General features: G+C 51.1%; 72 protein-coding genes, 1 tRNA gene, 2 rRNA genes and 3 pseudogenes (1 of these 78 only partly in view). 58 read left to right on the top strand and 20 right to left on the bottom strand.

Annotated elements, in window-relative coordinates; all coding sequences use genetic code 11:
* Window positions 1-92: ribosomal RNA gene (locus QMF38_RS13330) — 23S ribosomal RNA — on the top strand; the annotation flags it as partial.
* A gap of 168 nt (window positions 93-260) precedes the next feature.
* Window positions 261-377, top strand: a 5S ribosomal RNA gene (rrf, locus tag QMF38_RS13325).
* 167 nt (window positions 378-544) lie between these two features.
* Here rrf and QMF38_RS13320 read toward each other — a convergent pair.
* Window positions 545-823, bottom strand: a complete 279-nt coding sequence (locus QMF38_RS13320; RefSeq protein WP_281759721.1) for a hypothetical protein — start codon at window positions 821-823, stop codon at window positions 545-547.
* A 219-nt stretch (window positions 824-1,042) separates the two neighbouring features.
* Here QMF38_RS13320 and guaB point away from each other — a divergent pair, with 219 nt between their 5' ends.
* From guaB to QMF38_RS13290, 6 genes are all read left to right on the top strand, one after another.
* The gene (gene guaB / locus QMF38_RS13315) at window positions 1,043-2,527 is read left to right on the top strand and encodes an IMP dehydrogenase (protein ID WP_281759720.1); all 1,485 of its coding nucleotides are present in this window, start codon (window positions 1,043-1,045) and stop codon (window positions 2,525-2,527) included.
* Between the two features lie 121 nt (window positions 2,528-2,648).
* Window positions 2,649-3,533 (top strand): pyridoxal 5'-phosphate synthase lyase subunit PdxS, encoded by an 885-nt coding sequence (pdxS, locus tag QMF38_RS13310; RefSeq protein WP_281759719.1) that lies wholly within the window; start codon window positions 2,649-2,651, stop codon window positions 3,531-3,533.
* A gap of 106 nt (window positions 3,534-3,639) precedes the next feature.
* Complete coding sequence (gene pdxT / locus QMF38_RS13305; RefSeq protein ID WP_281759718.1) at window positions 3,640-4,221, top strand: pyridoxal 5'-phosphate synthase glutaminase subunit PdxT; 582 nt, start codon at window positions 3,640-3,642, stop codon at window positions 4,219-4,221.
* 24 nt (window positions 4,222-4,245) lie between these two features.
* Window positions 4,246-5,523 (top strand): serine--tRNA ligase, encoded by a 1,278-nt coding sequence (serS, locus tag QMF38_RS13300; protein WP_281759717.1) that lies wholly within the window; start codon window positions 4,246-4,248, stop codon window positions 5,521-5,523.
* Between the two features lie 28 nt (window positions 5,524-5,551).
* Window positions 5,552-6,028 carry a hypothetical protein gene (locus QMF38_RS13295; RefSeq protein ID WP_281759716.1) on the top strand — a complete coding sequence of 159 codons (477 nt, stop codon included), beginning with the start codon at window positions 5,552-5,554 and terminating at the stop codon, window positions 6,026-6,028.
* Window positions 6,029-6,112: 84 nt separating this feature from the next.
* Window positions 6,113-6,191, top strand: a tRNA-Arg gene (locus QMF38_RS13290).
* Between the two features lie 98 nt (window positions 6,192-6,289).
* On the opposite strand, the gene QMF38_RS13285 is transcribed toward QMF38_RS13290, so the two are convergent.
* Window positions 6,290-7,417: a tyrosine-type recombinase/integrase gene (locus QMF38_RS13285; RefSeq protein ID WP_146824544.1), complete on the bottom strand. Its 1,128-nt coding sequence runs from the start codon at window positions 7,415-7,417 to the stop codon at window positions 6,290-6,292.
* Window positions 7,418-7,653: 236 nt separating this feature from the next.
* Here QMF38_RS13285 and QMF38_RS13280 point away from each other — a divergent pair, with 236 nt between their 5' ends.
* From QMF38_RS13280 to QMF38_RS13215, 14 genes are all read left to right on the top strand, one after another.
* Entirely contained in the window at window positions 7,654-7,827 is a 174-nt protein-coding gene (locus QMF38_RS13280; RefSeq protein ID WP_146824543.1) for a helix-turn-helix domain-containing protein, read from the top strand.
* Between the two features lie 624 nt (window positions 7,828-8,451).
* Window positions 8,452-9,177, top strand: a complete 726-nt coding sequence (locus QMF38_RS13275; protein WP_146824542.1) for a hypothetical protein — start codon at window positions 8,452-8,454, stop codon at window positions 9,175-9,177.
* A 15-nt stretch (window positions 9,178-9,192) separates the two neighbouring features.
* Window positions 9,193-9,675, top strand: a complete 483-nt coding sequence (locus QMF38_RS13270; protein WP_146824541.1) for a hypothetical protein — start codon at window positions 9,193-9,195, stop codon at window positions 9,673-9,675.
* 19 nt (window positions 9,676-9,694) lie between these two features.
* Window positions 9,695-10,441, top strand: coding sequence for a replication-relaxation family protein (locus QMF38_RS13265; RefSeq protein ID WP_146824540.1), 747 nt, complete (start codon window positions 9,695-9,697; stop codon window positions 10,439-10,441).
* A 453-nt stretch (window positions 10,442-10,894) separates the two neighbouring features.
* A complete protein-coding gene (locus tag QMF38_RS13260) occupies window positions 10,895-12,340 on the top strand; it encodes a stalk domain-containing protein (RefSeq protein WP_146824539.1) in 1,446 nt (481 codons plus the stop codon).
* Between the two features lie 92 nt (window positions 12,341-12,432).
* Window positions 12,433-14,898 carry a hypothetical protein gene (locus QMF38_RS13255; protein ID WP_281759715.1) on the top strand — a complete coding sequence of 822 codons (2,466 nt, stop codon included), beginning with the start codon at window positions 12,433-12,435 and terminating at the stop codon, window positions 14,896-14,898.
* 121 nt (window positions 14,899-15,019) lie between these two features.
* On the top strand, window positions 15,020-15,754 hold the full coding sequence (locus QMF38_RS13250) for a transglutaminase-like domain-containing protein (protein ID WP_146824537.1): 735 nt from the start codon (window positions 15,020-15,022) through the stop codon (window positions 15,752-15,754).
* Window positions 15,755-15,898: 144 nt separating this feature from the next.
* Window positions 15,899-17,317 (top strand): prolipoprotein diacylglyceryl transferase, encoded by a 1,419-nt coding sequence (locus QMF38_RS13245; protein WP_146824536.1) that lies wholly within the window; start codon window positions 15,899-15,901, stop codon window positions 17,315-17,317.
* Window positions 17,318-17,380: 63 nt separating this feature from the next.
* The gene (locus QMF38_RS13240; protein WP_146824535.1) at window positions 17,381-17,779 is read left to right on the top strand and encodes a hypothetical protein; all 399 of its coding nucleotides are present in this window, start codon (window positions 17,381-17,383) and stop codon (window positions 17,777-17,779) included.
* A gap of 382 nt (window positions 17,780-18,161) precedes the next feature.
* Window positions 18,162-19,652 carry a hypothetical protein gene (locus QMF38_RS13235; protein ID WP_146824534.1) on the top strand — a complete coding sequence of 497 codons (1,491 nt, stop codon included), beginning with the start codon at window positions 18,162-18,164 and terminating at the stop codon, window positions 19,650-19,652.
* Window positions 19,653-19,759: 107 nt separating this feature from the next.
* Window positions 19,760-20,758: an HNH endonuclease gene (locus tag QMF38_RS13230; protein WP_146824533.1), complete on the top strand. Its 999-nt coding sequence runs from the start codon at window positions 19,760-19,762 to the stop codon at window positions 20,756-20,758.
* 333 nt (window positions 20,759-21,091) lie between these two features.
* Complete coding sequence (locus QMF38_RS13225) at window positions 21,092-22,465, top strand: hypothetical protein (RefSeq protein WP_146824532.1); 1,374 nt, start codon at window positions 21,092-21,094, stop codon at window positions 22,463-22,465.
* A 171-nt stretch (window positions 22,466-22,636) separates the two neighbouring features.
* The gene (locus QMF38_RS13220; protein ID WP_146824531.1) at window positions 22,637-22,909 is read left to right on the top strand and encodes a hypothetical protein; all 273 of its coding nucleotides are present in this window, start codon (window positions 22,637-22,639) and stop codon (window positions 22,907-22,909) included.
* Between the two features lie 1,126 nt (window positions 22,910-24,035).
* Window positions 24,036-24,290 (top strand): hypothetical protein, encoded by a 255-nt coding sequence (locus tag QMF38_RS13215; RefSeq protein ID WP_146824530.1) that lies wholly within the window; start codon window positions 24,036-24,038, stop codon window positions 24,288-24,290.
* 139 nt (window positions 24,291-24,429) lie between these two features.
* Here the strand turns inward: QMF38_RS13215 and QMF38_RS13210 are convergent, their stop codons facing one another.
* The gene (locus QMF38_RS13210; RefSeq protein ID WP_146824529.1) at window positions 24,430-24,702 is read right to left on the bottom strand and encodes an HU family DNA-binding protein; all 273 of its coding nucleotides are present in this window, start codon (window positions 24,700-24,702) and stop codon (window positions 24,430-24,432) included.
* 64 nt (window positions 24,703-24,766) lie between these two features.
* On the bottom strand, window positions 24,767-25,333 hold the full coding sequence (locus QMF38_RS13205; protein ID WP_146824528.1) for a site-specific integrase: 567 nt from the start codon (window positions 25,331-25,333) through the stop codon (window positions 24,767-24,769).
* Window positions 25,334-25,608: 275 nt separating this feature from the next.
* Between QMF38_RS13205 and QMF38_RS13200 the strand changes: the two genes are divergently transcribed.
* Genes QMF38_RS13200 through QMF38_RS13190 form a run of 3 tightly spaced genes read left to right on the top strand, consistent with a single transcriptional unit; the run spans window position 25,609 to window position 28,725 of the window.
* Entirely contained in the window at window positions 25,609-26,481 is an 873-nt protein-coding gene (locus tag QMF38_RS13200; RefSeq protein ID WP_146824527.1) for a DNA adenine methylase, read from the top strand.
* 16 nt (window positions 26,482-26,497) lie between these two features.
* Window positions 26,498-27,595: a restriction endonuclease, SacI family gene (locus QMF38_RS13195; RefSeq protein ID WP_188332372.1), complete on the top strand. Its 1,098-nt coding sequence runs from the start codon at window positions 26,498-26,500 to the stop codon at window positions 27,593-27,595.
* Window positions 27,596-27,636: 41 nt separating this feature from the next.
* Window positions 27,637-28,725, top strand: a complete 1,089-nt coding sequence (locus QMF38_RS13190) for a hypothetical protein (RefSeq protein WP_206918456.1) — start codon at window positions 27,637-27,639, stop codon at window positions 28,723-28,725.
* On the opposite strand, the gene QMF38_RS13185 is transcribed toward QMF38_RS13190, so the two are convergent.
* Window positions 28,712-29,050 (bottom strand): site-specific integrase, encoded by a 339-nt coding sequence (locus tag QMF38_RS13185; protein ID WP_146824455.1) that lies wholly within the window; start codon window positions 29,048-29,050, stop codon window positions 28,712-28,714. The two genes, QMF38_RS13190 and QMF38_RS13185, sit on opposite strands and share 14 nt — an antisense overlap.
* 290 nt (window positions 29,051-29,340) lie before the next feature.
* Here QMF38_RS13185 and QMF38_RS13180 point away from each other — a divergent pair, with 290 nt between their 5' ends.
* Window positions 29,341-30,492: a WD40/YVTN/BNR-like repeat-containing protein gene (locus QMF38_RS13180; protein ID WP_206918457.1), complete on the top strand. Its 1,152-nt coding sequence runs from the start codon at window positions 29,341-29,343 to the stop codon at window positions 30,490-30,492.
* Between the two features lie 394 nt (window positions 30,493-30,886).
* Window positions 30,887-31,111 (top strand): hypothetical protein, encoded by a 225-nt coding sequence (locus tag QMF38_RS13175; RefSeq protein ID WP_281759714.1) that lies wholly within the window; start codon window positions 30,887-30,889, stop codon window positions 31,109-31,111.
* A 358-nt stretch (window positions 31,112-31,469) separates the two neighbouring features.
* Here the strand turns inward: QMF38_RS13175 and QMF38_RS14900 are convergent.
* Together QMF38_RS14900 and QMF38_RS13170 are read right to left on the bottom strand one after the other, a co-directional pair.
* Window positions 31,470-32,156, bottom strand: a pseudogene (locus QMF38_RS14900) (site-specific integrase).
* On the bottom strand, window positions 32,147-32,611 hold the full coding sequence (locus tag QMF38_RS13170; protein ID WP_281759713.1) for a hypothetical protein: 465 nt from the start codon (window positions 32,609-32,611) through the stop codon (window positions 32,147-32,149). Before QMF38_RS13170 ends, QMF38_RS14900 begins: the two are co-directional and overlap by 10 nt.
* Before the next feature lie 153 nt (window positions 32,612-32,764).
* Here QMF38_RS13170 and QMF38_RS13165 point away from each other — a divergent pair, with 153 nt between their 5' ends.
* From QMF38_RS13165 to QMF38_RS13140, 6 genes and pseudogenes are all read left to right on the top strand, one after another.
* Complete coding sequence (locus QMF38_RS13165; protein ID WP_281759712.1) at window positions 32,765-32,965, top strand: MerR family transcriptional regulator; 201 nt, start codon at window positions 32,765-32,767, stop codon at window positions 32,963-32,965.
* A 148-nt stretch (window positions 32,966-33,113) separates the two neighbouring features.
* Window positions 33,114-33,923, top strand: a complete 810-nt coding sequence (locus QMF38_RS13160) for a DUF3800 domain-containing protein (RefSeq protein WP_281759711.1) — start codon at window positions 33,114-33,116, stop codon at window positions 33,921-33,923.
* A gap of 409 nt (window positions 33,924-34,332) precedes the next feature.
* Complete coding sequence (locus QMF38_RS13155; protein ID WP_281759710.1) at window positions 34,333-34,545, top strand: hypothetical protein; 213 nt, start codon at window positions 34,333-34,335, stop codon at window positions 34,543-34,545.
* 602 nt (window positions 34,546-35,147) lie between these two features.
* Entirely contained in the window at window positions 35,148-36,146 is a 999-nt protein-coding gene (istA, locus tag QMF38_RS13150) for an IS21 family transposase (protein WP_281759709.1), read from the top strand.
* A gap of 57 nt (window positions 36,147-36,203) precedes the next feature.
* A pseudogene (locus tag QMF38_RS13145) lies at window positions 36,204-36,827 on the top strand (IS21/IS408/IS1162 family transposase); the annotation flags it as partial.
* Entirely contained in the window at window positions 36,807-37,097 is a 291-nt protein-coding gene (locus QMF38_RS13140; RefSeq protein WP_281759728.1) for a type II toxin-antitoxin system death-on-curing family toxin, read from the top strand. The pseudogene QMF38_RS13145 and the gene QMF38_RS13140, both read left to right, overlap by 21 nt.
* 331 nt (window positions 37,098-37,428) lie before the next feature.
* On the opposite strand, the gene QMF38_RS13135 is transcribed toward QMF38_RS13140, so the two are convergent.
* Window positions 37,429-39,201 carry a peptide ABC transporter substrate-binding protein gene (locus tag QMF38_RS13135; protein WP_281759708.1) on the bottom strand — a complete coding sequence of 591 codons (1,773 nt, stop codon included), beginning with the start codon at window positions 39,199-39,201 and terminating at the stop codon, window positions 37,429-37,431.
* A 433-nt stretch (window positions 39,202-39,634) separates the two neighbouring features.
* Window positions 39,635-40,051: a methyl-accepting chemotaxis protein gene (locus QMF38_RS14895; RefSeq protein WP_390854676.1), complete on the bottom strand. Its 417-nt coding sequence runs from the start codon at window positions 40,049-40,051 to the stop codon at window positions 39,635-39,637.
* Window positions 40,052-40,730: 679 nt separating this feature from the next.
* On the opposite strand from QMF38_RS14895, the gene gndA reads away from it, so the two are divergent.
* Window positions 40,731-42,164, top strand: a complete 1,434-nt coding sequence (gndA, locus tag QMF38_RS13125) for an NADP-dependent phosphogluconate dehydrogenase (protein WP_281759706.1) — start codon at window positions 40,731-40,733, stop codon at window positions 42,162-42,164.
* A 96-nt stretch (window positions 42,165-42,260) separates the two neighbouring features.
* Here the strand turns inward: gndA and QMF38_RS13120 are convergent, their stop codons facing one another.
* The 4 genes from QMF38_RS13120 to QMF38_RS13105 all read right to left on the bottom strand — a co-directional run bounded on the left by QMF38_RS13120 (window position 42,261) and on the right by QMF38_RS13105 (window position 47,061).
* A complete protein-coding gene (locus tag QMF38_RS13120) occupies window positions 42,261-43,181 on the bottom strand; it encodes an ABC transporter permease (RefSeq protein WP_083496091.1) in 921 nt (306 codons plus the stop codon).
* A 69-nt stretch (window positions 43,182-43,250) separates the two neighbouring features.
* Window positions 43,251-44,321, bottom strand: a complete 1,071-nt coding sequence (locus QMF38_RS13115; protein WP_281759705.1) for an ABC transporter permease — start codon at window positions 44,319-44,321, stop codon at window positions 43,251-43,253.
* Window positions 44,318-45,844 carry an ABC transporter ATP-binding protein gene (locus QMF38_RS13110; RefSeq protein WP_281759704.1) on the bottom strand — a complete coding sequence of 509 codons (1,527 nt, stop codon included), beginning with the start codon at window positions 45,842-45,844 and terminating at the stop codon, window positions 44,318-44,320. The genes QMF38_RS13115 and QMF38_RS13110 overlap by 4 nt, the downstream gene beginning before the upstream one ends.
* A gap of 128 nt (window positions 45,845-45,972) precedes the next feature.
* Entirely contained in the window at window positions 45,973-47,061 is a 1,089-nt protein-coding gene (locus QMF38_RS13105; protein WP_281759703.1) for a BMP family lipoprotein, read from the bottom strand.
* Between the two features lie 223 nt (window positions 47,062-47,284).
* Here QMF38_RS13105 and QMF38_RS13100 point away from each other — a divergent pair, with 223 nt between their 5' ends.
* Together QMF38_RS13100 and QMF38_RS13095 are read left to right on the top strand one after the other, a co-directional pair.
* The gene (locus QMF38_RS13100) at window positions 47,285-47,851 is read left to right on the top strand and encodes a cysteine hydrolase family protein (RefSeq protein ID WP_281759702.1); all 567 of its coding nucleotides are present in this window, start codon (window positions 47,285-47,287) and stop codon (window positions 47,849-47,851) included.
* Window positions 47,852-47,881: 30 nt separating this feature from the next.
* Window positions 47,882-48,514, top strand: coding sequence for an MBL fold metallo-hydrolase (locus QMF38_RS13095; RefSeq protein WP_281759701.1), 633 nt, complete (start codon window positions 47,882-47,884; stop codon window positions 48,512-48,514).
* A 46-nt stretch (window positions 48,515-48,560) separates the two neighbouring features.
* Here the strand turns inward: QMF38_RS13095 and QMF38_RS13090 are convergent, their stop codons facing one another.
* Entirely contained in the window at window positions 48,561-48,983 is a 423-nt protein-coding gene (locus tag QMF38_RS13090) for an acyl-CoA thioesterase (protein ID WP_281759700.1), read from the bottom strand.
* A 186-nt stretch (window positions 48,984-49,169) separates the two neighbouring features.
* Here QMF38_RS13090 and QMF38_RS13085 point away from each other — a divergent pair, with 186 nt between their 5' ends.
* A complete protein-coding gene (locus QMF38_RS13085) occupies window positions 49,170-49,793 on the top strand; it encodes a LysE/ArgO family amino acid transporter (RefSeq protein WP_281759699.1) in 624 nt (207 codons plus the stop codon).
* Between the two features lie 56 nt (window positions 49,794-49,849).
* Here QMF38_RS13085 and QMF38_RS13080 read toward each other — a convergent pair whose 3' ends face one another.
* Window positions 49,850-53,227 (bottom strand): alpha-L-arabinofuranosidase, encoded by a 3,378-nt coding sequence (locus QMF38_RS13080; protein ID WP_281759698.1) that lies wholly within the window; start codon window positions 53,225-53,227, stop codon window positions 49,850-49,852.
* 302 nt (window positions 53,228-53,529) lie between these two features.
* Here QMF38_RS13080 and QMF38_RS13075 point away from each other — a divergent pair, with 302 nt between their 5' ends.
* From QMF38_RS13075 to tnpB (QMF38_RS13005), 15 genes are all read left to right on the top strand, one after another.
* Window positions 53,530-54,534 (top strand): LacI family DNA-binding transcriptional regulator, encoded by a 1,005-nt coding sequence (locus QMF38_RS13075; protein WP_281759727.1) that lies wholly within the window; start codon window positions 53,530-53,532, stop codon window positions 54,532-54,534.
* 3 nt (window positions 54,535-54,537) lie between these two features.
* Complete coding sequence (locus tag QMF38_RS13070; protein ID WP_281759697.1) at window positions 54,538-55,089, top strand: glycerol-3-phosphate responsive antiterminator; 552 nt, start codon at window positions 54,538-54,540, stop codon at window positions 55,087-55,089.
* Window positions 55,090-55,408: 319 nt separating this feature from the next.
* A complete protein-coding gene (locus QMF38_RS13065; RefSeq protein ID WP_006445472.1) occupies window positions 55,409-56,242 on the top strand; it encodes an MIP/aquaporin family protein in 834 nt (277 codons plus the stop codon).
* A 41-nt stretch (window positions 56,243-56,283) separates the two neighbouring features.
* The gene (glpK, locus tag QMF38_RS13060; RefSeq protein ID WP_281759696.1) at window positions 56,284-57,828 is read left to right on the top strand and encodes a glycerol kinase GlpK; all 1,545 of its coding nucleotides are present in this window, start codon (window positions 56,284-56,286) and stop codon (window positions 57,826-57,828) included.
* Window positions 57,829-57,991: 163 nt separating this feature from the next.
* Window positions 57,992-59,704: a glycerol-3-phosphate dehydrogenase/oxidase gene (locus tag QMF38_RS13055; RefSeq protein ID WP_390854654.1), complete on the top strand. Its 1,713-nt coding sequence runs from the start codon at window positions 57,992-57,994 to the stop codon at window positions 59,702-59,704.
* A 136-nt stretch (window positions 59,705-59,840) separates the two neighbouring features.
* Window positions 59,841-60,863 carry a DMT family transporter gene (locus QMF38_RS13050; protein ID WP_281759695.1) on the top strand — a complete coding sequence of 341 codons (1,023 nt, stop codon included), beginning with the start codon at window positions 59,841-59,843 and terminating at the stop codon, window positions 60,861-60,863.
* Window positions 60,864-61,002: 139 nt separating this feature from the next.
* Window positions 61,003-62,886, top strand: coding sequence for a S53 family peptidase (locus QMF38_RS13045; protein ID WP_281759694.1), 1,884 nt, complete (start codon window positions 61,003-61,005; stop codon window positions 62,884-62,886).
* 247 nt (window positions 62,887-63,133) lie between these two features.
* Window positions 63,134-63,853 (top strand): GntR family transcriptional regulator, encoded by a 720-nt coding sequence (locus QMF38_RS13040; RefSeq protein WP_281759693.1) that lies wholly within the window; start codon window positions 63,134-63,136, stop codon window positions 63,851-63,853.
* 32 nt (window positions 63,854-63,885) lie between these two features.
* Window positions 63,886-65,130 carry an enolase C-terminal domain-like protein gene (locus tag QMF38_RS13035; protein WP_281759692.1) on the top strand — a complete coding sequence of 415 codons (1,245 nt, stop codon included), beginning with the start codon at window positions 63,886-63,888 and terminating at the stop codon, window positions 65,128-65,130.
* A 24-nt stretch (window positions 65,131-65,154) separates the two neighbouring features.
* A complete protein-coding gene (locus QMF38_RS13030) occupies window positions 65,155-65,922 on the top strand; it encodes an SDR family NAD(P)-dependent oxidoreductase (protein ID WP_281759691.1) in 768 nt (255 codons plus the stop codon).
* A 40-nt stretch (window positions 65,923-65,962) separates the two neighbouring features.
* Entirely contained in the window at window positions 65,963-68,059 is a 2,097-nt protein-coding gene (locus QMF38_RS13025) for a glycoside hydrolase family 52 protein (protein ID WP_281759725.1), read from the top strand.
* A 47-nt stretch (window positions 68,060-68,106) separates the two neighbouring features.
* Window positions 68,107-70,188 (top strand): alpha-glucuronidase family glycosyl hydrolase, encoded by a 2,082-nt coding sequence (locus QMF38_RS13020; protein WP_281759690.1) that lies wholly within the window; start codon window positions 68,107-68,109, stop codon window positions 70,186-70,188.
* A gap of 104 nt (window positions 70,189-70,292) precedes the next feature.
* Window positions 70,293-71,513: a metallophosphoesterase family protein gene (locus QMF38_RS13015; RefSeq protein ID WP_390854650.1), complete on the top strand. Its 1,221-nt coding sequence runs from the start codon at window positions 70,293-70,295 to the stop codon at window positions 71,511-71,513.
* Window positions 71,510-75,031 (top strand): AAA family ATPase, encoded by a 3,522-nt coding sequence (locus QMF38_RS13010; RefSeq protein ID WP_281759688.1) that lies wholly within the window; start codon window positions 71,510-71,512, stop codon window positions 75,029-75,031. The genes QMF38_RS13015 and QMF38_RS13010 overlap by 4 nt, the downstream gene beginning before the upstream one ends.
* Window positions 75,032-75,152: 121 nt before the next feature.
* Window positions 75,153-75,428, top strand: coding sequence for an IS66 family insertion sequence element accessory protein TnpB (gene tnpB / locus QMF38_RS13005; RefSeq protein ID WP_281759687.1), 276 nt, complete (start codon window positions 75,153-75,155; stop codon window positions 75,426-75,428).
* A 71-nt stretch (window positions 75,429-75,499) separates the two neighbouring features.
* Here the strand turns inward: tnpB (QMF38_RS13005) and QMF38_RS13000 are convergent, their stop codons facing one another.
* Window positions 75,500-76,852, bottom strand: a complete 1,353-nt coding sequence (locus QMF38_RS13000; protein WP_281759686.1) for an MATE family efflux transporter — start codon at window positions 76,850-76,852, stop codon at window positions 75,500-75,502.
* A 124-nt stretch (window positions 76,853-76,976) separates the two neighbouring features.
* Between QMF38_RS13000 and QMF38_RS12995 the strand changes: the two genes are divergently transcribed.
* The 6 genes and pseudogenes from QMF38_RS12995 (at window position 76,977) to QMF38_RS12975 (ending at window position 82,147) form a co-directional block, all read left to right on the top strand.
* On the top strand, window positions 76,977-77,657 hold the full coding sequence (locus QMF38_RS12995) for a TetR/AcrR family transcriptional regulator (RefSeq protein WP_281759685.1): 681 nt from the start codon (window positions 76,977-76,979) through the stop codon (window positions 77,655-77,657).
* 592 nt (window positions 77,658-78,249) lie between these two features.
* Window positions 78,250-78,447, top strand: a pseudogene (tnpB, locus tag QMF38_RS14890) (IS66 family insertion sequence element accessory protein TnpB); the annotation flags it as partial.
* A 270-nt stretch (window positions 78,448-78,717) separates the two neighbouring features.
* Window positions 78,718-79,332 carry a helix-turn-helix domain-containing protein gene (locus QMF38_RS12990; RefSeq protein ID WP_281759684.1) on the top strand — a complete coding sequence of 205 codons (615 nt, stop codon included), beginning with the start codon at window positions 78,718-78,720 and terminating at the stop codon, window positions 79,330-79,332.
* Window positions 79,295-79,978: a winged helix-turn-helix domain-containing protein gene (locus tag QMF38_RS12985; RefSeq protein ID WP_281759683.1), complete on the top strand. Its 684-nt coding sequence runs from the start codon at window positions 79,295-79,297 to the stop codon at window positions 79,976-79,978. The genes QMF38_RS12990 and QMF38_RS12985 overlap by 38 nt, the downstream gene beginning before the upstream one ends.
* Window positions 79,968-81,188 (top strand): MFS transporter, encoded by a 1,221-nt coding sequence (locus QMF38_RS12980; protein ID WP_281759682.1) that lies wholly within the window; start codon window positions 79,968-79,970, stop codon window positions 81,186-81,188. The genes QMF38_RS12985 and QMF38_RS12980 overlap by 11 nt, the downstream gene beginning before the upstream one ends.
* 317 nt (window positions 81,189-81,505) lie before the next feature.
* On the top strand, window positions 81,506-82,147 hold the full coding sequence (locus QMF38_RS12975; RefSeq protein WP_281759681.1) for a DUF2306 domain-containing protein: 642 nt from the start codon (window positions 81,506-81,508) through the stop codon (window positions 82,145-82,147).
* Between the two features lie 142 nt (window positions 82,148-82,289).
* On the opposite strand, the gene mctP is transcribed toward QMF38_RS12975, so the two are convergent.
* The 4 genes from mctP to QMF38_RS14885 all read right to left on the bottom strand — a co-directional run.
* A complete protein-coding gene (gene mctP / locus QMF38_RS12970; protein WP_281759680.1) occupies window positions 82,290-83,801 on the bottom strand; it encodes a monocarboxylate uptake permease MctP in 1,512 nt (503 codons plus the stop codon).
* Between the two features lie 30 nt (window positions 83,802-83,831).
* Window positions 83,832-84,044 (bottom strand): DUF3311 domain-containing protein, encoded by a 213-nt coding sequence (locus QMF38_RS12965; RefSeq protein ID WP_058094741.1) that lies wholly within the window; start codon window positions 84,042-84,044, stop codon window positions 83,832-83,834.
* A gap of 224 nt (window positions 84,045-84,268) precedes the next feature.
* Window positions 84,269-85,561 carry an ATP-binding protein gene (locus tag QMF38_RS12960; RefSeq protein WP_281759679.1) on the bottom strand — a complete coding sequence of 431 codons (1,293 nt, stop codon included), beginning with the start codon at window positions 85,559-85,561 and terminating at the stop codon, window positions 84,269-84,271.
* A gap of 373 nt (window positions 85,562-85,934) precedes the next feature.
* On the bottom strand, window positions 85,935-86,368 hold the 3' portion of the coding sequence (locus QMF38_RS14885) for a DUF5317 family protein (protein WP_390854673.1). Its footprint extends 52 nt past the window's final position; the window shows 434 of its 486 coding nt (coding positions 53-486); its start codon lies off the right edge, out of view — the gene reads right to left on this strand; its stop codon occupies window positions 85,935-85,937.

Below are 86,368 nucleotides of genomic sequence, written 5' to 3'. Positions count from 1 at the left end.
ACCCCTTGAAGAAGACAAGGTAGATCGGTCTGGCGTGGAAGCGTAGTGATACGTGGAGCGGACAGATACGAATCGGTCGAGGGCTTCACCCGCAAGCAAGGTCATTTCATAGCAGAAGCAAAGGTACATAGCAGCACAGACAAACGAACTCAGCTCAAAGGTTTCACGAAACACAGCTGAAGCGAAGTTTGGTCCGAGCGAACACATCTGCAGGCCGAAGGCCGAAGCCGTGTGAGCGAGGAACAAACGAAGCATGAAAGTCTGGTGACCATAGCGGAGGGGAAACACCCGTACCCATCCCGAACACGGACGTGAAGACCTCCAGCGCCGAGAATACTTGTCTCGAGAGGGACTGGGAAGGTAGGTCGTTGCCAGGCAAGAGAGAACAGAGTCAGGCCAAGATGCCTGGCTCTGTTTTGCTATATGCACCATTCCTCGCCCACTTCCCCGAAAGCAGAAGCTCACCCCAGTCGAGTGCATCTAAAGGTCAGGCTGAGGCCTGACATGATTGGTATGAGAAATGGCTCGCGACGCGGGCAAAGACCTATAGCAAATTGATAATCGGGATCGCCTTAAGAATCATCGTCACGATACCCAATAAAATGGACACCATTGCTACCAAACGGGCAATGGGAGGTGTCGTTGCTCGGAGTAGCGCAATAATGCCACAAAGGATAGTGACAATGCCGAATACATGACCGATGAAGATACCAATTAGCGGTATCCAGCTCAGGATGAATCCAACGACTGCAAGGAGCAATGCAAACCACGCGAATCGCGCTGATGTCTCAACGGGTGTTTCTGGCCACCACGGATCTCTCATGGAGTTCCTCTCCTCATTTATACGTGTTTCGGTTCTACGCCCTATTGTCCGAAGAAGGATTTATACAATTCGGTATACATGACAAAAATGTGTCTGGCAAGGCAGTTTTGAAAGAGGGGCTTCCGCAGGTGCATTGACACCCCCATATGCGGTTGTTATACTGCTCACAATATTTTGGGGGCACGGGACAAACTGTGCAAGACTAGGGGAGGAACCATAGTGACAAATGCTTGGGAAAACAAGTTTGCGTATGAGGGATTGACGTTTGATGATGTACTCCTATTGCCAGCGCACTCCACAGTGTTGCCTCGTGACGTCGATGTATCCACGTATTTGACGACCGATATTCGTTTAAACATCCCGATTCTCAGTGCGGCTATGGATACCGTAACCACATCCACCATGGCCATTGCAATGGCGCGAGAGGGTGGGATCGGTATTATTCACAAAAACATGTCCATTGAGGCGCAGGCAGAAGAGGTCGATCGCGTCAAACGTTCGGAAAGCGGGGTTATCACGAATCCCATCTTTTTGACGCCGGATCGGCCTTTACGTGATGCGGAGGCTTTGATGTCCAAGTATCGCATTTCCGGTGTACCGATCGTGGAAGCTGGTTCCTTGAAATTGGTTGGCATTATCACGAACCGCGATCTCCGCTTTGAGCGAGACGATACAAGGCCAATTGGCGAAGTCATGACAAGTGGGAACTTGGTTACGGCCCCGGTCGGCACGACGCTTGAAGATGCGAAAGAACTGTTGCAGCGCCACAAGATTGAGAAACTCCCGTTGGTTGACGCAGAGGGCAACCTACGTGGTTTGATCACGATTAAAGACATCGAGAATGCCCGCCGTTTCCCGAATGCCGCGAAGGACGCCCAGGGACGTCTGCTCGTCGGAGCGGCAGTTACCGTTTCGCCGGATATGCTGGATCGGGTTGATGCATTGGTCAGTGCGCAGGCGGACGTCATCGTGATCGATACAGCACACGGGCATTCGGAGGGCGTGCTGGAGGCCATTCGCAACGTTCGTAAGCAGTATCCTGCCGTACAACTCATCGCTGGCAACGTCGCAACGGCGAGTGGTACAGCGGCGTTGATTGAGGCCGGTGTAAATGCGGTGAAGGTTGGTATTGGCCCTGGCTCGATTTGCACCACGCGGGTGGTTGCCGGCGTCGGCGTGCCACAGGTGACCGCTATTTACGAATGCGCGAAGGTTGCGCGCAAAGCCGGAATTCCTGTTATCGCAGATGGGGGCATCAAGTATTCCGGTGACATTGTGAAGGCCATTTCGGCCGGTGCAAGTTCCGTGATGATTGGCAGTTTGTTAGCGGGTACGACGGAGAGCCCGGGTGAAATCGAGATTTACCAAGGTCGTCAGTTTAAGGTATACCGCGGTATGGGATCGATTGGCGCGATGAAGGCGGGATCGGGCGATCGCTATTTCCAAGGGGACAAGCAGGCCGGTGACGCGAAGAAGCTCGTACCCGAAGGTATCGAAGGCCGTGTGGCATATCGCGGGCCTGTCAGTGAGATTCTCTATCAAATGGTCGGTGGTCTGCGCAGCGGCATGGGTTACACGGGATCGGCTACGATTCAAGCACTTCAGGATAACAGCCAGATGGTGCGGATCACATCTGCAGGCTTGCGTGAGAGTCATCCACACGATGTCCAAATCACCAAGGAAGCGCCAAACTATTCAATTTGATTGGGTTCGATCGCGCGCATTGTGGAAACATCGCATCCTCTGTAATACAATGAACGTTGGATTGATACATGAAATATCCGACATCTGTTCGGTTCTGCTTGTGTAGAAGGGGGAGATCGGCATGTCAAAAGTCGGTACAGATTTGGTCAAGCGTGGCATGGCGGAAATGCAAAAGGGCGGCGTCATCATGGACGTCGTCAATGCGGAACAAGCGAAGATTGCCGAAGCAGCCGGTGCTGTCGCGGTCATGGCACTGGAGCGGGTACCATCGGATATCCGCAAGGCCGGCGGGGTAGCACGCATGGCTGATCCAACCATCATTGAGGAAGTTATGAAAGCTGTATCCATTCCGGTGATGGCGAAGTGCCGTATTGGTCACATCGTAGAGGCGCGTATCCTCGAGGCTATGGGTGTCGATTACATCGATGAGAGTGAAGTGCTGACGCCGGCGGATGACAAGTTCCACGTCGACAAGACGAAGTTTACGGTGCCGTTTGTTTGCGGTGCAAAGGACTTGGGAGAGGCACTGCGGCGCATCGGTGAAGGCGCATCGATGATTCGTACAAAGGGTGAGCCGGGCACGGGGAACATCATTGAGGCTGTGACGCATCAGCGCATGATGCAGGCCCAAATCCGCCGCGTGCAGGGAATGTCAGAAGATGAGTTGTACGCTGAGGCGAAGAATATTGGTGCGCCATTGCACCTGTTGAAAGAGGTACATGATACGGGCCGTTTGCCAGTCGTGAACTTCGCAGCCGGTGGCGTTGCGACGCCAGCGGACGCTGCGCTGATGATGGAACTGGGATCAGACGGCGTGTTCGTCGGTTCGGGTATCTTCAAGTCGGAGAATCCAGAGAAGTTTGCTCGTGCGATTGTGCAGGCGACGACTCATTACCAAGATTATGAACTGCTTGCCGAGTTGTCGAAAAACCTGGGTAGCGCCATGGAAGGCATTGATATTGCGACGCTGCGTGCGGAAGAACGCATGGCGACGCGCGGTTGGTAAGGAACCAAATTCATCGAACCAAGGTGTCAGGGTAGGCCATGATATGGGAGCCGGAGGCGTAAAGCCGTCCGGCTTTCGTTCGAGAAGCGAGTATGGGGGGATGACGATGAAAATCGCTGTGATCGCAGTGCAGGGTGCGTTTCGCGAACATATTCAAGCCTTGCGGCAATTGGGTGTGGATGCTGTTGAGGCGCGCCGCGCTAGCGAGCTAGAAAATGCAGATGGCGTTGTCATTCCTGGTGGCGAAAGCACGGCTATCGGGAAGCTGATGCGGGAGTATGACATGGTGGAACCGATTCGCGAAATAGCAGAGGAAGGCAAACCTATTTTCGGGACCTGTGCGGGCATGATTGTGTTGGCCAAGCGGATTGAAAGCGAAGAGACGGTGCACCTAGGGCTCATGGATGTCATGGTCAACCGTAATTCGTTTGGTAGGCAGCGCGATTCGTTTGAGGCTGACTTGGATATTCCCGTGCTTGGTGAGACGGCATTTCCCGCGGTGTTCATCCGTGCGCCACATATTGCGGCAGTCGGTGACCAGGTTGAAGTGCTGGCAAGGTATCAGGATCGCATCGTGGCTGTTCGCCAGGGCAACCTTCTCGCCACGTCGTTTCACCCGGAATTAACAGGTGATTTGCGATTGCATCAGTATTTCTTAAACCTATCCAGGGAATCAGTCGCGAAGTGACCAAGTCCAGATGAGGGGTGCCTTATGTTAGATATCCGATCTATTCGTCAAGAACCGGATACATTTAAAGCGAAACTGGGACGCAAAGGTGTCGAATCTGCGGCGATTGACGATTTGCTGGCGGCCGATGAGGCTTGGCGTGCGGCACTGGCTGAAGTCGAGCGCCTGAAGGCTCTCCGCAATGCAACGTCCGAGGCGATCGCGCAAAAAAAGCGCAACAAAGAAGACGCTTCGGAAGATATTGCTCGCATGCGGGAAGTCGGGGATCAAATTCAGACGCTTGACGAAAAGGTGCGCCAGCATGAGGCGGTTGTACGGGACATGCTCCTCGCGTTGCCGAATGTGCCTCATGATTCCGTTCCGGATGGTGAATCGGAAGCGGACAATCCGGTGTTGAAGACGTGGGGTGAAATTCCGGAATTCGGATTTTCGCCGCGGCCACACTTCGAGATCGCAGAAGAATTGGGCATTGTCGACACGGAACGTGCCGTGAAGATTACCGGTAGTCGCTTTGTTCTCTACAAGGGCCTTGGTGCACGTCTCGAACGCGCTTTGGCAGCGTTTATGCTCGATCTCCATGTCGATAAGCATGGTTATACAGAGATGTTCCCGGCGTTTATTGCAAACGAGGAGAGTCTCATTGGCACTGGCAATTTACCCAAGTTTGGCGATGAGATGTTCAAACTCGAGGGTCTGCCATATTACCTTATTCCAACGGCAGAAGTGCCATTAACCAATTACTATCGCGATGAAATTTTGTCGCTCGATGAGTTACCTGTGAAGTTTGCTGGCTATTCCTCGTGTTTCCGATCTGAGGCAGGATCCGCTGGCAAGGATACTCGTGGGTTGATCCGCTTGCACCAGTTCCAGAAAGTCGAGTTGGTCAATCTTTGCCTTCCAGAGCGTTCTTACGATGTGTTGGAGACGCTGACGCGGGAGTGCGAAGAAGTGCTTGAGGCACTTGAATTGCCATATCGGCGGATTGAAATTTGTACTGGCGATCTCGGTGCGAAAGACGCCAAAAAGTATGACATTGAGGTTTGGCTGCCAGCTGCCAATACGTACCGTGAAATCTCTTCGTGCACGAATTTTGAGGACTTTCAGGCACGCAGGGCGAATCTTCGCTTCCGCCGTTCTGACACATCACGGCCGGAGTTTCTGCATACTTTGAATGGGTCGGGGTTAGCCGTTGGCCGCACAGTCGCAGCCATTCTTGAGAACAACCAAGAGGCGGACGGTTCTGTTCGAATTCCGAAGGCATTGGTACCTTATATGGGCGGGATCGAACGAATTACAAAGTAGTGCGCGATGGCGCAGCAGGGGGATGTTTATGCGCATTTCAAACATCAGCTTTCGACTGACGAAGGAAGATCTCAATGAGATGATTGCTGAACTCGCCCCCGATGTGCGCCTGCGTATTGTCGATATTAAGAGCGATGGCGTGCACGGACAGTTTCGATTTTTGATGTGGAACATCGACTTCTGTGCACGACCGTATTGCAATCGCGAGAAGGGCGAGATCGCCGTGGAGATCACCGCACGCAAGTTGGTCAACATCCCACCCGCCCTGGTCCAAATGAGTCTCCAAGAAGCGATAAAGGATGCGCCAAGTGGCATTGAGGTGCTGCGGCAAAGCCTCAAGCTCAATGTGCCCAGTATTCTGGAACCGTTGCAGATTTCATTGAATGTGGAGGACTTCTCTTGCGTGGACGGATCGCTTGTCATTCGAGTCTCGGATTGCGATCTCGCCTTGCTTAAGGGTAAACTTCCGAGTTTAGGTCGACATACACAACCGAGTGGACGTTGAATCAGGGTGTTGTGGAAAATTTAACCTTACCCTTGATTCAGTGTGCGTGGTGAATTAAAATTAAAAGTTGTATATCGTGTTTATGCACCCGTAGCTCAGTCGGATAGAGCGGTGGTTTCCTAAACCGCGTCTTGCGGGGGTTCGAATCCCTCCGGGTGCGCCAGAAAAGTGAAGAACGACGCGGCTTTCGGGGTTTTCCGAAGCCGCGTTTTTCGTAGAAAATTACTTTTGGTGAATATGTGGTTAATCTTTTTTGATTGGTTAATCTTTTGGGGTGTTTTTGGAGCCGCGTAGGATGGCGTCAATCTCGGTTGCTGCTTGTTCCTGAAGGCCGGGCACAACGTGCGAATACCGATCTAAGGTTACTTGGATACTGGAGTGTCCCAAGCGTTCCTGAACGATTTTGGCATGAACGCCCTTCAAAAGTAACAAAGTTGCATGTAGGTGGCGTAAATCATGGAAACGGCAACGGCTTACACCTGCTCGTTCTATTAATCTTTCCATCAATCTTCGAACATTCCCTTGCAAAACTTGAGTTCCAACGCTCGTCGGCACAACTAAGTTGTTTTTCTTCCAGCGCGTACCTTGTATCTCTATCTCTGTTTGCTGTTGTTGATAATGGTGCCGAAGTTCTTCGACGAGATAAGATGGCATTACAATAAGGCGGCGTGAAGATGCTGTTTTAGTGCTTGTTGATTTCTTTTTCGATCCTGATCTCCGTACCTGAATTACTCCTGTCTCCAAATCAACGTCAGACCATTTTAATCCTAAAATCTCGCCAAGCCGCATCCCAGTGGCCGCGCCAAGCAGGAACAGCATGTAGTATCGAGTGCGTTCCTTTGCAACTGCAAGAAATGCTTCCAACTCTGCTTCTGTCCAAACGTGAAATTCATGTCTACCAACTTTCGGTGGCTTTGCAAGTTCAGCCGGATTCTTGGCAATAAGTCCCCATTGGACAGCGTTTTTGAGAGTCTGGCTAAGTACACGATGCAAGTGGCCAATAGACTGCTGGGAAATTACATTTTCGTTCTCTAACTCGGCGTACATAGCTTGAATGTGGTCTGCGCGGAGCTTAGAGAGTTGAATGTGGCCAAGTCGAGGTATGATGTGGTTTTTGAGTAACCAAGAATACTGGCGGAACGTGCCTTCTTCAATCTGAGGCTCTTTCGTTTTTAGCCACCGTTCCTCGTATTCGGATACCGTCTCTTTTCCCGCCCGAACATAAGTTCCTTGATCCAATTGCACCTTTATTTTTGCCCATTCTGCGTCTGCTTCTCGGGCCGTTGGGTACGTTGGTGTGACTCGATATATCTTTTTGCCGTCTGGTTTGTACCCTGCGAAATAGCGGTAACGATAACCGTTTCCGTGCTTTTCCCTATGCCCCTTCATCTCCGAAACCTCCTACTAAAGCTAGATTAAGCATAGATAGGAGTCAAAAAATTCTCAAGCAATAGATGTCGAGGTTTCAGTCCTAGAGCCAATATCAATAGCACACTGGGTTTGTCTCGAAAAAGTTTTTTTCTAAAATTCCCCGAAAATGCCTTGATGACCTACACTCCCGTTTCTATAATGAGCAACAGTTTCGTTAAGTCGAGATTAGTTGAATATAGGGGAGAGATGAAAGAATGACTCAACTTTACACGCCTATGGAGGTCGCTGAACTCCTCAAGGTACATCGCATGACAGTGTACCAGATGGTGCGCGAACAGAAACTTGCTTGTGTGAGAATTGGCAGTGCAATCCGAATCCCGCAAAATGCAATCGACGAGTTCATTGAGGCAAACTTAGTAACAAGATGAGAAATTAACAACCCCACGAAAACGCACAACGTCTCCGGCAAGAGACAAGCGTATGAAACAAAGAACAGGCTAGCCCGGCAAGGCTAGCCTGTTTGTGAACAGCTCCACGAAAACGCGCAACACTCAACTTTACAGCACCCTCGGCAAAGGGAAAACCGCTGAAGACAGTATTGCGCTCTTATGTACAAATATTATATCCACGGCCTAACCGTGTCAATCTTATGCTCCATTCTCCATCAACCCACCGCCGCCGTCACCGCGCCCCCTGAACTATTGTTGCAGATGAAAATACCGTTTCAACCCGCATCGAACGGCAAAAACCGCCTCACGCCCTTAAACGCCACCACCCGCAAACCCGCGAATGCCAAGCACTTGTATCCCGCCCCTTGCAACCCCGTGACCCTTGCGACCTGCGAATCATCGTAGGGATGGGCGAAAACCGCTATGCGCGTTGTTTGGTAGCGACCGGGAAACCCGCACGCGGCAAGCGATTCCAAAATAGTAATCCTAAAAAAACAGAAAGAGGATTGTTTTTCCAGTGGAGAAGAGTTACGATATCTTCAATTAGTTTTATAGGGTATTTAACATCACTTTATAATTCCCAATCAGGAAGGGGATTTTAACATGTTAATCGACTTAGACAGAGCCATTGCACGGACAACAGATGGCAAATACGATGATTTACTTGAAAGATGCTACTGGCGGCGCATCGAACCCGGTTCAACGTTGGTATATCCAATTGCACTACATATTCCGGGAAGCGGAGAAACCGTCGAATGTCGATCGGTGTGTGGCGCATTGTGCTATCTCGCAGCTTGTAATTGGGCCACAGTTGATGAATTAACCCGCTTAGAGAAACGTACGGCCATTGCCTATCACGCGGCCCAAACCCACGTAGAACGAGGTGAAGCCGTCGCCATCGTCGTCGATGACAGCGTAATTCTATCGAACACTGATGGAGCAAAGTTCGATGCACGATATGACGCATCTACCGACCGAGAATTGCTTGCATCGTTGGTTGCAAATCGCGATCTAAAGCTGTGGGAGCGGGCTACAAGTTATGTAGTAAGAGGCCGTATGGCTGCGGCTAGTTCTAGATCAAAATGTACAGGCTGCGCCTTTCTGCGGCAGACCGGGAACCCCGGAAGTCCTTTCTGCGATCAATATTGTCACGCAGACTTGCAAACCATCTGCAAAGACAGAGGCATGGGATGTTCAGACTACTACCCACGTGCAGCCCTGAGTCGCCGCACCAGTGAGCGATTCGTCGTAGTCAAAGCGCAAGACATATGGCGCGTAACCCCGGACGATGCGGCAGAAACGGATTCTGTCGTACCAGAGGCTAAATAGTGAGGATGATACATCGTGGGAAGACCAAAGAAATTCCCTGCTGCACGGAGAGACGACCAGATCGTGGTCTATGTTCAGAAGATTGTTGGTGATGCGCTGCGGCGCGAAGCAGAAGTTAGAGGGGTTTCCGTAAGCACTTTGGCGGCAGACATACTGCAAGAGTGGATCGAGTCTGGCGGGGTGAGAATCAACATTTCCGAAGACACGCTATATGCGGTTATGCGAAAGTTGGCGGCGGAAGGATTGCTCAAGGATTCGATTCTTGACGCCAAATTCGCACCAAAATCAAAACGGCCACAGGACGAAGATTCGCCGAAGTACGCTTATCCACAACCATCTGTTGATAACCCTGTGGATAGCGATGTGGATAAAAGCAGTGCGAATTTGTCACCAAAAACCTCGCCCGTTACTTCCACGGGCGCAAAGGCCAAGGAACAGCAAAGCGATAAAGTCAGAACGAATGTAACACCAAAAGCGAAACGACAAATCGTTGACTGAAGTAAAGGAGGCGAAAGCGATGATACTTAATTGGGCGGACGGGCCGTACACAGATCAAGAAAAACTGATCGGGACGATATACGATGCAGGCGTGATTCGCCGCTCGGATTTGATGTATTTGCTCGACTGGAAGCGGAGCAAGACGGATAGCCACTTACTCAAGCTCAGACAACAGGAATTTCTCCAAACGAGCCGCGACCACCATAAGGAAACGGTGTACATGCTTGCCGAGAACGGCGTTCGTTTCGCGCACCAGTTATGCCAGATCGAGGCCAAAATCGTGACGATGCAGGCTCAGATTTCTCATCAACTCGGGGTAAACGACATCCTGATGCGATATATCAGAGTGCACGGGCGCGAAGGCGTGCGCTGGTTTTCGACCAGAGAGGCTAGTGACGAATTACATGCTTTGCGCTATCGGAAAACGAGAAACGACGCGGAGATTAGACGTACCTGCATACGACCAGATGCGGCGATTCACATTTCCGGCAAAGGACTCTTTTGGCTCGAATTCGACAACGCGACGGAGAACTCGAAACAACTAAGAAAAAAATTTGCGCTGCTTTGTAAGAACTTAGATGACATTGGTGACGAACGAGTTAACCGGGTCGTATGGGTGACTCCGACAGCAGAGCGTGCTCGGTGGCTAGAACAGCGGTGGAAGGACTTCGAGGATGACGTTGATCAGGGAGTACAGATGATGTTTTATACGGCGGGAGAAGAAACAGTCTTTCTAGCAGGGATCAAGGAGCAGCAAACAGTGTGACGACGATACACCGACAAGCAGAACCAAGTCGCATCTAAGAACCAAGCGAGACGGAGAGTAAATCGCCGGAGGCGGTAGATTGGACTCTCCCTGAGAGAACCAAGTTCCGAAGGAACGATAAGCGGCTCAACGGTTAGAAAGGAACCCATACTTTGGCTTTACCGCGAAGATGATGAATCTTGACTGTTAGTTTACCGGGATTTTACCGATTTTGTCATACCGATTCCGAAATAGTGAGGAGGTCGAAAAAATGCCCCGAAAATCCGCACTGACCGCAATTTCGAGCACTTTTGCGACACTCGCTGTACTCAGTAGCATTGCAATAGCCCAAGCGAACGCCGCTACCACAGTGTAGCCCGTGAAGTACGTGAAATCACGGATGGTACGGCGGTTTAGGGCGGAAAACCCACCATCAAATGCAGTTAAAAGATGTAAGCAAGGAGAGTGGATACTATGACTCGAAATCGCGTTCTCACGGCAGTTTCAGGGGTTTTAGCAGTTGCAGGCGTGTTGGCATCGTTGCCAGTCACCGCGAACGCCGCCGCGTACTACACGTATTACCCGACTGCTGTATCCATTAACGGTAGTGTGCTTTCAACTCCCGGACACATTGCGGAGAAAGACCCGTTCGGTGGTGCAAAAGCGGCTGTGACTTCGTTCCTGCCAATCTGGTATATCGACGAAGCCCTCGGTAAGTTGAATGTGAAGGTAAGTTGGGATGGCGTGAATGGCGTTCTCAACTTCACGACACCGAGTGGTATGACTGTGAACTATCCGTCTACTCCGAAGGCTGTTGCTATCAACAGTGGGACGATGGAGATTCAGATCAACGGAAAAGTAGTGACCTATGCGCCGCGCATCTCGTACTACGATTCTGGCACAGTGAACCTGACGACATTTATCCCTGTGTACTACCTTGAGAAGGCACTTGGCTACATGGGGGTTACGACTGGCTGGAACGGAACGGACTGGACGATGCAGTATGGCTCGACCACGGTGACACCGCCTACCAACACTGGCGAAACCGTGAAAGCTGCCGCTGCTGTCGCCTTTGCAAAAGCTATGGGGATTCAGCCAGATGCTAGTTCGCCCGATCCATACAGCGATGTGAGCCAGTCTGATTGGGAATGGATCGCACCGTTGGTAAATAGCAACTACGTTTACGTGGTGAAAGGTGTTAGTGTTCCGATGGGAACCTCTGTTTTCACACCGTCGAGTTCGACGACTTTTGGCTCCGATGTGACCGAGAGTGACATCGACCGCGCATTTCAGGTGGCAAGCGGCTGGAAGACGGGGCACGATTCATTCTTGCCGGGTGGCAGCGTCGAAAATTTTGCCGGAATTTGTGGTGTCAATAACGGGTTGCCGAGTAGCGGAAACCTGACCTTGAGCGATGTAAGCATAATGGCTGCAAATCTGACGCGGATCGAGAAGGGCTACATCGCACTCGGGAACAACCAGTACCAGTTGGTCTACCGTCCACAAGACCCCGGTAACTATTGGGAAACATCAATCCCCGCTGCGACCTATGCGGCGAACAAGGCAGAAGGAATCAAGCTGATCAACCAAGTAGTCGTGACTTACGAAGGTGGCAACAACTTTGAGACAAAGGCTCCAGACCTTTCGGATAGTAACCCAGTGTTTATCACGGGTGTGAATACACCAGAGCAATACAGCCTTGATAATGGGCAAACATGGCATACGGCTTCTGGTCGCAATGGTTTTGATTCATCAGACCCAAGCAACGGCGGAATGAGCAATCCAAGCACGGTGCTGATTAAGGACACCACGGGTGGCGGCGGCATCTGTGTGTATGCAAAGGTCAATGGTGCGTACCAGACCGCAGCAATTGGTGGCATTAACAACCAAAATGGATCATTGGTTCCGAACTACCAGTAAATCTCAATTCCACACAGAGTCGTTCTCCGAAATGGAGGATGGCTCTTTTTTGTCGTACAGAAGCGGTTTACGTGAAAGGATGTGAAAGAACGATGAATCGGGGACAACATCGCAAGTCAAGTGTGGTGATCGAGTTTCTAAAGAAAAAGCCTGTATATCTGTCTGCGGTTGGCCTTGCAGCGGTTGCAGGCGTAGCAATGATCATGCCAAACGGCACTTCTCACGCCGCGCCATCCCTTGCAAGTTATGGTACTGGTGCCCCTCCTACAAGTTGGGGTGGAACACCGCAATCTGATGGCAGCATTAGCGGCGGTCAAACCTTATACCCACAAAGTCCATCTCCAGAACTTCCGTCAGACTGGCAAGGCATTGGGCCTGATGGCCCTGCAGAAGGAAATATGTTCTTCGATCATTGGGGAGAGTTGCAAGGGCCGGGTGGTACTGGTGGGCCTGTTCCCGCGTGGCTCGAACACTACGATGTGACGTATGCAAACGACTCGACCAAGCCAATTGAATCAAACAACGGATACGAAACAATTCAAGCCTCCATGATCCAGCCCTACATTGACAATATTGATGGCTATCAGGGAAGCGGCGGGAGCCAAGAGTCTCAGTTCGACACGTTCCTTTACAACGAAGCAATACAAGACGCTTCCATTTGGTCTACGAACAAAAACGGCGGATCGTCAAACACCGTCTACGACCTGCCAAACCTTGTAACTGACGCAGGCGGCGCGTGGAGCGGGAAGTACGAAGGCGGGGACGGCGATCCATACGCTGGCCCGCTTTTCTACTGGACTTACGCGCCGCAGGCGAAAGTCAGCGTTCCAGCGGGGCAAATCCTCAAACCGGGTAGCACGTTTAACTTCGACGGCGAGGCCGCATTGCAAACGCGCCATGCGACCCATCATTGGGAGTGGGCACAGGTTGTTGATAGCAATGGGCAAATCGTTCCGGGCGTAACAATCAAGTTTGCCAACAACTTTGGCACTGGTACTGGTGTTGCCGGAACCCCGGTTTATCTAAATCCCAATCAACCGTCGCCTAGCACTGAAATGACGGAAGTAAACGGTGGGACAAACACTCCAACGACTTCCGCGCCAGTATGGGATTATTGGGTGGACGGAACCGGGGAAACAGGTTGGGGAACTGGCAACGTCCCGGCAAATGGTCACGACACAATTACGTTGCCAAGTAGTATTGCAGATGGGACGTACACGATTCAATTCTTTGTGGGAGATTATTACAACCGTGTGTCGCAGATGGCGACCGCTCAGTTCACAGTCGGCAACAGTTCAAACAGCGGCATTACTCTTACAGCCAGCAGCACAACTCCGACTACTGGCACACCAGTCACCCTTACTGCGACTGTTCAAACGCCGCCGCCAAGCGGGGACACGTACCAGATCGTCTTGGAGAACCTGAACGGTGGCACGCTGGGTGGTAGCAATCCGACGGAAGCGACATCTGCTAACAACGTCAACACGTATTCGGACACGGCGAACAGCCAAACGCCGATTAGCGAGAACTATGAGGCATACCTCGTTGACGAAACAACGGGAGTGAGTACGCCGAGTAATGAAGTCACTGTCACTTGGAGTAATTCAAGTAGCGGTGGTGGAGGTTTATGTCCGGCTCCCTACGACAATAATGAGACGTGGACATCCAACGGAAATGGCAATGAAACGTTTAGTTGGATTTACAACGTACCGTATGCAGAGTACGACAGTAAGGGTAATTTTATTGGGTGTGGAGATAACAGGACTCCGATGAGTCAGTATTACCCTGCGACTGAAACAAACGGTCAGATTTCTGGATTGAGTTGCGATCCGGGGACACCCGGAAACATGTGGCTACCGGAAAGCGCAAGCGCGTGGGGACAGCAAAATTCGTATGCCGCACAAAGCAACGGCACTCAATACAATTGGTATGCGATGGATCAGCAGCATGGATGGGATGGCTTTGAGAACGGCGGGCCTACGGCCTCACAGATCAGCGGGACGTACTACATCAATGGCACCAAGTATTACAGTTACGGCCCCGGACAAGGGAGCACGCCTTGGGCTTATGCGAGGCCGGATTCAGGCTTCGGGTTCCGCATCATGTGGACGGGTAGTCCTCACAGTTTGCCGACAAGCGGAACCGTCACGTACACGATGACGAATCCAGATGGGGCAAGTAAGTCGTGGAGTGAGCCATTGGTTATCAACAGTGACACGCTGAACACGCAAGGCACGTCGATGCCCGGACTCAACGAGCCACCGCCGTTTAGCAACGAGTTCGTGAGTGCATGGACTCAATTACCCAAGGTGTTGTCAAACAACGAATTGGCATCATGGTCGTTGTCAAGCAGTTCGAGTACCGCGCTTGCGAATGGAGCACACATCAGCGTAGCCATCTCGTTGAATACGCAAAATGCTGGAACAATCACGATGAATGTACCGACGATGGTATGTCTGTTCAACTATCCGGCGTGGTTTTTCAATCAAGTCCACAGCACTACCGTTGATGGACAAACCTACACTGGTACAGTGGCAGCCACAGATGGTCAACAATAACTCCAAACACCTCACACAGCGTTCAGCACTCGCCGGACGCTAATTTTTTTTTGCTCGAAAACCCCCGTGGGAGCCGTTTTTGTCATACAGCAGGGGTTCATGTAGAGGGAGGTTTCAGAAGATGAACAAACGACTAATCGCATCGAGCGTAATCACGCTCTGTACGTTTGCTTGCGCCACCCCACTTATCACACATGCAGCTACACCGCAAAAGAGTATCAAAGAAACGGGCCGCACTGTCACAATCAACGTGCAGATTGGAACAAAGGATAGCGGAATCGTAGAAGTGACACTGGTTGGCCCACCGACCAAGCAAGCAGCGATCAACGATTATAGCTATGCACTACCAATGCAAAACGGGCGTATCGCGGGAACGCTGATTAACCCGTGGAATGGGAAAACGGCTCTGGGCATCATGAGCGGCGATAAGACGGTCGCATCGGCCACTGTAACGGGGTTGGGTATGAGCCTGTCAGAACAACAGCTAGACCTACTGCCATCATATCTGATCGACTCAAACATCCCCACGGTAACGGAGAAAGCCAACGCAATAGCGTCCACCGTCAACGCCAGAGGATCGGCGCGGAATGAGGCGGTCACATCCACGACGATGCAGTGGGTCAGGACGCACATCCACACCGCCCACCAAGTCCAAACAGCACGGGCAGACCAGACGTTGGCAAGCGGTGACGGCAATCAAGCCTCTGCGACGGCCTTGGCAATCGCGCTTCTGAGGGCCAACAACATCCCGGCAAAAGCGGTAGAGAACCAAACAATGCGAGACGGCATGTATGACACCAGCTACTCAGTGGACGTATGGATCGGCGGCAAATGGCTCAATGTTGGAACTCCATAAAATCGCGTAAACCCCCGTCACCGGGGGTTTTTCAATCTGACAGGAGGTGCATGGTATGTCAACAACCGTCCCCGCCGATACAGTGTTCAAAGCCGCAACGACCACATTCCCCGGCTGAAACAACCCAGACCCATCGGCGTATGCGTGGACTTTGCCGAACACCACGCACTGGTACAACTTTGGACAGAACATATCGCCAAAAAAGTATTCAGCATCGCAGTCAATCCGTTGGCAGATTCAGTTCGTGGCGTTGATCAACATCAACGTATGACGATGGATGAATACATCCAACATCAAGCGGAAAGGGAACAGCGCGAAGGGCGGCATGGTTCGCATGGTGCGACTAACGGGCACAAGTTAGGTCACTTGGCGGAAAACTTCGTTGCCTCGGAACTTCACCACGAGGAACATCATGTCACGGCTGCATCGACACGCAGACTTGCTGACAGCCTACACGTGCGGGCAGAGGGCGAACAAAAGCCGGTAAGCGGCAACGGTACGCATCTCGCAAACGACTTCAAGGAGGGTGCAGATAAACGACCACATAAGTTTGCCCGACACGTTTCAAACATTGGACAAGTGGCCAAAACAGCAGCGCAACAGCATCTGGCTGATGCAATAAATCCCGGACGGCCCAAAACCCATGAAGAACGCATCCGGGAGCGGGAACAACACGCTAGGAACATCGAGGCGAAGCTGCACGGTGCGACTCTCAAAGTCACGGGGCGTACTGTTCGCGCACTAGCATCCGGGGCAAGGTTAAAGGATTTGATGGGCAACCCACCCGACAATCCGCCACCGTCAGCACCACCCGCCGCGCCACAAGCGGACGGGTCGGGGCCAGCAGATGCAGCCGACAGTGACAAGCAGCGCAAGATTATGACCACGCCAGACGGTCAGCAAACTCAGACTGTCGTGACAGACAAGCGCGGCAGGGAGATCGCCGTCGAATCGCCTTTGATTGCACGTCCGCGCCGAGACGAAGCGGAAATCAGTACACCGTGCCTGTCTGAAGGGTTCAACGTGCCAGCGCAAGATGTGCCCGCCAGTAGTGCAACGGAGCAGCCAAGCCAACCAATCAGTGTCGCACAGCCAGAACGAGTGTCCGAAGCCGAGCAGCCGGGACAATCTACTCTATCAACGTATTTCACGACTGATCCGCAAAACGCGGGCAGTCCAACTGAGCCAGGTCAAGGGTTGTCGCCTGAGAAACCCGCGTCAGACAAAGCCGAGAACGGCGCAAATTCTGAGGCTTTTACAAGGCCCGTAGAACCGTCGGAACCCCAAAATGGTACAGATGTCCAACGAGCACCACAAAACGCGCCAGAACCCAATTCTGAGGCCGTGGCACCCACTACGGAGCATTCATCGCGGCCCGCACAAACAAGTCCATTCCCACCTAATGTGACCCGATTGCGAGATGAGCGTGAGCATCGAGCAGAATTGGAGGGGCGGCAGCGAGAACAGCGGTCGCAGCGGGGCAGGACAACAGCAACAGGGGCGGCGAAGAGTTGCCAGAGTCAACGAACGGAGTCCACGCCCGCCGCGTTAACGTGGGCCTGAGCATCGTGGGCCGGAGTTGTAGTGTCGTGCGGAACAGGAATGGTGTAAGGGAGAGTGATGGCAGTGGCGAAACGACGGATGACGAAGGCTGATAAGTGGATTGTGGCTTTGGGCGACCTGTCGAAGAGATACGGGGTGGCGTTGATGGAAATTTACGATGGGGCGCGGCTATTGGACGGCAAAAGTGGCAAGGAACTTGGACATTCCCTCGCTTATATTTGTGGCTTGTACACATCGCATCGGGCAGCATCATATAAGCGCAAGCAGAAGGCCGTGTCACCTGTGCCAAAGGATTTGCAAGGGTTTGTGACGGAGTTTAACGCACTCTCGGAGGAGGTCGGAGTGCGCTTAGAACTGCGATCCGCACCCGTTTTGTTGGCGGACACAGAGACGATGGAGCCGCTAGGACGCTTGCAGGAGACAGCGGAAGGATATACCTTCACGGAACTGCAATTAGTTTAAAAATGGTTTGCGAAAACTATAAAAGCCGATCTCGCATTATGCGGGTCGGCTTTTATAGTTGAGCGTTTTGCAGAATTAACGTTCACAACGCATTTGACACTATATATAGTGTTCCATTGATAGTTCGTACACTATATATGTGCGAGAAACGGTGAAAAATCGAATTCTGCAAAACGCTCAGTTGATTCGAGAGATTCCCAAACTCGTCTGAATACCTTTGAACCCAGTATATCACTGGTGCAAATAGTCCAACTACTGGACAGATGGTCATTTCGAGGACTTATCGCGGCTTGACAATTGAGAAATTATGGAGTCATTTTGACTCAAAATGTGGTAATCTACTTTCAGTAGAATATAGAACATTCTGGGGGCTTAATACAATATGATGCAAAAACTCGCCAAAACACTCATGGCTATGTCTACTGTCGCGTCCTTCGGCGTAGCGGCTGTGTCTATTGCAACGGCGCACGCTGCAACAACGTCGTACACATATTACCCAACGGCGGTGCAGGTCAACGGTACAACGGTTTCGTCCCCGGCACACATCACGGCGAAAGACCCGTTCGGCGGGGCGGACGCGGCTACGACGAGTTTCCTGCCAATCTGGTATGTAGATCAGGCACTCGCTAAGTACGGCGTTACGGTGAACTGGGATGGTACGAGCGGTGTGCTTAACATGACCACGCCATCGAACATGACGGTTAATTACCCGACAGCACCAAGCCCGATGGCACGGAACAGCGGGGATATGATCATCGAAATCAACGGCACAGGAGTAACCTACGCGCCGCGCATCGCGTACTACGACAAGGGTAGTGACGGGATTGTGACGACATTCGTGCCAGTTTACTATCTCGAAAAAGCACTGGGCTACATGGGGATAACGACAGGGTGGGACGGTACGAATTGGACGATGCAGTATGGTTCGACTACCGTTACACCGCCGACGACACAGCCGACTGGTAGCACACCGAAACTCGACGCTGCGATTGCGTTTGCAAAGGCCGTCGGGCTACAGCCCGTCAATCCGGGAGTCGATAAGTATTCCGATGTCCCAAGCGAAGATGCCGGGTACATCAATGCCCTTACCCAAGATTACACATGGGTCAATCCGGCAGGAACAGGGCAAACCGTTGCGATGAATACTCCGCTAATCAGTGCCGACAGCAGTACATCTTTCGGTTCTTCCGATAACGTGACTGCTTCGACCATCGACCGCGCTTTCCAGATTTACTGTGGTCTTGCAACTGGTCATGACAGTTATCTCCCTTCGGGCAGCGTCGTCGGACTAGGCAACGCGACAGGATTGAATTTCGGCATAAGCACGACAAATGGCAATCTGACGGAGAGAGACATCACAACGATGATGGCTAACCTCGCAACTATCAATAATGGTTACAAGAGCCTCGGAAACGGTGAGTACCAGTTGGTATATCGTCCGAATCCGAAAACCTACTGGACGACATCCATGCCAGCCGCAACGTATGCGCAGGATTGGGCGGCAAGCATTTCTCAAATTGACGCCACGGTGGTCGTATCTGCGAAGGCAGGGGCTTATGAAACGAAGGCTCCGGGGCACTCCGATACTTACTCCAAAACGGGTAACTACATGGACGTTTCGGGTGTGTCGTCACCAGAACAAGTTTCAACTGATGGTGGTAAGACGTGGATCACGGCGAATGGTTCACTCGGTTATGACTCGTTGTTTAGTGCCGATGGTGGCCAGTCAACAACCCCGCAATATGTCCTGATTAAGGATAGTAATAGTTCTGGTATCACCGTTGGATATTATTACAACAACTCTTTTACGGAATTCGCTTCTGGTGGCATGTGGGTTGACAACAACGGTCAACTCGTTGCGACGTATCAGTAAATAAACCCACGCAAAAAGCCGTCCTCCATTTTCAGGAGAACGGCTTTTTGTCGTTTCTTCAAAGAAAACGTCTATACTCTGACATCAACTTGTCGGAGGGTATACGTTTGAAGAATGCTTATGAGATCAGAGGCGACGTTACGGCGATTTTTGTGAATCGCAAGAACAAGACATATGAAACTTTGATTGAAACCGCCGATTTACCGCTGGTTCAATTGTTTCCTAATACTTGGTGGATGAATTTTTATGGATACATTTGGGGTACTTATCTAGGAAAGAAATATGGACTTCATCGCCTGATTATGGATGCTCCTAAAGAGTTGCATGTCGATCACGCAGACGGCAATCCGAGAAATAATTGTCGGTGGAACTTGCGTCTCGCCACACCCGGAGAAAACATGCAAAATCGACACAAGGCCAGAAAGGATAGTTTGACAGGAAAACGTGGTGTTACTTGGGATGAAGGGCACAAGAAGTGGCGTGCGTATTATATGCTTAATCGAAAAAAGGTTTATTTGGGGTTGTATGATACTGCGGAGGAAGCTGAAATTATCGCAAAGGCGGCTAGAGCAGAAGCGATGCCGTATAGTCAAGAAGCATTCGGCGTAGGAATGGATGGCATCACAGATGAAATAGTAGAAGCGATAAAAGAACGAGCGGCCAACAGACCTCGACCAAGCAAAACCGGAGTAACAGGAATTGCATGGGTTGAAAGCAGGAAAAGATGGGTTGCCAATCTATATATCGCCGATACACACTTTTTCCTTGGATATTTTGAAAGCAAAGAAAGAGCAATTCAGTTTCAAAAAAGTGTTAGAGAAAAATTGCTGTGTACGCCACAAGAAGAGTGGGATGCTGTTGTAAAAAAGTTGAGAGGTGAAAATTTCAAAACCGGGAAAAGTGGCATACGCGGTGTGAAATGGGATAAGGCAAGCAACAAATGGGCCGTCGAAGCATATGTTGCTCCGTTAAAGAAAAAAGTGTTCCTTGGCCTTTTTACTGACATCAAGGAGGCAGAAAAAGTTTCGATGGATGCAAGAAAAAAAATTAAAAGAGCGTTCAGGGATACTCAATCTAGGAAAACGTGGAACGATCAATATTGCTGAGTTGTACGATTAAATCAGATACGTCATCTATAATTTATCATTCGTCAAGGTGTAAGGATATGTCAACGTAAAGTCATCTATCCTCCAAACCCTAAATGAACTCGGTATTACGGGCGACAAGGTAGCAATCATCGAAGATAGTCATGAGATAGTACCACAGCAACCCCTGAATCAGTGAAGCGAGGTACGAATCATCCACCTTGCTATGCAAGGTGGATTTTTTGCGTCGTCTTCGGAGAGAAAACGTCTATACTTCGCTGTCTACGTTTTTTTGTCATACAAAAACGGGACAAGTAGGTAAATCCCTCATTATGAAAGGATGTGAACAACACAATGCGTGGTCGATTCTACAGACCAACGAATCGTGGTCAGCACCGCAAGCCGAGTGCGATGATCGAGTTTCTGAAGAAGAAACCAGTGTATCTGTCTACTATTGGCCTTTTAGCGATTGCGGCAGTCGGCGGGGATATATCAAGGTCGTCTTATGCGGCATCGTCTTTGGCTTCGTTCGGCACGGGAACACCGACTCAATATGCTGGCACATACGATACCACGACTGAAGGTATCGACGGTGGAAAAGACTTGTATGTAATTTCTCCTTCTCCGGCATTGCCAGCAAAAGATCAAGGTTCTACGACCGACAATTCGACGACTCCACCTACGACGTATTATGCACGGGCTGATTTTTACGAGGACACCGATGGTGAGTTGATCGGGCCGGGTAGCGCAGGGAGTCAACCTGCCTACGCTTTTCACTTTGACATAACCCAAGACAATCAAGGGAACACCGTCCAATCTAACAACGGTTACGAAGACATCAACGCTTCGATGATCGATGACTGGGTTACACAATTAGACGGTTATCAAGGTGGATATTATACAAATCCACAAAACGGACAACCAAATCCAAATATCCAATTTGCTCAAGAATTCGACAATTACCTTGAGTCCGAAGAAAAGGCAAATAGTGCTGACTGGGCGACATCTGGAAATGGTTCCAACGAATTCACCACCTACGATCTCGACGACCTCGTAGCCGAAGCTGGTGGCGGTTCAGATGGTTTTGCGGTGTCGGGGACGACAGAAGGGCCGTTGTTCCACTGGACATATGCTCCCGAAATCAAATCCATTATCGCACCGCAAAAAATCAATCCCGGTGGCACGGTGGATTTTTACAATTCCGCCGCAATAGAATCGTATAATACTCGATTTCATTGGGAGTACAACGAGATTTTGAATTCAAACGGGCAACTCGTCAGCACGACTTTTAACTATCCGGGGCAAATAAGTTCTAACGCAATCCACTTGCAACCCGGAGATTCCAGCAGCCCTGCGATGGTCGAGATCAACGGGGGCAACGCAAGTCCGGGCAACGCTGCCGCAGTTTGGAACTACTGGACGGACGGAACTGGGGAAACAACTTGGGGAGCAACAGGTGGTGCGCAACAAGACTCATTCACTGCTCCATCAACCGATGGCACGTACTATCTGGTTCCGTTTGTCGCTGATTCATCAGGACGTGTTACAGAGGGCGCGGAAGTGCCGTTCACAGTTGGCGCATCCAGCACAACAGGAATCACCTTGTCTGCCAGCAACACATCACCGACTACTGGCACACCAGTCACTCTAACTGCAACCGTCCAATCACCGCCGCCAAGCGGGGGATCAGTGGCAGACATTTTTTGTTTAGGTATGAAGTCATTTTGACCCTTATATAGTGGATTGAAAAGATATTCACAGTAAGGAACCACGCGCAACATCACCGCATTTCCCTCTAATTTCCCCTATGAGCGATTTTCTTTGCAAAGTCGATATATTTCATCAGGAACAATTGTCATATGCGCTCTGAATGAGAGAAAAAAGGAGCGTGATGGCTGCATGGTTAAACAATTAAGCGAGACACTTTATTTTATCTACAAACCCAAGTCCTATAACGAAAAGCCCGTCATTTATGAAGTAACCACTGACGAAGGCTTGCAAGAAGTGGCTCGACTTGCACTGCGACAGATTGGCTACATCCACTTCGCATCGGCGGAGGAATTCAGAGCGGCAATAGAAATGGAACGCCTGACAGATGATTGCGTAAGTGGCAGTCCAATTGGGGCCGCTTGGGACACCGAGTCGGATTCGGTCTTCTACGTCGCATTGTGACAGTAATAACGCCGATCCCCATCATGGTAGGTCGGCATTCTCCTTTGTCAGTATAGAGTCATTTTGACACCACAAAACGGATGGGATGGAATATACATCTATCGCACCTCTTAACACCGCCGCATTCGACCTCAAAATGGCCTCAGAATCGTTTTGCAAACCGAATAGGATAAACAGGCCATAAAACATCTCTCAATGTAAATACAAGCGGTTACATACTGGAAGTCATTTTGACTTCTAAGGCAGAAGAGCATTATTGCATCGCGATAAAGGATCATGGTTGCACCTACGATGTGAGTTTCATCCTCATTGTGCGATTCGCGCCGCGAATTTCCAATTCGTGATTTTCCGCACCTTCGTAATACTTGTTTTGGTCACAAAAGGGGTGTTTTTGGGTGTGCTTCGGTCACAAAACGGGCGATCTTGGTCACGAACAACACAAATTCCGGTCACAAAACGAGCTGTTACGGTCACAGAAAAATGGAAATAGGAATTAAAAAAAACCTTATTGCACTGGGATATATATATTATATTTATGGTAATTAAATATAATATATATAGGGTTTGTGACACCTATATTGTGATAAACACTATGATCACGCGCGGACTTTTTGTTTTTTTGTTCTTTTATCCCCCCATATAAGCATCGATCTAGCCATGTATATGCACATATTTTTTTGAAGGTGTCACAGAGCGCGATTTTCTTCCATATTCAGGGATATTTTCCCTGTATCTCCCCTACTGCCACAAGGGTTTCCGCGTTCATCTTTTCCATTTTTCTGTGACCGATATGACCGTTTTTTTGACCGAGGATACCCTGTTGGTAACTAATACCAAAAACGCTCGACCTACAGAATCAAGGGTTAGCGTTTTTGGCGTGTGACCAAGATTGCGTCCACTCTGGTCACAAGGGTGTCACAAGACAGCTTTTGCGAGGTTGCATGTGGTGGGTGGTGGCTCACGGTTACACTGTAGGTAAGGCTTTGTATAAACCTATGTATAGGGTCAATTTGACTTCTATGGAAAAATATAGTTGATATGTTCGGGGCAAAAGGCTAGAATAGCCGTAACGCCGTACCAAGCGGCGATGCAAGACCAGACTGGGACGATTGGGGAGATGGGATGAATGGAACGAAACGAAGCGATTTTGACTGATGAAGCCTGCGAGGAAGTAATCAGTCAACTGGTTGAGGATGACGCTGAATACGTGCAGGCTAGCAATTTTCTGGTAAACGAAGTCTATGCGCTGATCGGAGAAGACGAGGAAAAGTTGTCGCGGATTAACGATGCTTTCGTGGCATATGAAAACGCGATAGTACGCCCGGTGTACAAAGTAGGTTACGCCGATGCGTTGGCCAATAATAAGCCTGTTGCACTGTAAGTTGGTTCGGAACATAAAAACCCCGCACGCGGTCTTCTGGGCCGTTTGCGGGGTTTTTAGTTACCTATGCAAGTGTGGAAACAGTTCTGGCACTGTGACGCGAAAGGCCGCCAGAACGAGTCTGGCGGCCTTCATGAGGTTAGTTCAGTTGCGATTTGATTTGGGCTGCCGGAACGAACCTTATAGTGCGATAAGCCTTTGCCTGCATCACTTCGCCGCTAACCGGATGGCGGCAGCGACGGGCGGCGTGGTCGCTGATGGCAAAACTGCCAAACCCCCTGATGGACACCTTGTCGCCATGTGTGATTGCATTGGTTACAGCGTCCTGTAAGGATTGCAGCATCTTTGCTGCCGTACCCTGTGGCACGTTCGCGCCGACTGCAATCGACTTGATCAGTTCTGTCTTGTTCATTGTTCATTCCTCCCCTTCTTCATCCATCCAGAGCATGTATGACAAAAGCGCGGTCAGCGGGACGTTACAGATTCAACGTCAAATACACTCTGTCCATTTCGTCCTGACTTGCCCCGATGTAACGTAGCGTGTGGCTTGGCGATGAGTGGTTCAACAACTGCATGATGAGTGCCAAGTCTTTCCCGTCACGGTACGCATGGTAACCAAACGTCTTACGCATTGTGTGCGTTCCGATTTTGTCCTTGATGCCAACCGCTCTGGCCGCACCGTTGATAATTTCCCATGCGCGGGCACGTTTTAACGAGCCACCCTTTCTACTCTCAAAAAGCGGGTCAGTGGCTTTTGTGTCGGGGCGGCTTGCAAGATACTCGCTTATCGCCTTTGCCGCACTGGCACCTACTGCGAAACTTTTACGCTTGCCCGTTTTCTGTTCTGTTACAACCATGCGTTCTCGAATGCGGCCCTTTGAGTCCGTTACATCCCCAACTCGCAGGTTCAGCAAGTCGGAAACACGTAAACCGCTGTTGATGCCGAGAACAAACAGCGCATGATCTCGCAAACTGGTTCCACGCAGATACTTTTTGATCGCTTCAAGTTGACGACGATCCCTAATCGGCTCGACAAATTCCATGACATCATCGCTCCTTTCATAAAGAGCCACAATGTATGACAGAAAGGCATTTAGTTTGGTTCGTCACTGACCAACTACGACTGATCCGCTTTCACATGCCGTGAATCGCCCTTCCAGTGCGACTTTCAGCCCGATTTGACCACCGAACACAAAATCCATTGTGTCTGGTGTACATGGAGGATTCGACAATTCGACATCGAATTTCCGATATGGCAAACAAATGAGGCATAATGACTCATAGAGTCATCAATGATGCTCCGAAAGGGGTTTGAATAATGGCAGAGACATCTTCAGCGTTCGTGAATGCTGTTCTCAATGAGGCAGGTATCACTCCTAAAAAGTCTGGGAAAAAGAAAATCGCATTTGGTTGGTATGGGGGCAAATACAGTCACTTGTCTTGGCTGCTCCCGCTGCTCCCAGCTACAAACCACTATTGCGAACCATTTGGAGGTTCGGCGGCTGTCCTAATAAACCGTGAACCATCACCTGTTGAAACGTACAACGACGTAGATGGAGAAGTGGTGAATTTCTTTCGCGTTCTCAGAGATCACCGTGACGAATTGATCGAAGTAATCGCGCTAACTCCATTTAGTCGTGAAGAGTTTGTTGAAGCGATCTGTGAACCCGTTGAAGGATTGTCTGACCTTGAGCGTGCTAGAAGGTTTTACATCCGTGCAAGACAAGCTCGCACGGGATTGGCTCAGACCGCTTCTCCCGGACGGTGGGCTACGTGTCGAAATACAAGTAGGCGTGGTATGGGTGGAGCAGTTTCACGTTGGTTGGGAAGCCCACAGGATTTGGTGGAAATTGCAGGTCGGTTGATTCGTGTTCAGATTGATCACCGTCCGGCCATTGATGTAATTCGGGCCTACGATAGCCCAGACACATTGTTTTATTGCGATCCACCTTACCCGCATGAATCGCGTGGTGACAGTAAGGCGTATAGCTTTGAAATGACTAATGAGGAGCATATCGCCCTCGCAAATGTTTTGCATGACGTACAAGGCAAAGTTGCTGTTTCGGGTTACCACTGCGACTTGATGGATCAGCTATATGGCGACTGGAACTGTATCGATGCAGACCCAAGACTGTGCCATTCTGTAAAGGAAATGCGACAAGAGGCCCTATGGGTCAATTACGAAATTTGATACAGGAGTCGAAGACGTGGCAGATAAAGCAGATGAGATTGTAATCGGTATAGATGTGGCGAGAGACATCCTGAAAGACCGTTGGGCGACTATTGAACAAGCAGATTTAGAAGTCGACTATGCTCCACAACTTAGAACGGTGATTTCTGAGTTGTTGCGAAGCGGGACAAGGAGCTATAGGTACGTTCTGCCTACACAACTTCTGGCAAAGGTTACAAATCCACAAGCGAATAGCCTTTGTCTGCAAAAGAAAAGCAAAATTGATGGACATTTCGATGCTCGTTCATTGTGTCACAAAGTGATAGTACCCTTTGAGAGGGAACAGGGGGAGCCACTGGGTGGTTCTCCTGAACCATATGTGAACAATCCTCTTCGAGTTCCCGAAGTGACTGCGGCTCACCGATCTGCTCAGAAGGACAAGGAAGGTTGGGACAAACTCTGTGCAGTTCTTTCCGAAGTTCAAAACACCAATGACCAGAGTTTTTCAGAAAAGGTTTTTCTGCAAATCCTATTGGAAATTCGTCGAATCCAACAAGAGCGAAATGTCTCGTACCCAGTTCCGCAGCGTATCAGCCTAGAACACACGCTGAGACTACTGCAAGAATTCCTCGCACCTAGAACGGGTGGAGGTCGATTGCAGGCTGTCTGTGTTGCGTTGTTTAGAACCCTTGGTGAATTGTGGGGTATCTATGACGAGGTTTTCAGTGCGGTTGTCAATGCTTCTGATGCTTCTGGTGGTCGTCCCGCAGACATCGACTGCATTAAGGATGGCCAAACAGTCTTGGCCGTTGAGGTGAAAGACAGGACTGTGACATTGCAGCTTTTGGAGGATAAGATAACCAGCACACGCATGGTGCGGGTCAAAGAACTATTGTTCCTCGTTCGATCTGAGCCTATCGTGGAGAGTGATGAGGTGATCCAACGGGCGCAAAGAGAATTTGTTAGTGGGCAGAACATATATCTCCTGCATGTTGACGAATTCATGGAGCAAATTCTGAGCGTCGTTGGTGAAGATGGACGTTTGTTGTTTATCGAACAAGTCGGCAAGGCACTAGAAGAATTCCGACTCGACTTCACGGATCGACAAGATTGGGCGCGAGTGCTTGTTTTATAACAAAGAGGCCACCATAAGACGCTTTTGGTGGCCTTTAACACGTGTTAAAAGTTCATGTATTGTCCTTGCACAATGAATTTGTTATGCAGTTCCATTTCTACAAAGAGGATGGATTTCGGTTGACACAATACATAACCTTGCCACAGGAACTTAAATTAGAGACAGTCAATTCACTCATCAACGGTTTGAACGATTTGCCGTGGGACGAGGAATACTTCTTTGATTATGGCCCGCTTGGTTCAGTAGAACCATTTGGTATGTTAGTCGCAGGTGCCGCGATTCGTCGGTTTCTCGACGAACATCCGACCTCGACTTTCCGTGCGATAAATTATCATTGGAAAGACTATGCAGCTCATATGGGATTTTTCAAATCCATCAGGATCGATTATGGTAAGGAACCGGGTGAAGCACACGGAAGTTCTACATATGTTCCGATAACAATGGTAAATGTGCAGGACTTACGAGATAGTGCCCGCGCAAAAGGGGAGCATGTAGGTAATACCATCGAGCGTAAGTCGAAAGAATTAGCCATGGTGTTATCTCAAGGAACACAACACTTGGCTGATTATTTAACATTTTCTATCCGAGAACTTATGCGAAACATTGCCGAACACAGTCAGTCTTCCGTGATTTGGTTTGCGGGACAGTATTGGTCCAGTAAAGACCGTGTTGAAATTGCATTGCTAGATGAAGGCATTGGAATCTCAAAACATTTGTCAAGAAATCCCTTTCTTGAAATCCGTAGCGATAGAGATGCGCTGCTTTTTTCAATTGAACCGGGCATATCGGGAAGTACGATTCCGGGAAGGAGAACTCACGACGACGATATGTGGACTAATTCGGGTTTTGGGTTATACATGACCAGTAGTCTGTGTCAAATCGGGGGAGAGTTTGCAATAGCTAGCGGGACAAGTACACTGCACTTAATCGGGCGGCGGCCAAATTTCATTGAGTCATACCATAAGGGAACCGCCGTGATGATGCGACTTAGAGTGTCCAATTTAAGAAGGTTGACAGATGTTACAGGAGAACTAGTTCGCAGGGGAGAAGCCCAAGCACGCAAGAACAGACGTATTCGAACTAACGTCACCGCCTCCAAGGTTTCACGAATATTGGTTAATGATCAATAATCTCAGTGGCTTTCAAACGCGCTTTACCGGGTTTAGGCTCGTTGAGTTTGAACGTCGGGTTCCGTGCCAGCAAATCTTCCTCAGTCAACCACTTGAACAGAGACTTAATGGAGTGGATTTTGTGCCCCATGCTGGATGGCTTCAAGTGGGTATGGTGGCTCAGATGTTCACGAAGAAGTGGTAGCGTGACATCTTGGATGTCGATGTCGCCCACGTCGCGAATGAGTAGCTGGTGTTGGAGCCGATACGCCATAATCGTGTACCGCGAGAAATCTTCCTGTTGGCGAACTGCGAGAAACTGTTGTGATGCCTCGGATAGTCGCACTGTAGTAAATACCTCCGCCTGATGTGTGAAGCCGTACACCAAAACGGCACAACACATCAGGCGGAGGTATGACAAGGCGAGAGGGTGAACACTCCTCCCACGCGAGGATTCACGCGGCCTCAATTCTGCGGCCCTCGACGGGCGTTCTCGGGCATTGCGGGTCGTTTTGGGATAGTTGATCGAAACTATCAAGATACAACGAAGTCGGGACAGTCCGAACGGCTGTTACGTAATCCCTTTCAGCATCGTCTATTGGTTTGTAAAGATCGTGCAGGAAAGGATTGGTCGTCTTGTCTTCGATAAAAACCATGATCGCTATAGTAACGACTACAATTTCCCTCTTGGCTGGTTGCGAGGCACAAGCACCTACCACAACAGCAAATGCAGTAGGGACGGCTTCACCGCCCAAAACAAAGTCCGTTCCGAACAAAACTGGGAACGTTACTACCTCAAAAATCTCCCATTTGCAAATCAATGCTAACTCACTATTCATGACCTCGAAATCGACAGGGTGGAACTTTCCCGCATCTCAAGGTGATCCAATCCTAAATGGCGCTGTTCTTCATACAAATGACAGCGGGAAAACGTGGCACAACAGTACGCCAGCAGGCGTGTCGTCTCAATACACATTCGCCGGAGGGCTGGCAGTCAGCGATTCAGAAGCATGGCTCGTTGCTTCGACAGGCCCAAAAACCATGTTGTACCATACGACAAACGGCGGTGCTTCGTGGACATCCATCTCTGTTCCGAAATCCTATATTATAGGGGATCTCAGTTTCACTGACAGTCAACACGGATGGTTGTTAGCATCGCAGGGGCCAGCAGCAGGGCAAGAGCCTATTGATCTTTACTCCACTTCGGATGGAGGGAAAACGTGGTCGCAAATATTGAGCAAAACTGAGTCGAATAAACTTCTTCTTGGAAACAAGACGGGTATTACCTTTGTGAATAGCACTACTGGCTGGATTACGGTTGACAGTGGACAACATCCCGGACAAGTGGGCTTGTATGTTACCAATGATGGTGGACGTACTTGGGAGCTTCAGAACGTGCCTGTTCCGACGAACTTACAAAAGAATTACGCGCATCCTTTAGCACCAACGTTTTCGTGGTCACAGATGGGCTTTATGCCAGTCATCTTTAATAACGGCAGCACGGTTATCTACACCACACAGAATGGCGGCGAAACGTGGAGTCCTACTACTCCGATTCCTATTTCCCAAGTTGTTAGTGTGTCGTTAATTGGTGGAACGATTTACGTCACGGATGGGCATACCATTTATTATTCGCATGACAACGGGCTGAATTGGGAGAAGTGGAAGGGGACGATCAAATCAGGTGAACAGATTGGCGATGTGACTGAGGACGGGGCATACGTAGTTGGAAACGGAGGTTCTAGGGTCGCTAACATTCCAGTAGGTACGTCAGATTTCGCAAAATAGGTGGACGCTGAGGGCAATGAAGGTGTCTATCTAAACCTCCATTATCGCTGTGACTTAGGTTTAAACAATACAAATGATGCAGCAAGCCAGCAGAGGAATCCCGCAAAAAATTCCATACCTGAAAAAGAGTAGCCGTGTATGTAGACACATTTGGTCAAGTTGCTTGTGACGGTACAGATGATGCCAAGACTTGCAAACGTAAAAAATGCACTATGCTCGGATATATTGGCTTTGACGCGATTCCATAGATGTATCACAGTTGCACCTCCCACCTAAAGGTATGTATTCGATACTGAGGGTATTATGATAGGGTGTTCTAAGGAGTTGTGGGTCATGTGATCGAAAGGGATTTGAAAGACGAAGACAGGCCCGTTCTTGGTAGCCTGTCTTCTTAATGCGATGGGATATTGCTCCTCTTCCGCAGAAGTTAGTCGCGGGGATCAAGTGGGTCGTCGTCACGATACCCAGTTGGCACGTTGAACTCGCGCAGAACATCATGGCCCGCGTCCTCGGCGACGCCGTGACCGCAGGCACAGATGACAACGCTTCCGCTCATTTCGATAGCCATGCAACCGACTTGGCTGCCTGTACGCCATTCAACACTTCGACCGCACTTTGAACACTGGATGATGAACATGGGGCACCTCGCTTACTCCGCGCAAAGGTCTGCCGTTTGGTTAATCCATGTCGCCGTGGTTAATCCATTGGTGAATCCAATCTGACTAAACACAACTTAAACGAGTTTGATAGAATTGACGAAAACATTGATGCAGCGCGGATTTGTATAAACGAAGCGTAAGGCAATTTTAGCAGACTTAATAGTGGCGGTGGTTTCCTAAACCGCGTCTTGCGGGGGTTCGAGTCCCTCCGGGTGCGCCAGAAAATCGGCATAAGATAAGGGATCTCGGGGTTTCCCAAAAATCCCTTATTTGCTTCTTCAATAGATTTTTCCCACCACTTTTACCACCATCCAGTGTTCATGGTGTTCTTGCTCTTAAGTGTTTGCCCATACTTTTCGCCAAAGCCTTTTCCGTACTTGCCAGTACATGTGCATACGTTCGTGCTGTTAGTGCGGGGTCTTTGTGGCCGAGACGTTGAGCCACAGCGTTTAAGGGTTCATGATCAGCCAGTAACAGTGTGGCATGTGTATGGCGCATCCCGTGTGGTGACATTTTAGGGAGCCCCAGTCGTACTCTCACTTTCTCCATATACATCCGCAAATTGTGTGCTGCAACATGTTTCCTGGTGGAAGTTGCAACCACAAGATCATTATCCTACCATTTGGCGCCGGCAATTTGACGTTCCTTGTCCTGACGTATCTTATGCGCCCGCAAATCTTCAAGAGTTGGTTCGGGCAACGTAATGGACCGGATACTGCCATCGGTCTTCGGATCTTTTTCTTCATACCCCTTTTCGGCGTGTGTGATTGACTTAACGATACTGATAACACCTGTATCGAGATTTACGTACCTCCATCGGAGGGCGAGAATCTCGCCAATTCGGCAACCCGTCCCAGCCATTAAGCTGTAGGCAATATAATGACGGGACTTAGAGACCTCATCTAGAAACGCATTGATTTCATGCTCCTCCCAGAAGCGTGGAGGGATTTTTTCCGGCTTCGGAGCCTTATACCTTTTAACAGGGTTCGTAGTCACTATATCCATATCGATTGCATATTCGTACATTCCGCTAAGGAAATTACGCATGTGTACCATTGAACGGGCAGAATTTTCAAATGTGGGCGACGTTTCTGGGGTGCATTCCGGAAAGCAATACAAAACTGTTCTACATCACGGGTTTTGAACTTGCAAAGTTTCTGTGCACTAAGCATCTCTTTGACACACCCGGCAAGCCACTTGTACTGTCGCATGGTGGACTTATCAATATGTTCCTTACAGTGCTCCATATATTGATCTACGAACTCGCCAATCGTAATTTCGCTCGGCTGAATCTTTGGTTTGTTTATTTGCCCCATATATTCTTTGCGAGCCTCGTATGCCGCAGCCGCTGTTTCGTATCCACCGTGCTCCTCTTGGTAGCGTTTACCGTCCTTCCGGCGATGATTGATACGGAAGTACCACTTGTCACCCTTTTTTCGAACACCGATATATTTTGCCATAGAGATCGAACCTCCCTATTGGAATTTGTTTCCGAGCTTGTGGTCAGAGTCATATCACCCTGAAACCAAATCTGTCTAATTTTTGATCTTCATTTGGAAAACGTGATATGGTTGGTAACAAGAAGAAAATTCACATGAGAGGGGAAATGCAGAATGGAAAAGGATTTGCCGTTGTCGCTCACTGTTCGTCAAGCCGCAGCTCTTGCAGGTATTGGAATTAACCGAATGTATGAGGTGGTCAATCTCCCAGGATTCCCTCGTTTGAAGCTTGGTGGAAAAATCATTATCATGCGGGATCCATTTATTGAATGGCTCAACCAACAAGCGCTGGCTCACAAAGACATTGCGATCTGAGTTTATTCGTGCCACCGTCGATGAAATGGCGGCGGCTACATATAGAGAGCGGAATCCTTACCGAGTAAGACGGCCCTCTATTTTCGTGGTTGCGTTTTTCTACCATTCGCTGCACAATTTTAAAAGAAGCAGCGAGAGGAGTCCTTTTGTGGAATATCTCATTTACTGCGATGAGTCGGAAAAGAGCGGAGAACTGTTCACGAATTTTTACGGAGGAGCACTGGTTCGCTCCACAGACTATCACGAGGTTGTAGGGGCGCTCGAGCAGTATAAAGCCGAGAACAACTTGATGGGTGAAATGAAGTGGACCAAGGTCACGGCTCCGTATGTTGATAAATACAAAGGTTTGATGGATGTATTTTTCGACTTTGTTCAGGCGAATAAAATCAAGATGCGAGTGATGTTTCAGCAGAAGGAGAAATCTGAGCCACGGCTGAGGAACTTAACCAAGGAACAGCGTGACGATTCTTTCTTCATTTTATACTATCAGTTTTTCAAGCATGCATTCGGTTTGGCGTATTCTAACCCATCACGGCAACCGATCAACTTAAGGATTTTCTTTGATCAAATTCCAGACACCCGTGAGAAAGCCGAACGATTTAAGGACTACATCCAACGATTGCAGTTCCAGCACCCTTTTCTGGATGCCAATTTGAAGATACGAAGAGAAAATATAGTCGAGGCAACTTCTCATGACCATGTAATTCTACAGTGCGTCGACATTGTGACGGGCGCAATGTGGTTCAGGTTAAACAAACTACATCTTGTTAAACCGGAAGGGTCACGGCACAGGGGAAAACGGACTAGGGCGAAAAGTGACTTGTATAACCACATCAATCGCAGGATTCGTCAAATACGCCCACACTTCAATATAGGGATAACAACTGGAACAAATAGTTATGAAGATCGTTGGGAGCATCCATATCGTCACTGGTTGTTCGTACCTAATGAAACTTAATTGGGCGTTTGATGTATTGCAAATTCGACAATACTCGTTTACGATGTACTCAAGAAGATATGGCTCTGTCGATCCGAAGGCTTGCGTTCCAACGTGGGCTCCTTAGTAGGTGAGATGGGGCCATTCGTCGTTTTCCAGAACTGAATGTGAAAGCACCTGGATGTGGTGGTACAGCCTTGTCAGGACTTGCAATTCCAATTTAACTCTTGGCACCATGACACCATCTTCATTTTGGAGGTGGTGTACTATGAATCCTGAGAACCAAGAACCACAAGAGGTAACTGGGGCTGGGGAGCTTATTCGTTGTCGGCGCTGTGGAATTGACAAACCACGGAGTGAGTATCGTCAGGTAGCGAACCCGTCAATTTGTCTCGAGTGCTATGCCGCTAAGCGAAGAGAGAACCGGAGTATGGTGGCAATCACGGAGTTGGAGCCCCAAGATTGCCAGCAGAAAGAACGTGCCAGTGTGTACTTGACCCCACAGGCACGTGCTGTGTTACGTGTGTTGGCGCTAAAGCATCAAAGTGACAGCGCTGCGGTGGAGTATCTGCTAATGCAGGTATTTGAGACTATGGCACCACAGGAGAGGGCCATTGTCTCTTATGTGCTGCAGCAGGTATAAACCATTTTAAGCCCCAAGAAGCTCCTGACGGGCCGATGGGGCATACATGGCAACGATTTATGATACTCTGGGAAGCTCTCTTGATGTACGAGGGAGCAAAGCCCCCATCATTAAGCCGCTATTCCCTTACGGGATGGGGCCAAATACAACCTGGTCACTTCGTCACGCTCATGTCCCAAAAGTTTGGAAACATATCGCCGAGCCTCCAGATCATTTTTCAGTCGATCCAGCGCTTTCTCATACTCTGTTCGTGCATAACGGTGACGCAGACCGTGGTAGCTGATTTTCCGTGTTGAAAACTTATCACGATGACGCCATATCCAATTCTGCACTTTGTCCATGAATTGGTGCGCCTTAGTGCCTGGTGGAACGAATATTTTTTGCCCCTTTTCGGCCTATTTTAGAATACGTTCCATGATTTCATAGGCTTGTTTGGTCAACGGGATATCTCTGATTTTTCCTCCCTTGCCCTTGATACGAAGGGATCCTACATTGATGTAGCGGCCGGGGTAAAATTGACCCAGTAGCGCCGGAATGAAACTGACCCACCCCTGTCGAATCCCTTCTCGAATAACGGCCAAGCTGTTCGAGGAGGAGAACGAATGTTAAAGGGTGGGTTTGTCTCGAATCTACTAGAATTACATGCCCAAGGGAAGTCCATTCGCGAGATTGTAAGAGAAACGGGTTTTTCCAGGAACACAGTACGTACTTATCTTCGCAGCGAGGGTACACCGGAACGCGCCAAGCGAGAAGGTCGTCCGTCGAAGCTAGATCCCTTTAAAACCTATCTTGATGAGATGCTTGCATTAGGGGTCTACAACTGTGAGGTGTTGCTGGAACGCTTGCGGGAACGCGGCTATACAGGCGGTAAGACGCTAGTGAAGGACTATGTTCAGCCGCACCGCCCGCCCCGGCGCAACCGAACAACACGCCGCTTTGAGACGCCGCCTGGTCAGCAGGCGCAAGTGGATTGGGGCATTTGCATCTACTACGACGTTCATGGTGTCAAACGTAAGGTTCCTGTCTTCGTCATGATTCTGGGTTATTCTCGTGCCAAGTATGTTGAGTTTGTTAGGCGCTGTGATATCTATTCTTTTTTGCGGTGCATGTACAATGCGTTTGTCTACTTTGGGGGTGTGCCCGAGGTCATCCTGACGGACCGAATGAAGACCGTGTTGATTGGTATGGGGGACGACCACAAACCGCAGTGGCATGCTTTGTTCGCCGACTTCGCCCTGGCCATGGGTTTCATCCCGAAGGTGTGTCGTGCGAGACGGCCTCAGACCAAGGGAAAGGTAGAAAGAGCAGTACGCTTCGTGAAAGAAAACTTCCTACCGAATCGCCGATTCACCACACTGGATGACTTGAATGCAAAAGCCAGAGCTTGGTGCGACAAAGTCAACCGACACATCCATGGCACAACTGGAGAGCGTCCAGTAGATCGACTCAAAGATGAACCGCTCCAGCAACTTGTGGGGCCAGAGAAACTCACGAGTTTCCTCAGTGAGGAGCGTATCAACATCGGTTGTAAAATCCCCAATAACAGCGGGTTGCAATTCCCCAAAAACAACGGATTCAATTCCCCAAAATCATCGGGATGAATTCCCCACCCTTTGTCGAATTTAGGGCACCATTCACACTTTGTGGGAGGTGCCAACATGACGGAGAGTGAGAAAATGGAAGTCAAGAGAATGTATCAGGAGGGCGTTAGCATCTCTGAGCTCTCTAGAAGAACTGGACATGATCGCAAGACAATTCGAAAGGTGGTTCAGGAGCGGGAGGATATTGAGAAGCCTCTGGCTGGAACCAAACGAAAAGGAAGTAAGCTGGAACCGTATAAGCCATATGTAGAACAGCGTATGCGTTTTGGGGTACTAAACGCTGAACGGATTTTGCGAGAGATTCGGGAGCAGGGATACACCGGCGGTATCACGGTTCTTCGTGAATTCATGCACCCACTTCGTCCCGTTGTCTCTGCCAAGGCAACAGTACGTTTCGAAACCGCTCCCGGTGAGCAGGCCCAGATTGATCTAGGTGCATTCCCGTATATCGACACCACCGAGAATCGCCGTACGTTATGGTGCTTTGCCATGGTTCTATCCTACTCCCGGATGCTCTACCTGGAGTTTATCAAAGCGTCCGACCAGTTGCACATCCTGCAAGCACTGCGTAACGCGGTTGAGTTCTTTGGCGGGGTTCCAAAGTGTGTTCTCAGTGACAACTGTGCGCCGCTCGTTTTGTCTAACGACGGGCGTGGGCACGTGGATTGGCAACCAGCTTACCTGGATTTCGCGTGTGCGCTATTTTACGCACACTATCCAACAGTTTTTGCGAAGGCAGCCGCGCTTTTTGAGTCACTGGAGCAAAATCATGCGTTTCACAACGCGAATGAGCGAACTGCATTTTTGGCCCTGCTGCAGTTCCTGAGTTATAACGGATACACTTTCGTGATGGACCAAAAGCAGGCTGAGGACTTCGTTGTCGATGTGGTGAACCACAAGTACACATTTGAGCAGATTGTTGAAATCATTGAATCGAATAGTCAGATGTAAAACCAGATGGCTTACTAGAAGCCTTGGCTTAGCCACAGGGCGGAAGTTGAGCCTTTCAGTGTGCACTCCCATCCGTCCCCCTTTGAGCAATAGGAAATACTTGGGGTTCGTGTCAAACTTATTGCCGCCGACCGACAACTATAGCCAGGCAATTACGTCAGCTTTTGGCCACCTCGCAGTGGCCAAAACACAAAAGCCTCTGTGGGAAGTTACTCAGTGCGTTGAAGACTTTTCAACAACACAAACGCCTACACAACAAAACTGCCCCCCAAGCGGGGAGCAGTCTTCTTGATATGCGATTCGACCTTACCGGCGAACCTTTGAACTTAACTTAATTCGTCGAAACCCATAAGTAGTTGAACATCGGGTACCCAGTTGTTGGGATAAGGTAATCTGGCGTTGCATTGTGAACCTTCGGCGATACCACTGTCAGCGTCGCAACTTCGTTTGTCCACAAAACCGGAACCATTTTTGCGGTGTATTCCTCATAGGCAAAGAAGTTCTTCTTTGTCTCGGCCTCTGAGGAAGAAGGCTCGATTGTCTTCGCAATCAGCTTATTTTCCGTTGGATCGTCATACCCGTAGTCATCCATGGCGCCTGGTTCAAATTGTGATTCGCCCGACGGGTATGTCCCACCATAGAAAATGCCAGTTTCGGCTGCGGCGACCCAACCGCCAGGATCGTTGGTGTTGGTCATGATGCTAATCTCTGTGGCGAACGGCTCAGGCTTTAGCGTTGCGATCACGCCCATCTTTGCCCAGTCCTGTGCCATGAGTTCGGCCGTTTGGGTATACGATTCACTTCCGGATGGATATAGCATATCAAACTTCAATTGCTGACCGTTTTTGGTCATCACCCCGTTCACCAATTTCCAGCCATCCGATTCGAGCAACTTAACAGCCTTGCTCGGGTTATACGGATAAATAGGCTTGGAGAGCTTCGGATCGTAAAACACCGTTTTGGGCACATTCGGAATCGGACCGTACTGCGGTGGTGCGTAACCGTGATAGATGTCATTGTCGATGGTGGTTTGATCAATCCCCATTTCGAGCGCTTGTCGGACCTTCAGATCCTTCATTGCCGAATATAGCGGGGATCCTTTCAGGAAATTTACATTCACAAAGTTATAGCCGAGCGAGTATCCAGGTTCAATGGTGTCGCCCATAGAAGTGAGTGCCCGTTCCGAGCCATATTGGGAAAGATCTAAGTATCCGAGATTGACGGAACCGGTCTTCAAGGCCGCAAATTCGGCATCGTTCGAGGCTTCGTACTCGAATACCAGCTTGCTCAGAAGACTTTTGTGGCCCGCGTACATGGGGTTTGGCACGAGTGTCCACGAGCGGTTAGAAACTGCACTTTGAAGCTTAAAAGGGCCGTCCACCACCTTGAAAAATGTCGGGTCTGTAGCAACCTTACCCAAGTAGGTGATTTCCTTGGTCATGTCGTTAGGGTATTTGTTCCACGCATGTTCAGGGAGTGGCTGCAGTTGACCGATGCCGTTGTAAATAAACCATTGCTGGTTGACGGGCTTGTTCAATGTTACCTTGACCATATATTTACCAACTGCTACGACGCTTTTCACATCTTTGGGCACGCCGCCGTTGCCGTTGTTGTAATTGGGCCAAGGCGCTGGGGCGTTCGATGCATCAGTCGCTTTGATCAGGCTGTAATCCCAGACGACGTCTTGCGCAGTAACCGGTGTACCGTCAGACCACTTCCAGTTCTTTTTTAAATAGATTGTATAAACTGTACCCGTTGGATTGTATGTGATTTTCGTTGCGAATCCGTTACGAAAATCGATGGCGTCCTGGTTATTAATTGTGAACAGTCCCGGGTATAATTGCTGTGATAACATAGCGTTCGCGACCGTATCATTCGATCCGTTTTCGATTGGGAAGTACCAGGTGATGTTGGTCGCTGGGGGAAGCGCATAGATCAATACACCACCTTTTTGAGGTGTTACCGTTGATGCCGATCCGGTTGGGTTTACCGTTGATTGGTTGGTTGTAGCAAGATGATTTGTATTTGTTCCGCAGCCGGCTAATCCAAGCATGAGAGCCGATGTCATAAGTCCGGCAAGGGTGACGCGAGTAGGCTTGTTCATGCATTTCTCCCCTTCGAACACGAAGTTCATTATATATAATCAACACATTGAATAAATATGCATAGATAACAGTACATCAAAAGGTGTGCTGTGACAAGGTCTGAATCATGGATAATTCTTGTGATTATGGTGAAAAGAGAAGCACATTGGGTACATACGAAGTTTTATTTATATGAATAATTATAAGAATAAAAATACAACTCCTCTCGGGCATTGAGAAGGAGTTGTGTGATTATGCACAAGGCCATTCGTTTGCTAGGTGAATCCGGTGCAGGTTCAAAGTCCAAACCATCAGGATGATGAACTCACCCGTCGAACCGCCGAACCGCCGATTTGTTATATCATATGTATTTTAGTTTCGTCCTTGCCTAACGCCACGCTACCCACTGCAACGTAGGCAAGTATGCAATGGCGTACACGAATGAGTTCAGCATCAATCGGTGCCAATGCTCGCAGCCTGAGTGAGTTCTTCTACGACGAGTAAAATCGATGCAAAAGCCTGTTTCAGCTCTTGTAGAGATGCAGAGTGCTCCTCTGTCGTTGCGGCAATTTCCTGGATGGAGTCCGAACTTTTGAGTGTGCTTTCATTGATTTCCGTGAGGAACGAAACGATTTCTTTTGATCCGGATTGACTGTCTGCCGCTAGTTTCCGAATTTCCTCGGCGACCACGCTAAACCCTCTACCGTATTCGCCGGCTCGCGCCGCTTCAATGGCAGCATTGAGTCCTAGTAAATGGGAGTCCCTCGATAGATTTTCAACCACTCGAATGACCTTAAATGCCCTGTCGGCAAGTTGGGTAACCCGCTGTGACTCGTCTGTGAGGAGTTGCAATCGCTCGGAGATGACCATGGCCATTTGCGCGACTTCATCTGTAGTCGCATTCATTTCTTGTACGGTGGCAGCCAGATTGTCCGACATGGCACGCAGTCTATCAATCTTTTCAAGGGAAGTCGTCGTGATGATCATTCCGACGGTTTGGTCTGCGTCCCGAACCGGATTGTAGGTCACGACGAACGGGAAGCCAAACTTTTCAGGGCCGACCTCAATCCTTTGTGGTTTTCCAGTTTGAAACGCAACCAGGAATCTATGATTCTCTTCTTCGCTGCTAGCCAAACTTTTCAAAGGTGCATTCGGAGCAATATGGGCGCGATCAAATTCAGCTGGAAGGTGGATCAAAACCCGTTCTCGATCAGTCACCAAAATAGACGTCGGCTCAGAAAAACTGTTTCTCCATATTTCAGCTACTTGCAGGACTTCTTGCAGTTTCTTGTGCATATATACCCTTCTCAAACCGTAATAAGTGTTCGCTTTATGGATGAGCGTGGCCCAGTCTGCGTTCCCTTTTCGATTCCGAATCCATGAACACCTGGGAATCTCGGTGTAAAGCGCAACTCGTCGACCGTATCGTAGCAAAAGCCGCAGACTGTGTCGACACGATAGAGTGCTTGGGCTTATTGTCGTCTATTTCAGAATATTATATCATATCATATACCAGTCTTTTATTTTTCCTAAAAGGGGTAACGAGTGGATGGAGAAGTCGGACATTGGCGTGATTGGGTTAGCTGTGATGGGTAAGAACCTGGCGCTCAACATTGAAAGCCGGGGATTTTCCGTTTCGGTCTACAATCGATCTCGCTCGCGGACGGACGAGTTGTCAAACGAGGCCGTTGGAAAACGAATTCGCCCTACGTACTCTATCGAAGAATTCCTGGATTCCTTGGCATCGCCGCGCAAGATTCTTCTGATGGTTCAGGCGGGGGCGCCGACGGATGAGGCGATTGCACAGTTGTTGCCGCATCTCGTGGAAGGTGACGTCGTGATCGACGGTGGCAACGCGTTTTTCGAGGACACGCGGAGACGCAATCAAGCATTGGAGGCCAGGGGTATCCGTTATATCGGTACAGGTGTCTCTGGCGGTGAGGAGGGCGCTCTTCGCGGCCCAGCCATTATGCCGGGCGGTCAGCGGGATGCGTATGCACTTGTCGAACCGATTTTGACCGCGATCGCAGCAAAGGTCGGCGATGATCCGTGTTGCACCTATATTGGACCTGACGGTGCCGGACACTACGTCAAAATGGTCCACAACGGAATTGAGTACGGCGACATGCAACTGATTTGTGAGGCGTATCATCTGTTGAAAGACGTCCTCGGTCTGTCGGCTCCGGAACTGCATGCCGTCTTTAGCACGTGGAATCAGGGCGAGCTCGATAGTTACCTGATTGAAATCACGGCCGATATTTTCAGCAAGTACGATCCCGACACGGGTAAGCCGATGGTCGATGTTATCCTCGATACGGCAGGGCAAAAGGGAACAGGCAAGTGGACGAGTCAAAGTGCACTCGATCTCGGTGTACCTCTCTCGATGATTACGGAGAGTGTCTTCGCTCGCTTCCTGTCCGCAATGAAGGACGAGCGTGTACAGGCAAGTGGCATACTGCGCGGTCCAGAGTCTCCAACCTCCGCTCTGGATAAGGAAGCGTTTATCGAAGACGTTCGTCAGGCTTTGTATGCAAGCAAGATTTGCTCGTATGCACAAGGTTTCGCCCAGATGCGGCAAGCTTCTGAGGAATATGGATGGAACTTGGAGCTTGGCAATATCGCAATGATTTTCCGCGGCGGATGCATCATCCGAGCGCAATTTCTACAGAACATCAAGGACGCCTACGATCGCGATGCAAATTTGCCCAATTTGCTACTCGATCCGTATTTTCGCGGCGTGATCGAAAAGTATCAGATGGCGTGGCGTCGAGTGGTTGCCACGGCTGTGACATACGGTGTGCCGGTGCCGGCGTTCGCGAGTGCCTTGGCCTATTATGACAGCTACCGTTCTGCCACACTGCCTGCAAATTTGCTACAAGCACAGCGCGATTATTTTGGCGCGCACACGTTTAAGCGGGTCGATCGCGATGGCGTATTCCACTTCCAGTGGATGCAGGCGGAGGCCGCGGTGGGGCGAGATTAACCGAGTTGTATGAAGAGGTCATGTTTGGCTTGCTGGCTCTGGACTCATATAAAGAAACACCCCGCTCAGGCATAGAACCTGGGCGGGGCGTGATTTTCATGACCGTCGAGGATCATATGGAATACCGTCTGCGGCTGGTGCGACGGCTCGGCCAACCAGACCTGCCAAGGCCAGAATGGTCAGTGCATAGGGTATCATTTGCAACAGGTTTGATGATATGCCTTGCCCTTGAAGGACAATGCCAAGTGCTGTCGAGAAGCCAAAGATGAGCGCTGCGCCGAATGAGCCGAGTGGAGTCCACTTGCCGAAGATCATGGCGGCAAGTGCAATATAACCGCGTCCGTTCGTCATGTTGGCGGTGAAGCCGTTGAGCACACCGATAGACAGATACGCGCCGCCAAGCGCTGAAAATAGGCCGCTTAGGATGACGCCGAAATAGCGAATGCGCCAAACGTTGATACCCAGTGTGTCGGCTGCCAATGGGTGTTCACCGACGGATCGCATGCGTAGTCCCAGACGCGTGTGAAACAGGAACCAGTGCGAGACAATCACGAGAACAATCATGATATAGACGAGAATGCTTTGGTTTTGAAAGATGACGCCGATATACGGGATTTTATCTAAGCCGGGTATGCTGACATTGGGCAACTTCGGCGTGTTTATAGGCGTGCCATTAAATCCGAACAGCGTGTTCAGCAAAAAGGTGGTTAGGCCCGCAGCAAAGATATTAATACCCATGCCCAGCACGGTCTGATCAGCGGATACACGTATCGCGCCCCAAGCCAGTGCGGATGCTGTGAGTCCACCGCAGATCAGGGCGGCAAGTAAACCTAACCATGCGCTCCCTGTCCAGTAGGAGAAGGTGACGGCGAAGAAGGCGCCAATCAGCATAATCCCTTCCATTGCAATATTGACCACACCTGTGCGCTCGGAGAAGGTGCCGCCGATGGCTGGCAAGGCAAGTGGCACCGCCATGGACAAAGTGGCTGCCCAAATTTCCGGATCGGAGAAGATCACAGGTCATTTCACTCCCTTTTCAATGATTTCTGCGTACCTTGTCGCCTGCGTTTCGATATGTCACTTTCATTAAGCGGCGGATGTGGATTTCAGCGTACGCCGACGACGATACCATCCAATCACCTGTGGGATAATACGTTCACAGGCGACAAAGAAGATGATCAGGCCTGTTAGGACGTCGGTCAGGGCGGCTGGAACGTTGGAAACCATCTGCATGTTTTGACCACCGGTGGTTAAAGCACCGAAAAATAGCCCAGCAATGATGACGCCAATCGGGTTGTTGCGTGCGAGCAGGGACACGACGATGGCGGTGTAGCCGTAATTTGATGAAAATCCGTCGAGTAGCCGATGATCGACCCCCAGCATTTGCACGGCACCCGCCAGGCCTGCAAACATGCCTGACAGACAGAGTGCCAACACGGTGAACAACTTCACATTGATCCCCGCGTAGCGAGCGGCCCGTTGGTTGAGTCCTACCGTACGCAGTTGAAAACCGAGCGTGGTCTTGTAAAGCAAAAACCAAACCACGATGACAGCGACCAGGGCGATGGCTACGGCAATCAGTGACAGCTGTGATTGCATCAAACCTTGCGTAAAGTACGGGAACTGTGTATTCTGTGCGATTTCGGGGGACTGTGGGTTAAATCCCTTTTGTTGCATGGGTCCCCCTTCAATGAGATAGCGTGCCAACAGAATACCAATGTAACTCATCATCATTGTCGTAATGACTTCATGCGATCCGACGAATGCCTTGGCGAATCCGGGAATAACGCCTGCCCAGAGTGCTCCTGCAATCATCCCGACGACAATGCACAGGATCATGTGAAACCAGCCGGGAAGGTGGTTGAAGTGATAGCCGAACCAGACGGCAGCTGTGGCACCAATCCAATATTGTCCATCCGCACCGATGTTAAATAAGCCGGATTGAAACGAAATTGCGATGCCAAGGCCAACGATGATCAGGGGAAGGCTTGCCGTGATGGTGTTGCCAATGTTGATACCAGTGCCAAAGGCGCCCGATATCAGGGAGCCATAGACGGTCACCGGATTATAGCCAAGGGCAGCGACCAGAATACCCCCAATGAGGATGGCCAAAATGGAAGCCCCCATTGGCAAGATAATGGAACGTAATGACCTCAAGGCAATGACACCTCCGAATGTCCACGCGATCCCGTCATCAGGAGACCGATTTGCTCTCGCGTGGCTTGGGCTCCGGGCACAATATCAATGATCCGGCCGTCATGAATGACTGCGATGCGATCGGACAGGCTCAGGATTTCTTCTAATTCGAGAGACACCAATAAGACACCCTTACCTTCATCGCGCAAGCGCACGAGCTGACGATGGATGCCTTCGATGGCGCCGACGTCCAGACCGCGAGTTGGTTGTGCTGCAATCAACATGAGTGGATCGCGCGAGACCTCGCGAGCCAAAATCACTTTTTGCTGATTTCCCCCAGATAATTCGGAAGCCTTGCGCGATGAGTCCGGTGGGCGGACGTCGAATTCACGAATCAGTCGTTCTGTATAGCGGCTGGCGGCGGTTCGGTCGATAACGCCCGTCTTTGCAAATGGTCGTTTGCGAAAGTCGCGCAGGATGGTGTTTTCGACGAGATCGAATGACAATACAAGCCCGTCCAATTGACGATCCTGTGGCACATATGCAATGCCGCGCCGAGTTCGCTCTGCGGGGGACCAACGCGTGATGTCCTCACCATCGAAAATCAGCTGTCCTTGCTCCACCTTAAGTAAGCCGGCGATGGCGTCTGCCAATTCGAACTGGCCGTTGCCATCGATCCCTGCAAGACCAAGGATCTCACCGCGTCGTAGTTCCAAATCGACACCTTTGACACGTTCCATGCGGCCAGCATCGCGTACATGCAGGTTGCGAATTTGCAAAATAGGCTCCCCTGGATGAGCGGGGCTCTTTTCGACGCGCAGCACCACTTCACGTCCGACCATCAGGTTGGCAAGGCTTTGTGGTGTTGCGCTGCTGGTTTCTACCGTCTCGACCGTCTTGCCGGCGCGCATGACCGTGACTCTGTCACTGATCTCCAGAACCTCATCCAGCTTGTGGCTGATAAACAGTACAGGCACGCCGTCAGCCTTTAAACTGTGAATGATGGAAAAGAGTTCACGCGTCTCTTGTGGCGTTAAAAGCGCCGTGGGCTCGTCCAGAATAATAAGTTTCGCCTTCCGATAAAAGGCTTTCAAAATCTCTACGCGTTGCTGTAGCCCTACCGAAAGAGTGCCGACTTTCGCTGAGGGATCAATTGCCAGGCGATATTTTTCGGACAGCTCATAGACGCGCCTTTGCGCTTCTTTGCGGTCGAACCTGATGCGTCCTGGTTCATCGCCGAGCACGACGTTTTCGGCCACGGTTAGGGCGGGTATGAGCATGAAGTGTTGGTGCACCATGCCGATTCCCGCGTGAATGGCTTCCCGGGGACTGCGAAAGTGAACTGTTTTCCCCATAAAGCGGATTTCCCCGGCAGTCGGTTCGAGGAGTCCGTAGATCATCTTCATGAGCGTGGATTTACCGGCTCCATTTTCACCGAGAATGGCGTGCACTTCTCCGGCGCGCAGTGTCAAATTGACACCGTCGTTAGCCTTGACGCCGGGAAACCACTTCTTTAAGTCGACAATTTCCAAAAGGTTCTCCAAATTGAATGTCGACCTCTCTTTCCTATAATCAGCCAAATCAGGTTATTTGTTCGTTGAAACTCAAAGTGGATGGCGGCGCCTGTTTCGCAGGCCCGCCATCTTGGTTCTAAGTATCGCAAGACGTGTGATTATTTTTGAACCGTTGTCGAAACCTTGATTTGGCCGCTGATGATCTGCTGTTTAATCTGGTTCACCGTCGTTTGCACCGATTGCGGCACGCCTTTCATGAGTGGAGCGATGCCAACGCCGTTGTTTGCCAAGTTGAAGGTGGAGACGCCACCCTTAAAGGTGCCATTTTGCACCGCCTTAATGGTATCAAAAACAGCCGTATCGACGCCTTTCGTCGCGCTTGTGATGACGGTTCCTGGCGCTAAATAGGCTTGATTGGTATCGACCCCGATAGCGTACACTTTTGCACTCTTTGCTGCGTTAATGGCACCTATGCCGCAACCGCCAGCGACGGGGAAGATGATGTCCGCGCCTTGCGAAATTTCATTTTGTGCATACTGGCTGCCGAGTGCTTCATCGGAAAAACTGTTCGTGTATTGCAAGAGGACTTTCCCACTTGGATCCTCTTTCTTAAATCCCTGTTGAAAGCCTGCAATATAAGTGTCGACAGGCGGGATATCCTGACCGCCAATCACACCCACCACGTTTTTCGTATTCAAACCCTTGAGCTGATGGTTCTTTTGCACGAGTCCGGCCACCACACCGGCAAGATAACCAGCCTGCTCAGATTGGAAAATGGCGCTTGCGACGTTCGGAATGCCCGTGATATTGTCATCGATAATGAGAAAATCTGTCTTTGGGTATTCTTTTGCAACCTGCTTGACCGCATCCTCCATCAGGTAACCGACAGCAATGACCAAATTGTATCCATTTTGAGCAAAATGGCTTAAGTTCGGCACATAATCGGACTCTGATTGCGACTGTACCACACTTGTGGACACACCATTCAATTGGTGTTGGGCGTTGGTCATGCCGACATAAGCCAAATGGTTAAAACCGTTGTCGTTCAATCCCCCAGTGTCTGTGACCAGGCCAATCTTAATGGTCTTGCCATTCGTGGTTCCTGCACTGTTCGACGTTCCAGCGCTATTTGCCGCATTGGATCCGTTTGTTGCAGCATTGTTGCTGGCTGCGCCTGTGCCACAGCCCGTAACGATTGCAGTCAGCGCAAACATTGACGCTGCTACAGCCACAAATTGTTTCTTCATCAATGAAACCCCCTCTGTTGTCTACATACTTGAAGAATTTGTTTCTCAAGAGCATTCAATTCGCGCAAATTGCGCCCTTAATTTCGACATTAGAAGACAAAACTCCTACAAGATCAACGTGGACTCGGTGATTTCGCTTATTTTGAACCGATACAGGCAAAGGCGTACACTATACGTTGTCAATATCGTTAAGTACACTTTTCGTACGAAAGGCCGTGACACGATGAATCATCAATCCCAGACCGCGCTGCTTGTCATGGATGTTCAAAATGGCATCGCAGGCCGCTATATGAAGGACGAAACCACATTACAACCTTTTCAACGGGCTGTTGCTGCTGCTCGTAAAGCGGAAATCCCGGTGATTTTTGTCCGGGTTGCGTTCAGCGAAGGATATCCTGAAGCTGGTCCACGAAATAAGATGTTTTCCCATTTGGCGCAAGCGGGCGGCATGACCGTTGCCGACGCGAGCACGCAGATTCATGAGTCGGTCAAGCCCCAATCCGGCGAGCCCGTCGTCACCAAATATCGCGTGAGTGCTTTTGCCGGAAGTAATTTGGAGGTCATCTTGCGCGCAAAAGGCGTGACACATTTGGTTCTCTGTGGAATTGCCACGAGCGGTGTGGTGCTTTCCACCGTGCGGGAAGCGGCGGACAAGGACTATGCACTCACAGTGCTTAAAGACGCCTGTTTAGATGGTGATCCCGAGGTCCATCAGGTGCTCGTGGAAAAGGTGTTCCCACGCCAGGCCGACGTGATGACGGTCGACGAGTGGGCGCATACCTTGGTTTGAGTGAGTTCGGTCTCTGAGGAGGGGCGGAGGATGGAGATCGCACCAAATGTGCATCTGCTTGAGTGCACGAAGGGGAGTTATTGTTATCTGGTACTTGGCCAGGAGCCGGTCCTCGTCGACACGGGTATGCCAGGCAAAGGCAGTGACATCGTATCTGCATTGGCGGGGCTAGGCATAAAGCCGAGCGATCTCGCGCACATCGTCTTGACCCATCAGGATGTCGATCACATTGGCAATGCCAAACATCTAAAGGAGATATCCGGCGCAACGCTGTGGGCACCCGCTGATGATATTCCATATATACACGGTGATGAGCGGGCTCCCGGCCTTCGCCGTTTGATCAGTCGTGTGATGAGAGTGGATAGGCCGCGGATCGACCAAGCTTTAGATCCCGGTCGGCTCGTCGGCGATCTCGAGGTGATTCCGGCACCGGGTCATACGCCGGGGCATATCTGCCTCAGAACTGGCGACGTCCTTTTGGCGGGCGATCTCGTCACGTCCCGTGGGGGCAAGTTGAAGAAGTCTCCAGGGATCCTCACTTGGGATAAGTCAGCACTCAAACGATCGTTGGCTGCAGTGGGTAGATTGCCTTTTGATTGGGTTTGTCCCGCTCACGGAGAACCGGTTCGGCGGGGTTCGCTATGGGATACCCTAATTGACTAGTTGGTGAGAGGAAAAACCACGACGCAGCCTGTCGTGGTTTCTTATCTTATACGCGAGTCGCATCGCAATCCTCTTTTTGGACCAGGTACTGCGATAAACGCGCTTTGACTTCATCAGATAGCGGCTGACTTGTTTGCGCCACAAAATCAAAGTTCACGACCACAGCCGTGCCTTCGCAGAGCAGTACGCCCTCTTCGCTTCGGATTTCACAGTAAAACTCAAAACTAGAACGTCCTATGCGGGTAAGCCACGTCGTCGCAACGACCCATTGGTGTTCTGGATAATGAGTTTGGGCTCGATAGTCGATGTGGAGCGATGCCAGGACTAATGAAAGTCGGTCATCAGGAAATACCTCGCGCACGAAGGCGATGCGGGACTCTTCCATGTACGTCGCGTAGACGGCGTTATTGACATGACCATTTAGATCTGTGTCACTAAAGCGGACGCGAATGCGAGTTTCATGTTTCAATACGTTGCCCTCCTATTGAACGAGTAAGCAGCCAACTCTCGTTCACGACATTCCCTCATCAGGGATATTGTAACGGACTTGGCGTTCGACTTTCATCCCTACTTTGCATCACACTTCTGTATGATATATTCAATGTTGGTTAGATATGAGGGTCTGTTGGACTTAGGCCCGTGGAGGATGTATCCAATGCTCGCAGCCGTCCTGCACGGTTTTCTTCTTTCGATCGCGCTCATTATGCCCATCGGCATGCAAAATGGCTTTTTGCTTAGTCAGGGTGCCCTGCATAAACATTGGCTAGGTGCGGTACCAGCCGTGATCGCAGCTGCACTTTGCGACACGTTGCTCATCACGTTGGCGGTGATAGGGGTGTCAGCCGCCGCCTTTAACATCGTCTGGTTACGCTTGATATTCGGGATCATCGGCATCTGCTTTCTAATCTACATGGGCTGGACGACATGGCGGGATGAGTCAAGTGAAACACAGTCAACGAACCAAGGTGTTTGGACCATCAAACGCCAAGTGACGTTTGCCGCATCCGTTTCATTGCTCAACCCGCATGCGTTGCTTGATACCTTGGCTGTCATCGGCGGCAGCGCATCCGTATATACAACGTGGCCGGTTAAAATCGCGTTTGGTGCGGCATGTGCGGCTGTTTCGTGGATTTGGTTTTTCGTCCTCATGACCATAGGACACGTGGCCAGCCGTACAGCCGCACGCATGAGTGCAAAACGCATGATCAATCGTCTGTCGGCGTTGATGATGTGGGCTTCAGCGGTCTACCTCGGGTACATCCTATATTCCTTTCAGTAGTGAGAAAAAGGCTGACCACACGGTGGCCAGCCCCATACAAAGGTTATCCCGCACGCTTATCCTACGTCGATATCTGCCACGCCACCGTTCGTATAGTAGCAGTTTCCTGTCCAATCGCTGTTGTCAAACGCTTGGAATATCAGTGAGTATGTTCCGCTGGCCTGGGAAGATGGCACGTTCCAAGTTACGGACACCGTCTTCGTGTCGCCTGGATTCAATGTGACATCTTGTGCAGTTTGTTGGAACACGCTCCCGGATGAACCATCGACCTCAATATCCAATAACCCATTTTGGAGGTAATCGGAGGACGAAACATTCTGGAACGTTGTGGTGATGGTTACCGTATCGCCAGGCTGAACCGAGATGCTGGTTCCGCTTGGATAATGCCCGCTGCTATCAGGTGCCGGAACATTGTAGGTGGTTCCATTGACGCTAATGGTCGTATTACCCGTGACAATGTCGCCATACTTGGCAGCGGGTTTCGCCGCACTTGTGTTGGTCATGGCGAATGTCGCAACGTTCGGTTGATAATAGCAGTTGTTTGAGCCGCCCCATGTATTGTTGTTGTCAGCCTGAAATCCAAGTTGATAGTTGCCTGAGGCGAGGGATGACGGTACTGTCCATGTTTTCGTCAGCGTGATCGACTGTCCGGGAGCCAAGTTATTACTTTGCGTAAAGTATTGGAACGCGCCCGGGTCAATCTCCATGTCGAGAATGGCGTTCTGAAGAAAATCAGACGCTGAGACGTTTTTGAAAGTCGTCGTGATCGTCACCGTATCGCCGGGTGAAATTTTAATGGTCGGGCCATTTTGGTACTGGCCGTTGTTATCTTGGATGTTGTACGTCCCCTGATCTGCCCCGGATACGGTCACCTGTGTCCCGGTGGCGATGATGTCTCCGTACTTGGCTAAAGGTGGCGGTGTGACGGTGAACGTCGCGGCGTTTCTGTCTGCGTCATACACAAAACCGCCGATCCCGCTAAATGCGTATGCCTCCACCGTGAACGTCTGTTGGTTGTTTGGTGCAACCCAGTTCCACGTCACCTGTTTCGAGCCGCCGGCGGGCAGTGAGACATGGGGCACAGTTTGCTGTGCGACGAGATCGCCCGTCGCATCATAAACTTCGAGATCGAGCGTGGCATCAGGCAAATAGCCACCATGGTTGGTAAAGGTAGACGCGATAGTCTCGGTTTGCCCAGCTGCGATGCTACTTGCGCCGACTGTTGTTTGATCCGACACTTGCTGCTTCGCAATTCCGGGCAAAGCAGGTTTGAGTAGCAGGTCTGTGACCGAGTAGGGTGGAAGCTTAACCGTGTTCGTGAACGGAATCTGGGCCGTATTGGTCACCGCCGGGCTACCCTCTCCATAAATCTCTGACTTTTCGACGAGAGCTGGCGAGTAACCCTCCAGATCAAGCGTCACGTTGTAAACGTTGTTCGGGTCGCGGTTGACCAGCATGAGCGAGAGATCGCCATTCGGGAGCTTTACGGCATGCGTGTCGATCGCGCTTGCCGACGACAGGGTTCCCAGCATGGTGTCACCGGGTTTTGCGAAGTCTGCAACCATTTGGTAGCCGTAGTATGTGGGCAATGGCGTATCGGCTGGAGGTTCGACGGCTCCTTTCGGAGAGGTCTGGCCGGATGACAGCAATCCTTCGTCGCCAAACAAATTTTGTCCATATAGCGTCGGACTGTTGTAACCGTCGCCTGCGCTGTTGAGCAGATCCCACCAGTCGACGTTTTGCACGCCAGCTTGCACGAATCCGGTCAGATCGTCCGCCAAATAGAGGGCGTTGACCAGGTTGTTCGACTGCTGTCCAGGTGTCGACGAGGTGTTGTTCGTCTCCGTGACGAAGATCTGGACATTCTTCGCATTGGACCCGGCATACTCGTCAATTTCCTTATGCAATTCGGTTATCATAGCAGGAATTTGATCCGTATCGGCAAGCAATCCAGCGTCGGTCTCCTGACCCGGTGATTCGGGATACCAGTGGACGTCGACAAAGTCGATGTCCTTGCCAATGGTCTTGAGGACAGTGGAATTCCAATCGTCGTTGCCATGGACCGTCGCACCCCAGGGCCAGTTATACGGCATCGTGAGTACGGCGCCAATCTTAATGGATGGATCCTGCGCCTTCATCTGCTGAATATACTGTTCCGCGTTGTTTGCGTAGGTCTGTGGGCTTAGTCCCGGATTGCCTTTTTCAGGTTGGCCTTGTACGGCGTGATCATCCGCTTCCCAACCGCTTCCGTTGTAGTATCCGTTGCCGTAAGTCTCGTTACCAATTTCCCAGTACTTGACGTCATAGTGATTGGTGACGTTTGCATACTTCACCCATGCCGCGGCCTCGGCTGGTGTGCCAGTGCCATAGTTGACGGTGATGATAGGCTGTGCGCCTGTATTGTGGGCAAACGTCATAAAGTGATCGAATGTGTCGTCAGGATTGACATAGCCACCGTCGTTGCGCGTGTTGGTTTGCCAGTCGTAATTATCAGAGATCGATCCGCCTGGATAGCGTAGCAAGTCGGGCGCCAACGCTTTGGTGAGGGAGATCAGGGTTGGACTTTCAAAACCGCTGTCCCAGACGGCGGCGTTGATGCCAAATGCCGTGGACGGTATGGTGCCGGTGTTGGACGCTGTATTCACCGTCACCGTGGCATTCGCAGTTGGTGCACCGATTTTGAGATAGTTTGTAACCACCCGGGTCAGGAAGCCCGCTTGGGCTGTGCCATCCGGATCGACCTTGCTCTCATAGGCAGTCCAAATTTGCCCAAGTCCATCCGGCGTGATACCGGCTTTCTGAAGGAGCACGAGGATGTCCGGGTTCACCGTGACCGCGGTCTTCCAAGCTTGTTCCATCACTTGTGAGTTGGCTTGGCCAGAGAGAATCGCCTTTGATTGACTGCCGATACTTGCAAGAAAGCTGATATACAGGCGATAAACCGTTTGTGGATTGAGTTGTGGCACGGCAGTTTGGATTGACGTGAGCCATTGTTGCACGTTTTGGCCGTCTGCGGCGACAGAGCTAAACGTAAAGAGATTGATGATAGCGTTGAGTGCTTGCACCGTCGCTTGCTGGGAGGCCGAAAGAGAAGCGGTGCCTGGGTAGACGATGGCCGCCCAGTCAGAACTGGTCAGGTTTTGCGTGTTTGATGCAGCATTTCGGATGGCCTGTAATTCTGTCAACATCAAAGCATCGTGAATGGCAGAGGTGTCCGTCGTGAAAGAGTTGACCAGCGCGTTCCCTGTGGATGAACTCGGTTGATTGTCGAGGGCCTTCTTGTTGAAGATGTGTGAGGATGTCCGCCCTGTCCGTGGCTGGTTTGCAACGTGTAAAGACCCTTTGGTTGCCGCTTCAGATGCAAATGCGGTGGGAATCAGCATCGTCCCGATGGCCAACCAAGCGGCTGCGGCCGTTGCGATTTGTCGTTTCAAATGTACCCCCCCTGGATGGGTATGGATTTGTCAAAATGGAGTTGACTTCATGCAAGGCTATAGGGAAGATTGAATCACCCCTTAGAAGAGAGAATGGGGGTAATTGTAAGCGGATTCATAGATGTCAAAATCGATTTGGATAAATCGATTTACTTTCGTTATAGCCTCAGTCGTCTATAATGTCAATTAGTAAACCTGTATGGGTTCACCATCGCCATCGTCAAGGCTATAACCCTGCAGGATGGACAACGGGTCAGTCTTGAAACGCACAATCAAGTGAGGAGGGTTGGCAGTTGGCGACGGTGAAGGACATCGCGCGTTTGGCGGGCGTGTCTCCGACAACGGTATCGTGGGCACTGAACGGCAAGCGCGTCAGTGAAGAATCGCTGCGGCGCGTCTTAGAGGCGGCGCAGGCACTTAACTACCATCCGAAGCTCAGCGCGCGCAGCTTGCGCGCCGGAAAAGTGTTTTCAATCGGTTTTTATATTGTGAATCCAAGCCTTGATCCGCGACTCAATGGATACCTATTCCCTATGTTGGCAGGTATCTCAAAGGTTCTGGCCCATGATGGCTACTCTATGCAATTTGATATCATCACCCCGTCCACCGTCGACGCATTAACCAAAAAGGCATTGGAGCATTCGGTCGACGGCATGCTTGTACTCCCGCAGTTCTCGGGCGTTACCGAACAGCTGATGGAGGATCTCCCAAAGGACTTTCCGGTTGTGTTCATGCAGTCTGATCCGACCGCAAAGACACCTCATTGCGTCGCGATCGACCAAATCAAAGGCGCCGACTTGGCAATCCGCTATCTGTATGCGCAGGGGCACCGCGACATCGGCATGATCACGGGGCCGGTAGAGCACGTCGACAACGTTCTGCGGATGCGATCCGCCCATCAAACGATGCAAGATCTCCATTTGGTTTGGGAACGCGCGTGGGTGCAGCAAGGGGAGTTTGACATCGAGAGCGGATATATCGGCATGAAACACATTCTAGCAGCCGCGAAGAAGCCGAGTGCCGTATTTTGCTTTAACGATTACATGGCGATTGGCGCACTGCGTGCCGCGTCGCATGTTGGTTTACGCGTACCGCAGGACATTTCCATCTTGGGTTTTGACGATACCGATGTTGCAGAGGCCAGTAGTCCAGCCTTGACGACGATCCAACAGCCGGTCTTCGATCAGGGGCAGAGGGCTGCCAATCTGTTGATGCGCATGATTAAGCAAGAAGAAGTGACGGCTCAGGTGGAGTGGATTTCACCCATGGTCGTGGAACGTGCGTCGGTCGAAAGGGTGGGATCGTAAACTATGCATTTTGACGGGCAAACGGTATTGCCAGCTGTGCGTAGTTTAAAAGACTATGAGTCTTTGATGGCTGGGAATTCAGCGTACGTCGTATTGCTTGAGAGCAATCTGTCGGCCTTGCCAAGTCTAGTGCGAATGGCCAACAAGCATCAGAAAAAGGTGATTCTGCACGCTGACTTAATACAAGGGTTAAAGCATGACGAGGCTGCCACGCAATTTCTGTGCCAAATGATCCGCCCATTTGGTGTAATCTCGACGCACGCTTCGGTCATCGCCACGGCGAAGCGGCAAGGCGTGCTAGCGGTGCAACGCGTTTTTCTCATTGACTCGCACAGCCTGCGCACGAGTTACCGCATTCTCGAACAGGCAAATCCGGATTATTTGGAGGTGCTACCGGGATTGCTGCCGCATTTGATTGCCGAAATTCGCGAGAAGACGAAAATCCCCATTCTTGCTGGTGGCTTTATTCGCACGAGGGCCGAAGTGGAGGCGGCCTTGGACGCGGGTGCCACGGCTGTCACATCGTCCGTCAAAGAGCTGTGGGAGGCGCGATGAAGGCAGTGCAAATGAGGCAGGGCTGGAGACAGGGGCTGTGCATCCGGCAGACGGATGGAATTGCAATAGAAAAGTTTTTATGAAAGCCTTTACAAGGTGAATGAAAACAGGTATGATGGGCTCAAGTTCATATCATGCCTCTGAGATATGGAGACGGCAGCAATGAGAGAGTGGTATCGCCTACCGCTTCGCGTTGTTTGCCGTCTATTTGTGTCTCGGAGAAGCATCGGCGTTCAACTGGCTGCGCGATGCGACAGACCAGTCCGTTGGTTCATCGATCCGGACGTTGGACCAACACGGCCGAGCATAAGGGGGGTACATGGTGAGGGAAAACGTCTGGGGCGAGTATTTGGCCGAAATTATTGGTACGGCATTTCTGTTGATGGTCGGCGACAGCGTCGCTGCAATGGCCATCGTGTATAACGCGTTTTCAGGGGACTACTGGGGAATTTGCATTTTGTGGGGCTTAGGGGTGACGATGGCCTGCTACTTGGTGGGGGCTATTTCGGGCGCACATCTCAATCCGGCCGTCACCGTGGCGTTTGCAGTCTACGGAGGCTTTCCGTGGCGGAAGGTACCGGGTTTTATTGTATCGCAAGTCATTGGCGGCTTTCTTGGCGGTGCGTTGACATACGCGTTGTTTAGTCCCGCCATCAACGCCTACAACGCAGCGCATCATGCCGTTCGCAACGCCGCCTCCGGCCTTACGACATCCGGCATCTTCTTTACACATCCGAATGTCGGCATCACGACAGGCCACGCATTCATGGATGAAGTGATTTTAACCGGCGCATTGGTGATAGGCATTCTTGCCCTGAGCGACGCGTACAACTCAAACGGACAACTGGGCAAGATTCAGCCGTTGATTGTTGGATTGCTCGTCGCGATGGTTGGCGGTTTTGGCGGTGAGTTGGAAGCTTGGGCGCTCAATCCTGCGCGTGACCTCGGGCCTCGCATTTTCGCCTGGTTCGCTGGCTGGGGTCAAAACGCGTTTCCAGGCCCCAACGGTTATTGGTGGGTGCCGATTGTCGCACCGATTCTCGGGGGAATTGTGGCGGGGGCCATTTATAACTTCCTTTTGCGTCCATTTATGCCGGGTAATCCGAAACGCGCAAAAGTGGCAGGTCCCGTGCAGACGACCGTGCAGGCGTGATCGAAAGAAAATCTGGGAAGAGCATGTGAGGAGGAACCGGGATGGAAAAGTCTTATGTTCTTGCGTTTGACCAAGGCACAACTAGCTCGCGGGCCATTTTGTTCGATCGCGCGGGGCGTGTTCACAGTGTGGCGCAAAAGGAATTTCAACAATTTTATCCAAAGCCGGGCTTCGTCGAGCACGATCCGATGGAGATCTGGGGCAGTCAGAGTGGCGTGTCTCGCGAGGTTCTCGAACGTGCAGGCGTCTCGCCGGACGAAGTGGCGGCCATCGGCATCACCAATCAGCGGGAGACGACACTCGTTTGGGACAAAGAGACTGGCAAGCCAATCTATAACGCCATCGTCTGGCAGGATCGGCGTACAGCTGCGATTTGCGACGATCTCAAGGCACAGGGTTTGACAGATTATATTCGCGATAAGACAGGACTTGTGATTGACGCCTATTTCTCGGGTACCAAGTTGAAGTGGATTCTCGATCACGTCGAGGGCGCGCGCGAGCGGGCACAGCGCGGCGAACTTCTGTTTGGCACGGTAGACACCTGGCTCGTTTGGAATTTGACGCGCGGCAAGGTCCATGTTACGGATTACACCAACGCTTCACGCACGATGATGTTTAATATCCATACCCTTGACTGGGATGACAAGATGCTCGAGATTTTGGATATTCCACGCGCGATGTTGCCGGAGGTAAGGCCATCGAGTGAGATATATGGGCACACGGACGAACGAACATTCGGCGGGGCGCAGATTCCTATCGCTGGGATCGCAGGCGACCAACAAGCCGCTTTGTTTGGTCAGACGTGTTTCGAACCAGGCATGGTCAAAAACACGTATGGTACGGGATGTTTCATGTTGATGAACACTGGCGAAAAGCCTGTGGCATCGCCCAGTGGACTGTTGACGACCATTGCGTGGGGGTTGCACGGTAAAGTGACCTATGCGCTTGAGGGTAGCGTCTTCATTGCCGGAGCGGCCATTCAGTGGTTGCGCGACGGATTGCGTTTCTTTGATGCGGCGCCAGACTCCGAGTATTTCGCAGGAAAAGTTGCTGATACAGAAGGAGTCTATGTCGTTCCTGCCTTTGCTGGGCTTGGAGCGCCGTACTGGGACATGTACGCGCGCGGGGCGATTTTCGGACTCACGCGCGGAACACGTAAGGAACATATTACCCGGGCAACATTGGAGTCTCTTGCGTACCAGACGAAGGATATCCTCGACGCCATGCAGGCGGATTCTGGCATTCACTTGAAATCGTTACGCGTCGATGGCGGCGCGGTGGCAAACAATCTCTTGATGCAGTTCCAGGCGGATATCCTCGGCGTACCGGTCGAACGGCCACTTGTCACGGAGTCGACGGCCTTGGGTGCAGCCTATTTGGCGGGTCTGGCCGTTGGTTTTTGGACTATGGATGAGATTGCGCAAAATGGCGAGATCGAACGCAAGTTTGAGCCTGAAATGGATGAACAGACTCGGCATGAACTCTATCGTGGCTGGCAAAAGGCGGTCAAACGAACGATGGGCTGGGCTCGTGAGGACGAAGACGAGGTGTTTGCCACCGCAGGAAATCCCGTTGCACAGGTATAGCAAAGTGCGCGGATTCGGCGTATGATACCTGTAGACAGACAATCGGTACAGATTGTCACTTGCCAAGTTCATAGCTGAATGGTTGAGATCATGAGAAAACCACAAGTCAGGTGCACGCAGGTGCGCTTGGTTTGTGGTTTTTTCATTTGGGGAGGAAGCGGCAGTGAGAGAGAGTGCATTTTCGTTTCGGAATCGGCAGGACATCAAACGCTCTTTGGCTATGGAAAAGCTCGATGTGCTGATCATCGGTGGCGGCATCACAGGGGCAGGCATTCTGCTCGATGCCACGGCACGCGGACTCCGTGCCGCGGTCATCGAAATGCAGGATTTTGCCGCTGGTACTTCGAATCGTTCGACGAAACTGGTACATGGTGGGTTACGTTATCTGAAGCAGTTTGAAGTGGGTTTGGTCGCCGAAGTCGGCAAGGAACGGGCTATTGTCTATGAGAACGGCCCGCACATCACGACACCTGTTTGGATGTTGCTCCCGATTATCGAGGGTGGCACATATGGCCGCTTGGCCACGAGTTTTGGCATCTATGTGTATGACAAACTCGCGGGCGTGAAACGTTCGGAGCGGCGGCAGATGTTGAGCGTGCAAGAGGCTCTCGCCAAGGAGCCTTTGTTGCGGCGCGAAGGGCTAAAAGGTGCGGGCTATTATGTTGAATATCGGACAGATGACGCGCGGTTGACGCTTGAAATTTTGAAGGCGGCGGTCGAACGCGGTGCCAAAGCGCTCAATTATGCAAAGGCGACGAAGCTTTTGTATCGCGATGGTCGTGTCGTTGGCGCGTCCGTCGAAGACGTGCTCACGGGAGATACGTTCGATGTCTATGCGGAAAAGGTAGTGAATGCGACGGGGCCATGGGTGGATGAGTTGCGGGAAATGGACGGCTCCAAACAAGGCAAAACATTGCATCATACGAAGGGTGTGCACATCGTCGTCGATGGCAAGCGTTTTCCCCTTCGCAATTCGGTCTATTTTGATGTCCCAGATGGCCGCATGATTTTCGCGATCCCACGCGAAGGCAAAACGTACATTGGAACGACCGATACCAACTACCATGGTGACTTAAAGAACCCACGAATGACACAAGAAGATAGGGATTATCTGATTGCCTGCGTGAACACGATGTTTCCATCTGTGCAACTGACGCCTGCTGACATCGAGAGCAGTTGGGCAGGTGTGCGTCCGCTGATTCACGAGGAGGGCAAGGATCCGTCTGAAATTTCGCGCAAAGACGAGGTGTTTGTGTCGGACAGCGGGCTCATCACGATTGCCGGCGGTAAGCTGACGGGTTACCGAAAAATGGCCGAGAAAGTCGTATCCATGATCACAGCGGATTTAGCTGCCCGTCGCGGCGGTTCGTTCGCTCCGTGCTCAACGGATCACATCCCGTATTCCGGCGGTGACTTCGGCGGATCGGAGAAGATGCCCGCTTTTGTCGAGGCGCGCGTAGAGCAAGGCATGGCATTGGGTTTGACGGAAGGCGAGGCGCGCAGACTCGCGACGCGTTATGGCACGAATGTCGATGTGGTGTACGCGTTGATTGAGGCGGGCCGCGATGAGGCGGCGTCGGCGGGCTTATCGCTTGAGGTGTATGGGGCATTGCAATATGCTTTGGCGCACGAGATGGCAATGACGCCGTCCGATTTCATGATCCGCCGCACTGGGGCTTTATATTTCGACATCGACTGGGTGCGTCGCTGGCAGGGCCCTGTCGTTCGCTATATGGCTCAGGCGCTTGGTTGGACGGAGCGTGAAATGGAACGGCATGCGGCCGATCTCGCTCGTTATATACATGAAGCGACGACGGTTGAAGGAGAGTCCGGGGCCTCACCGGCGATGGATCAGGGAGCATACGTCGGGGCGTGACAAAGAAGGCGCGTTTGGGTGTAACATACCTGTGGGATGCATCGCGTCGAATGGGGTCCGGACTCCTTCGGTCGCTGAAACCATAGCGGGGCTGGCGTGCGACTCTCCCCGCATGGCAGGAAAGGTTGTTTGCCCCATGCAGGCCGAACAGGCAACATACGTGCGAGGTTTCAAGCCTATGTGGCTTGGCATCCTCGCTTCCCTCTTTTTTGCCGTAACGTTTGTATTTAATGAGGCGATGAGTTTACGTGGAGGCCCTTGGTTTTGGAGCGCGGCGTTACGTTACTTTTTTATGCTTCCATTTCTCGTAGTCATCGTATGGTTACGCGGCGGTTTGTCTGAATTGTTGAAATCTATCCGCCAGAACTGGCTGCAGTGGTTGGTCTGGGGGACCATCGGCTTTGGTTTGTTTTATGCACCGCTTTGTTTCAGCGCGGCTTACGGACCAGCTTGGCTCGTGGCGGGATCCTGGCAAATTACCATTGTTTGTGGTGTATTGCTTACGCCTTGGCTTTCGCCGAGAGGCACAGCAGGTATGCGCACCTGCGTGCCGCAGCGAGAGTTGGTAACTTCTGTCGTTATCTTGCTGGGTGTCGTGCTCATGGAAGCCGCACAGTCCACACACGTGCGTGTCGGTGGATTCTTCGCTGGCTTTTTGCCCGTGGTTCTGGCGGCGATTGCGTATCCACTCGGCAATCGCAAGACGATGCTCCTATTTTCGTCTTCGCTCGATACGTACCAGCGCTTGCTAGGCATGACAATTGGCAGCGTGCCGTTTTGGCTTGTCCTTTGTGTGATAGGTGTGCCGTTCGCAGGTTGGCCGCCGACAAGTCAGATTTTTGGATCCTTGGTGGTGGCTTTGTCGTCTGGCGTGATCGCGACGACATTGTTTTTCGCCGCCACGGATATGGCGATGGGGTCTCCAAGGTGGTTGGCTATCGTGGAGGCGACCCAGTCCGGTGAGGTGGTATTTGCGCTCGCAGGGCAGATGCTGTTTTTGCCTGGGGCGGCGCCGACTCCTGTTGGATATGTCGGGGTCGCAGTCGTGATCGCAGGACTATGTGTGCACAGTTGGCAGATGGGGAGAGCCAAGCATCATATGGGAGCGAGCGCGCCGTCGGTTGAGTTGGATGATGGCCACGAGTCGCTGAATTCGTAATCTTGGCACCTTCGACAGAAAAATCTGCTATTCAGCAAAAGTTGTGAGGATTCGAGAGAGGAAAGTAAGAGGCGATGCAGAAACAAGAGTACGAGTCATTATGAAAACGATGTTTACAGCCAGAGTGGGGGAGTAAGTCGTGGGTTTTTGGAAACGTATTGCAGTTGGGTTGCCAGCAACCATCGGGCTGTTGGCTTGGCAAGTTACAGGGGTTGATGCGGCAACCGTGCCGGCCGACACGGTGCAGAATCCCGATACACAGAACGCTCAGGATTTGGGTCCGGCCAGTCCTGGTGAGACCATCACAGCGTCGCTTATCCTTAAGGTGCAAAATGAACAAGGACTTGAGAACTACATTCAACAGACAGAGACACCAGGGAATCCAAACTATCACAAATTCCTAACCACGAGCCAATTTGCGGCGGAATATGCGCCATCCCCGCAAGTCATTCAACAGATTACAGGTTATGTAAAGCAATTGGGTCTGCATGTGGATCAGGTGGATGCGGATGGACTTGATATGCAGATCAGTGGTACTGTCGCCCAATTTGACAACGCGCTCAACACGACCATCGACAACTTCCGGGCGGGAGGTCATGAATTCCGAGCACCGAAGCACGTTCCACACATTCCAAACGTCTTGCTGAACAGCGTTTTGGCGGTCGTTGGTTTGGATACTGAACAGGCGGCACAGTCGTTGACGGTAAAGACGCCGAATGTACAGGGCGCACCAAGTCCTAAGGTGGTCTTGCCTCAGAGCGGCAGTACGGCGACCAATACGCCAGGGAGCTATACCGTGGGGGACACGGCCAATATGTACGACATCAATCCTCTCTATCAGAAGGGGATTACAGGTAAGGGAGAAACCGTTGGCATCGTGACGCTCTCCGACTTCAATCCCTCCGATGCGTACACGTACTGGAGTACCATTGGGTTGAAGACACCGGCCAATCGAATTCGCGAAGTGCAGGTCGATGGCGGTGGCCAAATCGATAGTGGATCGGACGAAACGACGCTGGATGTCGAACAGGCAGGTGGCATCGCACCAGATGCAAACATCGTCGTTTACGACGCCCCGAACACGGATGCTGGTTTTATTGACGCGTTTTATCAAGCCGTCTCCGATAACGTGGCAGATTCGCTGTCCGTCAGCTGGGGACAGCCTGAAATCGACTATTTGGCGGCTATGAACAACGGTGTCGATTACACCGATGAGCTTGCGGCGTTCAATCAAGCATTTATGGAGGCTGCGGCGCAGGGGATTTCCATGTTCGCCGCGGCTGGTGATTCCGGTGCTTACGACACTGCTCGTGATTTCCCGCCTTCTGATGGGTTCACGACGCCTTTGACCGTCGACTTCCCGGCTTCTGATCCGTATATCACGGCGGCAGGCGGGACAACGGTTCCGTTCTCGGCGAATTTCCCTTTGGGCAGCGTCAACATCCAGAAGGAAAGGCCATGGGCATGGGATTATCTGCAGAATCTCGGCTACACAGGTTTGTTCCCGATTGGCACGGGTGGCGGTGTGAGTGTTATCTGGCCTCGCCCTTGGTATCAAATGGGTATCTCAGGCATGCAAAATAGCGCACCTGGACAGGCGTTTACAGATTCGCAAGGTTTATTGTTTGGAACGCCATTCACATATCAGTTACCGGCCAACTTTGCTGGACGCAATGTGTCTGATTTGTCGATGGATGCGGATCCAGAGACAGGGTACCTCGTCTATGACAGCGCGGATGGCGGGTGGATTGCCGGATACGGCGGAACGAGCTTCGTCGCACCGCAATTGAACGGGATTGCAGCGTTGATTGACCAACTCACAGGATCACGCGTGGGATTTATGAACCCGGTACTCTATGGTTTGCAGAGAACAGTGGGATATGGACCGAACAAGCCGTTTAACGATTTGAAGGATGGAAGCACGAACTGGTACTACCAAGCGGTACCTGGGTATGATCCGGCAACAGGTATCGGAACGCCCAATGTGGCAAACTTGGCTACGGCGTTTGCACTCTTGCACTGAGCTCAATGGTCATCATGGCTCACTGGTGATGAAGCACTCTGGGCTGTCCCAAGCCACTTCACGTGTGGCAGGGGCAGCCCGCTGTGTCTTTTGCGGCGAGGACCACTAGAGAGTTAAGCGTTTCGGAAAAATCAAGGGTTTAGGGTATCTGCAACCGCATTTAAGGGGTCGTTCCTTACCGTTTATATTGACTTGTATACAAGTATACGATAAGATCATCCTTGCGTTAGGCCGAGGGGGTGTAATTGTGATTGCTGGAATCTCGTATGGGGAAGCAAAAAAGACACTGGGCGAACAAGCCTATGAATCGATTCGTGAAGAAATTTTATCTCTCCGCCTTCACCCAGGTCAAACGGTCTATGAGTCGGATTTTACACGCATGCTCAACATGAGCAGGACACCCGTTCGCGAGGCTGTTCGGGCATTGTCCATGGAGCGCCTTATCGAGGTGCTTCCACAGCGCGGCATGAAGATTGCCCTCATCTCGGAGCGCCAAGTTGAGGAAACGCGCTTTGTGCGGGAGAGTCTCGAAGTCAGTGCGGTCGCTTGCCTTGCGGACAAGAGTGACTCTCCTGAAGTAAGGGCAAATCTTGAAGAGGCTTTGCACCGCTCTCTTGAGGAACAACGACGCTGTGTACAGCAAGAGGATGCCGTTCGTTTCTTACATGCAGATGACCAATTTCACCAAGTATTTTTGCAGGCCCTGGGCAACATCACGTTGGCGTCCATTGTGTCACAAATGCGGGGGCACTTGAATCGTGTTCGGATGTTGTCCCTTTTTGAGCCTGAGGCCATGATTCAATTGGTGCGCGAGCATGAACAAATTGTCGAGGCTGTGCTCTCCGCAGATACAGACCAAGCAGCGCGCGCGATGCGGGCACATCTTGGCCGCTTGATGGAAGATCTTCCGATTGTGAAGGCGCGCTATCCAGATTATTTCGATGCATCGGATGGGACAGCTCGTTAAGATTTGCCGCCTCGTACCATGAGGCGAATGACATGAAGATGGGGGAGGATGAAGCGATGCGCATCACGGATATCATCGCGACAACCGTTACCGTGCCGCTGGAAGCTCCGTTGCGGCATAGTAACGGCGCGCATTGGGGGCGGTTTGTGCGCACCATTGTTGAAGTTCACACGGATGAGGGCATCGTCGGTATTGGTGAAATGGGCGGCGGCGGCGAGAGTGCGGAACAAGCCTTCGCCGCGCTGAAAACATATTTGGTCGGGCATGATCCGTATCGGTTGGAGGAACTTCGGTTCAAGATTGCCAATCCGACCGCCAGCTTGTATAACAATCGAACGCAATTGCTGGCCGCGATTGAGTTTGCGTGTCTCGATATTATCGGCAAACACCTCGGGCGTCCGGTGTATGATCTTTTAGGAGGTAAATTGCGAGACGAAGTTGAATTTGCAAGCTACCTGTTCTTTCGTTTGCCGAATGAACAGACAGGCGAAGGCGAAATTCGCACAGTGCAACAGCTGATCCAGTACACGGAGCGGTTGCGGGACATGTATGGATTTCGCGTACACAAGTTGAAAGGTGGAGTCTTTCACCCGGATTATGAGTTAGAATGTTATCTAGCGCTCGCAAACGCTTTCCCAGAGGATCGACTTCGTTACGATCCGAATGCGGCGTTAAGTCTGGAGGATGCCATTCGTTTTGGGAAGGCCATCGAACATATCAATAACGATTACTTTGAAGATCCGACGTTTGGACTCCATGGCAACCGTCGACTGCGCGAATTTGTCCGGATTCCAATTGCCACGAATACGTTTGTCATCAACTTCGAGCAACTCGCGGCAAATATATTGCAGCCGGCCATCGACGTGATTTTGCTCGATACGACGTTTTGGGGTGGCATCCGCCCGTGTGTCAAGGCTGCCGCGGTCTGCGAGACGTTCCAGCTGCCGATTGCGGTTCACTCGTCCGGGGAGCTTGGCATTCAGTTGGCAACCATGCTTCATCTGGGCGCCGTCTTGCCCAACCTGACCTATGCCGCCGATGCGCATTATCATCATCTGCTTGACGACGTCATTAAGGGAGGCAAGCTTCACTATGAAAACGGGTGCATCCGTGTGCCAGATGGCCCGGGCCTGGGTGTAGTGCTTGATCGCGATAAAGTAAACGAATATGCGGAACTTTACAAACGGCTAGGTGGGTATCCGTACGATCGCGATCCAGCGCGCGGGGACTGGTTCCCATTGATTCCGAATACGCGCTGGGCAGACCATCGGGCGTGATCGATAGGGGCAGGAGGGAACGTTATGCGATTGCAAGGTAAAGTGGCTCTGATCACTGGCGGAGGCCGTGGTATCGGCGCGGCTATTGCGCGGAGGATGGCGTCAGAAGGCGCGAATGTATGTCTCGTGAGCCGGACGGAGTCGGAGCTACAGGCACAGGCGGCGTGGATCCGCGAACACACAGCCGCAGCTGTTGCTGTCGCGGTTGGCGATGTCAGCAACCCACAGGATGTGGAGCGCACGGTAGCAGAGGCCATTGCTCATTTTGGGCACGTTGATATCCTCGTCAATTGCGCTGGTATTTCCGTGGCGCACGCGTCGGTGGATCTGCCCTTTGAACGGTGGAAGCAGTGTCTCAACGTCAATCTCGACGGCACGTTTTTGTATTGTCAGGCGGTCGGCAGGCGGATGATTGAGCGCGGGCAGGGTGGAAAAATCATCAACATTACCTCACTGGTCGCCCATGCGGCGATTCCTGAACGTGCAGCATACGCCGCGAGTAAGGGTGGCGTGAAGCAGTTGACGCAAAACTTGGCCTTGGAGTGGGCGAAGTACAACATACAGGTCAATTCCATTAGTCCAGGATTCATCATGACAGAAATTGTGCGCGATTACATTGCTCGTGGCATTCACAAACCGGAGAAAATGGTTGCGCGCATCCCGGCTGGCAGGATGGGGGAAGTTGACGACATCGCAGGCCCAGCGGTCTTTCTTGCGTCACCTGACAGCGATTACATCACAGGGACGACCCTCATTGTGGATGGCGGATTCTTGGCGAACGGATACGTGTAACGACAGCGAGTACAACAAACGATGGAGTGAATCGATGAAGATGCCGAAGAATATGTATTTTAATGCACATCACAGTCCAATTGGCGCGTTTTCTAGCTTTACACTCGGCTTTCCGGGCGCAAATGCCGGTTTTGATCTGGAGCTTGGACGACCACCGCAGACCAGCGTATACATCGGTCTGGAGACGCGTGCAGGTGGTCAGTTTGAGGCTTTGCCGTTCTTCGAAGTCGGAGAAGACGAGAGTTTGCGTTACGATGTGGAAAAAGAAGTGAATCCAAATGCGCTTCGCCGGTTGCGTCCATTTGGGCGATCCGACGTGACGCGCGACTTTCAACTTGGTAGTGATACTTGGCAAGCAGGAGATTTGAAGTTTACCCTGTACAATCAAGTGGCAGGTGTACCAGATCCGGAACAAGGTGATACCCAAGAACTTCGCCGAGTGTTGCTTCCGGCCGTGATCGCAGAATTGACGGTCGATAATCGCGCAGGGACCAAAACGCGCCGCGCTTTCTTCGGCTACGAAGGTGGCGATCCATACTCGGCCATGCGCCACATAACGGGCCCTGGTTTGGTGGGCGTTGGACAAGGGCGGATCACCGCGATTGCGACGGCACATACCGATGTCAGACCTGCGACGCATTTCAGCATGGAGGACATCCTGACGACAGAGCTTGAGGAAAACTGGACGTTTGGGCTCGGCCGCACGGGTGCGCTGATCATGGATGTCCCAGCCGGTGAAGTGCGGACGTATACGTTCGTCATCTGTTTTTATCGCGGTGGCATCGTGACCACCGGCCTGGACGGTTCGTATTGGTACACGCGATACTATCGGAACATTGAAGAGGTTGCAGAGGCAGCCATAGCTTCCTTTGGCGAGATACGTGCTTGCGCATTGCAGGCGAACGAGCGTATGGCCAAAGCCCATCTCAATGACGATCAGAAATTCATGATGGCACATGCCATTCGGAGCTACTACGGATCGACCGAATTGCTGGATGTCGATGGGAAGCCAGTTTGGATTGTCAACGAGGGCGAGTATCGAATGATGAATACGTTCGATCTCACCGTCGATCAGCTGTTCTTCGAGTTGAAGATGAACCCGTGGACCGTGCGCAATGAACTCGATCTATTCGTCGACCGTTACAGCTACGAGGATCGCGTGCGTTTCCCGGGTGAAGAAGCGCTGCATCCGGGGGGTATCAGTTTCACACACGACATGGGTGTGGCCAATGCGTTCTCACGTCCGCATTATTCATCCTATGAGGAATATGGATTGACCGGATGCTTTTCGCATATGACGCACGAGCAGTTGGTCAACTGGATCTTGTGCGCCGCAGTGTACGTCGAGCAAACGGGGGACCAAGCGTGGTTCACACGCCGTTTGCCTATCTATGAACAGTGTTTGACGAGCTTGCTCCATCGCGATCATCCCGATCCGGAAAAACGCAATGGTGTGATGGGCTTAGACAGCGACAGGACAATGGGTGGTAGCGAAATCACGACGTATGACAGCCTGGATGTGTCTTTGGGTCAGGCTCGTAACAACTTGTATTTGGCCAGCAAGACTTGGGCAGCGTACCTAGCCCTTTCGCGATCGTTTGCGCGAGCAGGCCGCACTGATTTGGCACAGACGGCGCAAGCACAGGCAGAGCGCACAGCAGAGACGATTGTCAGCCACCAGACGAAAGACGGGTATATCCCGGCCGTGATGGGCGAAGGAAACGATTCACGCATCATACCCGCCATCGAGGGTCTGGTCTTCCCGCTCTACATGGGGTGCCCGGAGGTTCTCGACGAAAATGGCCCATACGCAGAACTTATGCGAGCTTTGCGCCGCCATTTGGAGACTGTTTTGGTCGAAGGTGTTTGTCTCTTCCCGGACGGCGGTTGGAAAATCTCATCGACCAGCGACAACTCGTGGTTAAGCAAAATTTATCTGTGCCAGTTTATTGCCCGCAAGGTCTTCGGGTTGCCTTGGGAAGAGGCGGGGCGCCGGGCTGATGCAGCGCATGTTCAGTGGTTGACACACCCGACATGGTCGGTTTGGAGCTGGAGTGACCAAATTGTCCGTGGTGAATTTCACGGCAGTAAGTACTACCCGCGTGGCGTGACGAGTATTCTCTGGCTCGACGAGTAATTGGCGGATGGCACGCGACAACCACCTGTGTCGAAAGGAGGGCATTCTTGGTGAAAACAACGCAAGACCATCGTGCGTCAACGACGGCGGTCAGCCGCGACTACGCCGCGTGGTTACAGGCGACACCTGTCGCAGTGGATGCAGAGACGTATCCATTTACGCAAGCCATCGTTTGGCGAGCAGGCACCCGTGTGCTGGACACCGCGGCGGCAGAGTTGTGCCAAGGTATCGAGGAGGCGTTTGCAATCGAGCCGAAAGTGGGTGAGGCCGCGCGGACGGCTCCTTGCCGCCTCTACCTGGGTCTCGTAGGTGACCTTCCAGACTCTGTTGCCCACCAAGTAGCCGCGTATATTCAGCAAGTTCACGGTGACGGCTATGCCATCGTGCCGGTCGAAAATGGTTCCCTCGCCATCGCCGGTCGTACCGAGGCAGGCTGCTTGTATGGCGTCTTCCACCTAATGCGGTCCATCCGCATGGGGCAGCCACTGACAGAGCCCATTGTGCAGTCGCCACAGAATGAACTGCGCATGATCAACCACTGGGACAACGCCGATGGCAGTATTGAGCGCGGGTATGCAGGTAAGTCGCTGTTCTATCGTTCAAACACGATGCAGTTCGATCCGGTGCGCGTGCGCGACTACGCCCGCCTACTCGCGTCTGTGGGCATCAATGCCATCGCGGTCAACAACGTGAACGTGCATCGGGTGGAAACCCAGTTTGTCACAGACGCATACCTTCCGTCCTTGGCAAGATTGGCAGATTTGTTTCGCGATTACGGCGTCCGTATCTTCCTGAGCGTCAACTTTGCCAGCCCAGTCGAACTGGGTCACCTCGCGACAGCCGATCCGCTTGATCCTGAGGTGCAAGCTTGGTGGAATGCGGCGGCGGATCGGATTTATCGATATATTCCGGACTTCGGTGGATTTCTGGTCAAGGCAGATTCCGAGTTCCGGCCCGGGCCTTTCACCTATGGGCGCGATCACGCCGACGGCGCGAACATGTTGGCGCAATCGCTTAAACCACACGGCGGTCTCGTCATTTGGCGCTGCTTTGTGTACAACTGCCTGCAGGACTGGCGGGATCGAAAGACAGACCGCGCCCGAGCGGCATTTGATCACTTCACACCGCTTGATGGGCGCTTTGCCGACAACGTCCTCTTGCAGATCAAGAATGGTCCCATGGACTTTCAAGTGCGGGAGCCAGTCTCGCCGTTGTTTGGTGGGTTGTCCAGAACGAATCAGATGCTCGAGTTGCAAATCACACAAGAGTATACCGGGCAACAGAAACATGTTTGCTATCTCATCCCACAGTGGAAAGAGATTCTGGACTTTGATACTCACGCTTGCGGGCAGGGATCAACCGTCGCTCGTTGTGCGTCAGGCGAGCTGTTCGGGCGTGCCCATGGCGGCATCGCCGGCGTCGTCAATGTCGGCGACGATACGAATTGGACGGGACACTCCTTCGCGCAAGCAAATCTATACGGATTTGGGCGCCTCGCTTGGGATCCGTCCCTGTCTGTGGAAACCATCACGGCCGAGTGGGTGCGCTTGACATATGGCGATGATTGTGACGTCGTCAAGGCAATTACGGACATTCTGTTGACCTCATGGTGCACTTATGAAGACTATACCGCTCCGCTTGGCGTCGGTTGGATGGTCAATCCCGGCCATCACTATGGTCCAAACGTCGACGGGTACGAGTATTCCAAATGGGGGACGTACCACTTTGCAGACTGCTACGGCATTGGCGTCGATCGTACGATGGCGACGGGAACTGGTTACACGGGGCAATATCATGAACCGAATCGGAGCTTATACGAGAACCTCGAAACCTGCCCAGACGAATTGTTGTTGTTCTTCCACCACGTGCCCTACACACATCGGCTGCAGTCGGGGAAAACGGTGATTCAACACATCTACGACACTCACTTCAGCGGCGTCGAGGCCGTGGAGCGGATGCGCAGGGTCTGGGCGGAACTCGCCGATAAGGTCGATCCGGAGCGCCATCATGCCGTGTGTGCTCGCCTAGACACGCAGTTGCAAGACGCCATCGAGTGGCGGGACGTGATCAACACGTACTTTTATCGAAAGTCAGGCATTCCAGACGAGCAGGGAAGAACCATCTTCTAACAAAAGGAACACTTGTCCGATCTCGCGAATGGATCAAACCATCAGCCGTGATCGGGACAGGAGGGGTTCATCTGTTTACGTTCGTACACTGTGCAGACCTGCACTTGGATAGTCCTTTGCACGGGTTGTCGGGGCGCGCGGACGCCCCGATTGACCAGTTGCGGTCAGCGACGAGGCGCGCCCTGGAGAACCTGGTTGATTTTTGTGTTCGCGAATCGGTGCACTTTGTCGTGATCGCTGGGGACGTTTACGACGGCGATTGGAAGGACTATCATACAGGCCTGTTTTTCCGCAAATGCATGGCGCGCCTTGGCGAAGCTGGGATCCCCGTGTTTTTCATTCGCGGTAACCACGACGCGGCGAGTATCATCACGCGCGAGCTGCGCTTGCCGGATAACGTGTTCGAGTTTTCCGTATCGGAGCCAGAGACCCAACGTCTTGAGGACATTGGCGTGGCCATCCATGGCCAAGGGTTTGCCACGCGCGACGTTCGCGAAAATCTGGCCATTTCATATCCGGATCCTGTTCCAGGTTATTTCAACATCGGTCTCTTGCATACGGCAGTGCAGGGACAAGCCGGGCACGACCCATACGCCCCTTGCCGCGTCGACGATCTCCGGGACAAGGGCTACGACTACTGGGCTTTGGGCCACATTCACATGCGCCAGATCCTCCATGAGTACCCCCATATTGTTTATCCCGGAAATCTGCAAGGAAGGCATATTCGCGAAACAGGAGCCAAGGGTTGTACCGTTGTGCGGGTCGATGGCGGGCGCGTCGTCGAGGTGCGGCAACAACCTTTGGACGTGTTGCGCTGGGAAGTGTGTGAAATCGCGATCGACGGCGTGACGGATCTCCATGAAGTGGTGGATCGGACAGCAAGCTCATTGGCGAAGCTCACGCATGCACATCAGGGGTATCCCTTGGCCGTGCGCGCTGTGCTGACTGGTGAAACCGAGATACACGGTGCCTTGCTTGGCGATGAAGACCGCGTCTATGCCGAAGTGCTAGGCATCGCACAAGATATCGGGTCACACATATGGATTGAGCAGGTCCGTATCGAGACCAGGCCAGTTGCGGCAGAACAGCGTCTGGATCAAGCAACCTCGGATTGGCTCGTCAGCGCATTACAGGCCGCGCGTGGCGATGTGCATCTCCTGGACCAATTTGTCAGGGATATGCAGTCCACACAGGAGCGCCACAGATATGTCGATCGCGGAGCTGACACTTCGTATATTCGCTCGCGCGACGACGTTTTGCGCTTGCTGGATGAGGCTGAGGCCATGTTGTACGCACAGTTGGCGAGGGGAGGTGACCGGCGATGAAACTACAGGCACTTGCCGTTCAACACGTACAACATTTTCATGATCTCGCTTTCGATTTTCGCGGCGACGTCAATTTTCACGTGTTGTATGGACCGAACGAGGCGGGAAAGACCACACTGTTGCAGATTGTTCTCGATTGGTTGTTTGGCGGCACACCATCGCTTGACTACACCAGGTCCTCGAGAATTTCGGGCTCGGTGGTCAATGCCCATGGCCGTGAGCTTGCCTTCGCACGGACGATACAACGCAACAAGCTGGTTGCCGCCATGGGCGATGCCACCCTGGAGCCAGATTTGCAAGCATGCTTGCAAGGGCATGATCGCAGCCGGTACGAGCTGCTTTATGGACTGAATCACGAGCGCCTGCGGGAAGGTGGCGAAGGGTTGTTGTCCGCTCAAGGCGATGCCGCCACCTCTCTGTTTGCGGCTGGTGGCGGGATCACCATGTTGCAGCGGCACATCGACACGTTGACCAAGCGGGCGGGGGAATTGGTTGGTCAAAGGAACAACGCGATCACGAGAAAGTTCACGGGAACGATGAACCTCTATCACCAGCTCATGCGTGAAATCGACGAAAAAGCCTTGCGGGGTCAAGACTTTACGAGGCTTCAGCAAGAGATCGAGAAATTGCGTCAGATGCGCGTTGACGGTCGGGAACAGGAACGCGTGATCGAGCGCGAGCGGGCACGGCTCGAACGGCTGAAACGAGTTCGGGGCTCCTTACTTGAATTGGCTGCACTGCAAGAAGAATTGCGTTCATTTGCCGACATGTCACCGCTGACCGAAGAGGACGAACGGGCACTCGAGCAGATTCTTGAGCTGCGCGTACAATCCGCACAGTCCCTTCATGAGTTACGAACGCGCATTGAACAACTGGAGGAGCAGCGCAAAGCGATTGTCATCGACAAGCCAGCATTGCGCTACGCAGATGAGGTGCATGCCCTTCTGGAACGGGTGGGACAGTATGAAACCCTCCTGGAGAGCGATCTACCGCGTTTGGAGAAAGAATATACAGAGGCTGTTCGCCGTTGCGATGCGATGTTGCAGAGGATGCCCATTCGCCCTGAGGATGGGGCGACGGAGCTGTTGCACGAAGCGCTGATGCTCGAGGAGCTATACGAAGTCGCCGAGCTATGGCAAAGGGCCATGCAGGATGCCGAGCGCGTCCGCGGCGATTTGCATGTGTCCACGGACGAGGTCAAACGCCGGGAAGAGGCTTGGTTGGCATTCGGTGATATACCGGACATTGCACGTTGGCAAACATGGCTGGAGGACGCTTTACAGGCTGGCCACAATCGGATCGACACAGACATTCAAGAGTGGCAGCACGCGGTTCGCTTTGAACGTAGAAAACTGGAACAGCTTCTCAGTCGGCAACGATTCGTTGAGCCAGACATCGAGCGTGTGGCCAAGTTGCCAATTCCGCTCGAAGAGACCATAAACCAATACGAGAAGGATTTTTCGCGAGTCGACGAGGAATTGCGGGAATTCCGTCGCGAGTTGGAGAAGGAACGGCGGCGTGTGTCCGACTTGGAAGATGAATTGGAACGCCTGGAGGGCTTTGCGTCCGTGCCGACCGCCGAGGACTTGCAGGCAGCTCGTGCCCAGCGGGACGCGGGCTGGGCGTTGATCAAGGCGATGATCACCGGTGGCGTTTCGACCGAAGCAGACGTCGCTCGTTATGTAGACGAAATGGGTGAAACGTCGTTGTCGTCGGCGTTTGAACGGGCAATTGCCAATGCCGACGAGCTTGTGGATGAGATGCTACGTGACGCCGCTCGATTTGCGGATCGCGCGGCCAAGACGCTGGAGAAGGAACAGACACTTCGGCGCATCGAGCAGCGGCAGCAGTGCATGCAAAATCTGTTGAAAACAAGGGATCAACTTACGAGCGATTGGGTGGCCGCCTGGGCGGATTGCGGGCTGGTTCCAGGCTCGCCAAGGGAAATGAAGCAGTGGTTGATTGAGTTTCAGCAACCTGTGCGCGATCGATATGCGACATTGCTGGAGCAGACGGCTAAGCTTGAACAATTCGAGGAGCTTCGCCAGCAATTGCGATCGCGCCTGGAACTTGCAGCGGCCGACTTGCAGGTGGCGATTCGCTCGGAATGGACGATTGCTGAGTGGATGCAAGAGATCCTGCGCAAGTGTCACGACTTTGCCACGTTAGCACAGCAGAAACAAGCCGCGAAACAGGCGTTGGAAGAGGAGCGGGATCGGCAGCAGAACAGGTTGCAGGAGCTTGCGGTGCAGGAGCAAAAGGCCGCTCAATATGCTGAGCGGTGGCAGGCCTTGCGCGCAGAGTTGCGACTTCTGCCGGAAACACCAGATGTGGCATTTGTTCGTCTGCTCTCTGAATGGCAAACACAGGCCGCACAGGTCGAGCGGCTCGCAAGAGATTTGCAGGAAGCAAAGGCTTCGCGCGATCGCTTTGAAAAGGACGTACACGGCATTCTCGAGGAATTGAGTGAGTCCGTGGCTCCCGGGACATCGTACGGCATGGTTGTTCGTCGGCTACAGGCGCGAGTCAGCCAGGCAATAGAAGCACTGAATCGGTTAGACAGCGTGGAGAAGGAACTGACGAACGCCCATGAGCAATTGCGAAATACGGAGTCAAGTTTGCAATTTTGTTTACAGGAGATGGAACGTTACAGCCGGATCGCCGGCGATGTGACCCCTGAGGCGTGTCGGCATGTGATTGCTAAATCGCGGCGGTATCGACAGCTGGAGGAAAAGATGCGCACTTTGCAGATGAGTGTCGTTGCCGTAGCGGATGGTGTGCCGCTTGAAAAGTTACAGGCCGAACTGGCTGAGTATCCGGATCCGGACGAACTTGAGCGTTTGCTTCAAGAACATGTCGACAGCTTGCGCGATTTGCGAGAGCAGCTGGAACGCACCAGCGATGCACTGCGCGAGTGCGAAATCCAATTCGAAGAGATGAATCGGGAGCGTGCGGATGCCGCAGCAAAACGTCAAGAAGCAGAGGCCAAGTTGGCCGAAGCGGATCGCTACTGGCGCGAATATCTGCGCGTAGAGTTGGCTCGGCGCTTGTTGCAAAGAGCCATCGAATGGTTCCATGAGCAAAATCCGTCCACGGTTCTGGATCGGTCTTCTATGTTCTTTCGGCGTCTGACGTGCGGTCGCTACGAAAAGATTGATATTGCGTATGAAGAAGGCGGGTCGCGGCTTGTCGTTGAGGATGCGTCAGGCAAAGCGAGAACTGTTGCGCAACTGAGCGATGGTACACGAGATCAGCTTTATCTGGCACTGCGCCTTGGCTTTATCGAGAATCACCTCCAACTTGCACCTGGACTGCCGCTCGTGATGGATGATATCCTCGTCCATTTTGATGATGAACGGACGTTGGCAACGCTTGAAGTGTTAAGCGAGTTGTCTACTTATACACAGGTGTTTTACTTTACGCATCATCAGTTTTTAGTCGATGCCGCCAAAAGAATGCTCGGCCATCGCGTTGTGGTTCACCATCTGGTGGGGGTACCCGAGGAGTCTACGGTGTGAGCAAGATTCGTTGTGTAACTCTGGTCTGCTGCGCAATGTGGTGCGCACCCTAGCATCGATATGCTGAACATCGGCGCTGGACCGGGGAGTTGTGCGTGTACCGAGCATGCGACGCCCGGACATGCGTAAGTCCATCAAAGGACTCACAGCCCTGATCCAGGCGTCGCTTCAGCTCGACCCGTTTTGTCCTGTGGTCTTCGTGGTCTGCGACCAGGAGCGGGACATGGAAGCTCCTGTACTGGGAACACAACGGTTTTTGGTTGTATTATCGACGGCTGGAATGCGGCCGATTCGCTTGGCAGGAGCGCAAGGTTGGCGGGATTTGACGCTTACGCTTTTTCTATATGAGCCCACAAGGGAGCGAGATATAACTGTTGAGTGGCCTGAGCGCCGATAAACAAAAGGTCTTGTAATCAAGGTGTCTTGGCGTTAGCGGTTATGCTAGCACTGATGTCTGTGCCCATGTCTTTATTCCACCAATTGTTCCACATCCGGTTTCAATTTTGTTCGTAGGGCGTACATCATACACGCCCCGACCAAGAATGCAACTGAATCTGCGATGACAAGCGACCAAACCACGCCATGGAAACCATACAGACGGTTAGCGATGTACAAGACCGGGATAAGCGTGGTGCCTTGCACAACGGACATGATAAATGTAGCGAATCGTTGTGCCGTCGCTTGGAAAATGCCCGTAATTAAAGTGGTTATCCCAGTAATGAATAAGGATAGGAACGTTACATGTAAAACATAACTTCCCATGTCAATCAATGTTGTGTCATCCGTAAACAAACCGATTAAGTGGTCGGAAATTAAATAGACAGTGACACCGAACCCAACGGCCAGCAGCATAATCGTTTTGATGACAAAGCCAATCGTTTGCTTTAGACGGTCTTTATTTGATGTAAAAGCGAACGCAATCAACGGGACAACTCCCTCACATAACCCCATTACAATAAACTCAGGAAACTGTAGCAAACGTGAGGAAATGCCGTACGCAGCGACGGCTCGGTCTCCATATTTTACAAGAAAGTGGTTTAAAATTAGAGACATTGCACCTAAGAAGATACACATTATGAAGACGGGAATTCCAATGCTAAATACATCTATCAAGATCCTTTTGTTGACCTTATATTGCTTCAATGATACAGATAGAAACTTGCTCTTATATCTCATATGGAAGACATAGAACAGACTTGCTGCCAAGTTTGCAGTAGCTGTAGCAGATGCAACGCCAGTTACGCCTTGGTGGAAGACGAAAATGACCAGGGCATCGAGTACAATATTCATGACAAAGCTAAGGATCATACCCTTCATGGATATTACGGGGGCACCTTCGGACCGAACGATATTCTCCAACGTGAAAAATAGCATTACGAATGGGGAACTGATAATCATAACCACAACATATTCCTTCGTAAATCTAAAAGAGTCGGGCGTCGCGCCTAGGCCATGAACGATTGCGTCAATCATTGGTAGGCCAAGGGCGATGGTGATAAGACCAAGTGTGATACTGCTATATAACGCAAACGATGAAACATGCTTCACATCATCGTATTTCTCCTCACCCAGTAACCGTGAAATAAGAGTACCACTACCGGTGCCTATCATGCTTCCCAGCGCCATAAGGAGTGCAGACAGCGGCTGGGTTAGGGCCAACGTGGATAAAATGGCCATCTGGTGAAGCGTTCCAAGGAAATAGGCATTCAGAATGGAATAGATAACACTCATTGATGTACCTAGCATCATTGGTACAGCGAAGTGTGCTACGGCTTTAGCAACAGGCGCTTGCTCAAAGAAATAAAGGTTCTTTGAGTCCATAAGAGTCACTTCTTTCTCAGTCAATCTAACACTGTTAGTTTGAACCTAACATCGTTAGATGGTAACATTGATTATTGAACTTGTAAAGGGTAACTTACACTGTTAGGTAAAAGGCGGATTCTCGTTGAAAAAACATCAGACGCAGATCTCTGAGGATAAAATTCTAGAAGCTTCATGGGCACTTTTAGGTGAGGAGGGCATCGAGAAGTTTAGTCTCAGACGTTTGGCAGAACGAATGGGTATTCAAGCTCCCTCCCTTTATTGGTACTTTAAGAGCAAGCAAGATCTCTACCAACGTTTAGCCAATCAGGTGTCCAAAATGGTTCTGGACGAATTCCGTCCAGAGGGAAGTTGGAAGCAACAGCTCGCGGAGTTTGCGACTACGGTACGAAACGTACTCCGCCGATATCCCTGCTCCACTCAGCTCATGATGCAGACACTTCCACATGAGCCTGATATGATCCGTTTCACAAACCGCATGCTTCTCTGTATAGAATCGACTCCACTGGAAGAGGAACAGAAGCTACAGGCAGTTCTCACTGTTGTAAACTATGTCTTCCACTTTGTTCTAGACGATTACGAGCACCAACGCAATGTTAAGGCGATCCTTAATAAAAATGGTGATCGTTCAAAGGAGGAGATGTCGCACCTGCTTGCTTCCATGAGAGACGAAGACGCTGGTCTGTTTCGTAGAATGTTTATGAACGGCATGTTTGACATCATGGGGACCGACGGAGCATTTGAGTTCGGTTTGCAGCTCATTCTTTTGGGGATTGAGCAGGTGATAAAGAAACAGGATGGCTAGTTTGGGGATTAAACAGGTAAGAAAGAAACAGGACCATTAGAAGGTGAGCGTCATCAAGCAGCCCACGCATAGCAATTAACTTCCCAGTCATTCAACGAAGGGAAGCTTATTACTTGTCCGCAGGAACCTCTCGCCGCGAGAAGCGCTGGTTTTGACGCGAACGGATTCTCATCTTCTGAGACAGCGGTCTGTCTGGGAGTCAGCTTTGCGCTAAACAAAGCTTGAAGCACAGTTTTGGTATTGGCTTCGTCGACAACGAAACGAAACTGCCTGGTACCCAAGACATGAGGTTCGCGTCGTTGTGACGAGTTTATCGCCTTGGACGCGAGCTCTTCGTCTCTGATCCTCAGCATCGGTTCGGTCGTTACGGAAGTCCGTCCTGGATACGCCCCATGGATGCTCACTGACCTAGTCCGGCTCGTAATTCGAACTTGCTCGCCTTCGACAGGACTTCGGAGCATAGCGTGAATTTGGCCTGCGGGCTTACGGGTATTCGCAAATCCATGCACGGACTCGTCAGCTAACTCAGGCGTCATTTCAACCCGACGTGCTTCGCATGTCAGTTTGCTTCTTGCAGTAACGGGACAAGCTCAAAATCTTACATTGGTCGCGCGGCGGGCTTTGGTTATACTACCGGCGCTTACGGCGCGGCCAATTCGACAAGCCAGGTACAGGCGACACCAAAACCACGGTATTTCACGGCGGGGTTGAATGGGCCCCTAGCGGGCCTGTCATTCGAGCAAGGCGAAACGAGATGTGGCCTTGCCGCCATGATCGGAACGCTCCATGAGGGCATTTGTACAAAGGAGTGTATAACATCCCAGAAGGCCCTGCCCGAGATGGCAAGGCCTTTTTTCGTCATGTATTTGCTGAAAGCGGTTGCCCTTACAGCCGACTTAGAATTGATGCAGTTGTTATCGGCTCGCCATCAAATTCTTTACCTTCGGTTGCTTAAAGTTAAACATTCAAAATGTAAATGAATTCTAAAAGAATAACCGTTATAGTATCGTCAAACGGTATATTATCGTATAATGCGCCGTAAGAACGTGAGGTGACCCGAATGAGCGAGAAAATTGTGGAATGGAGCGATCATAGAACCTTTGCTGCATTAGCCCATCCACTCAGATTCGAAATGTTGCAGATGTTAATGAATGGGAAACACACTTTGACGGAGATGGGGAAAATCTTGAATGAAAAGCCTGGGAAGCTACGGTTTCATTTGCTCAAACTGATTGATGCTGAGTTGGTTCGTTTGTGTGAGACACGAGTGGTGGGGGGAGTAGTTGAAAAATATTACGAAGCGACCGTGAATCGCCTCGTGTCGGTGGAACCACTAGATATAACGGAGGAAGTACTAGACGAACGCCGAAGACTCGCGTTGACAATGGTAGATGTATTAACAAGACAGTTCAAAGAACGTCTACAACGTGACACAGGCGGTAAAACATTTTTTTCACATCATGCCATAACAATTGATGCAAGCCGGCTATCCGAATTTTGTATGGACTTGCAAAAAACCATTCAGGAGCATGTGTTCCCTAAATGGAGATCAGAATCAAATGACGGTGAGTCCCAAATAACATTGGATGTAGTCTCTATGGTAAGCTACGCTTTTCCATATAAAGGAGTGACTGTAGATGACGAGCAAGATGATAATCGGACTCTGGACCAATGACACGTCTTTGAGGAACATGGTTTACTCAGTAACCCCACCCGAATGGACAGTTATAGAACTTCGCTCATGGGCATCAATCAAGCAATCTAGCTCCATCGCAATTGTCGATTTACGTACTGCCTCAACCAATATATCCGCGCCTGAATTGCCCATGTGGTTAGCAATTGGCGATCAAGCGACTCAACTTGCTTGGGCCTATCGACATCATGCGTTCGTAGCTTGGCTGGTGCCGATTTCAACCTATCAAATGGCGAACGTATTGCGAGCGTGTCAAGAACATCTATTGAATGAGAATGAAAGCAGCAAAGTCGCTTTATCAAACAACGTTTATTGGGACAGACATTTGGAACAAATACAAAAAGATAATCACACGTATTCTCTTACGCCGTTGGAAACTGAAATTTTGGAACTTTTGTGGCGGGAGCGCCATCGTTTCATACCCGTAGATGAAATTATACGAGCTGTGTGGAATGGGAGCGTCTATATTACGCATCACAGTGTTTATGTGTATATAAAGAGTATAAGGGATAAAGTGGAGTGTGATCCGCATGCACCCAAGATTATCGTTAACCGTTACAGGTTTGGGTATAGGCTAACACCAGCTTTCGAGTTTTATTATGAAAGGGGACATATCCATGTCCGCTAACCCACAGCGACCGCATCTCGGTTGGAATTTTGGTCTGTTGGTAATGGGGCAGGGAATCTCGCAAATAGGCAACAATCTTTTTTCTTTAGCATTACTTTGGTTTGTCTTAATAAAAACCCATAATCGCGCTGACCTCGCGTATGTCGCTTGTGCACTGACAGTTCCTAATATTTTGGGCCTTCTTAGTGGTACGTTGATTGACCGAATGAACCGATGGAATGTTATGATTGGCAGCGATTCTATTCGTCTCATTCTGTCTGTCGTTATGGGGTTAGTTGCTGTAGAGAGCCAAAATTCAATTATTATTCTTATCGTTCTAGGTGTTCTTATACAGGTTGCTGGGAGTGCATTTCAGCCTGCACAAGTAGCGATTATACCATCATTAGTTAGTCATGAACTACTGGGACGGGCAAACGGCATAAATCAAATGGTTACTATGGGTACACAAATTGTTGGAATGGCGTCAGGCGGTGCTTTAATGGCTGTTGTTGGACTTCCAACCCTATTTTTTATAAACGCAGCTACATTCCTCTTTTCAGTGATAACACTGTTCCTTGTTCGCCAACCATCGCATATGGCTGAACTTCGTGATAGATCCTTCTGGTCCGATTGGACGGAAGGTATGAAAATTGTTGTTTATGACAGGCTCCTGCGTCGACTTATAACGATTGCCATTATCGTAAACTTCTCTCTTGCTCCAGTCATGAGTTTGGATGCGGCTTGGGTACGCCAAATTCTCCGCCAGAATACATTTCACTATGGTCTTGCTGGTGCATGCCTTATGGTAGGGGTGATTATTGGAAATGGATTATACGGGGCTCTGGCCGAAAAGATAAGACCGTCCTTAGTCTTGCCGATTGCACTTTCAGTAATGTCTTTCAGTGTAATTTGTTTTGCAAACATCCCTCGTTTCTCCGTGTTTGCTATATGCTTGTCTGTTTTTGGTGCATTTGCCGGAGCTGTAAATACAATGGTGTTTACAATGGTGCAGAATCATGTGCCTGCTCACTCTATCGGCCGAGTTGCAGGAACACTACTAGCACTTACAACAGCGAGCCTCCCTCTCGGTATGTCAATTGCAGGTTTTTTAGCAAGACACTTGTCGCTGAATTGGATTTTCTCCGGAGGAGGGGCTTTGGCTTTTATTGGCGTTGCCATCAGCATAGGATTACGTTCATTGGCTTCCCGTGCTAAAAGTGCGCTGGAATAGGCCTTAAATCGTGAGCGTGAAATTGCGCGCACGTCATCTTCAGCACTTCCGTATCGTAACCTCCAAAAGTAGCCACACCTTGAAACGAAAGTTGCCGCATATCTTCCGTTGTGCGCTGAGCGACCCATAAAGAAAAGGCTCTGTCAAAAGTGGCAGGGCTTTTCCCTTTTAAGCCCAGCGTGCTACGTCCGCTCGGCTGGCGTGGGCACCGACAAACGAAGGATCTCGTAATCAAGGTGTCTTGGGATAGATGGTTACGCTTGTTCGTGCACAATTTGGCAACCTGAGGTATCATGATTCCCATTGGAGGCGTTGGTATGTTGCGACGACGTTACCTGGGAGATGCTGCAATCGGCATCGCGCTCGCATATGCCTTGTACATGCTGTTTGGTAGTTTCATCGCTGACCCGCAGGATGTATCGTTCCTTTCCCATAAGGTCGGAATTGCACGCCATGTGAATCACCCTATATGGATCATGATGTTGCATATTCACATTGTGGCTGCTGTTATTGCCATTGTAAGCGGCATGCTCAATTGGACACTGACCGGAGAACGCCGTCAACATAGTCTGCATCGCATGGCCGGCTATCTATATATCGCGTCTGTTCTTGGTGTGGACGGAACATCGGGTTATTTAGCTCCCTTTGCCACAGGTGGTGAACTCCCGACCGTGGCGTTTAATACGCTGAACGTGTACTGGCTGATCGTTACGGTACTTGCTTACGTCCGTATACGGCAGGGCGATGTAGCGCGACATCGAGCATGGATGTTACGTAGCTATGTGTTTTGTGACACAAACGTCCTTAATCGGGCGTTTACCTACCTCGGTGGACATGTAGGACATTTGCCTTATGCGACTGCCTATGCCATCGCAGTATGCTTAAGCATCGTGGTCAATGTCGTCGCTGTAGAATCTTGGCTGGTTGCCCAAAGAAGGGCACAACGGCAAGTCGCTTAATGGATGTGGAGGGTATGTGCAATCTGGTTGATGGACTGTTCTCGCTGGTGACCGGGATTTCAGCACGAAATGGGGACGTTTAGACAAAACGGGCGGCAGACGGTAGTCACGTTTGCTCGCCCGTTTTTGCGTTATGTGTGCATCAAAGTGAAGCTTCTACGTGGTAATCGCTGTGGTTTGTCTGATCTGAGCCATTGCTCAGGTTTGCCGCGCGGAACAGCAGTGTAAGGACGACAACAACGATAACATTCAGCACTAGTGCCCAAATACCCGCATAGCCTGCGACGCTACCACCGAACAAGTGCAATGCGTACGTGGTTGACTTATAACCGGTGGTTCCCCACATATAGATGCCGTAGACGATACCGACGAGCCAACCAATCAGCAATGCGCGTCTGTGGAACCAGCGCGTATACAACCCCAGCACAAGCGCGGGGACCGTCTGCAGGATAAGGATGCCACCTACCTGTTGCATACTGATGGCGTATTGCTGCGGGAAGCCCAGAATAAAGACAAGCGCTCCGACTTTGACGAGGAGTGAGACAATCTTTGCCACGCGTGCTTCATGTTCTGATGAAGCGCCTTTGGCAAAGTAAGTTTTGTAGATATTGCGTGTAAACAGGTTGGACGCCGCGATGGACATGATGGCCGCTGGTACAAGTGCGCCAATTGCGATAGCCGCAAACCCGAAGCCAGCAAACCAACTTGGGAATTCCTTAAGAAAAAGCAATGGAACCGCTTGGCTTGTGGATTTGGCATGCACGCCCGCCGCTAGCGCCATGAAGCCCAACAGTGCGACGATGCCGAGCGCGAACGAATAGGCTGGGAGGAGCGCCATATTGCGCTTCACCACACGACGGCTGGAAGCGCTGAAAACACCAGTCAGAGCGTGCGGGTAGAGAAACAGCGCAAGTGCAGAGCCAAATGCCAGTGTACCGTAGGTTGCATATTGTTTTGGCGACAAAATGGCGGTGCCTGGCGGATTGTGTGTCGGTAATGCCGCTGCAGCTGCATGGAAGATGTGGCCGAAACCGCCGAGTTTCATGGGAATGACAATCACCGATACGATCACGGTGATATAAATCATTAAATCTTTTACCACCGCAATCATGGCAGGAGCCCGCAATCCGCTGGTGTACGTGTACAGGGCAAGGATAATGAACGCGATGATGAGCGGCCAGTCGCCGCCGATGCCAATGGCGCTAATCACGGCTTGCATACCGGTCAACTGTAGTGCAATGTATGGCATCGTCGCGACAATACCCGTGAGGGCGATGGCAAGCGAGAGCAGTTTATCGCCGAAGCGCCCCTCAATAAAATCAGAAGCAGTCACATAGCCGTGCTGTTTGGCCACAGACCAAAAGCGCGGCAGGATCAATAGAAACATAGGGTACACGACGATGGTGTAAGGTACGGCATAAAAACCGAGCGCGCCCGCGCCATACATAAGCGCGGGAACGGCGATGAACGTATAGGCGGTGTAAAGATCGCCGCCAACCAAAAACCATGTGATCAGGGTTCCGAAGCGCCGTCCTGCTAATCCCCATTCTTCCAGGTGATTCAAATCTGCTCGTCGCCATCTCGCGGCGATAAAACCTAGCACTGTAACGAATATAAAGAAGATAATGAAAACAGTAAACGCAGTCCAATTCATGATGGGAACGCCCCATTTCTTTCAAACTCATCAGTCATCTTTAAGTATGAAATATAGAAAGCCTGTAACGATGGCACTAATGATGACCCACATCATTTGGTACCAATAAAAGAGAGGAATTCCCCAGATGGCAGGTGACGCGGTCGCATAGAACTGTGGAAAAAGCGTGCCGACAAGTGGGACAAGGACGAGCAAATACCACCAGCGACGACGATGCGATGCAACTTGTTTTGGTTCGTTCATACTAGACACCTCCTTTTACCAGACAGCTTTCGCCGTTGTAGAACGTTGTTTGGAAGTTAACATGGTATCGCTTACACCGCTGTCAAAATATTTATATCTAAAAGTAATGCTCGTGTCAAAGACCCGGCCCATCGTGCGTACATGGGGGGATGTTTGTGACTTGACCGCCCCAGTGTTCATCAATGAGCAATGATTAACAATCGGGGTATTAGGTATCGCTCGAGTTATGATTGTATGATTGGAAGTTTAATTGTTACTCGTGTCCCACGGATTCCGTCGCTATCGAACTGAATACTTCCATGGTGCTCTTGAATGATGTTGTATACGACCATTAAACCGAGTCCAGTACCTTTTTCCTTTGTTGTATAGAAAGGTTGACCTAGGGTGGCGAGAAGGTGCTTGGGTATGCCAGGTCCATTATCGGTGATCTCTATTCTCACAGATTCAGGCTGAACATCATACGAGATTTGTATCAGTCCACCTCGTTCTTCCATGGCCTCTATGCTGTTTTTGAAAAGGTTTAGAAAGACCTGTTTGAGTTGACCAGGGTTGCAGTGCAACGTGACATCTGGTGTCTCCATCGCTTCAAAGTAGACATTGGCTTTGTGCGCCTGTCCTTCGAGCAGCGTGATCGTGTCGCGGATCAAGTTGTCAAGGGTGCAGTCGCGGAAGTTGGCTGGTTCCGGTTTTGCGAGAACGAGTAACGAGCTTGCAATGTCCGATATTCGAACAAGCTCAGACCAGACGATGCGATACGATTCAGGTGCTACCTGATCAAAGTGTTCCCGCAACAGTTGTAGAAACCCCATCACAGAAGTCAATGGATTGCGAATTTCATGAGCAATACCTGCAGCCAATTGTCCAGCTACAGCCAATTTTTCGGTTTGCAACAGATATTCCTGTTGGCGTAGGCGCTCTGATATGTCTCGTGAGACAACGATAAAACACTCGATCTCGTCATTTGTCGAATAAACTGGGGAGATCTTGGTTTCCGTCGGGATAACCTTGTCGCCGAATTGCAGGCGTATCAAGTGTTGCGACGTACAGGCATGGGGTGCGTGCAATGCTGCACGCACCGACGTCGAATCTTGAATAAATGTGTAAAATGACTGGCCGACGATTTCATCAAGTGGTTTGTTAAATAGGCGGGCATGCGAAGGCGATGCAAAGGTGATGTTCCCGCTCGTATTGACAAGCAGGATGAGGTCATCCGTATGATTGGCGATTAATTGGTATTTCTTGGAGACCTCTGATGAGGATTTGACGGCCTTGGAATACTGCTGCCACATGATAATGAAGCAGATGAGTAGCAAACCGATGGGAAGTAAGGCATCTACCAAACGGTCATAGCGTCCGATGAGTACAAACAAAAGGGAACTCATGGCGACAGAAAGGAAGTTAAAGCCACGAATAGTCGACCATCCGGATGAGGTTCTACCAAGTGACCAGTGGACACCTAGAAAAAGAAGTATATTCACTCCCTCAAAAGTAACGAACACACAAGCAGATTGAAGCAAGTCAGGAAGTCCCTTTGCAATGCGAAAGGCGGCCACGCTTGTGAACAGGGATACCTGAAACATGCCAAGGGTCACAAAATAGCGAAACCACCGGATGTCGCGTAAGTTCCAATGATACGCACGGAGGAATGTAACAAGGCAACTCATGGTCATGACCATATCTGCCGCCATCGTGCCATACTCGGTACCTGCCCATATATAGCATAAAATTGAGGTGCTCCACTGCACCCCGCCAGGTAGATATAAGGGATAGTAGTCTAATATACAAGCCAAGATTGTAACAAATCCAATACTAGGCATCTTGTAAAGGACGCTTGCGAGCACTGCGCAAACTGGCACCGTGATTCCAATTATAAACAACAAAGTGCGGTAGCTATTTCGAATTTGACTCATGTTGATAGCTCGCTCTCGTTTGTGATTCTGTCAGCGCAAACCTACTTAATCCGATGCCGACAAGAATATCGCCTGGACTCATGATAAAGGGTGGAATGGGTATCCAGTCACCCAGCCACCACCAGCTATGCATCGTCGCAAAGGAATGGCGTGGACCGGTGTTCGGAGCAACTTCCAGGTGTAAAAGGTGGACGGTGGAAAGCAATACTGGCATTCTCCCACCTGAAATAACAATTGCAATAAGATTGATCGCGGTTCCCGCCAGCACAAAACGGAGCCCTGACACTTTTCGATTAAGGTATAGCCATATAACAACGAAACCCATAGATAAAGGTAAAAGTCCGTACGCCACTGACGTTCGCAAATTGTCAGCCACAACTTGTCCAACAATGCCTATCAACAAAAGTGGCGTAA

It is taken from the genome of Alicyclobacillus hesperidum subsp. aegles (assembly GCF_027923525.1).
GTDB lineage: Bacteria > Bacillota > Bacilli > Alicyclobacillales > Alicyclobacillaceae > Alicyclobacillus > Alicyclobacillus aegles.
This window is presented reverse-complemented; position numbering and strand designations above follow the sequence as displayed.

Bases quoted from the DNA above. Each gene is read 5' to 3' on its own strand.
- QMF38_RS13320 (WP_281759721.1), bottom strand. From the start codon at position 823: ATGAGAGATCCGTGGTGGCCAGAAACACCCGTTGAGACATCAGCGCGA.
- pdxS (WP_281759719.1), top strand. From the start codon at position 2,649: ATGTCAAAAGTCGGTACAGATTTGGTCAAGCGTGGCATGGCGGAAATG.
- pdxT (WP_281759718.1), top strand. From the start codon at position 3,640: ATGAAAATCGCTGTGATCGCAGTGCAGGGTGCGTTTCGCGAACATATT.
- serS (WP_281759717.1), top strand. From the start codon at position 4,246: ATGTTAGATATCCGATCTATTCGTCAAGAACCGGATACATTTAAAGCG.
- QMF38_RS13295 (WP_281759716.1), top strand. From the start codon at position 5,552: ATGCGCATTTCAAACATCAGCTTTCGACTGACGAAGGAAGATCTCAAT.
- QMF38_RS13285 (WP_146824544.1), bottom strand. From the start codon at position 7,417: ATGAAGGGGCATAGGGAAAAGCACGGAAACGGTTATCGTTACCGCTAT.
- QMF38_RS13280 (WP_146824543.1), top strand. From the start codon at position 7,654: ATGACTCAACTTTACACGCCTATGGAGGTCGCTGAACTCCTCAAGGTA.
- QMF38_RS13275 (WP_146824542.1), top strand. From the start codon at position 8,452: ATGTTAATCGACTTAGACAGAGCCATTGCACGGACAACAGATGGCAAA.
- QMF38_RS13265 (WP_146824540.1), top strand. From the start codon at position 9,695: ATGATACTTAATTGGGCGGACGGGCCGTACACAGATCAAGAAAAACTG.
- QMF38_RS13260 (WP_146824539.1), top strand. From the start codon at position 10,895: ATGACTCGAAATCGCGTTCTCACGGCAGTTTCAGGGGTTTTAGCAGTT.
- QMF38_RS13255 (WP_281759715.1), top strand. From the start codon at position 12,433: ATGAATCGGGGACAACATCGCAAGTCAAGTGTGGTGATCGAGTTTCTA.
- QMF38_RS13250 (WP_146824537.1), top strand. From the start codon at position 15,020: ATGAACAAACGACTAATCGCATCGAGCGTAATCACGCTCTGTACGTTT.
- QMF38_RS13235 (WP_146824534.1), top strand. From the start codon at position 18,162: ATGATGCAAAAACTCGCCAAAACACTCATGGCTATGTCTACTGTCGCG.
- QMF38_RS13225 (WP_146824532.1), top strand. From the start codon at position 21,092: ATGCGTGGTCGATTCTACAGACCAACGAATCGTGGTCAGCACCGCAAG.
- QMF38_RS13220 (WP_146824531.1), top strand. From the start codon at position 22,637: ATGGTTAAACAATTAAGCGAGACACTTTATTTTATCTACAAACCCAAG.
- QMF38_RS13215 (WP_146824530.1), top strand. From the start codon at position 24,036: ATGGAACGAAACGAAGCGATTTTGACTGATGAAGCCTGCGAGGAAGTA.
- QMF38_RS13210 (WP_146824529.1), bottom strand. From the start codon at position 24,702: ATGAACAAGACAGAACTGATCAAGTCGATTGCAGTCGGCGCGAACGTG.
- QMF38_RS13205 (WP_146824528.1), bottom strand. From the start codon at position 25,333: ATGGAATTTGTCGAGCCGATTAGGGATCGTCGTCAACTTGAAGCGATC.
- QMF38_RS13200 (WP_146824527.1), top strand. From the start codon at position 25,609: ATGGCAGAGACATCTTCAGCGTTCGTGAATGCTGTTCTCAATGAGGCA.
- QMF38_RS13175 (WP_281759714.1), top strand. From the start codon at position 30,887: ATGCGATGGGATATTGCTCCTCTTCCGCAGAAGTTAGTCGCGGGGATC.
- QMF38_RS13170 (WP_281759713.1), bottom strand. From the start codon at position 32,611: ATGGCAAAATATATCGGTGTTCGAAAAAAGGGTGACAAGTGGTACTTC.
- QMF38_RS13165 (WP_281759712.1), top strand. From the start codon at position 32,765: ATGGAAAAGGATTTGCCGTTGTCGCTCACTGTTCGTCAAGCCGCAGCT.
- QMF38_RS13155 (WP_281759710.1), top strand. From the start codon at position 34,333: ATGGTGGCAATCACGGAGTTGGAGCCCCAAGATTGCCAGCAGAAAGAA.
- istA (WP_281759709.1), top strand. From the start codon at position 35,148: ATGTTAAAGGGTGGGTTTGTCTCGAATCTACTAGAATTACATGCCCAA.
- QMF38_RS13135 (WP_281759708.1), bottom strand. From the start codon at position 39,201: ATGAACAAGCCTACTCGCGTCACCCTTGCCGGACTTATGACATCGGCT.
- QMF38_RS14895 (WP_390854676.1), bottom strand. From the start codon at position 40,051: ATGGTCATCTCCGAGCGATTGCAACTCCTCACAGACGAGTCACAGCGG.
- gndA (WP_281759706.1), top strand. From the start codon at position 40,731: ATGGAGAAGTCGGACATTGGCGTGATTGGGTTAGCTGTGATGGGTAAG.
- QMF38_RS13105 (WP_281759703.1), bottom strand. From the start codon at position 47,061: ATGAAGAAACAATTTGTGGCTGTAGCAGCGTCAATGTTTGCGCTGACT.
- QMF38_RS13100 (WP_281759702.1), top strand. From the start codon at position 47,285: ATGAATCATCAATCCCAGACCGCGCTGCTTGTCATGGATGTTCAAAAT.
- QMF38_RS13095 (WP_281759701.1), top strand. From the start codon at position 47,882: ATGGAGATCGCACCAAATGTGCATCTGCTTGAGTGCACGAAGGGGAGT.
- QMF38_RS13085 (WP_281759699.1), top strand. From the start codon at position 49,170: ATGCTCGCAGCCGTCCTGCACGGTTTTCTTCTTTCGATCGCGCTCATT.
- QMF38_RS13070 (WP_281759697.1), top strand. From the start codon at position 54,538: ATGCATTTTGACGGGCAAACGGTATTGCCAGCTGTGCGTAGTTTAAAA.
- QMF38_RS13065 (WP_006445472.1), top strand. From the start codon at position 55,409: ATGGTGAGGGAAAACGTCTGGGGCGAGTATTTGGCCGAAATTATTGGT.
- glpK (WP_281759696.1), top strand. From the start codon at position 56,284: ATGGAAAAGTCTTATGTTCTTGCGTTTGACCAAGGCACAACTAGCTCG.
- QMF38_RS13050 (WP_281759695.1), top strand. From the start codon at position 59,841: ATGCAGGCCGAACAGGCAACATACGTGCGAGGTTTCAAGCCTATGTGG.
- QMF38_RS13035 (WP_281759692.1), top strand. From the start codon at position 63,886: ATGAAGATGGGGGAGGATGAAGCGATGCGCATCACGGATATCATCGCG.
- QMF38_RS13030 (WP_281759691.1), top strand. From the start codon at position 65,155: ATGCGATTGCAAGGTAAAGTGGCTCTGATCACTGGCGGAGGCCGTGGT.
- QMF38_RS13025 (WP_281759725.1), top strand. From the start codon at position 65,963: ATGCCGAAGAATATGTATTTTAATGCACATCACAGTCCAATTGGCGCG.
- QMF38_RS13010 (WP_281759688.1), top strand. From the start codon at position 71,510: ATGAAACTACAGGCACTTGCCGTTCAACACGTACAACATTTTCATGAT.
- tnpB (WP_281759687.1), top strand. From the start codon at position 75,153: ATGCGTAAGTCCATCAAAGGACTCACAGCCCTGATCCAGGCGTCGCTT.
- QMF38_RS13000 (WP_281759686.1), bottom strand. From the start codon at position 76,852: ATGGACTCAAAGAACCTTTATTTCTTTGAGCAAGCGCCTGTTGCTAAA.
- QMF38_RS12990 (WP_281759684.1), top strand. From the start codon at position 78,718: ATGAGCGAGAAAATTGTGGAATGGAGCGATCATAGAACCTTTGCTGCA.
- QMF38_RS12985 (WP_281759683.1), top strand. From the start codon at position 79,295: ATGACGAGCAAGATGATAATCGGACTCTGGACCAATGACACGTCTTTG.
- QMF38_RS12980 (WP_281759682.1), top strand. From the start codon at position 79,968: ATGTCCGCTAACCCACAGCGACCGCATCTCGGTTGGAATTTTGGTCTG.
- QMF38_RS12975 (WP_281759681.1), top strand. From the start codon at position 81,506: ATGTTGCGACGACGTTACCTGGGAGATGCTGCAATCGGCATCGCGCTC.
- mctP (WP_281759680.1), bottom strand. From the start codon at position 83,801: ATGAATTGGACTGCGTTTACTGTTTTCATTATCTTCTTTATATTCGTT.
- QMF38_RS12965 (WP_058094741.1), bottom strand. From the start codon at position 84,044: ATGAACGAACCAAAACAAGTTGCATCGCATCGTCGTCGCTGGTGGTAT.